Source organism: Roseovarius sp. THAF8, assembly GCF_009363735.1.
GTDB lineage: Bacteria > Pseudomonadota > Alphaproteobacteria > Rhodobacterales > Rhodobacteraceae > Roseovarius.
The window spans coordinates 2,660,001-2,769,785 of record NZ_CP045410.1; the positions used below are offsets into that span (position 1 = coordinate 2,660,001).

At 65.4% G+C, this 109,785-nt stretch carries 108 protein-coding genes, 1 tRNA gene, 2 rRNA genes and 1 pseudogene (2 of these 112 running past the window's edge); 58 read left to right on the forward strand and 54 right to left on the reverse strand.

The window, feature by feature from the left end:
* The 4 genes from FIU85_RS13000 to FIU85_RS13015 all read left to right on the forward strand — a co-directional run.
* Positions 1-1,701 (forward strand): 23S ribosomal RNA (locus FIU85_RS13000) (it extends 1,745 nt beyond the left edge of the window).
* Positions 1,702-1,790: 89 nt separating this feature from the next.
* A 5S ribosomal RNA gene (gene rrf / locus FIU85_RS13005) occupies positions 1,791-1,905 on the forward strand.
* 207 nt (positions 1,906-2,112) lie between these two features.
* Positions 2,113-3,549 (forward strand): DUF2252 domain-containing protein, encoded by a 1,437-nt coding sequence (locus FIU85_RS13010; RefSeq protein ID WP_152497185.1) that lies wholly within the window; start codon positions 2,113-2,115, stop codon positions 3,547-3,549.
* Between the two features lie 92 nt (positions 3,550-3,641).
* Positions 3,642-3,718 (forward strand) — tRNA-Met (locus tag FIU85_RS13015).
* A 166-nt stretch (positions 3,719-3,884) separates the two neighbouring features.
* On the opposite strand, the gene FIU85_RS13020 is transcribed toward FIU85_RS13015, so the two are convergent.
* Positions 3,885-4,667 carry an IclR family transcriptional regulator gene (locus FIU85_RS13020; RefSeq protein ID WP_152497186.1) on the reverse strand — a complete coding sequence of 261 codons (783 nt, stop codon included), beginning with the start codon at positions 4,665-4,667 and terminating at the stop codon, positions 3,885-3,887.
* Between the two features lie 126 nt (positions 4,668-4,793).
* Here FIU85_RS13020 and FIU85_RS13025 point away from each other — a divergent pair, with 126 nt between their 5' ends.
* Positions 4,794-6,329: an AMP-binding protein gene (locus FIU85_RS13025; RefSeq protein WP_152497187.1), complete on the forward strand. Its 1,536-nt coding sequence runs from the start codon at positions 4,794-4,796 to the stop codon at positions 6,327-6,329.
* Positions 6,330-6,347: 18 nt separating this feature from the next.
* A complete protein-coding gene (locus FIU85_RS13030) occupies positions 6,348-7,121 on the forward strand; it encodes an enoyl-CoA hydratase/isomerase family protein (protein ID WP_152497188.1) in 774 nt (257 codons plus the stop codon).
* Between the two features lie 100 nt (positions 7,122-7,221).
* Here the strand turns inward: FIU85_RS13030 and FIU85_RS13035 are convergent, their stop codons facing one another.
* Entirely contained in the window at positions 7,222-8,058 is an 837-nt protein-coding gene (locus tag FIU85_RS13035; RefSeq protein WP_152494005.1) for a transporter substrate-binding domain-containing protein, read from the reverse strand.
* 300 nt (positions 8,059-8,358) lie between these two features.
* Between FIU85_RS13035 and FIU85_RS13040 the strand changes: the two genes are divergently transcribed.
* The 3 genes from FIU85_RS13040 (at position 8,359) to FIU85_RS13050 (ending at position 10,204) form a co-directional block, all read left to right on the forward strand.
* Positions 8,359-9,006, forward strand: a complete 648-nt coding sequence (locus tag FIU85_RS13040; protein WP_152494004.1) for an amino acid ABC transporter permease — start codon at positions 8,359-8,361, stop codon at positions 9,004-9,006.
* Between the two features lie 14 nt (positions 9,007-9,020).
* Positions 9,021-9,764, forward strand: coding sequence for an amino acid ABC transporter ATP-binding protein (locus tag FIU85_RS13045; protein ID WP_152497189.1), 744 nt, complete (start codon positions 9,021-9,023; stop codon positions 9,762-9,764).
* A 242-nt stretch (positions 9,765-10,006) separates the two neighbouring features.
* The gene (locus tag FIU85_RS13050; RefSeq protein WP_152497190.1) at positions 10,007-10,204 is read left to right on the forward strand and encodes a hypothetical protein; all 198 of its coding nucleotides are present in this window, start codon (positions 10,007-10,009) and stop codon (positions 10,202-10,204) included.
* A 735-nt stretch (positions 10,205-10,939) separates the two neighbouring features.
* On the opposite strand, the gene FIU85_RS13055 is transcribed toward FIU85_RS13050, so the two are convergent.
* From FIU85_RS13055 to FIU85_RS13065, 3 genes are all read right to left on the reverse strand, one after another.
* The gene (locus FIU85_RS13055) at positions 10,940-12,076 is read right to left on the reverse strand and encodes an ABC transporter substrate-binding protein (RefSeq protein ID WP_152497191.1); all 1,137 of its coding nucleotides are present in this window, start codon (positions 12,074-12,076) and stop codon (positions 10,940-10,942) included.
* A gap of 22 nt (positions 12,077-12,098) precedes the next feature.
* Positions 12,099-12,335 carry an Lrp/AsnC ligand binding domain-containing protein gene (locus tag FIU85_RS13060; RefSeq protein WP_152494000.1) on the reverse strand — a complete coding sequence of 79 codons (237 nt, stop codon included), beginning with the start codon at positions 12,333-12,335 and terminating at the stop codon, positions 12,099-12,101.
* Positions 12,336-12,422: 87 nt separating this feature from the next.
* Entirely contained in the window at positions 12,423-12,848 is a 426-nt protein-coding gene (locus tag FIU85_RS13065; RefSeq protein WP_152497192.1) for a tellurite resistance TerB family protein, read from the reverse strand.
* Positions 12,849-12,962: 114 nt separating this feature from the next.
* Between FIU85_RS13065 and FIU85_RS13070 the strand changes: the two genes are divergently transcribed.
* Both FIU85_RS13070 and FIU85_RS13075 read left to right on the forward strand, forming a co-directional pair.
* Positions 12,963-14,537, forward strand: a complete 1,575-nt coding sequence (locus FIU85_RS13070; protein ID WP_152497193.1) for a lysine--tRNA ligase — start codon at positions 12,963-12,965, stop codon at positions 14,535-14,537.
* 61 nt (positions 14,538-14,598) lie between these two features.
* Positions 14,599-14,997: a cytochrome c gene (locus tag FIU85_RS13075; protein ID WP_152497194.1), complete on the forward strand. Its 399-nt coding sequence runs from the start codon at positions 14,599-14,601 to the stop codon at positions 14,995-14,997.
* Here FIU85_RS13075 and FIU85_RS13080 read toward each other — a convergent pair.
* The 7 genes from FIU85_RS13080 to FIU85_RS13110 all read right to left on the reverse strand — a co-directional run bounded on the left by FIU85_RS13080 (position 14,994) and on the right by FIU85_RS13110 (position 21,213).
* Complete coding sequence (locus FIU85_RS13080) at positions 14,994-15,677, reverse strand: hypothetical protein (RefSeq protein WP_152497195.1); 684 nt, start codon at positions 15,675-15,677, stop codon at positions 14,994-14,996. The two genes, FIU85_RS13075 and FIU85_RS13080, sit on opposite strands and share 4 nt — an antisense overlap.
* Before the next feature lie 574 nt (positions 15,678-16,251).
* Positions 16,252-16,770, reverse strand: coding sequence for a hypothetical protein (locus FIU85_RS13085; protein ID WP_152497196.1), 519 nt, complete (start codon positions 16,768-16,770; stop codon positions 16,252-16,254).
* Positions 16,771-16,821: 51 nt separating this feature from the next.
* Positions 16,822-18,780, reverse strand: coding sequence for a DNA topoisomerase IV subunit B (parE, locus tag FIU85_RS13090; protein WP_152497197.1), 1,959 nt, complete (start codon positions 18,778-18,780; stop codon positions 16,822-16,824).
* A gap of 88 nt (positions 18,781-18,868) precedes the next feature.
* Entirely contained in the window at positions 18,869-19,246 is a 378-nt protein-coding gene (locus tag FIU85_RS13095) for a type II toxin-antitoxin system death-on-curing family toxin (RefSeq protein WP_152497198.1), read from the reverse strand.
* On the reverse strand, positions 19,243-19,491 hold the full coding sequence (locus FIU85_RS13100) for a hypothetical protein (RefSeq protein WP_057793239.1): 249 nt from the start codon (positions 19,489-19,491) through the stop codon (positions 19,243-19,245). The genes FIU85_RS13095 and FIU85_RS13100 overlap by 4 nt, the downstream gene beginning before the upstream one ends.
* Positions 19,492-19,537: 46 nt before the next feature.
* On the reverse strand, positions 19,538-20,449 hold the full coding sequence (locus FIU85_RS13105) for a glucokinase (RefSeq protein WP_152497199.1): 912 nt from the start codon (positions 20,447-20,449) through the stop codon (positions 19,538-19,540).
* Positions 20,446-21,213 (reverse strand): HpcH/HpaI aldolase/citrate lyase family protein, encoded by a 768-nt coding sequence (locus FIU85_RS13110; RefSeq protein ID WP_152497200.1) that lies wholly within the window; start codon positions 21,211-21,213, stop codon positions 20,446-20,448. The genes FIU85_RS13105 and FIU85_RS13110 overlap by 4 nt, the downstream gene beginning before the upstream one ends.
* A gap of 200 nt (positions 21,214-21,413) precedes the next feature.
* Here FIU85_RS13110 and FIU85_RS13115 point away from each other — a divergent pair, with 200 nt between their 5' ends.
* Together FIU85_RS13115 and FIU85_RS13120 are read left to right on the forward strand one after the other, a co-directional pair.
* Positions 21,414-22,001: an HdeD family acid-resistance protein gene (locus FIU85_RS13115; protein ID WP_152497201.1), complete on the forward strand. Its 588-nt coding sequence runs from the start codon at positions 21,414-21,416 to the stop codon at positions 21,999-22,001.
* 153 nt (positions 22,002-22,154) lie between these two features.
* Positions 22,155-22,712, forward strand: a complete 558-nt coding sequence (locus tag FIU85_RS13120) for a DUF2585 family protein (RefSeq protein WP_152497202.1) — start codon at positions 22,155-22,157, stop codon at positions 22,710-22,712.
* Between the two features lie 161 nt (positions 22,713-22,873).
* Here the strand turns inward: FIU85_RS13120 and FIU85_RS13125 are convergent, their stop codons facing one another.
* Positions 22,874-23,755, reverse strand: a complete 882-nt coding sequence (locus FIU85_RS13125) for an MBL fold metallo-hydrolase (RefSeq protein WP_152497203.1) — start codon at positions 23,753-23,755, stop codon at positions 22,874-22,876.
* Between the two features lie 99 nt (positions 23,756-23,854).
* Positions 23,855-24,016, reverse strand: a complete 162-nt coding sequence (locus FIU85_RS22050) for a hypothetical protein (RefSeq protein WP_172978165.1) — start codon at positions 24,014-24,016, stop codon at positions 23,855-23,857.
* Between the two features lie 241 nt (positions 24,017-24,257).
* Between FIU85_RS22050 and FIU85_RS13130 the strand changes: the two genes are divergently transcribed.
* On the forward strand, positions 24,258-25,754 hold the full coding sequence (locus FIU85_RS13130) for a fused MFS/spermidine synthase (RefSeq protein WP_152497204.1): 1,497 nt from the start codon (positions 24,258-24,260) through the stop codon (positions 25,752-25,754).
* Positions 25,755-25,840: 86 nt separating this feature from the next.
* Here FIU85_RS13130 and FIU85_RS13135 read toward each other — a convergent pair whose 3' ends face one another.
* Positions 25,841-26,761: a manganese-dependent inorganic pyrophosphatase gene (locus FIU85_RS13135; RefSeq protein WP_152497205.1), complete on the reverse strand. Its 921-nt coding sequence runs from the start codon at positions 26,759-26,761 to the stop codon at positions 25,841-25,843.
* 100 nt (positions 26,762-26,861) lie between these two features.
* Here FIU85_RS13135 and FIU85_RS13140 point away from each other — a divergent pair, with 100 nt between their 5' ends.
* The 3 genes from FIU85_RS13140 to FIU85_RS13150 are packed head-to-tail and all read left to right on the forward strand — an operon-like array spanning position 26,862 to position 29,075.
* Entirely contained in the window at positions 26,862-27,527 is a 666-nt protein-coding gene (locus FIU85_RS13140; RefSeq protein WP_152498253.1) for a DUF2161 domain-containing phosphodiesterase, read from the forward strand.
* Positions 27,520-28,218, forward strand: a complete 699-nt coding sequence (locus FIU85_RS13145; RefSeq protein WP_152497206.1) for an SGNH/GDSL hydrolase family protein — start codon at positions 27,520-27,522, stop codon at positions 28,216-28,218. The genes FIU85_RS13140 and FIU85_RS13145 overlap by 8 nt, the downstream gene beginning before the upstream one ends.
* A 5-nt stretch (positions 28,219-28,223) precedes the next feature.
* Positions 28,224-29,075, forward strand: a complete 852-nt coding sequence (locus FIU85_RS13150; RefSeq protein WP_152497207.1) for an MBL fold metallo-hydrolase — start codon at positions 28,224-28,226, stop codon at positions 29,073-29,075.
* Positions 29,076-29,387: 312 nt separating this feature from the next.
* On the opposite strand, the gene deoD is transcribed toward FIU85_RS13150, so the two are convergent.
* Entirely contained in the window at positions 29,388-30,092 is a 705-nt protein-coding gene (deoD, locus tag FIU85_RS13155; protein WP_152497208.1) for a purine-nucleoside phosphorylase, read from the reverse strand.
* Positions 30,093-30,175: 83 nt separating this feature from the next.
* Here deoD and FIU85_RS13160 point away from each other — a divergent pair, with 83 nt between their 5' ends.
* Positions 30,176-30,703 (forward strand): DUF4329 domain-containing protein, encoded by a 528-nt coding sequence (locus tag FIU85_RS13160; RefSeq protein ID WP_152493982.1) that lies wholly within the window; start codon positions 30,176-30,178, stop codon positions 30,701-30,703.
* Between the two features lie 27 nt (positions 30,704-30,730).
* Here the strand turns inward: FIU85_RS13160 and FIU85_RS13165 are convergent, their stop codons facing one another.
* Positions 30,731-31,171 (reverse strand): GNAT family N-acetyltransferase, encoded by a 441-nt coding sequence (locus tag FIU85_RS13165; RefSeq protein ID WP_152493981.1) that lies wholly within the window; start codon positions 31,169-31,171, stop codon positions 30,731-30,733.
* Between the two features lie 146 nt (positions 31,172-31,317).
* On the opposite strand from FIU85_RS13165, the gene FIU85_RS13170 reads away from it, so the two are divergent.
* Positions 31,318-31,896, forward strand: coding sequence for a DUF4168 domain-containing protein (locus FIU85_RS13170; RefSeq protein WP_152497209.1), 579 nt, complete (start codon positions 31,318-31,320; stop codon positions 31,894-31,896).
* Between the two features lie 74 nt (positions 31,897-31,970).
* Here the strand turns inward: FIU85_RS13170 and FIU85_RS13175 are convergent, their stop codons facing one another.
* Positions 31,971-32,357, reverse strand: a complete 387-nt coding sequence (locus FIU85_RS13175; RefSeq protein ID WP_152497210.1) for a nuclear transport factor 2 family protein — start codon at positions 32,355-32,357, stop codon at positions 31,971-31,973.
* Positions 32,354-34,333 carry a protein meaA gene (locus tag FIU85_RS13180; RefSeq protein WP_152497211.1) on the reverse strand — a complete coding sequence of 660 codons (1,980 nt, stop codon included), beginning with the start codon at positions 34,331-34,333 and terminating at the stop codon, positions 32,354-32,356. Before FIU85_RS13180 ends, FIU85_RS13175 begins: the two co-directional genes overlap by 4 nt.
* A gap of 393 nt (positions 34,334-34,726) precedes the next feature.
* Between FIU85_RS13180 and FIU85_RS13185 the strand changes: the two genes are divergently transcribed.
* The 9 genes from FIU85_RS13185 to FIU85_RS13225 all read left to right on the forward strand — a co-directional run bounded on the left by FIU85_RS13185 (position 34,727) and on the right by FIU85_RS13225 (position 43,658).
* Entirely contained in the window at positions 34,727-36,103 is a 1,377-nt protein-coding gene (locus FIU85_RS13185) for a 1-acyl-sn-glycerol-3-phosphate acyltransferase (protein ID WP_152497212.1), read from the forward strand.
* A 133-nt stretch (positions 36,104-36,236) separates the two neighbouring features.
* A complete protein-coding gene (ccrA, locus tag FIU85_RS13190) occupies positions 36,237-37,529 on the forward strand; it encodes a crotonyl-CoA carboxylase/reductase (protein ID WP_152497213.1) in 1,293 nt (430 codons plus the stop codon).
* A gap of 222 nt (positions 37,530-37,751) precedes the next feature.
* The gene (locus FIU85_RS13195; protein WP_152497214.1) at positions 37,752-37,973 is read left to right on the forward strand and encodes a hypothetical protein; all 222 of its coding nucleotides are present in this window, start codon (positions 37,752-37,754) and stop codon (positions 37,971-37,973) included.
* Positions 37,912-38,637 (forward strand): autoinducer binding domain-containing protein, encoded by a 726-nt coding sequence (locus tag FIU85_RS13200; protein ID WP_152493974.1) that lies wholly within the window; start codon positions 37,912-37,914, stop codon positions 38,635-38,637. The genes FIU85_RS13195 and FIU85_RS13200 overlap by 62 nt, the downstream gene beginning before the upstream one ends.
* Before the next feature lie 97 nt (positions 38,638-38,734).
* Positions 38,735-39,370: an acyl-homoserine-lactone synthase gene (locus FIU85_RS13205; protein WP_152497215.1), complete on the forward strand. Its 636-nt coding sequence runs from the start codon at positions 38,735-38,737 to the stop codon at positions 39,368-39,370.
* Between the two features lie 123 nt (positions 39,371-39,493).
* Positions 39,494-41,029 carry an AAA family ATPase gene (locus FIU85_RS13210; protein WP_152497216.1) on the forward strand — a complete coding sequence of 512 codons (1,536 nt, stop codon included), beginning with the start codon at positions 39,494-39,496 and terminating at the stop codon, positions 41,027-41,029.
* On the forward strand, positions 41,026-41,736 hold the full coding sequence (locus FIU85_RS13215) for an SDR family oxidoreductase (RefSeq protein WP_152497217.1): 711 nt from the start codon (positions 41,026-41,028) through the stop codon (positions 41,734-41,736). Before FIU85_RS13210 ends, FIU85_RS13215 begins: the two co-directional genes overlap by 4 nt.
* A gap of 427 nt (positions 41,737-42,163) precedes the next feature.
* The gene (locus FIU85_RS13220; protein WP_152497218.1) at positions 42,164-42,508 is read left to right on the forward strand and encodes a DUF2794 domain-containing protein; all 345 of its coding nucleotides are present in this window, start codon (positions 42,164-42,166) and stop codon (positions 42,506-42,508) included.
* 16 nt (positions 42,509-42,524) lie between these two features.
* Positions 42,525-43,658, forward strand: a complete 1,134-nt coding sequence (locus FIU85_RS13225; RefSeq protein ID WP_152497219.1) for an aminotransferase class I/II-fold pyridoxal phosphate-dependent enzyme — start codon at positions 42,525-42,527, stop codon at positions 43,656-43,658.
* 37 nt (positions 43,659-43,695) lie between these two features.
* Here the strand turns inward: FIU85_RS13225 and FIU85_RS13230 are convergent, their stop codons facing one another.
* The 8 genes from FIU85_RS13230 to FIU85_RS13265 form a co-directional block, all read right to left on the reverse strand.
* Entirely contained in the window at positions 43,696-44,151 is a 456-nt protein-coding gene (locus FIU85_RS13230; protein ID WP_152497220.1) for a GNAT family N-acetyltransferase, read from the reverse strand.
* Between the two features lie 68 nt (positions 44,152-44,219).
* The gene (locus FIU85_RS13235) at positions 44,220-45,566 is read right to left on the reverse strand and encodes a S41 family peptidase (protein WP_152493967.1); all 1,347 of its coding nucleotides are present in this window, start codon (positions 45,564-45,566) and stop codon (positions 44,220-44,222) included.
* Positions 45,567-45,574: 8 nt separating this feature from the next.
* Positions 45,575-46,714: a murein hydrolase activator EnvC gene (locus FIU85_RS13240; RefSeq protein WP_152497221.1), complete on the reverse strand. Its 1,140-nt coding sequence runs from the start codon at positions 46,712-46,714 to the stop codon at positions 45,575-45,577.
* Positions 46,711-48,228, reverse strand: a complete 1,518-nt coding sequence (gene gpmI / locus FIU85_RS13245; protein ID WP_152497222.1) for a 2,3-bisphosphoglycerate-independent phosphoglycerate mutase — start codon at positions 48,226-48,228, stop codon at positions 46,711-46,713. The genes FIU85_RS13240 and gpmI overlap by 4 nt, the downstream gene beginning before the upstream one ends.
* A gap of 155 nt (positions 48,229-48,383) precedes the next feature.
* On the reverse strand, positions 48,384-48,854 hold the full coding sequence (gene rlmH, locus FIU85_RS13250) for a 23S rRNA (pseudouridine(1915)-N(3))-methyltransferase RlmH (RefSeq protein WP_152497223.1): 471 nt from the start codon (positions 48,852-48,854) through the stop codon (positions 48,384-48,386).
* Positions 48,855-49,211, reverse strand: a complete 357-nt coding sequence (gene rsfS / locus FIU85_RS13255) for a ribosome silencing factor (protein ID WP_152497224.1) — start codon at positions 49,209-49,211, stop codon at positions 48,855-48,857.
* A gap of 244 nt (positions 49,212-49,455) precedes the next feature.
* Positions 49,456-50,124 (reverse strand): FAD-binding oxidoreductase, encoded by a 669-nt coding sequence (locus tag FIU85_RS13260; RefSeq protein WP_152497225.1) that lies wholly within the window; start codon positions 50,122-50,124, stop codon positions 49,456-49,458.
* 33 nt (positions 50,125-50,157) lie between these two features.
* Positions 50,158-51,567 (reverse strand): mechanosensitive ion channel family protein, encoded by a 1,410-nt coding sequence (locus tag FIU85_RS13265; protein ID WP_152498254.1) that lies wholly within the window; start codon positions 51,565-51,567, stop codon positions 50,158-50,160.
* Positions 51,568-51,750: 183 nt separating this feature from the next.
* Between FIU85_RS13265 and FIU85_RS13270 the strand changes: the two genes are divergently transcribed.
* A complete protein-coding gene (locus FIU85_RS13270; protein WP_152497226.1) occupies positions 51,751-52,677 on the forward strand; it encodes a histone deacetylase family protein in 927 nt (308 codons plus the stop codon).
* 136 nt (positions 52,678-52,813) lie between these two features.
* Positions 52,814-53,386: a GNAT family N-acetyltransferase gene (locus FIU85_RS13275; protein ID WP_152497227.1), complete on the forward strand. Its 573-nt coding sequence runs from the start codon at positions 52,814-52,816 to the stop codon at positions 53,384-53,386.
* 115 nt (positions 53,387-53,501) lie between these two features.
* Here FIU85_RS13275 and FIU85_RS13280 read toward each other — a convergent pair whose 3' ends face one another.
* A complete protein-coding gene (locus FIU85_RS13280; RefSeq protein WP_152497228.1) occupies positions 53,502-53,954 on the reverse strand; it encodes an Lrp/AsnC family transcriptional regulator in 453 nt (150 codons plus the stop codon).
* A 114-nt stretch (positions 53,955-54,068) separates the two neighbouring features.
* On the opposite strand from FIU85_RS13280, the gene FIU85_RS13285 reads away from it, so the two are divergent.
* Together FIU85_RS13285 and FIU85_RS13290 are read left to right on the forward strand one after the other, a co-directional pair.
* Positions 54,069-54,749: an AzlC family ABC transporter permease gene (locus FIU85_RS13285; protein WP_152498255.1), complete on the forward strand. Its 681-nt coding sequence runs from the start codon at positions 54,069-54,071 to the stop codon at positions 54,747-54,749.
* Positions 54,746-55,042 carry an AzlD domain-containing protein gene (locus FIU85_RS13290; RefSeq protein WP_152497229.1) on the forward strand — a complete coding sequence of 99 codons (297 nt, stop codon included), beginning with the start codon at positions 54,746-54,748 and terminating at the stop codon, positions 55,040-55,042. Before FIU85_RS13285 ends, FIU85_RS13290 begins: the two co-directional genes overlap by 4 nt.
* Before the next feature lie 23 nt (positions 55,043-55,065).
* Here FIU85_RS13290 and FIU85_RS13295 read toward each other — a convergent pair whose 3' ends face one another.
* On the reverse strand, positions 55,066-55,995 hold the full coding sequence (locus FIU85_RS13295; protein ID WP_152497230.1) for a LysR substrate-binding domain-containing protein: 930 nt from the start codon (positions 55,993-55,995) through the stop codon (positions 55,066-55,068).
* A 188-nt stretch (positions 55,996-56,183) separates the two neighbouring features.
* On the opposite strand from FIU85_RS13295, the gene FIU85_RS13300 reads away from it, so the two are divergent.
* The 4 genes from FIU85_RS13300 (at position 56,184) to FIU85_RS13315 (ending at position 62,674) form a co-directional block, all read left to right on the forward strand.
* Positions 56,184-57,140, forward strand: a complete 957-nt coding sequence (locus tag FIU85_RS13300) for an ABC transporter substrate-binding protein (protein ID WP_152497231.1) — start codon at positions 56,184-56,186, stop codon at positions 57,138-57,140.
* 91 nt (positions 57,141-57,231) lie between these two features.
* On the forward strand, positions 57,232-58,269 hold the full coding sequence (locus tag FIU85_RS13305) for a glycine betaine/L-proline ABC transporter ATP-binding protein (RefSeq protein ID WP_152497232.1): 1,038 nt from the start codon (positions 57,232-57,234) through the stop codon (positions 58,267-58,269).
* The gene (locus FIU85_RS13310) at positions 58,262-60,268 is read left to right on the forward strand and encodes a proline/glycine betaine ABC transporter permease (protein WP_152497233.1); all 2,007 of its coding nucleotides are present in this window, start codon (positions 58,262-58,264) and stop codon (positions 60,266-60,268) included. The genes FIU85_RS13305 and FIU85_RS13310 overlap by 8 nt, the downstream gene beginning before the upstream one ends.
* A gap of 33 nt (positions 60,269-60,301) precedes the next feature.
* Positions 60,302-62,674, forward strand: a complete 2,373-nt coding sequence (locus tag FIU85_RS13315) for a DUF1989 domain-containing protein (protein WP_152497234.1) — start codon at positions 60,302-60,304, stop codon at positions 62,672-62,674.
* 360 nt (positions 62,675-63,034) lie between these two features.
* Here FIU85_RS13315 and FIU85_RS13320 read toward each other — a convergent pair whose 3' ends face one another.
* The gene (locus FIU85_RS13320) at positions 63,035-64,696 is read right to left on the reverse strand and encodes a DNA polymerase Y family protein (RefSeq protein ID WP_152497235.1); all 1,662 of its coding nucleotides are present in this window, start codon (positions 64,694-64,696) and stop codon (positions 63,035-63,037) included.
* 144 nt (positions 64,697-64,840) lie between these two features.
* On the opposite strand from FIU85_RS13320, the gene FIU85_RS13325 reads away from it, so the two are divergent.
* Genes FIU85_RS13325 through FIU85_RS13335 form a run of 3 tightly spaced genes read left to right on the forward strand, consistent with a single transcriptional unit; the run spans position 64,841 to position 66,806 of the window.
* Positions 64,841-65,170, forward strand: coding sequence for a metalloregulator ArsR/SmtB family transcription factor (locus tag FIU85_RS13325; protein ID WP_152497236.1), 330 nt, complete (start codon positions 64,841-64,843; stop codon positions 65,168-65,170).
* Positions 65,160-66,152: a DUF563 domain-containing protein gene (locus FIU85_RS13330; protein WP_172978884.1), complete on the forward strand. Its 993-nt coding sequence runs from the start codon at positions 65,160-65,162 to the stop codon at positions 66,150-66,152. Before FIU85_RS13325 ends, FIU85_RS13330 begins: the two co-directional genes overlap by 11 nt.
* Before the next feature lie 18 nt (positions 66,153-66,170).
* Positions 66,171-66,806 carry a hypothetical protein gene (locus FIU85_RS13335; protein WP_152497238.1) on the forward strand — a complete coding sequence of 212 codons (636 nt, stop codon included), beginning with the start codon at positions 66,171-66,173 and terminating at the stop codon, positions 66,804-66,806.
* Here FIU85_RS13335 and FIU85_RS13340 read toward each other — a convergent pair whose 3' ends face one another.
* The 3 genes from FIU85_RS13340 to FIU85_RS13350 form a co-directional block, all read right to left on the reverse strand.
* Positions 66,807-67,685: a DMT family transporter gene (locus tag FIU85_RS13340; RefSeq protein ID WP_152497239.1), complete on the reverse strand. Its 879-nt coding sequence runs from the start codon at positions 67,683-67,685 to the stop codon at positions 66,807-66,809.
* Complete coding sequence (locus FIU85_RS13345) at positions 67,682-68,563, reverse strand: LysR family transcriptional regulator (RefSeq protein ID WP_152493949.1); 882 nt, start codon at positions 68,561-68,563, stop codon at positions 67,682-67,684. The genes FIU85_RS13340 and FIU85_RS13345 overlap by 4 nt, the downstream gene beginning before the upstream one ends.
* 132 nt (positions 68,564-68,695) lie before the next feature.
* Entirely contained in the window at positions 68,696-68,983 is a 288-nt protein-coding gene (locus FIU85_RS13350) for an I78 family peptidase inhibitor (RefSeq protein ID WP_152497240.1), read from the reverse strand.
* 203 nt (positions 68,984-69,186) lie between these two features.
* Here FIU85_RS13350 and yghU point away from each other — a divergent pair, with 203 nt between their 5' ends.
* Complete coding sequence (gene yghU, locus FIU85_RS13355) at positions 69,187-70,056, forward strand: glutathione-dependent disulfide-bond oxidoreductase (protein WP_152493947.1); 870 nt, start codon at positions 69,187-69,189, stop codon at positions 70,054-70,056.
* Positions 70,057-70,120: 64 nt separating this feature from the next.
* Positions 70,121-70,837: an NYN domain-containing protein gene (locus FIU85_RS13360; RefSeq protein WP_152497241.1), complete on the forward strand. Its 717-nt coding sequence runs from the start codon at positions 70,121-70,123 to the stop codon at positions 70,835-70,837.
* A 111-nt stretch (positions 70,838-70,948) separates the two neighbouring features.
* Here FIU85_RS13360 and FIU85_RS13365 read toward each other — a convergent pair whose 3' ends face one another.
* Together FIU85_RS13365 and dapA are read right to left on the reverse strand one after the other, a co-directional pair.
* Complete coding sequence (locus FIU85_RS13365) at positions 70,949-71,434, reverse strand: flavodoxin family protein (protein ID WP_152497242.1); 486 nt, start codon at positions 71,432-71,434, stop codon at positions 70,949-70,951.
* An 11-nt stretch (positions 71,435-71,445) separates the two neighbouring features.
* The gene (gene dapA, locus FIU85_RS13370; protein WP_057793155.1) at positions 71,446-72,321 is read right to left on the reverse strand and encodes a 4-hydroxy-tetrahydrodipicolinate synthase; all 876 of its coding nucleotides are present in this window, start codon (positions 72,319-72,321) and stop codon (positions 71,446-71,448) included.
* Between the two features lie 168 nt (positions 72,322-72,489).
* Between dapA and FIU85_RS13375 the strand changes: the two genes are divergently transcribed.
* Positions 72,490-74,532, forward strand: a complete 2,043-nt coding sequence (locus FIU85_RS13375; RefSeq protein ID WP_254702900.1) for a lytic transglycosylase domain-containing protein — start codon at positions 72,490-72,492, stop codon at positions 74,530-74,532.
* Positions 74,533-74,583: 51 nt separating this feature from the next.
* On the opposite strand, the gene FIU85_RS13380 is transcribed toward FIU85_RS13375, so the two are convergent.
* The 4 genes from FIU85_RS13380 to mnmD form a co-directional block, all read right to left on the reverse strand.
* Entirely contained in the window at positions 74,584-75,054 is a 471-nt protein-coding gene (locus tag FIU85_RS13380; RefSeq protein WP_152497243.1) for a copper chaperone PCu(A)C, read from the reverse strand.
* A 132-nt stretch (positions 75,055-75,186) separates the two neighbouring features.
* The gene (locus tag FIU85_RS13385) at positions 75,187-75,552 is read right to left on the reverse strand and encodes a hypothetical protein (protein WP_152497244.1); all 366 of its coding nucleotides are present in this window, start codon (positions 75,550-75,552) and stop codon (positions 75,187-75,189) included.
* A 182-nt stretch (positions 75,553-75,734) separates the two neighbouring features.
* Entirely contained in the window at positions 75,735-76,601 is an 867-nt protein-coding gene (locus FIU85_RS13390) for a DMT family transporter (protein WP_152497245.1), read from the reverse strand.
* Between the two features lie 2 nt (positions 76,602-76,603).
* Positions 76,604-77,272, reverse strand: a complete 669-nt coding sequence (mnmD, locus tag FIU85_RS13395; RefSeq protein WP_152497246.1) for a tRNA (5-methylaminomethyl-2-thiouridine)(34)-methyltransferase MnmD — start codon at positions 77,270-77,272, stop codon at positions 76,604-76,606.
* Positions 77,273-77,333: 61 nt separating this feature from the next.
* Here mnmD and FIU85_RS13400 point away from each other — a divergent pair, with 61 nt between their 5' ends.
* Positions 77,334-78,377, forward strand: coding sequence for an FAD-binding oxidoreductase (locus tag FIU85_RS13400; RefSeq protein WP_152497247.1), 1,044 nt, complete (start codon positions 77,334-77,336; stop codon positions 78,375-78,377).
* Here FIU85_RS13400 and FIU85_RS13405 read toward each other — a convergent pair whose 3' ends face one another.
* Complete coding sequence (locus FIU85_RS13405) at positions 78,378-79,166, reverse strand: MaoC family dehydratase N-terminal domain-containing protein (RefSeq protein ID WP_152493939.1); 789 nt, start codon at positions 79,164-79,166, stop codon at positions 78,378-78,380.
* 79 nt (positions 79,167-79,245) lie between these two features.
* Between FIU85_RS13405 and FIU85_RS13410 the strand changes: the two genes are divergently transcribed.
* The gene (locus tag FIU85_RS13410; protein ID WP_152493938.1) at positions 79,246-79,644 is read left to right on the forward strand and encodes a VOC family protein; all 399 of its coding nucleotides are present in this window, start codon (positions 79,246-79,248) and stop codon (positions 79,642-79,644) included.
* 4 nt (positions 79,645-79,648) lie between these two features.
* On the opposite strand, the gene amrB is transcribed toward FIU85_RS13410, so the two are convergent.
* Positions 79,649-81,031, reverse strand: coding sequence for an AmmeMemoRadiSam system protein B (amrB, locus tag FIU85_RS13415; protein WP_152497248.1), 1,383 nt, complete (start codon positions 81,029-81,031; stop codon positions 79,649-79,651).
* 55 nt (positions 81,032-81,086) lie between these two features.
* Between amrB and amrS the strand changes: the two genes are divergently transcribed.
* Complete coding sequence (amrS, locus tag FIU85_RS13420) at positions 81,087-82,148, forward strand: AmmeMemoRadiSam system radical SAM enzyme (RefSeq protein WP_152497249.1); 1,062 nt, start codon at positions 81,087-81,089, stop codon at positions 82,146-82,148.
* A gap of 63 nt (positions 82,149-82,211) precedes the next feature.
* Here amrS and FIU85_RS13425 read toward each other — a convergent pair whose 3' ends face one another.
* A complete protein-coding gene (locus tag FIU85_RS13425; RefSeq protein WP_152493935.1) occupies positions 82,212-83,117 on the reverse strand; it encodes a LysR family transcriptional regulator in 906 nt (301 codons plus the stop codon).
* 291 nt (positions 83,118-83,408) lie between these two features.
* Between FIU85_RS13425 and FIU85_RS13430 the strand changes: the two genes are divergently transcribed.
* Positions 83,409-83,801, forward strand: a complete 393-nt coding sequence (locus tag FIU85_RS13430) for a DUF4399 domain-containing protein (protein ID WP_254703056.1) — start codon at positions 83,409-83,411, stop codon at positions 83,799-83,801.
* A 6-nt stretch (positions 83,802-83,807) separates the two neighbouring features.
* Here the strand turns inward: FIU85_RS13430 and FIU85_RS13435 are convergent, their stop codons facing one another.
* Positions 83,808-84,743, reverse strand: a complete 936-nt coding sequence (locus tag FIU85_RS13435) for a zinc transporter ZntB (RefSeq protein WP_152497251.1) — start codon at positions 84,741-84,743, stop codon at positions 83,808-83,810.
* A gap of 39 nt (positions 84,744-84,782) precedes the next feature.
* Complete coding sequence (locus FIU85_RS13440) at positions 84,783-86,810, reverse strand: NADPH-dependent 2,4-dienoyl-CoA reductase (protein WP_152497252.1); 2,028 nt, start codon at positions 86,808-86,810, stop codon at positions 84,783-84,785.
* A gap of 204 nt (positions 86,811-87,014) precedes the next feature.
* On the opposite strand from FIU85_RS13440, the gene FIU85_RS13445 reads away from it, so the two are divergent.
* Positions 87,015-87,482 (forward strand): DUF411 domain-containing protein, encoded by a 468-nt coding sequence (locus FIU85_RS13445; RefSeq protein WP_152497253.1) that lies wholly within the window; start codon positions 87,015-87,017, stop codon positions 87,480-87,482.
* Between the two features lie 10 nt (positions 87,483-87,492).
* Here FIU85_RS13445 and FIU85_RS13450 read toward each other — a convergent pair whose 3' ends face one another.
* From FIU85_RS13450 to trpS, 3 genes are all read right to left on the reverse strand, one after another.
* The gene (locus FIU85_RS13450; RefSeq protein WP_152497254.1) at positions 87,493-88,356 is read right to left on the reverse strand and encodes a branched-chain amino acid aminotransferase; all 864 of its coding nucleotides are present in this window, start codon (positions 88,354-88,356) and stop codon (positions 87,493-87,495) included.
* Between the two features lie 56 nt (positions 88,357-88,412).
* Positions 88,413-88,898: a VOC family protein gene (locus tag FIU85_RS13455; RefSeq protein WP_152497255.1), complete on the reverse strand. Its 486-nt coding sequence runs from the start codon at positions 88,896-88,898 to the stop codon at positions 88,413-88,415.
* 183 nt (positions 88,899-89,081) lie between these two features.
* A complete protein-coding gene (gene trpS, locus FIU85_RS13460; RefSeq protein WP_152498257.1) occupies positions 89,082-90,101 on the reverse strand; it encodes a tryptophan--tRNA ligase in 1,020 nt (339 codons plus the stop codon).
* A 75-nt stretch (positions 90,102-90,176) separates the two neighbouring features.
* Here trpS and FIU85_RS13465 point away from each other — a divergent pair, with 75 nt between their 5' ends.
* Positions 90,177-90,875 carry a rhomboid family intramembrane serine protease gene (locus FIU85_RS13465; protein WP_152493928.1) on the forward strand — a complete coding sequence of 233 codons (699 nt, stop codon included), beginning with the start codon at positions 90,177-90,179 and terminating at the stop codon, positions 90,873-90,875.
* On the opposite strand, the gene murJ is transcribed toward FIU85_RS13465, so the two are convergent.
* Positions 90,872-92,410: a murein biosynthesis integral membrane protein MurJ gene (gene murJ, locus FIU85_RS13470; protein ID WP_152497256.1), complete on the reverse strand. Its 1,539-nt coding sequence runs from the start codon at positions 92,408-92,410 to the stop codon at positions 90,872-90,874. The genes FIU85_RS13465 and murJ overlap by 4 nt on opposite strands.
* A gap of 309 nt (positions 92,411-92,719) precedes the next feature.
* Here murJ and FIU85_RS13475 point away from each other — a divergent pair, with 309 nt between their 5' ends.
* Positions 92,720-94,795 carry an FAD-dependent oxidoreductase gene (locus tag FIU85_RS13475; protein ID WP_152497257.1) on the forward strand — a complete coding sequence of 692 codons (2,076 nt, stop codon included), beginning with the start codon at positions 92,720-92,722 and terminating at the stop codon, positions 94,793-94,795.
* Positions 94,796-95,049: 254 nt separating this feature from the next.
* Positions 95,050-95,709 (forward strand): hypothetical protein, encoded by a 660-nt coding sequence (locus tag FIU85_RS13480; protein ID WP_152497258.1) that lies wholly within the window; start codon positions 95,050-95,052, stop codon positions 95,707-95,709.
* Between the two features lie 248 nt (positions 95,710-95,957).
* Here the strand turns inward: FIU85_RS13480 and FIU85_RS13485 are convergent, their stop codons facing one another.
* Together FIU85_RS13485 and FIU85_RS13490 are read right to left on the reverse strand one after the other, a co-directional pair.
* Entirely contained in the window at positions 95,958-98,723 is a 2,766-nt protein-coding gene (locus FIU85_RS13485) for a [protein-PII] uridylyltransferase (protein WP_152497259.1), read from the reverse strand.
* A 22-nt stretch (positions 98,724-98,745) separates the two neighbouring features.
* Positions 98,746-99,930: a penicillin-binding protein activator gene (locus tag FIU85_RS13490; protein ID WP_152497260.1), complete on the reverse strand. Its 1,185-nt coding sequence runs from the start codon at positions 99,928-99,930 to the stop codon at positions 98,746-98,748.
* Positions 99,931-100,016: 86 nt separating this feature from the next.
* On the opposite strand from FIU85_RS13490, the gene rsmI reads away from it, so the two are divergent.
* From rsmI to FIU85_RS13510, 4 genes are read left to right on the forward strand one after another with little or no spacing between them, the layout of a single operon-like run.
* Positions 100,017-100,871 (forward strand): 16S rRNA (cytidine(1402)-2'-O)-methyltransferase, encoded by an 855-nt coding sequence (rsmI, locus tag FIU85_RS13495; RefSeq protein ID WP_152497261.1) that lies wholly within the window; start codon positions 100,017-100,019, stop codon positions 100,869-100,871.
* Positions 100,872-100,931: 60 nt separating this feature from the next.
* Positions 100,932-101,321: a YraN family protein gene (locus FIU85_RS13500; RefSeq protein WP_152493921.1), complete on the forward strand. Its 390-nt coding sequence runs from the start codon at positions 100,932-100,934 to the stop codon at positions 101,319-101,321.
* Between the two features lie 58 nt (positions 101,322-101,379).
* Entirely contained in the window at positions 101,380-102,315 is a 936-nt protein-coding gene (gene gshB / locus FIU85_RS13505; protein ID WP_152493920.1) for a glutathione synthase, read from the forward strand.
* The gene (locus tag FIU85_RS13510) at positions 102,312-103,208 is read left to right on the forward strand and encodes an alpha/beta hydrolase (RefSeq protein WP_152497262.1); all 897 of its coding nucleotides are present in this window, start codon (positions 102,312-102,314) and stop codon (positions 103,206-103,208) included. Before gshB ends, FIU85_RS13510 begins: the two co-directional genes overlap by 4 nt.
* On the opposite strand, the pseudogene FIU85_RS13515 reads toward FIU85_RS13510, so the two are convergent.
* The 4 genes and pseudogenes from FIU85_RS13515 to FIU85_RS13530 form a co-directional block, all read right to left on the reverse strand.
* Positions 103,186-104,701, reverse strand: a pseudogene (locus tag FIU85_RS13515) (YifB family Mg chelatase-like AAA ATPase). The gene FIU85_RS13510 and the pseudogene FIU85_RS13515 sit on opposite strands and share 23 nt — an antisense overlap.
* A gap of 138 nt (positions 104,702-104,839) precedes the next feature.
* Positions 104,840-105,718 carry a glutathione S-transferase gene (locus tag FIU85_RS13520; protein WP_152497263.1) on the reverse strand — a complete coding sequence of 293 codons (879 nt, stop codon included), beginning with the start codon at positions 105,716-105,718 and terminating at the stop codon, positions 104,840-104,842.
* 58 nt (positions 105,719-105,776) lie between these two features.
* Positions 105,777-106,352 carry a histidine phosphatase family protein gene (locus FIU85_RS13525; RefSeq protein WP_152497264.1) on the reverse strand — a complete coding sequence of 192 codons (576 nt, stop codon included), beginning with the start codon at positions 106,350-106,352 and terminating at the stop codon, positions 105,777-105,779.
* Positions 106,349-106,849: a bifunctional adenosylcobinamide kinase/adenosylcobinamide-phosphate guanylyltransferase gene (locus FIU85_RS13530; protein ID WP_152497265.1), complete on the reverse strand. Its 501-nt coding sequence runs from the start codon at positions 106,847-106,849 to the stop codon at positions 106,349-106,351. Before FIU85_RS13530 ends, FIU85_RS13525 begins: the two co-directional genes overlap by 4 nt.
* 102 nt (positions 106,850-106,951) lie before the next feature.
* Here FIU85_RS13530 and FIU85_RS13535 point away from each other — a divergent pair, with 102 nt between their 5' ends.
* The 4 genes from FIU85_RS13535 to FIU85_RS13550 all read left to right on the forward strand — a co-directional run.
* Positions 106,952-107,830 carry an RNA polymerase factor sigma-32 gene (locus FIU85_RS13535; protein ID WP_152493914.1) on the forward strand — a complete coding sequence of 293 codons (879 nt, stop codon included), beginning with the start codon at positions 106,952-106,954 and terminating at the stop codon, positions 107,828-107,830.
* A gap of 137 nt (positions 107,831-107,967) precedes the next feature.
* Positions 107,968-109,161: a bifunctional phosphopantothenoylcysteine decarboxylase/phosphopantothenate--cysteine ligase CoaBC gene (gene coaBC / locus FIU85_RS13540; protein WP_152497266.1), complete on the forward strand. Its 1,194-nt coding sequence runs from the start codon at positions 107,968-107,970 to the stop codon at positions 109,159-109,161.
* An 80-nt stretch (positions 109,162-109,241) separates the two neighbouring features.
* Positions 109,242-109,697 carry a dUTP diphosphatase gene (dut, locus tag FIU85_RS13545; protein WP_152497267.1) on the forward strand — a complete coding sequence of 152 codons (456 nt, stop codon included), beginning with the start codon at positions 109,242-109,244 and terminating at the stop codon, positions 109,695-109,697.
* Positions 109,697-109,785, forward strand: partial view of a HesA/MoeB/ThiF family protein gene (locus FIU85_RS13550; protein ID WP_152497268.1) — the beginning only. It continues 976 nt past the right edge of the window; the window shows 89 of its 1,065 coding nt (coding positions 1-89); its start codon is at positions 109,697-109,699; the stop codon falls past the right edge of the window. The genes dut and FIU85_RS13550 overlap by 1 nt, the downstream gene beginning before the upstream one ends.

A 109,785-nucleotide genomic window follows, 5' to 3' on the forward strand; every position in this document is an offset into this window, starting at 1 on the left:
CTAAATAAGTTGTCTTGCGGCGAAGATGTAACGGGGCTCAAGCCATGAGCCGAAGCCGAGGAGTGCGTATGCACTGGTAGCAGAGCGTAGTGTGACATAGTTCCACTCCTCTTCAGCACCTTTCGAGGTGCTTTGGAGGAACGGAGCTTTCGATGAAGCGGGCGCGTGAGCGATCCCGTGGAGAGATCACTAGTGAGAATGATGACATGAGTAGCGACAAAGAGTGTGAGAGACACTCTCGCCGAAAGTCCAAGGGTTCCTGCTTAAAGCTAATCTGAGCAGGGTAAGCCGACCCCTAAGGCGAGGCCGAAAGGCGTAGTCGATGGGAATCAGGTTAATATTCCTGAGCCAGATGGAAGTGACGGATTGCGAGGGTTGTTCATCCTTATCGGATTGGATGGGCAGCTTAGCAGTCCCTGGAAATAGCTCCATCATAAGATCGTACCCTAAACCAACACAGGTGGACTGGTAGAGAATACCAAGGCGCTTGAGAGAACGATGTTGAAGGAACTCGGCAAAATACCTCCGTAAGTTCGCGAGAAGGAGGCCCGGGTTTCAGGCAACTGAAGTCCGGGGGCACAAACCAGGGGGTGGCGACTGTTTACTAAAAACACAGGGCTCTGCGAAGTCGCAAGACGACGTATAGGGTCTGACGCCTGCCCGGTGCCTGAAGGTTAAAAGGAGATGTGAGAGCGTCGAATTGAAGCCCAGGTAAACGGCGGCCGTAACTATAACGGTCCTAAGGTAGCGAAATTCCTTGTCGGGTAAGTTCCGACCTGCACGAATGGCGTAACGACTTCCCCGCTGTCTCCAACATCGACTCAGCGAAATTGAATTGCCTGTCAAGATGCAGGCTTCCCGCGGTTAGACGGAAAGACCCCGTGCACCTTTACTACAGCTTCGCACTGGCATCAGGACTGCATTGTGCAGGATAGGTGGTAGGCTTTGAAACCATGACGCTAGTCGTGGTGGAGCCATCCTTGAGATACCACCCTATGCATTCTTGATGTCTAACCGCGGCCCGTTATCCGGGTCCGGGACCCTGCGTGGCGGGTAGTTTGACTGGGGCGGTCGCCTCCTAAAGCGTAACGGAGGCGCGCGAAGGTTGGCTCAGAGCGGTCGGAAATCGCTCGTTGAGTGCAATGGCATAAGCCAGCCTGACTGCGAGACTGACAAGTCGAGCAGAGTCGAAAGACGGCCATAGTGATCCGGTGGTCCCAAGTGGGAGGGCCATCGCTCAACGGATAAAAGGTACGCCGGGGATAACAGGCTGATACTGCCCAAGAGTCCATATCGACGGCAGTGTTTGGCACCTCGATGTCGGCTCATCTCATCCTGGGGCTGGAGCAGGTCCCAAGGGTACGGCTGTTCGCCGTTTAAAGAGGTACGTGAGCTGGGTTTAGAACGTCGTGAGACAGTTCGGTCCCTATCTGCCGTGGGTGTAGGATACTTGAGAGGAGTTGCCCCTAGTACGAGAGGACCGGGGTGAACGTTCCACTGGTGGACCAGTTGTCGTGCCAACGGCAGTGCTGGGTAGCTATGAACGGACAGGATAACCGCTGAAGGCATCTAAGCGGGAAGCCCCCCTCAAAACAAGGTATCCCTGAGGACCGTGGTAGACCACCACGTCGATAGGCCGGAGATGTAAGCGCAGCAATGCGTTCAGTTGACCGGTACTAATTGTCCGATAGGCTTGATTTGATCCAGTAGAAGCCAGATTGGCTTATGCGGATCCAGAAGCCGTACACTTGAACAAGTGTGCTGACTTGGAGTTCAAGGATCTTTCTCGGTTTGGTGGTCATAGCACGAGCAAAACACCCGGTCCCATCCCGAACCCGGCCGTTAAGTGCCGTAGCGCCAATGGTACTGCGTCTCAAGACGTGGGAGAGTAGGTCACCGCCAAACCTAGTAAGGTCCTTGAAATTGTATCTCTCTTTCGATCTTCCCCTACAAATTACCGACTGACCCGCACCCTGCGGCGGCTGTTCTGCGCATTGTCGGCGCGTCGCGGCCCTGCGGTGACGGACCACGGCCAGACCCCAATCGCGAACAATCGCGGCGGGGAACTTTCAATCCGGCCTTTTCGTTACCTGCCAGGACGAAAGGGACGCGATGGCCAAGGCGAAATCCGAAAAATCAGGCAAATCCAATAAGGTCGAGCCGCCCGACCCGCCTGAAAAGTCGATCGACGCGCGCTACGAGCGGCGATCCAAGGCGTTCGGGCGGCTGAGCGCCGCGATTGCCGAGGGCAAATACCTTGTTCCGCCGAAATTCCTGCAAGGCCAGGCGCGGCGGCTGCATGTGCGCACGACGATCCGTGAAGACCATGCCGCGCGCATCACCGAAAGCTCGAAGGGCGCGCGCGACAAGTTCGAGAAGCTGGCCGGCTGCCCGTACAAGTTCTTTCGCGGCACCGCACTGCTGTTCTACCGCGACATGGTGGGCGAGGACGGGCACATGCCCACGGTCATGGCGCTGGGAGATGTGCACCCGGCGAACTTCGGCGTCATGCCCGACAAGAACGGCGCGCCGATCTTCGGTGTGAACGACTTTGACGAGACCACCTATGCGCCCTTCAGCTGGGATATCAAGCGCGGCGCCGTGGGGTTCTGGATCGCGGCGCTGACCGAGGGCGAGCTGAAGCCGAAGCAGGCCCGCAAGATCATCCGCAAGTTCGTGCGCGGCTATGCGACGGCGATGCAGGACTACGCCAACAAATCGACCGAACGCAACGATGCCTACCGGACGGACAATTCCCCCAAGGTGATCCGCCGCCTGTTCGAGCAGGCGTGGGAAGAGCGCAGGGACTGGTTGTGGGACGATTACCTGACGCCCAATGGACGGGCGTTCAGGTCCAATGACGAGTTGCAGCCCCTGTCGACCGAGATCGACAAGTTTCAGAAAGCCATCAACGACCTGGCCAAGTCGAACGGCATCGACGCGCCCGACCGCGCCGGTGAGCTGAAGGTCAAGGATGTGTGCGTGCGCCACGGTCAGGGCACCGCCTCGCTCGGCCTGCCGCGCTATTACGTCCTGATCGAGGGACCGTCGCAGGATGCGACCGACGACCTGATCATCGAATTCAAGGCCGCCCGCCGCTCGGCCCTGGACGGCTTGGTGCCGCCCAATGCCTTCTATGCCGGCGAGCAGGCCGAGCGCATCAGGCACGGCCAGCGCGTGCAATTGGCGCATGGCGACATTTTCTATGGCGCGGTCGAGATCGACGGAAAGAGTTTCATGAGCCGCGAGCGGGCGCCGTTCCGGGATGACATCGACCTCGACGACCTGAGCTACAGGACGTGGAAGAAATACGCCAAGGTGTGCGGCGCTGCGCTGGCACAGGCCCATGCGCTGTCCGACGACCTGGGACGGATCGACTATGATGTCGAGCCGTCGATCATGGAAGCCATCGCGCCGCTGGACCTGTTCGTCGGGGATATCGTCCGGTTCACCGAGGAAGCCGTCGCCCGCCTGCAGCGCGATCACGCATTTTTCCGCGAGGATCACAAGCTGGGTGCCTTCGACAGCCTCGATGTCGTCTTCCGCTAGGCCCCTGCGAACTGTCTTGTAAAAAAAATGTAATAAATGCCGGCGCGGCCCCTTGCTAAGGTCCCGGTGCAGGAGTAGATAGCCCGCATTGGCGCGGGGTGGAGCAGCCCGGTAGCTCGTCAGGCTCATAACCTGAAGGTCGTAGGTTCAAATCCTACCCCCGCAACCAATGATACCCCCGATACCTTCGCAAGACCTACCGCAGTGGCCATCCGCCGGGTGCGTGGGCGACAGATTGCGCGTCTATCAAGCTTTCCAACAAAAGCCGACGGTCGTGTGTCGCCGCGTCAGAGCGTTGACCCGTGTAATGTCACCGAAGAGGGCGCCGGACCCGTTCAGAGCGGTACGCCCTGAGACATCGTCCGCGTCGCAGCCAGCAGCATGGGGGCAAACTGGCTGACCATCTGCTTGGCGTCATAGCGAAAGAGGGAGGCCCCGAGGCTGACGGCGGCAACCCCTTCGTTGCCGGGCAGGCGCAGCGCCACCGCGAGCGTGATGTCGCCGGTGTAGATCTGTTCCTCGACAAGGGCAAAGCCGCGGCTGCGGGTCCTGTTGATCGCCTCCCAGATGCCCTTGCGGTCGTACACGGTGTGACGGGTAAAGGCGCGCAGGTCGGACCGATCCAGCAGCGCGTCAATCTCTGCGTCCTCCATCGTGGACAGGATCGCCAGACCGCCTGCCGAACAATAGGCCGGCAGGCGCGACCCCACGATCACGTCCGTATCCAGGACGTTGGGAGACAGGTAGCGCGACAGGTAGATCACCTCGGTCCCGTCGAGCACGGTAAGCGACACGGCCTCCTCTGTCGCCTTGTTCAGGTGAGACAGATAGGGGTGCGACCGCAGGACGATCGGACTGGACCGGGTATACTGGTAGGCAAGGCTCAGGGTCTTCGGGGTCAGTTCGAACGACTTGGTGCGCTTGTCCTTGTGCAGGTACCCCAGCCGCCACAACGTATGGGAATAGCGTTGCGCGGCCGACCGATCGAGGCCGGAGTTTTCCGCAAGCTGGGTCAGCGTCTGCCGCGGTGTCGCCTCGTCAAACGCGGCCAGCACGCGAAAGGCTTTTTCCACGGCACTGACCATCAATGGGTCGTTCAGGTCATCAGACTCCGCCATTTCGGTTTTCCCGCCTCCGCACGCATTGACACCGCAGAAACGCGGCGCTTATATTGTAATGAAAGGTTATCGCATCGCGATATTATGGTCAACCAGTAACACGACCGATCAGGTTGGAAATCGAGCATGACGGACACAACACATACTTCATGGGCAGGATCGGGTTTTCTGCATCTGCTGGGGCAGAAGGCTTCGGAGAACCCGGAGCGGATCTACGCGTCGGAACTTGTCAACGGCGTGTGGCAGGATCACACGATCGGTTCGGTGCAGGCGCGCGCGCTGACCATTGCCGCGGGGCTTTCCGCCCGCGGCGTCGGGCGCGGCGACCGTGTTGGCCTGATGCTGGGGACGCATGTCGATACCAGCGCCGCGGCCTTTGCCCTGGGCCTGCTGGGGGCGGTCTGGGTGCCGGTCGGCCTGCGCCAGGTGGCCAGCGGCGTGACCTATACCGTGACCGAAGCCGACGTGACCCTGCTGATCGTGGAAGAAGAGGCCGAAGAGGTCGCCCGCACGGCGGGCTGCGACGTGCTGGTGCGCCCGCAGGACGCCGGATTGTGCGCCGCACTGGGAGAGGCCCCGGCGATCACGCCGGTCCTGCCCGAGGCGGAGGATCTGTGCATGATCCTGTTCACCTCCGGCACCACGGGGCGGCCCAAGGCGGTGCCCCTCACCCATGCGATGCTGCGGTATTCTGCTGAAAGTGCTGCGATTTCCTCGCAAGCCGAACCGGGTGCCATCTATTATACATGGGAACCCTTCCACCATATCGGGGGCGCGCAGGTCGTCGTTCTGCCGCTGATCCGGGATGTGCAGCTGGCGCTGACGGCGAAGTTCACAGCGTCCGGATTCTGGGATCAGGTGCGGGCCTGTGGCGCGACGCGGATCCACCATCTGGGCGGCGTTCTGCAGATGCTGCTGAAACAGCCCGCCCGCCCGGACGACAAGGAACACCAGGTCGCCATCGCCTGGGGCGGCGGCTGTGATACCGAGACGTGGAAAGCCTCCGAGGCGCGGTTCGGCCTGCGGATCACCGAAGGCTACGGCATGACCGAGGCCTCGAGCCTGTCGACGGTCAATGTCGAGGGGCTGCCCGGCTATGTCGGTCGCGCGCTGCCGTGGTTCGAGGTGTCGATCCGCGACCGGGACGGGCGGGTCCTTGCCACCGGAGAAAGGGGTGAGATCGTTGTAACGCCCCGCCCCGACTGCGAAACTGCGCTGTTCAAGGGCTATATGAATTCGGTCGAAGCCACCCGTGAGGCGCTGCGGGACGGTCGGCTGCACACCGGCGACATGGGGTCGCTGGATGCCGAGGGACGACTGAAGTTTCACGGCCGCATGAAGGACACCATCCGGGTTCGGGGCGAGAACGTCTCGGCCTGGGAGGTCGAACACGTGGTGGAACAGCACGATGCCGTGGCCGCCTGTGCCGCGATCCCGGTGGAGGCCGAGATCGGCGAGGCGGACATCAAGATCTACGTGCAATCGGCCCCCGGTCAGACCCTGACCGGCGCGGCGCTGTTCGACTGGCTGGCGGGCAAGCTCGCGCCGCATCAGCTTCCGCAATTCATCACCTTCGTGCAGGAGTTCGAACGAACCCCGAGCCAGAGGATCATGAAACACAAGCTGGACGCGACCCGCGCCGGTGACTGGACGAGACACTGAAGCAGAGAGAGAAACACCATGTCTGACGCTACCGATCCGATCCTTGTGACCCGCGAAGGGTCGATCCAGATCATCACCCTGAACAAACCCAAGCGGCTGAATGCCTGGGACACCCCCATGCGGAACGATCTGTGCAAGGCGATCATCGCCGCGGACACCGATCCCGAGGTCGAAGCCGTTATCCTGACCGGCGCGGGCGACCGGGCCTTCTGCGCCGGGCAGGACCTGAACGAGGGCAAGAGCTTTGACGCGGCGCGGGCCGAGCTGTGGATCGAGGAATGGCGCACCCTGTACAACCTGATCCGCCGGTTCGAAAAGCCCTTCATCGGCGCGCTGAACGGGATCGCGGCCGGGTCCGCGTTCCAGGTGGCGCTGTTGTGCGACATGCGCGTGGGGCACGCCAATTCGCCGATGGGTCAGCCGGAGATCAAACAGGGCATCGCCTCGGTCACCGGGTTCTGGATCATCCGGGAAATGCTGGGCCTTGCGCGCGCGATCGACCTTGTGCAGACCGGGCGCATCGTGTCGGCGGACGAATGCCATAGCCTGGGTCTGATCAACGAGATCGTCGAGCAGGACCAGGTCCTGCCGCGCGCCATCGCCCTGGCGCAGGAGCTGGCGGCGCTGCCGAAACAAGCCTATTCGCTCAACAAGCAGCGGATCGTGGCGGCCACCCAGCACAGCTTTGACGAAACCTTCGAGCTGGCGCGCACCTTGCACAAGAAGGCCTTTGCAGAAGGTCACACGCAGGCGGAAATGAGCAAGTTTCTGGATCGCAAGAAAGCCTCCTGAGGCGTTCAGCGGTGAAAAGACAAAAGGCCGGCGAACCGCCGGCCTTTTGCGTATCGGAAAGGGGCGTGCCCGGGCCACGAGGCCCGGACGACACCTCGGATCAGAACTGGATCCCTTCGGGGATCGCCGAGACATCCATGCCTGCCGCTTCGAACCCGTCGATGATCAGCGGCGCAACCGTGCCTTCCGCCCGGTTCTTGTCGGCCCAGGCCTGGACGAAATCGCTGAAGCGACCGTCGTCATCCATCCGGATTCCGGCGGAAGACGGGCTGCCGTTTTCCGGGGTGGGCACGGTGTAGCTGGCAAAGGCATCGGGGGCGGTGGCGAAGGTCTGCAGGCAGATCGGCAGCTCCTGCATCAGGTAATCCGCGCGACCGGCCTGGACGGCCATGATGGTTTCGCCCATTTCCTTCAGCGACATGATGTTCGCCTCGGGGACATCGCTTTGCAGAAAGGCGATCTGCGCGGTGCCGGTCACCATGGCAAAGGTGGTTTCACCGGAATTGTATTCTTCCCATGTCGGCATCGCTTCCTTGCCGGTGCCCGCGATCACGCAGTTTGTCATCTGATAGAGCGGGCCGGCCATATCCAGCGCCTTCTTGCGCTCCTCGGTGGCGGTCATGCCGGGGAACAGGTCGATGCGGCCGGCCTGAAGGTCCAGCACGACGCTCTGCCAGGTCGTTTCGCGCCAGACGACCTCCAGGTCCTGCCCCATCTCCTCGCTCAGATCGGCAACGATCTGGCGGCAGACATTGGGTCCGTAGCCGGCGTATTCCAGATCGCCCCCGACATGGAACGAGGTGGGCGGGTAGTTCTGGATGCCGCCGCAGACAACCTGCCCGGACGATTTGATGTTTTCCCAGATGGACTCTGCGGCGGCCGGAACGGCGGCGGTGCAGAAGGCAATGACGGCGGTCGTCATTTTAAGATGTGTCACGTTCGACTCCTTAGGTTGGTTGGCCGTTATGCGTCGGCCCGGAGTCAATTGACGCCCCGTTAGATGGCCCCCGCAACATAAACCAGAGGTTCCGCAGGGGCGGAAGGGCAGGAATATCGACTCTGGTGAAAAAAAGACACAATGTTATTGCGATGCGATTAGCATCTTGAAAATTAACTGCTATAAGAGTGCATCGAATGAGAGTCCCTTACCGAACGTCCGGCAGGGTCCGAGGGGGGCGAAGCCGTCCCGTGGGCCGTTTTCCGAAGGGTTCCGGGGGCCGGAGAAAAGGAGATCTGGATGTATAACTTCGATTGGTCTGTGGTCTGGGACCTGTCGCTCTGGATGAACGCTTTGGGCGTGACGCTGTCCTATGCCGTCGTCACCTCGGTCGCCGGATTGCTGATCGGGGTCATCTTCGGCCTCATCCTCGTGGCCCGGGTGCCTGTCCTCTGGTGGATCGGCTCGGGCTACGTGCTGTTGTTCCGGTCGACGCCGCTGCTGGTGCAGATCGTCTGGTTCTTCTACGCCCTGCCGATGGTCACGGGCTATGCGTTGCCGGACTGGTTCGCGGCGGGCCTCGGCCTGACGCTTTACATGGGGGCCTTTTCGGCCGAGATCTTTCGCGCCGGTGTGATTTCGATCGAAAAGGGGCAGTGGGAGGCATCGACCGTTCTCGGCTTCTCCTACTGGACCAAGATGCGGCACATCATCCTGCCCCAGGCGACCCGCCGCATGGTGCCGCCCATCGTCAGCCAGTCCATCCTGCAATTGAAGAACACCTCGTTGCTGTCGGTCGTGGCTGTGCCCGACCTGATGTACGCGGCGTCGACGTTGACCATGAGCACCTATCGACCGCTGGAGGTCTATACCTTCGCGGCGCTGATGTACCTTGCGGTGCTGACGCCGGTCACGCTGATTGCCAGCCGTTTCGAGATCAAACACTGAAAGGCCAAGCTGTCATGATTACTGTAAAAGGGCTTGAAAAGAAATTCGGGCAGCTCCGCGTTCTGAGGGGTGTGGATTTCCAGATCGACCGGGGCGAGGTGGCCGTGGTCATCGGGCCGTCGGGATGTGGCAAATCCACCTTCCTGCGGTGTCTGAACCTGCTGGAGGATCCGACCGCCGGCCAGATCGAGATTGGCGAGCGCCGGCTGGAATTCGGGTCCGGGACCAAGGTCAGCGATGCTCAGCGCGCGACCTTCCGCTCCAAGACCGGCATGGTGTTCCAGAACTTCAATCTGTTTCCCCATATGACCGTGCGGGAAAACGTCATGTCCGGCCCGTACCTGAACGGGCGGCTGAACCGCACCGATGCGGCGGCCAGGGCAGACCGGCTGCTTGCGCGTGTCGGCCTGTCGGAGCGGGCCGAGCAGATGCCCGGGCAGATCTCGGGCGGGCAGGCACAGCGGGTGGCCATCGCGCGGGCGCTGGCGCTGGAACCCGAAGTGATGCTGTTCGATGAACCGACCTCGGCGCTGGACCCGGAACTGGTGGGCGAGGTCCTGGATGTGATGAAGGTGCTGGCCGAAGAGGGGACGACGATGGTGGTCGTCACCCATGAAATGTCCTTTGCCAGGGATGTGGCGACGAAGGTCGTCTTCATGGATGAAGGCCGGGTCGGAGAGATGGGACCGCCGGATCAGGTGCTTGACGCACCGTCATCGCCGCGGCTTCAGACCTTCCTGTCCAAGGTGGTTCACTGACGGACCGCACCGGGTGGTCGGCCCCCCGCGGGCGATGATCCGCGCCTGCGGGGGGCGCAACCAGCCTCCCCGAAGGCGGACCGGCAGGTCACGCGCAATGCGCGACGATGCGCGTATGCTCTTTCAGGACCACTTGTGAGGTCGACGGCGCAGGCGTATATTTCACCTGGCGCCGGGGTCGTGGAACATCCCCCGGTGCCACTCATCGAAGTCATCGCCCTGACGCCTCCTGCCAGGCAACCTTGATCTTCCTGAGGATCGACCCGTCCGGCATGTCGCCGGGCGGTTACTCAAACCGTGAGGTCATGATGGGAAAAGGCAATAACAGGCGCGGCAACCGCGAAGTGAAGAAGCCGAAACAGGAAAAACCGAAAGTCCTGGCAACGGCGCATTCCGGCGCGCCGGGCCCGGTCACGCTTGGGGAAAAGAAGAAGAAATAGCGGCGCATCCCGCGCCACGCGCCCCGGGCCCGACCCGGGGCCTCCTGTGGCCGGGAGCTCCCGGATCGGGTCCGGGAGGGTGCTGCGCCAAGGTGAAAAGACCAAAGCCGCCCCTCGGGGCGGCTTTTGCATGTGGTGGTTTGCACGTTGAGGTCGGCTTTGCGGGACGAAGCGGACGTTATTTTCTGACGCTGAGGGGACGCGCATCGACGGGCCGTGGTGCGGCGAACCGACGATGGTGATGGGCAATTAATGCCTGCCAAGCACATCCGATCTGAGAGCGTGGCACTTCACCTGCCAAATCGCCGTGCCGGGGGACGGCCCGGCGATGCGCGGCGGTGCAGCAAGCTGCACCTGGATTCCGCGCGGAGCGTCCGCGTTGGACGTTCGGCTTTTCGGGACACGCAAGACGTCTGATCTACAGCCCCGGCGCGGAGCCGGGCCGCAGGCCCCGCGCCATCGACGGGCCGCCCCCACGACCCGGCGATTGGGTGACGCTTGGTACATCACTCGATCCTGTTTCGGATCTGGCTGGGATAAAGCGCTGCCGAACCACCGTCGGATCGCCGCGCCGCGGCCCGCCGATGGCGCTCGGAACTATGGACACGCTTGCCCGCAAGGCATTTGAGGCGGTCGTTACGCCTCGACCCCAGGAGACGCCCATCTGCGCCACTTCATGCAAAAGAGCCACCCCCGGGGTACGGTGCCTGCCTGCCCCCGGGGTGCGGACCCGTCTTACATCTCGCACTCGTCGACATAGACGTTGGAGTGATCCTCCAGCGCGGTGCCGATGATCTTGTTGGTGTAGACGTCGCCTTCCTTGATCACCTCGCGGACATAGATGTCCTGGATCGGGTGGTTGTTGGAGGCGAACTCGAAATCGCCCCTGGTGGACTCGAAATCGGCTTCCTTCAACGCGGCCCGGAAGGCGTCGGCATCCGCGACGTCGGCCTTGGCCATGGCGGACAGGAGCAGGTTCGCCGTGTCATAGCCCTGGGACGCGTAAAGCGAGGGCAGGCGGCCGTATTCCTCCTGGAAGGCGGCGACGAATTCCACATTCGCCTCGTTGTCCAGATCCTTGTTCCACTGGCTGGTGTTCTTGATGCCCATCGCGGCGTCGCCCACGGCCTGAAGGATGCCCTGGTCGAAACTGAAGGCGGGGCCGACGACCGGCAGGTCCACGCCGCTGTCGGCATATTGCTTGAGGAACGAGATACCCATCCCGCCCGGCAGGAAGAAGAACACGCTGTCGGCGCCCGAGGCGCGGATCTGGGCGATCTCGGCGGCATAGTCGGTCTGGCCCAGCTGGGTGAAGACCTCGCCCGCCAACTCGCCCTCGTAGATGCGCTTGTAGCCGGTCAGGGCGTCCTGCCCCGCGGGGTAGTTGGGCGCGAGGATGAAGGTGTTCTTGAACCCGGCCGAGTTGGCATAACCGCCCGCGGCCTCGTGCAGGTTGTCGTTCTGCCAGGCCACGTTGAAATAGTTGGGGTTGCAGCCCTTGCCGGCCAGCGCCGAGGGGCCGGCGTTGGGCGACAGGTAGAACTTGCCCTGCGCGGTGGCGGCGGGCACCACGGCCATGGCGAGATTCGACCAGATGATGCCGGTCAGCACGTCGACCTTTTCGGACTGGATCATCTTGTCGGCCAGTTGCACGGCGATGTCGGGCTTGCGCTGGTCATCCTCGACCACGACCTCGATGTCGGAATTGCCCGACATTTTGACCGCCAGCAGAAAGCCGTCGCGCACGTCGATGCCAAGGCCCGCGCCGCCGCCCGAAAGCGTGGTGATCATGCCGACCTTCACGCCTTCGGCATGGGCCATCGCGCCAAGCGCGCTCATGGCCGTGGCGGCCAGAATTGATTTCAGGTTCATTGTCATCCTCTCCCTGTGAATGTCAGAACGCCTTGAAAGTCAGCGTCGTTTCCGTGCGTTCGATGTTGTCAATCGTCGCCACGTTCTCGTTGATGAATTTGCCCACGTCTTCGCCTTCGGGAACATAGAGCTTGAGCAGCAGGTCGAACGGCCCGGAGGTGGAATAAAGCTCGGAATGGATTTCGCGCAGGGCGATCTCCTCGGCCACCTTGTAGGAGGTGCCGGGGCGGCAGCGGATATTCACGAAAAGTGGGCGCATGTGACAGGTCTCCCGATCGGCTGGGCCTTATTTAGAGCGGTTTTCGGCCTGAATGAAAATGGGGAATTTCGCCGGGGCTTCCCGATGTCACTCGTGCACGTGCCGCGCCCGCGCACCGCGTTCGATGGCTGCCGCGTGCAGCCGGTCGATGTTCAACTGGTAGCGGATCTCGCCCAGGAACCGCAGTTCGGTCTCGTCCAGCGCGCCGTCGGCGGCCGCCACGTCGCAGGCCAGCGCATAGGCGGTCTCGTACAAACGCTCGGGCAGGTTGTCGGTCACCAGGCCGAAAAGCGCGTCCAGCCCGTCCTCTTCGGCGAAAAGGTCGAACACCATCTGCGACACGGTCTTCATCCGGTCCACGTCATAGGTGGCAAAGATCGGCAGGTTGTCGATCGCGCTTTCGATCTTGACCAGTTCGGCGGTGCGGATGTTCTCGTCCGAGGCGGAAACGGCGATCATCACGGCCACGAGGCAATCCTGGGGGGTGAGCGGGTGGGAATCCTGGTCGGTCATGCGTTGTCCTTAAAGGGGCTTGTTGCGGCGCAGAATATTGACTGTCCGAGGGCGGAGCAATAGGAACCGAGGCGGCCCGCCATTTGCGCGGGCCTCAACCGTTGGAGACCGATCATGTCCGAACTGCGCGACGCCGCGATGAGTGCGAAAGCCTGGCCCTTTGAAGAAGCGCGCCGGCTGCTCAAACGCTATGAAAAGGCGCCGCCCGAGAAGGGATATGTCCTCTTCGAGACCGGCTATGGCCCCAGCGGCCTGCCGCATATCGGGACGTTCGGCGAGGTGTTGCGCACGACGATGATCCGCCACGCTTTTGAGCAGATCAGCGATATTCCGACGCGGCTGTTCTGCTTTTCCGACGATCTGGACGGGATGCGCAAGGTGCCGGGCAACGTGCCGAACCAGGAGATGCTGCAGGAGCATCTGCAAAAACCGCTGACCAGCGTGCCCGACCCCTTTGGCGAATACGAGAGCTTCGGGCATCACAACAACGCCATGCTGCGCCGGTTCCTCGATACGTTCGGGTTCGAATACGAGTTCTATTCGGCGACGGATTTCTACAAGTCCGGCCAGTTCGACGAGACGCTTCTGCGGGCTGCCGAGCGCTATGACGACATCATGAAGGTGATGCTGAAAAGCCTGCGCGAAGAGCGGCAGCAGACCTATTCGATTTTCCTGCCGCTGCATCCTGAAACGGGACGTGTCCTGTATGTGCCGATGAAGAACGTCGATGCACCCAAGGGCGAGATCACGTTCGACGACGAGGATGGTCGGGAATGGACCCTGCCGGTGACCGGCGGCAATGTGAAGCTGCAATGGAAGCCCGATTTCGGCGCGCGCTGGGCCGCGCTGGGCGTGGATTTCGAGATGTACGGCAAGGACCATTCCACCAACACGCCGATCTATGACAGGATCTGCGAGACCCTTGGCACGCCGGCGCCGGAACACTTCACCTATGAGCTGTTTCTTGACGACAAGGGGCAGAAGATTTCCAAGTCCTCGGGCAACGGGATCAGCATCGACGAGTGGCTGACCTATGCCAGCAGCGAAAGCCTGTCCTATTTCATGTACCAGAAGCCGAAGACGGCGAAGCGGCTGTTCTTCGACGTCATCCCGCGGGCGGTGGACGAGTATCACCAGCAATTGCGCGCCTATCCGGGCCAGGATGCGGCGGGCAAGCTGAACAACCCGGTGCATCACATCCATAACGGCGACGTGCCCGAAAGCCGCATGGTGGTGTCCTTTGCGATGCTGCTGAACCTCGCCTCGGTTGCCTCGGCCCATGACAAGGAAACGCTCTGGGGCTTCATCAACCGCTATGCGCCCCATGCCAGCCCCGAGACGCATCCCGATCTGGATGCCGCCGCCGGGTTCGCCGTGAAATACTACGAGGATTTCGTCGCGCCGACGAAGACCTATCGCGCCCCCACGGAGCTGGAACGCGAGGCGCTGACCGACCTGCGCGACCAGTTGGCCGCCTATGACGGCCCGGTCGAGGACGAGGCGCTGCAATCGGTGGTCTATGCCGTCGGGCGCGACCGGTTCGATCCGCTGCGCGACTGGTTCAAGGCGCTCTACGAGACGCTGCTTGGCGCCAGCCAGGGGCCGCGGTTCGGCGGGTTCATCGCGCTTTACGGTGTTGACGAAACCGTGGCGCTGATCGACCGTGCGCTGGCGGGCGAGCTGGCTTGATCCACGTCAAGGCTTGCCGTTCGCGGCAGGCTAGACTGGACAAAAGACAGGGAGCAGGACCATGATCAGACCTCTTACTCTTGCCGCGTGCCTTGTGGCAGGGGCGGCCAGCGCGCAGGACTCGATGCCCGAGCCCGAAGAGGGCCGCGAGATTTTCGAGAAGAACTGTGCCGTCTGCCACGGCCGGAACGGCATGGGCAACGGCACCTGGGCCGGATCGTACAATCCGCCCCCCGCCGACCTGACGGCGCTGAAGGAGGACGGCGTGTTCTCCCGCACGCGGGTCCTGTCGGTGATCGACGGCTATGACCGCACCGGCCTGCCGGGGCACGAGATGCCGGAATTCGGCCTGCTGTTGCAGGGTGACACGGTGCCCGTGGACGTGGGCGACGGGGTGATGACGCCGACGCCGCGCCCGCTGGCCGCGCTGCTTTTCTATATCGAAAGCATCCAGGACTAAACCCGGCAGATCCCGTTCAACTCGACCCCGTCCCAGGGCAGCACGACGGTGTCGGGGAGGGTCAGCTTGCCCAGCGGAAACGCGCCTTCGAGCAATGATTTCAATCGCTTGGTGCGTGGCGCCTTGGGGTCCAGCGTGGCGCAGCAGACATATTCCTCGACGATGGACGCCTGCTGTTCATAGCCGAAGTCGAGGAACCGCGTCTGCGTGTCGATGTCAAAGAGGTAGGGGTCGTCGCTGACCTGATGCTCGCGCACGGCCTTGAGCGGGGTATAGCCCGTCTGGCGGCGGTTCTGCCATTGCCATACATGGGTCATCTCGTGGGCAAAGAGCATCGCCTCGACCAGGTAGAACCGTTCGTCATAGTCGGGCAGGTAATCCTTCAGGTACCAGTCTTTGGAATAGAAGACCTTGCTGAACAGCACGAAGGCGGCGGGGCTGACGGTGACCTCCTTGGTCTCCTCGGCCTGGGGCGGGAAGATGCGCTCGCGGCAGGCAAGGCGGGGGCGTTTCTTGCGGGTATAGGTGGTCTTGCCGATCAGGGCGCCCTCGACCAGCCGGATGCGGCCCGTGTCGATGGAGGACCCGTGGATCTGGTGGGTGAAGGCTTTCTCGGTGTCCGTCAGGGGACGGCCACAGGAGATCAGGACGGCGAGAGAGAGCAGGAAAAGCCAGCGCATGTCCGGCAGGTTAACGGGGGATGAATGGACCGGATAGAGGGAATGTGAACCCCGGCCCGAATCGCGTCCGTTCGCCTTGGTTAACAAGGGGGATGGGGCAGATTTGGCACGTCGGTATCGCGTCGGTATCCGAGTGGTATCGCGACGGTGCGGTTTTCGGGATCTGCCGGGGTTAACGGGGCGTGCGGTGGTTTTGGTGGCGGGGAGGTCCCGGATCAAGTCCGGGACGGGCGGTTCGGGGTGGAGAGGCCGCGCGAGGGCCAGACCGCCAGTTGCTCCCCGAAGCCGTCATCCCCGACGTGATCGGGGATCTCTTGGATTGAGAGATCCTCGGGTCAGGCCCGAGGATGACATGGAGCAGGGGAAGCCGCGCGAGGGCCAGACCGCGGGGTGGCGATCCGAGGGGTGTTCAGGGCGCTTTATGGCTGCGGTGTCCGCATGACCTCTGATCGGAGTGCCTGCGTCAGCCAATCGCCAGCCCGGGGGGCGGTCTGGCGATCGCGCGGCGGCGCAGCGTGCTGCGCCTTGATTCCGCGCGGAATTGAGAATCTGGTATTGCTAAGCGATTGCGTTTCTATTGAAAAAGTTTCAGTAAATTGCTTAGCTGCTCCGGTAGAAAGAGCGAATAGAAAGCGACTAATATTGTGAATGCGTATCGCAGTATGAACTCAACAAGTCCGGAAGCTGCGGCGCTGAAATTGCTCAAAATTTCAAGCCTTTTTAGGCGTTTGATTTTCTCATAGTGAAAATTGACAATCCACGGATCGGCTTGATCCTCCCAACTGTAGTCCTCTGTTTCCGACCCGCTGACTTGATTTTCGATTTCCTCAATTTCAGATTTCGCAGCGCTTTCCCAAAATTCGTAGTTATCTTCGCTTCTTGACTGGAACCAGTTTGAAAGAGGAACGACCGAATGCATTGCAAATACAAAAAGCAAAACAGAGATAGTAAGCTTTCCAACCGCTATGAGTTCTGATTGGCAAACGAGTAACTTTAGGCCGAATAGGTCTATGCTATCGGTCTGGAAGACCGCGTTGGCAACAACAAGAGTAAAAATGCTTGCGACCCAAAGTGACTTGCGTGTTTTGTCCAAGTCTGAGTGTTCTACAATATTGCTTAGTGCCAATTGGCCACTCCGAAAAACTCAAACATCCAACTCCTCCACGAACCGCGCGTTCTCCTGGATATACTGGAACCGCAGTTCGGGCTTCTTGCCCATCAGGCGCTCCACCAGGTCGCCGGTCTCGCCGGGTTCGTCCTCGTCGATGGTCACGCGGATGAGCTTGCGGGTCGCGGGGTCCATCGTGGTTTCCTTGAGGTCCTTGGCGTCCATCTCGCCCAGGCCCTTGAAGCGGCTGACGTCGATCTTGCCCTTGCCGCCAAGGCCCTTTTCCAGCCACGCGTCGCGCTCGGCCTCGTCGATGCAGTAGACGCGCTTGGCGCCTTGCGTCAGGCGATAGAGCGGCGGGCAGGCGAGGTAGAGGTGGCCCGCGTCGATCATGGGCCGCATCTGGGTGAAGAAGAACGTCATCAGGAGCGAGGCGATATGGGCGCCGTCCACGTCCGCGTCTGTCATGATGATGATCTTGTCATAGCGCAGGTCGTCGATGTTGAACCGCGTGCCAAGGCCGACGCCAAGCGCTTGCGTGAGGTCGTTGATCTCGGCGTTCGAGCCCAGTTTCGAGCTGGCCGCGCCCAGCACGTTCAGGATCTTGCCGCGTAGGGGCAGCAGGGCTTGCGTCTTGCGGTCGCGGCCCATTTTCGCCGAGCCACCGGCGGAATCGCCCTCGACGATGAACAATTCGGTGCCGTCGCGGGTTGAAGACGAGCAATCCACCAACTTGCCGGGGAGGCGGAGTTTTTTTGTGGCGGATTTGCGTTGTGTTTCCTTCTCGGCCCTGCGGCGCAGGCGTTCCTCTGCTCGCAGCACCAGAAAATCCAGGATGGCCCCCGCCGATTTCGTATCCGCCGCCAGCCAGTTGTCGAAATGGTCGCGCACGGCGTTTTCAACCAGACGCTGCGCCTCGGTCGTGGCGAGGCGGTCCTTGGTCTGGCCGACGAATTCCGGCTCGCGGATAAAGCACGAGACCAGCGCGCAGCCGCCCGTCATCAGGTCGTCGCGGGTGATGTTGGCGGCTTTCTTGTTGTTGACCAGCTCGCCATAGGCCTTGATGCCCTTGACGATCGCGGCCCAGAAGCCGGCGACATGCGTGCCGCCCTCGGGCGTGGGGACGGTGTTACAGTAGCTTTGCAGAAAGCCGTCGCGGCTGGGCGTCCAGTTGATCGCCCATTCGACCTTGCCCGGCGTGCCGAAGCGTTCCTGGAAATCGACGGTGCCGGCAAAGGGGTTCTCGGCATAGGTCGAGGCGGTGCCCATCGTCTCGCGCAGGTAATCGGCAAGGCCCCCGGGAAAGTGGAACGTGGCCTCTTGCGGGGTGTCGCCGTCGGGGATGGCGGATTTCCAGCGGATCTCGACGCCCGAGAACAGATAGGCCTTGGAGCGGATCGAGCTGAAGAGCCGCGCGGGCTTGAACCGGTGATGGCCGAAGATCTGCTCGTCGGCATGAAAGGTCACGGTGGTGCCGCGGCGGTTGGGCGCGGCGCCGACCTCTTCCAGCTTGCCCTGCGGGATGCCGCGGGAAAAGCGCTGTTCGTAGAGTTTCTTGTCACGGGCCACCTGCACGATCAGGATGTCCGACAGCGCGTTCACCACCGACGCGCCGACGCCGTGCAGACCGCCCGAGGTCTGGTAGGCCTTGCCCGAGAACTTGCCGCCCGCGTGCAGGGTGCAGAGGATGACCTCGAGCGCGGATTTTCCGGGGAACTTGGGGTGTTCGTCCACCGGCATGCCGCGGCCGTTGTCGCGGATGGTGATGGAATGATCCTCGTGCAGCTCGACCTCGATCCGGTTGGCATGGCCGGCCACGGCCTCGTCCATCGAGTTGTCGAGGATCTCGGCCACCAGGTGATGCAGCGCCCGTTCGTCCGTGCCGCCGATATACATGCCGGGGCGCTTGCGGACGGGCTCCAGCCCCTCCAGCACCTCGATCGAGGAGGCGTCGTAAGTGCCGGAATCGGTGGGTGTCAGAAGGTCGTCGGCCATACGCGCTGCTCTTTGTTTTATGGGTTGTTGCGCAGTATGGCAGAGCGAAAGCGGTGGGGGAAGTGGTCAGGTGCGTTGAAAACGCACCCTACGTCGCCTTTGTGCGCAGCCAGTCGGCCAGGTCGTCCTCGGCCAGCTTGCCCTGCGCGAGGGCGATGATGATCTGGCCGATTTCTTCGGTGTCATGGGTGATCGACACGCCGTGCAGTGTCAGGCAAATCAGCATGGTGCGATAGGCCGTGCGCTTGTTGCCGTCGTTGAAGCAATGGCCCTGTGCGACCGCCGCGGCATAGGCGGCAGCGAGTTCGAATACATCCTCGATCATGCCGTAGACCAGCCGGTTGTCCACGCGCGCGAGCGCACCTTCCAGCGACTTATCCCGCGCGCGCCCCGGCAATTCGCCGGGGTTCAAAGCCATGTCGTGAAGCGCCTCCACCTGATCGGCGGAGAGAAGCAGAAAGCTCATTTGTCCTTGAGGTACTCAAGCACCGGCTGCGCCTGTTCGCGGGTGGCCTCTACGGCGGCCATGACCTCGTCCATCGTGGCATAGCGCGGCTCGCCTTGCAGCGACGCCTCCTCGGGGACGAGGTAGCCGACGCAGCGCGAATTCTTCATGATCGCCACCGGCTTGCCGCCCGCACGGTCGAGTACCTTTTGCGGTTCGCGCAGTTCGGTCATGGTGCAGATCTGGTTCGTGTGCAGGCGTTTCATGGTGTGACTCCGAAAATATGCTGAAGAATATACATTCTAGTATATATTATTTCAAGCATTGTGACAGGTATCGGGCGCAGCCCCGAAGCGCCGCGTTGTCGTCGGAGATCAGCGTCACCGGGATCGCTGCGAGGATGTCGGTGTAGGGTCCGCGCGGGTGGAACGTGTCGGCAAAGCCCAGCGGTTTGAGGTGCGGCGCGATGGCCCGGGCGGTGCCCCCGATCAGGAAAAGGCCGCCGGTCGCCATGTGCGAGAGACACAGGTTAGACGCGGAAAGGCCCAGTAGAGAGACGAAGGCCTGAAGGGTCTTGCGCGGCTCACGGGCGATGATCTCGGTCGGTGTGAGGGTCTCGCCCGTATAAAAGGCGTGCAGGCGGGTGAGGCCCGGGCCGGAGAGGGCAGCCTCGATGGGCAGATGCGCCGCGTCATCGCGCAACGCGTCGTAGAGCGCGCGAAAGCCCGGCGCGTCGGGCAGGGTGGTGTGGCCGGATTCGGAGGGCGGCACGAAAAGCCCGTCGTCCACCCGGTGCGCGACCGCGATGTTGCAGCCCGTACCCAGCCCCAGCACCAGACGCGGGCCTTTGGGGTCGGGCCCGCCGGGGATCAGAGGAGTCACACTGTCCGCGTCCAGATCGTCAAGCGCGTAGGCCTGCGCCTGAAGGTCGTTCATCAGTTGCACATGATCGGCGCCGGTGGCGCGGGCCAGCGCGTCGGCCTCGATGTGCCAGGCGTGGTTGGTCAGTTGCGCGGTGCCGTTCCGCACAGGACCCGCGACACCGGCGCAGAGGGCGGTGACGGGGCCGGGCCGTTGGGTGTCGAGATAGGTCGTCAGCAGGTCGGACAGGCTGGTGAAATCGGCATTGGCAAAGCTGCGCGCGGTTTCGGGCCGCAGGCCGCTGCCGTCCGACAGGCCGACGCGGCAGGACGTGCCGCCGAGATCGACCAGCAGACAGCTCATGGCTTCCACGAAGCGGCCAGCGTGCGGGCGGCATTGGCGAAAAGCAGAACGTCGATCCCCACGCCCAGCATCTGCGCGCCCCAGTCGCGGTAGGTTTGCGTGGTCTCGGGGTCCAGGCCGAGGATGCCGGGCGCCTTGCCCGCCGCCCGGATACGGGCCAGCGCGTCCTGCATGGCAGCGTGTATCTCGGGGTGGTTCGCATTGCCCCGATGGCCCATGTCATTCGCCAGGTCCGAAGGGCCGATGAAGGCGGCGTCGACACCGGGGACCGCGCAGATGGCCTCCAGGTTGTCGAGCGCGGCGCGGCTTTCGATCTGCACCACCAGGCACATCTGGTCATTCGCCGTGGCGATATAGTCGGGAACGGCGCCAAAGCCCGACGCCCTCCCCAGCGCGGCGCCGGACCCGCGCACGCCTTCGGGCGGATAGCGCATGGCGCGGACAACCCGCGCGGCCTGCTCTGCCGTGTCGATCATCGGGGCCAGCAGGGTCTGGGCTCCGGCGTCGAGCACCTGCTTGATGATCCAGTCCTCGGCGATGGGCACGCGGACGATGGGCGCGGTGGATGTGTTGTGCAGAATGCCGATCTGGGCCGACAGCGTGTGGATCGTGTTGGGGGCATGCTCGCCGTCGAGCACCAGCCAGTCGAAGCCGGCGGTGCCCAGGATCTCGGTCGCATAGGCATCGGCGAACCCGGCCCAGCAGCCGATCAGCGGCCGACCTTCGGCAAGGGCGGATTTGAAGCGGTTGAGAACTGCGGGCATGATGCGGCCTCCGGCAGGGGTGGCCCCCAGTTAAACGGCGCACCGGGGAAAGGTCCAGTGGCGGTGGCGCGTGGGGTTTCCCCCACCCTGCGCAAGGCGTGGGGGGCGCAGATGCCCGCCGACGGCTGGGCGCCCGGGGAACCGGGTCTGCTCGTCGAGCGTTGAAAACGTGACATCTTTTCCCCGTGGGAGGCCATGACATGGCATCATCGGACACTTTCGGAACGTCTCACCGCACCGCGGACCCGACGCCGGGCCGCACCGGCCTGACGGTCTTGGCCCTGCTGATGATCCTTGGCGGCATGTTGGCCTTCTTCAACCCGTTCGCCGCGTCGCTGACGGTGACGGCGGTGGCCGGCATCGCCTTCCTGCTGGTCGGACTGATGCAGCTGTGGCTGGCCTTCAGCGACAACACCGAAGCGCTGGGCGGTCGTTTCCTCGGCAGCCTGATCGGCGTGTCCTTCGTCCTGTTCGCGCTGGCCCTGTTGCTGAACCCCGTGGCCGGGCTGATCACGCTGACCCTGGCCGTGGCGGTTCTGTTCGCATTCCTGGGCGTGCTGCGCCTGATCTACGCGTTCCGGATGCGGCCGCGCAGCGGCTGGGGCTGGATCGCCGGCGCGGGCGTGATGTCGGTCGCCCTCGCCGCGTTGATCGTGCTGGGCCTGCCCGAGGCGGCCGCGGGAGTGCTGGGGCTGTTCCTGGCCGTGGACCTGACGGTATCGGGTATCGCGACACTGGCCCTGGCGTGGCACAAGCCCGACACCCACGAGCGACGCGACGGCGCATAGACCTGGAGCCCCCCGGATCGGCAGGGCTGAGCCTCCGGAAGGCGGGGTCGCCCGTGGTTCGCATCTTTGAATACCGCGCCACGGCGAAGGTTCAGACCCTTGCACGGAGTCTTTCCAATGGACAGCGGCAAAAGCCTGTGATTCCGTCACGGCATGACGGACCCGCGCATCACCATTCGGATCACGGCCATGATCGGCATCGCCACCCTGGTGGTGCTTCTGCTGATGGGGCGGAACCAGACCTGCCCCTGCGGCTGGGTCGACTTGTGGGGCACGGTGGGCACCAGCGAGGGCAGCCAGCAGGTGTTCGACTGGTACTGGCCAAGCCACCTGCTGCACGGTGTGCTGTTCTACGCACTTCTCTGGGCGGTGGCGCGGCGCGTGGACGTGGGCTGGCGGCTGGTGATCGCCACCCTGGTGGAGTGCGCGTGGGAGATCGTCGAGAACACGGACGCGGTGATCGAACGTTACCGCGAGGTGACGATCTCGCTCGACTACTATGGCGACAGCGTGCTCAATTCGGCCTCGGATATCGCGGCCATGTGGCTGGGCTTCTGGCTGGCGCGGCGCCTGCCGGTCTTGGCCAGCGTGGCCGTCGTGGTGGGGTTCGAGCTGCTGACCCTGTGGATCATCCGCGATAACCTGACGCTGAACGTGCTGATGCTGCTCTATCCGGTCGAGGCGATTGCCGACTGGCAGGCCGGGGGTTGAGGCCCGGGGGCTGAATCCGGCGTCAGGAGGTCCCGGCTCGGAGGCCGGGACGGGGCGGTGCCAGCGGCAGGACTTGCCGCGCGCGCTTCGTGTCGCCGGTGCGCGAGGGGACGAGGATCGCGCCGGGTTGCCCGAGGTCCAGGCGCGCGGGCCGGCCTGTTCTATGCGCCGGTTCCGAAAGCGATCACCATGCCGTCCCGTCCCACATGCAAGGGTCCACCATAGGAGGGTTCGACAGCGGCGCGCCAATGCGCCTCGGTGATGTCGGGGTCGCCGGACGGGATCAGGTGGTTCAGCGCCAGCGCCTTGACCCCCGCGCCGGCGGCGATGCGCCCCACCTCGTCGGCCGGGGAATGGCTGCGCAGGATATGCTCCAGCAGGCGGTTGTCGCCCGTGCCCATGCGCTCGACGATGGCCTGAACGCCCTCGGGCAGCATCGCCTCGTGCACCAGGAGGTCGGCGTCACGGGCAAAGGCGATCATCCCGGGCATCGGCGCGGTGTCGCCCGACAGGACCAGCGTGTCGCCGCCATGTTCCAGCTTCAGCGCAAAGCTGTGCTCGACGGGGGGATGATCGTTGCGCAGCGCCGATACCAGCACGCCCTCCAGGTCGATGGGCCGCATGTCCGAAAGGTGGCCGATCGAGAACAGCTCGTGGAAGGGCGGGCGGCCCTCGTCCTCTTCGCGCAGGGCGATGTCGTATTCCATCGCGCCCAGGAAACCCTGCCAGTAGGTCTCGATCCCCGGCGGGCCGAAGATCGGGATCTCGTGCTGCAACCCGCCGGTCCAGGCGGTGTGCAGAAGCGGGCCCAGCTCGAGGACATGATCGGAATGCAGGTGCGTGATCAGCACCGCGTCGAGCGCGGTCAGCGGCAGGCCCGCCGCGCCGATGGCCTGTGCGACCCCGAGGCCCGCATCGACCAGCAGGGTAAGGCCGCTCATTTGCACCAGCGTCGACGTGGGCATCGGGCCGCCGGGGCGAATGGCCGGGCCGCCCTTGGTGCCCAGAAGGACCACGGCGCTTTGCATGTCCTCAGTCTTCATCCTTGTCGTCCTTTTTCCTTTCCCGTGTGCGGCGCGCGCGCTTGCCCATGCTGATGAAGGAATAGATGACCACCGCCGCCAGCAGGAGGATCACGATGTTCATGCGTCCCCCTCCGCTCCGGCGTCGCTGCCGTGCCGGTCCGCAGAGGTGTCACGCGGCTGCGGGCCGCGCGGCCTGTCACGGCCGAGAAAGACCACGGCGACGGTTGCCAGGATGACCAGGCCGATCGCGCCGGCGACAAGGTTCGACAGAAGGGTCATGTCACCCCCGGCCTGCGGTAGCGGCTGTCTGCCAAGGCGCTTGGGCCGTGGCGGTGCGCGTGTCGGGATCGGTCGGGCGGGTCATGGCGCGGTTCCTCCTGTCTCCCGAGACGTAGCCGCTGCGGCGCGGTCTGCCAAGTCGCGCCCGGTGCGGGCCGGGGCCATACGCGAGGTTGCGGCTTGATCCCGGGTCGGGCTTGGTCTCAACTGCGGTGCCGAATGGCGGCACGCGGAGGCGGGGATGACACGCGCGACACCTTTATGGCTGCTGGTGACGGCGCAGGCCGTGGTCAGCGCGGCGTCGCTGGTGGTCGAGATCGTGGCCGGGCGGATGCTGGCGCCGCATGTGGGCATGTCGCTTTACACCTGGACGGCGGTCATCGCCGTGGTCCTCGCAGGCTTTTCGGCAGGGCACTGGTGGGGGGGACGGCTGGCCGAGAAACCCGCCGGGCAGGCGCTGCGCTGGACCGGGGGCGCGATGCTGGCCGGGGCGGTCACCACGGCGGGTGCGGTGCTGATCCTGCCGGCGGTGGCGGGCTGGGTGCTGGACGCCGTCGCGCAGCCGGTCTGGAGCATCACGGCGCTGACCATGCTGGTCTTTTTCCTGCCGTCCTTTTTCGCCGGTGTCCCGGCGCCGGTGCTGGCGGTGATCGCGGTGGCCACGGCCCGCCGGACCGGCCCCGCCATGGGCGCGATGTTCGCCGCCGGGGCCGTGGGGGCGATTGCGGGCACGCTGCTGGCGGGGTTCGTGTTCATCTCGTGGCTCGGCTCGGCGACGACGCTGGTGGTGGTGACGGCAGTCTACCTGATCTCGGGCCTGCTCTTTGCGTGGCTGGGGCGCTGGCGCGCGACCGGGGCAGGGGCGCTTGCGGTGCTGCTGGTGATCGGCGCGGGATACCTGGCGCTGGCCGCGCCCGACCCCTGCGACCGCGAAAGCCGGTATTTCTGCCTGCGGGTCGAGGATATCTCGGCCGACCCCGCCGACCCGGTGCGCCTGATGGTGATCGACCACCTGGCCCACGGGATCAGCGCCCGCCGCCTGCCCGAGGTGCAGTTCACCGATCACACCGCGATGCTGGACCGCCTGTCGATGCTGCGCGCCCCGCGTGACGATTTCACCAGTTTCCACATCGGCGGCGGCAATTACGCCGTGCCCCGTGCCTTTGCCGCGCGCGGCACCGGCGCGATCACCGTGGCCGAGATCGACCCGGCGGTGACGCGCATGGCGGCAGAGGCGTTCTGGTTCGACCCCGCCACGGCGACCGTCCTGCACGAGGATGGCCGCCGCGCGCTGCTGACCCGGCCCGGGGCGCGGTTCGACATCATCATCGGCGACGCGTTCACCGATGTCGTGGTGCCGGTGCACCTGGTGACGCAGGAGTTCTTTCAGCTTGCGGCGGATCGGCTGACCGAGGATGGCAGTTTCCTGATGAACGTGATCGACCACGAGGACAGGCTGGGCGCGCTGGCATCCATCGTGGCGACGATGCGGACGGTCTTTCCGGTGGTCGAGGTCTGGACCGAGCAGGCCCGGCCCGCGCCCGGCCAGCGCGTCGTCTTCGTCGTGGTGGGCGGCCAGACGCGGACGCCGGAAAGCGCCATTGTCGCGCGGGCGCCCGACCCGACGCGGTTCGGCGCCTTTGCCGACGACATGGTGGCGCAGCTGGCGGACCGGCGCGGGCAGGTTTTGACCGATGATTACGCGCCGATCGACCGGCTGATGGGCCGTGCGGACTGACGGCGCGGCGAAGCGCCGAAACGAAAACGCCCCCGCAGGCGGCTGCGGGGGCGTCGGGCGAACGGGGGCTCTGCGCCCCCCGCGCCTCAGACCTTCAGGTTGGGAATGATCTGTTTCTTGCGGCTCATCACGCCGGGCAGGACCACGGTGTCGCCCGACACGGAGGCGTCGAAGCTCTTCTCGGCCACGCCCTTCACCAGGTCGTTCGGGACCAGCAGGGTCGCTTCCTCGTTCAGGATGTCCACGACGAAGAGCAGCACCTGGTCGACGCCGTCCTCTTTCGCCACGTCCTGCATCGAGGCCATCAGGCTGTCCTTGCGGTCCAGCACGGTGGCCGGCGCTGTGGTTTCCAGGACCGACACGCGGAACTTGGTGCCGCCGACCTCGTATTCCTTGCTGTCCATGCGGATCAGCTCGGCGTCGGAAAAGGCCGACACGTCCGACTTGGCCGCGAACATCTCGGCGGCGTAGTCGGCGACGCTGACGCCCAGGTCGCGGGCCAGTTGCTCGGCCGTGGCGCGGTCGTGGTCGGTGGTGGTGGGGCTGCGGAATTCCAGAGTGTCGCTGAGGATGCAGGTCAGCGCCGCGCCCTTGGCCCAGTCGGGCATGCGCTGGGCGTCCTCGCCCATCAGGTCGATCATGATCGTCGCGGTGCAGGCCAGCGGGCGCACGGTGATGTCGATCGGCCCGGAGGTTTCCAGCCCGCCGACCAGCTTGTGGTGGTCGATGATGCCCTGCACGTCGGCGCCGTTGATGTTGGTCGGCAACTCGGCGGGGTTGTTGGTGTCCACCACGATGCAGGGCTGGCCGTCATCGACATTGGTGATGATGCGCGGCTTGGGCAGGTCCCACTTTTCCAGCATGAAGGCGGCCTCGGTGTTGGGCTCGCCCAGAAGGACGGCCTCGGCATCGCCGCCCTTCACCTCGTTGATGTACCACGCCCAGAGGATGGGCGAGCCGGTGCTGTCGGTGTCGGGGGATTTGTGGCCAAATACGAGCGTTGTCATCGGATGTGTCGTCCTCAGGGCTGAAATGAGATTGTTCGCGCGCCTTATAGGGCTGTGCGAAGGGCTTGTCACCCATGCAACCTGCGGCCAAATTGCCGGGATGCATGATGCCCGCGAAACCCTGTTATACGCCCCGGTCAAGGCCTGGCTGGAGGCGCTGGGTTATGACGTGAAGTCCGAGGTCGGCCCGGCCGACGTGGTGGGCCTGCGCGCGGATGCCGAGCCGGTTGTGGTGGAGCTGAAGACCGGCTTTTCCCTGACCCTGCTGCAACAGGCGGTGGCGCGGCAGGCGGTGACCGAGCAGGTCTATGTCGCCGTGCCGCGCTGGAAGGGCAAGGCGGGCTGGCGGGCGTTCAAGGGCAATATCGGGCTGTGCAAGCGGTTGGGGCTGGGGGTTCTCAGCGTGAAACCGGACACGGGCGAGGTGCACGCGCATTGTCACCCCGCGCCGTTCCGGCCGCGCCAGTCCAAGGTCAAGCGCGCAAGGCTGCTGAAGGAGTTCAACGGCCGGCGGGGCGATCCGAACGAGGGCGGCACGCGGGGGCAGATCGAGACCGCCTACAAGCAGGATGTTCGGGCCTGCGTGGCCTACCTGTCCGAGCATGGGCCGTCTTCGGGCGCGGTGATCGCCAAGGCCACCGGCGTGGCGCGGGCGACGCGGATCATGGCGGACAATCATTCCGGCTGGTTCTTCCGGGTCGAGCGCGGGGTCTATGCGCTGAGCGACGCTGGCATGGCGCTCTGTGAAAGCGAAACCGATGCGTGACGCGCTCCGCGCGGCGCTGCTGTCGCCGGTGCTGGTGCCACAGGCGGCCTGGGTGATGCTGCGCGCCGCACGCCTGCCCGAGGCGGCGGGCCCGCGCGACGGCGTGGCCGGGCAGGGCGCGGCGCTGCGAGTGTTGATCGTCGGGGACAGTTCGGCTGCCGGCGTGGGCGTCGAGACGCAGGAGGACGCGCTGGCCGGGCGGCTGGAGGCGCATCTTGCGCCGTACCACCGGGTGCACTGGCGGCTGGAGGCGCGGGGCGGGGCGACCACGGCAAGCGCCCTGGCCGATCTGGGGTGGATACCGCGTGCGCAGTTCGACGCGGCGGTGATCGCGCTTGGCGTGAACGACGCCAAGAACGGGATGCGCCGGGCGCGGTGGCGACGCAATTACAGTGATCTCGTGGCTTTGTTGCGGGACAGGTTCGGGGTAGAACGGATCGTCGCCTCGGGCGTGCCGCCGCTGGGGGTGTTCCCGCTGTTGCCGCGCCCTTTGCGCGGTGTGCTGGGCGCGCGGGCCGCCGCGCTGGATTCCGAATTGCGCGCGCTTGTGGCGCAAGACCCCGCGTTGGCTTACGTTGCAATGGCGTTCCCGATGGACAGGGCGCTGATGGCCGCCGACGGGTTTCATCCGGCCGCCCCGCTCTACGACCTCTGGGCGGGCCGGGTGGCGGAGCGGATAAGGGAGGGCTGAGCGTCATGTTGTGTCGTATTGGCGAGGTGGAGGTGTGGCGCATCCTGGAGATCGACGCGCCGTTCCTGGCACCCGAAGAGATGTTCCCGGGCGCCGGTAGGCATGTGGGACGGATCATCGCCGAAAAGGTGCCGGGCGGGCTGTGCCCCGCGACGGGCCGCGTGATGCTGCCGATCCAGGGCTTTCTGTTGAAGACGCCGGGTCACGTGATCCTGGTGGATACCTGCGTCGGCAACCACAAGACCGCGCCCAGCTTTCCCGACTGGCATCAGCGCGACACGCCGCGTTTCCTGAACGCGCTCGGCGCGGCGGGTGTGTGGGTGGAGGATATCGACTATGTCCTGTGCACGCATCTGCACGTCGATCACGTGGGCTGGAACACAAGGCTGCTGGACGGGCGCTGGGTGCCGACGTTTCCCAACGCGCGCTATTTGCTGCCGAAGGCGGACGAGGCGTTCTATGCCGAAAAAGCCCGGGGCATGTATGACGAGAGCCTCCTGCCGGTGATCGAGGCCGGGCAGGCGGAGCTGGTCGACGGCGCGCACGGGATCGGAGACCACGTGACGCTGATGCCGACGCCGGGGCATACCGGGGGGCATGTGTCGGTCCGGGTGCATGGCGGCGGGGCCGAGGCGGTGATAACCGGCGACGCGATCCACACGGCGGCGCAATGCTGGCATCCCGAGTGGCATTTCACCTTCGATCAGGATGCCGAGCGGGCCGTGCTGTCGCGCCGGATGCTGCTGGAAATGGCGGCGGAACGTGATGCGCGGGTGCTGGGCACGCATTTCCGTCTGCCGTCGCTGGGTCGGGTGCGGGTGGAGGGGGACGCGTTCGCGTTTCTGGAGGACGACTGAAGGAGCGCCAGGGCCGACCCCCGGGGTGGCGATCCAACAGTGGTTCTGAAGCACTTTATCTTTGCCAAGTCATCGAAGTGGCCGAGCGATGCGCCGAACCCAGCCAAATCGCCGCCCCCTGGGTGGGGGTCATGCCAAAGGCATGCTTCCAGCATGACGATGGCGCGGCGGCGCGATGCGCCTTGATTCCGCGCGCAGGGGTGTCCAAGGGGGCGATGTTCGCTTTTTCGGACGGGGCGTAGGGTGCGTTTTCAACGCACCGTGGCGGCACAGATGTTTCCCGGCCCAAGTCAGGTGCGTTGAAAACGCACCCTACGCGAACGCCGCCTCCAGCGCGATGTCCACCATGTCGCCGAAACCGGCCTCGCGGTCTTCGCTGGGCAGGGCCTCGCCGGTTTGCAGGTGGTCCGACACCGTCAGCACCGAGAGCGCCCGCGCGCCGTACCGCGCGGCCAGCGTGTACATCTCGGCGGTTTCCATCTCGACGGCGAGGATGCCGTGGCGGGTCATCTGCTCGTTGAGGTCGGGCCGCTCGTCATAGAACGTGTCCGAGGAATAGATGCCGCCCACGTGATGCGGCACGCCCCGCGCCTCGGCCGCCGCCACGGCGGCCCGCAACAGGCCCCAGTCGGCGCAGGGGGCATAGTTCAGTTCCCGGAAGATGGTCGAGGAGGGCGTGCCGACGCTGCTTGCCGTCATGGCGATTATCACGTCGCGCAGGCCCACATGCGCCTGCATCCCGCCGGTCGAGCCGATGCGGATCAGCGTCTTCGCGCCGAGGTCTCGCATGAGCTCGTTGGCATAGATCGACAGGCTCGCCATGCCCATCCCGCTGCCGTGGATCGTCACCGGGTGGCCCCGCCACGTGCCGGTAAAGCCCAGCATCCCGCGCACCGCGTTGACCTTGCGCGGCGCCTCCAGGAACCGCTCGGCGGCCCACTTGGCGCGCATCGGGTCGCCGGGCATCAGGACGGTTTCGGCAATGTCGCCGGCTGAGGCGCCTATATGGATCGTCATTGACTGCCCTTCGGTCTAAGGTCGCGTTAAGGTCGCGCAAAGGTAACGCCTGCCCCCGCCGCCGCAAGAGAGGACACACACAAATGCGGATCATGGCCCTGCTGGCCCTGCTCATGGCGATGCCCGTCGCCGCCCCTGCGCAAACCGCCGACGAGATCGGCGTGGCGCGACACGTGCTGTCGCAGGCGCAGGCGCGCTCGGTGGCCGAGAACCGCGAATATTGCGGCTATATCGGCTACACCGCCTCGGGGCAGCTGGCCACCACCCCGGCCCGGCGCGGGTTCCTGAATTATTGCCAGCCCCGCTGGCCCAAACGGCTGCGGGTGGTGGCGTCCTGGCACACGCACGGCGCCTATGACGAAAGCGCCTGGTCCGAGGTGCCCACCGTCAACGATATCCGCGCCGACAAGGGCGAGGGTATCAACGGCTATGTCGGCACGCCTGCCGGGCGGCTGTGGTTTCTCGATACGCGCCGCATGGTGGTGCGCCAGCTCTGCGGTCCGGGCTGTATCCCCGCCGATCCGCGCCACGTCATGGGCGCCGAGGGGCCGATCGCGCGCTCCTATTCGCTGCGCGAGTTGATGCGGCGCGAGGCGGCGCAGTTCCCCTGAAGCGATTCAGCCCATCCCGGACGGGCTTTAGCGGGCGTACTTGATAAACGGCGTCAGCTGCCCGATCCGGTCGTAAAGCTGCCTTGCCTGCGCATTGAAATGCTGGGTGTTCCAGTAGACGGCCGGCGTGCCGTTGGCGTCGGCGGCGGCATAGACCGCCTCGATCAGCTTGCGCCCCACGCCGGTGCCGCGCACCGAAGGGTCGGCATAGAGGTCCTGCAGGTAACAGATCTTCTCGACCCGCCAGTTATGCGGGTGAAAGATGTAATGCACCAGTCCCACCGGCGTTTCGCCGTCCAGCGCCAGCAGCCCATTCTGGTCGGTCACCTCGGGCGCGCAGAGCCGCGCGAAGGTGGTGGCATAGACCTCCTCGCTGACACTGCTTTCGTAGAATTCCAGGTACGCGGTCCAAAGCCGGCGCCAGTCGGTTTCGTCCTGCGGTGCGATGGGGCGGATGGTCAGGCTCATGATGGGGGTCCTTCGGCTGCTCGGCGCAGATTGGGCCGAGCGCCCGGCGGATTCCAGCGTTTTTTCGCCGAGCGCATTGCATCGGGCGCTGGGACTGGCCATCTGTGTCGTCAACGAAACCGAGGCTACCCGTCGAGGAGACCAAAATGATTTCACGTATCGCAATCGCCACCGCCGCCGCGCTGTCGCTGGGCACCGCCAGCATCGCGCAGGAGGCCACCGGCACCGCAGAGAGCACGGACTCGCAGACCACCGGCTCTGAGACCACCGGCACGCAGAATGCCGAAACCCAGCAGGCCGCGAAGGAGCCGCCGACGAAGTCGCTTGAGAAGATCGAGCCGGCCGAGGGCATCAGCAACGAGACCCTGACCGACGAAAAGCTCAACGCGTTCGTGCAGGCGCTTGCGGCGATCAACGCGGTCGGGCAACATTTCGTGCCCAAGATCGAGGCCGAAACAGACGGCGAGAAGCGCGCCGAGCTGATGGCCTATGCCAATGACTCCATCGTCAACGCCATCGAGGTGATCGCCGACATCACCCCGGCGGAGTTCAAGGCGATCGACATCGCGGCACAGCAGGACGAGGAACTGAACCAGCGCATTCTTGACGAGATCAAGGTCGCCGCCGCCGAAGGCAAGGCCGCGCAAGAGGCCGCGGAAGAAGAGGCCGAAGCCGGCGAAGGCACCGAGGACGGTGCCGAGAGCGAAGCGCCCCAGACCGAGTAAGCGCGCCGGACCTACGGCACGCTCAATACGCTCCGGGGTCGCGCACTATCCCCCGCGAATGACCCCGGAGCGTATCAGAACAGCCCGTTGTCGTTGGCCGACTGGCCAGTGATGACCTGCAGGACGTCCCAATGCTCGACGATCCTGCCATTCTCGTCAAAACGGAAAATATCCATGCCGGCGTAATCGTCGCTGCCCGGCCATGTCTGGTGGCAATGCAGCACCACCAGATCGGCCTCGGCCACGGCGCGGACAAAGCGCACCTGTTTTCCCGGATACTCGCGCGCCATGCGCTCGAAATAGTCGATGAACGCATCCTTGCCATCCGCGACATGCGGGTTGTGCTGGATATAGGTGTCGCCCGCGAACTGCGCGATGGCCTCGCGCGGACGGCATTGATTGAACATCAGGTCGTAAAAGGCCATGGCACTGGCCTTGTTGCGATCCGTCTGGCCGGTCACTCCGCCGCGACGGCCTTGGGATCGGCCAGCGTGACGATGTCCATCATGATCGTGTTCAGCTCGAAATCCTTCGGCGTATAGACCCGCGACACGCCCATCTCCAGCAGGCGCTTGGAATCCTCGTCGGGGATGATCCCGCCGACGATCAGCGGCACGTGGCCCAGACCCGCCTCGCGCATCCGGGCCAACAGGTCCTCGACCAGCGGCATGTGGCTGCCCGACAGGATCGACAGGCCGATCACATGCGCCTCGTCCTCCAGCGCGGCGGTCACGATTTCCTCGGGCGTCAGGCGGATGCCTTCGTAGGAAATGTCCATGCCGCAATCGCGGGCGCGAAAGGCGATCTGCTCGGCGCCGTTGGAATGGCCGTCAAGGCCCGGCTTGCCCATCAGGAACTTCAGGCGGCGGCCCAGTTTCTTGCTGACCGCATCGACCGCGTCGCGGATATCGTCAAGGCCCTCGGTCCGGTTCGACGGGCTGCCCGAAACGCCGGTGGGGCCGCGATACTGGCCGTGGATCTGGCGCATCTGTTCGGCCCATTCGCCGGTGGTGACACCCGCCTTGGCGGCGGCAATGGAGGCCGGCATGATGTTCTCGTTTTTCGAGGCCGCCTCGCGCAGGGCCGCCAGCGCGGTTTTCACCGCGTCGTCGTCCCGCTCTTCGCGCCAGGCGTTCAGGCGGTCAATCTGCTCGGCCTCGGTCGCGGGGTCGACGCGCATGATGCCGCCATCCTCGGATTGCAGCGGGCTGGGCTCGGAGGTGGTGAACTTGTTGACGCCCACCACGGTCGTTTCGCCCGCCTCGATCCGGCCCAGCCGGTCGGCGTTGCTGTCCACCAGCCGCGCCTTCATGTGCTCGATCGCCCCGATGGCGCCGCCCATGCTGTCGAGCGTCTCAAGCTCCTGCCGGGCGCTTTGCTTCAGTTGCTCGACACGGGCGTCGACGGCGGGGTTGCCATCGAACAGGTCCTCGTATTCCAGCAAATCCGTCTCGTAGGCCAGGATCTGCTGCATCCGCATCGACCATTGCTGATCCCACGGGCGGGGCAGGCCAAGCGCCTCGTTCCACGCTGGCAGTTGCACGGCGCGGGCGCGGGCCTTTTTCGACAGCGTCACCGCCAGCATCTCGATCAGGATGCGGTAGACGTTGTTCTCGGGCTGCTGCTCGGTCAGGCCGAGGGAATTGACCTGAACGCCATAGCGGAAGCGGCGGAACTTGGGGTTCTCGACGCCGTAGCGGGTTTGCAGGATCTCGTCCCAGAGGTCGACGAAGGCGCGCATCTTGCACATCTCGGTCACGAAGCGGATGCCGGCGTTGACGAAAAAGCTGATCCGCCCCGCCAGCGCCGGAAAATCCTCTTCGGGCACGCGCGGTTTCAATTCGTCCAGCACGGCGCAGGCGGTGGCCAGCGCAAAGGCCAGCTCCTGCTGCGGCGTCGCGCCGGCCTCCTGCAGGTGGTAGGAACACACGTTCATCGGGTTCCACTTGGGGATATGGGTGTAGCAGTATTCGGCCACGTCCCCGATCATCTTGAGGCTGGGTTTCGGCGGGCAGATATAGGTGCCGCGGCTGAGGTATTCCTTGATCAGGTCGTTCTGCACGGTGCCCTGCAGAGCGCTGACATCCGCGCCCTGTTCCTCGGCCACCGCCACGTAAAGCGCCAGAAGCCACGGCGCGGTGGCGTTGATCGTCATCGAGGTGTTCATCTGGTCCAGCGGGATCTGGTCGAAGAGTGTGCGCATGTCGCCCAGGTGACAGACCGGCACGCCGACCTTGCCGACCTCGCCCTTGCTGAGAACGTGGTCGCTGTCATAGCCCGTCTGGGTGGGCAGATCGAATGCCACGCTGAGGCCCGTCTGCCCCTTGGCGAGGTTGCCGCGATAGAGCGCGTTCGACGCCTTGGCGGTGGAGTGGCCCGCGTAGGTGCGGATCAGCCAGGGACGATCCTTGGGGGTCTCATTCTGCATCTGCGACATCGGGCGGCCTCGTGAATCGGTTTGCGCAACTTTCTTTCAACAGCGGCAAAGTATTCGGAATTATGTGACGCTGTCAATTCGCTGCGTTGCGGCAATTCGGGGCGGGGTGGGTTTGAGAGGCCCCGTCGAACTGAAACGGCAGGTCTTTATCTCTCGCGCGGAATCAAGGCCGAAGGCCGCCGCGCGATCGCCAGACCGCCCCCCGGTCTGGCGATTAGGTGCCGCTGGCGCTTTGAATTGAAGTTTTCCGGAGTTGGCATGAATAAAGTGCCATGAACCACCCTCGGGTCGCCAGCCCGCGGTCTGGCAATCGCGCGGCTTGCACTCCAAACGGCAACCTCTAGGCCCCGTTTTCCTTTGTACCCCTTCACCCGGGCTGGCATGGTGCGGGCAATGACGCAAACGGTTGAACTTCCCCTCTGGCTATTGGTGCTGATCCTGCTGTTCGCGGCGGTGACATTTGCATCGCATTTCCTGTTCCCTTCGGTGCGCTGGTTCTTCCGCCGCCGGATGGAGCGGGTGGTGAACCGCCTGAACCAGCGGCTGGAACGCAAGATCGAGCCGTTCAAGCTGGCGCGTCGCTATGACATGATCCAGCGGCTGATCTACGATCCCGAGGTCAGCAAGGCGATTGCCGAGCACGCGCGGGAAAACGGCATCCCCGAGAACGTGGCCTTCGAGAAGGCCAAGCGCTACGCGCGCGAGATCGTGCCCAGCTTTTCCGCCACCGCCTATTTCGGCATCGCGATCCGGCTGGCAAAGCTCTTGAGCACGGCGCTTTACCGCGTGCGGATGGGCCGGTTCGACGCAGAGGGGATCGGCCGGATCGACCCCGACGCCACGGTGATCTTCGTGATGAACCACCGCTCGAACATGGATTACGTGCTGGTCACATGGCTCGCCGCCGAGCAGTCGGCGCTCAGCTATGCCGTGGGCGAATGGGCGCGGGTCTGGCCGCTCAGCCGGCTGATCCGCACCATGGGCGCCTATTTCATCCGTCGCCGGTCGCTCAACGCGCTCTATCGCCGGGTTCTGGCGCGCTATGTCGGCATGGCGACGGATGGCGGCGTGACGCAGGCGGTCTTCCCGGAGGGTGGCCTGAGCCTTGACGGGGCGCTGGCCAAGCCCAAGCTGGGCATCCTGAAATACATCATCGAGGAACGAGAGCCAGACGGGCGCGACGTGGTCTTCGTGCCGGTCGCCGTGAACTATGACCGGGTGTTCGAGGATCGCATCCTTGTCGCGGCGGGCAAGGCGGGCAAGCGCCGCTTCGGGGCGCGGATCAGCGTTGTGGGGGGCTTCGTGCTGAAACAATTCTGGCTGTGGATCACCCGGCGCTATCACCGCCACGGCTATGCCGCGGTCAGTTTCGGCGCGCCGGTCTCCCTGTCGGCGTTTCAGCGCGAACACCCCGGCGCCCCGGTCGAGAGGCTGGGCGACCGCCTGATGACGCGGATCGGGCAGGAGGTGCCGGTTCTGCCGGTGCCGATGGTCGCCCACGCCCTCCTGGCGGCCGGAACGCCGCTGCCCGAGGCCGAGCTGAGAAAGGTGCTGGCCGGGATGACCGACAGCCTGGGGCAGGCCCATATCCACATCCCGCGCGAGGATCTGGCCTATTCCGTCGAGGTCGGCCTGCGGATCCTGCGCAAGCGCGGGCTGGTCCGCGACACCGCGGAGGGCATCGAGATCGTGCCCGAAGAGCGCGACCTGCTGGTCTATTACGCCAATTCGATCCGGCAGTTCTTTGCAGATGCGGCGCAAGACGGCTGATTTTGCTGCGACTGCAGGGTTATAAAATTTCAAAAACGCACAAGTTGGCATTGCATTGTTGCGCAATGAAAGATATTTCAGGGCGGACACGCGCGATTCTGCATCGCGGCAAACGCTTATGAAGGAGGCCCCGATGGCTCTGGACACCGACACCGGAATCGCGCCCTACGACGCGCCCGAGAAAGACCTCTACGAAATCGGCGAATTGCCGCCCCTGGGGTACGTGCCCAAGCAGATGTACGCATGGGCGATCCGCCGCGAGCGTCATGGCGAGCCCGACAAGTCGTTCCAGGTCGAGGTGGTGGACACGCCGACGCTGGACAGCAACGAGGTGCTGGTGCTGGTGATGGCCGCGGGCGTGAACTACAACGGCATCTGGGCCGGCCTGGGCGAGCCGATCAGCCCCTTCGACGGGCATGGCGCGGATTACCACATCGCAGGCTCCGACGCGTCGGGCGTTGTCTGGGCCGTCGGCGACAAGGTCAAGAACTGGAAAGTGGGTGACGAGGTCGTGATCCACTGCAACCAGGATGACGGCAACGACATCCACTGCAACGGCGGCGACCCGATGTTCTCGCCCACGCAACGCATCTGGGGCTACGAGACGCCCGACGGCTCCTTCGCGCAGTTCACCAACGTGCAGGCGCAACAGTTGATGCCGCGGCCCAAGCACCTGAGCTGGGAGGAAAGCGCCTGCTATACGCTGACGCTGGCCACCGCCTATCGGATGCTGTTCGGCCACCACCCGCACGAGCTGAAGCCCGGGCAGAACGTGCTGGTCTGGGGCGCGTCGGGCGGTCTGGGGTCCTTCGCGATCCAGCTGGCCAACACCGTGGGCGCCAATGCGATCGGCGTGATCTCGGACGAGGACAAGCGCGATTTCGTCATGTCCCTTGGCGCGAAGGGCGTGATCAATCGCAAGGATTTCAACTGCTGGGGCCAGCTGCCCAAGGTGAACAGCCCTGAATACAAGGAATGGTTCACCGAGGCGCGCAAGTTCGGCAAGGCGATCTGGGACATCACCGGCAAGGGCAACAATGTCGACATCGTGTTCGAGCACCCGGGCGAGGCGACCTTCCCGGTCTCCACCCTCGTGTGCAAGAAGGGCGGCATGGTCGTGATCTGCGCCGGCACCACCGGCTTCAACTGCACCTTCGACGTGCGCTACATGTGGATGCACCAGAAGCGCCTGCAGGGCAGCCATTTCGCCCACCTGCAACAGGCCTCGTCCGCCAACAAGCTGGTGGTCGAGCGCCGCATCGACCCCTGCATGTCCGAGGTTTTCCCGTGGGAGGAAATCCCCGGCGCGCACATGAAGATGCTGCGCAACGAGCACAAGCCGGGCAACATGGCGGTGCTGGTGCAATCGCCCCGCACCGGCCTGCGCACGGTCGAGGACGTGCTGGACGCCGGCAAGAAAGGTTAAGCTTTCTCCCTGACGGGCCGGTTCGGCCCGCATCTGGCCCGCGAATCGGTGACCCGGTTCGCGGGCTTCTTTCGTTGTCCTGCGCCGGGTTCAACGAATTCAGGAGGCTGGAAATCTCGCCCTCGCTATTTCCGGGGAGTGAAAAACCGCGAATACGTCCAAAATCTTAAACATGCTAAAGTTGAGTTAACCTTTCGTTAACCGCTCCCGGAGGAGGCTGTGATGCAGAACGAGTGGATACTTGACGTCCTGGCCGACCTCAGGACCTTCGCTCGGCAGAACGGTCTTGCGGAACTCGCCGAACAGATCGACGACACGAGACTCGTCGCGGCGGCGGAGCTGACGTCGAAATCGACGCCCGCGCGGGAAGGGACGATTGGGTATGAACGTGCAACCGCCACGGCGGCTCGAACCGATCTTGGAAGACCTCGAACGCGCCCGTGACCCGGCCGACCTGCAAGACGTCGCCATACGCCTGCGCGACCTGTTTCACATCGACCATCTCGTCTATCACTGGGTCAGTGCGGCGGGCGACCAGTACGGCTGCGGCACCTACGATCCGGCCTGGGTGGCGCGCTATGTCGAAAAGGATTACCTGCGCATCGACCCTGTCATCAAGGGCTGTTACCAGCGGTTCCACCCGGTCGACTGGAAGCGGCTGGACTGGTCCGGCAAGCCCGCGCAAGCCTTTCTGAAAGAGGCGCTGGACCACGGCCTGGGCAACCAGGGCTATTCCATTCCGCTGCGCGGGCCGAACGGGCAATTCGCGCTCTTTACCGTGAACCACCGCTGCGATGACGACACCTGGGCGGCGTTCACCGAGTCGCGCCGCCGCGAGCTGATCCTGTGCGCCCACACCTTCAACCAGAAGGCGCTGGAATTCGAGCCCGATCGCGCCCCCGCGCCCGCGCGGCAGCTTTCCCCGCGCGAGGTGGATGCGCTGACGCTGCTGGCGCTGGGCTATGGCCGGGCGCAAGTGGCCGACACGCTGTCGATCTCGGAACACACGCTGCGGGTCTATATCGAATCCGCGCGCTTCAAGCTGGGGGCGATCAACACCGTGCACGCGGTGGCCCGCGCCATCAGCCAGGGGCTGATCGTGATCTGACATGGCGCCGGGGAACGCAACGCGCGGTGCACGCACGGGCGATTAACGAATTGTCGAGAATTTTCCTCTTATCGTCACGACAGAGGGGAATTCGACCATGCTACGCTACCTTTACGCCGATCAACTGAGCCGTTTCGCCAAGCTGTCCGATGGCATGTTCCGCGACCGGGCCGACCAGTTCGGAACCCGGCTCGGCTGGGACGTGCGCGTCGATGCGCAAGGCTTCGAGCGGGATGAATACGACGCCCTCAACCCGCTCTACCTGATCTGGGAAGGGGCGGACGGGCGCCACAAGGGCTCGATGCGGTTCCTGCCCACGACCGGGCGGACGATGATCAACGAGCATTTCACCGACATCCTGGGCGGCGGCACGATTGTCAGCCCGCATATCTGGGAATGCACCCGCTTTTGCCTTGCGCGCGGCGCCGAAAGCCGCGTCGCGGCCGCGCTGATGCTGGGCGGCGGCGAATTGATGCGCCATTTCGGCGTGCAGCATTTCGCCGGTGTGTTCGACGCGCGGATGGTGCGGATCTACCGGATGATCGGCTCCTCGCCCGAGGTTCTGGGCAGTACCGGCGAAGGCCGCGACCGGATCAGCGTGGGCTTGTGGGAATTCACCGATGCCGCCCGCGCCCAAGTGGCACGACGCGCCGGCGTGACCCCGCAATTGAGCGAGCAATGGTTCCGCCGCAGCTTTGGCGACGAACGCCAGCCTTTCGCGCAAACGGCCTGAGCCGCGTAGCACCGGAATTTGCGAAAATTCCGGGCCGGAAAATTGCAATTTTCCGATCCGATTTCTTGCAAGAAATCGGTCCCCGCGCTGGCGCAGGCAGGGGCGCGGCTGTAGGGTCGCGCCATGTCCCAGACCGCGCTCACCTATTCCGACGACCAGGCCGAGGCCCATGACCGCATCGCCGCCGCGCTGCGCGAGGTGGGCGTGGATCTGGACGAGGGGATGCTGACCCCGCCACGCGAAGGCAAGTCCCGCGTGATGGCCGTGGTCGGAAAGGCCGGCTCGGGCAAGACGCTGCTCTTGGCCGCTCTTTACCGCGCGCTGGAAGAGGCGGGCGTCGACGTGGTGTCGGGCGACTGGGAAGGCCGCCGCCGCAAGGACCGCCGCACGCTGGCCATCCTCGCCCCCACCAACAAGGCTGCCAGCGTTCTGAGGATGCGCGGCGTGCCCGCCACCACCATCCACCGCATCCTCTATACCCCCGTCTATGACCCTGAATACGAGCGCATCGCCGAATGGCTGGCCGGCAATGGCGACAAGCCCGAGATCGAGGGCCTGACCGAGGAGGCGCTGGAACGCGCCCGGCTGTTTTACGGCACGCACAAGTCCATCCCCGGCGCGCTGGCCGCCGCCGGCCTGCGCGGCAGCGATTTCATCACCGGCTGGAAACGCCGCGAGGAGCCTTTGGATATCGGGTTCATCGACGAGGCCTCGATGCTGGACGAAAAGCAGTACGAGGATCTGCAGGAGATCTTTCCGACACTGCTGCTTTTCGGCGACCCGGCTCAGCTTGCCCCGGTGAACCAGTCCGGCGCGATGGTCTTCGATGGGCTGCCCGCGCCCGCAAAGCTGACGCTGAACCGCATCCACCGGCAGGATGCCGACAACCCGATCCTCGACCTGGCCCACGCCTTGGGCGACCCAGAGGTGGGGTTTCAGGATTTCGAGCGGCTGGTCGAGCAAAAGGCGGCGCAGGACGACCGCGTGCAATGGGCGCAACGAGTCGAGGTGGACCTGATGGCGCGCTCGCCCGTCCTGGTCTGGCGCAACGCCACCCGCATCCGCCTGATCAACGCCTTCCGCGCCGTGCATGGCGCGCCCGACACCGAGCTTCTGGAAGGCGAGCCGCTCATCTGCGACGGTCTGGAACTGCCGCTCAAGCACCGCAAAAAACGTCTCGACCTCGAGGCGCGCGGCCTGATCAAGGGCGCGCAGGTGATCTATCTGGGTGCGGGCCGCAAGCCGGGCTTTTCCCGCCTGCACGTGATGGGGGCCGAGGACCCGCGCGTCAGCGCCGCCAGCATCGTCAAGATCGAGAAACCGGACGAGGAAGAGCCCTTCATCCCCTTCGCCGCCCGCATGGGCGCCACCTTCCTGCATGGCGCGGCGGTCACGATCCACAAGGCGCAAGGCTCGCAATGGCCCGATGTGCAGGTCTTTGCCCCCGACATCTATGCCGCCGCCCGCATGGGCCGCACCGAGGCGGGGCAGCCCTTGTGGAAGCGTCTGGCCTATGTCGCCATCACCCGCGCCGAGGAGCGGCTGCACTGGGTGGTGCGCAACCGCCTGTCGAAACCCACCGGCGCCCTGCGCATCGACGACCTGCGAGCCGCGCCCGCGCCGCTGGAACTGGAAGTGGAGGCAGAGACAGAGCTATGAAATCCATCCTGATCACCGGCGCCAGCTCCGGCATCGGCCGCGCCACCGCCGAGGTCTTTCTTGACGCAGGCTGGCGCGTGGGGCTGGTGGCCCGCCGCGCCGACAAGCTGAAAGAGGTGGCCGAGGGCCGCGAGGCGGTGGTCCTGCCCGCCGACGTGACCGATGCCGACGCCATGGACCGCGCCTTCGAGACGTTTCTGGACAAGGCCGGGCGTCTGGATGCGGTCTTCAACAACGCCGGAATGTTCGGCCCCTCGACCACGCCCGACGCGGTCAGCATGGCAGAGTTCGACGAGGTCATCGCCGTCAACCTGCGCGGCATGTTCATCACCGCGCGCCTCGCCTTTGGTGCCATGCGCGCGCAGACGCCGCAGGGCGGGCGGATCATCAACAACGGCTCGCTGTCCGCTTACGTGCCGCGCCCCGGCTCGATCTGCTACACCACGTCGAAGCACGCGGTCACCGGCATGACCCGGTCGCTGTCGCTGGATGGCCGGCCGTTCGACATTGCCTGCGGGCAGATCGACATCGGCAATGCGGAAAGCGAACTGGTGGCGGGGCTGAAAGAGGCCAATCCCGAGATGCACACGATGGGCGTGGAAAACGCCGCCCGGTCGGTGTTGCACATGGCCGAGATGCCGCCCGAGGCCAACGTCCAGTTCCTGACGGTGATGGCGACGAAGATGCCCTATATCGGCCGGGGGTAGGGGCCGCGCGATTGCCAGACCGCGGGATGGCGAGCCGACACGTGTTCATGGCGCTTTATGGAAGCCGCATCCGTAAGACCTCTGATCGGCGCACCAATGTCACCCAATCGCCAGCCCGTCCGGGCGGTCTGGCGATCGCGCGGCGGCGCGGCATGGCCGCGCCTTGGTTCCGCGCGGGGCCTCGTTGATCGAGCGCCTCTCGCCCCGCGAGATCCCGGATCAGGTCCGGGATGACGCGGTTCATCCGGTTCGACGCCGCGCGCCCGGTCTTTCCCGCGCACCGTCATCCTCGGGCTCGACCCGAGGATCTCCCACCCCACGAGTCCCCGGTTCACCTTCGCGATCCCAGCGGCACCACACAGCCGTCCCACCCCACTGGAGCCACAAATCCCTTGCCTCGCCACCCTTTTACCGCAACTCTGAAGGTATGACATTTCAACCCACCTCTCCGTTCCCGCCGCAAGGCAGCGCGCAACAGGTGGCCTTCCACCGCACCGAGCTTGCCGCGATCCTGTCGGTCTATGGCCGCATGGTCGCCGCCGGCGAATGGCGCGACTACGGGATCTCCAGCCTGCGAGACGTCGCGATCTTCTCGGTCTTCCGCCGCACCGCCGAGCACCCGCTCTACCGGATCGAGAAACGCCCCAAGCTGCGCAGCCGGCAGGGGCAATACGCGGTGATCGGCATGGACGGACAGGTGCTGAAACGCGGGCACGACCTGCGCACCGTCTTGCGCGTGCTGGAGCGCAAGCTTATCCGTGCGGTAGACTGAACCAACAGGAAAACGCATGACGACCCTGCCCGATTTCCGGCTGGAAACCCATTTCGCCAAGTGGGAATTCAAGGCCCGCCACCACATGACCGCCTCGGACGCCGAGAGCATGGCGCTGCCCGAGCTGCTGGCCATGGCCAGCCCAGAAGACCGCGACGGGTTCGAGACTATGTGGCTGGGCTATACCGAAACCTACGGCGCGCCCGATCTGCGCGCGGCAATCGCGGCCACCTACAAGGCGCAACCGGCGGACAACATCCTGTGTTTCGCCGGGGCCAGCGAGGGCATTTTCGCCGCCAACACCGTGCTGCTGGATGCGGACAGCCATGCCATCGTGGTTACCCCCAACTACCAGTCGCATGAAAGCCTGCCGCTGGCGATCTGCGAGGCGACGGGCATACCGCTCGACCCTGACGACAGCTGGTCGCTCGATATCGACCGGGTGCGCGAAGCGATCCGCCCCAACACCCGCCTGCTGACCATCAACTTCCCGCACAACCCCACGGGCGCGATCCTGCCGCGCGACCGCTATGACGCGCTGATCACGCTTTGCCGTCACCACGGCATCTGGATCCTGCATGACGAGATCTTCAACGGTCTCGGCCCGTCGGACGCCGAACACCTGCCGTTCATCGCCGATGTCTACGAACGCGGGCTCTCGCTGGGCGTGATGTCGAAATCCTACGGCCTTCCGGGGCTGCGCGTCGGCTGGATCGCCTGCCAGGACCGCGAGGTGCTGAGTCGGATGGAGCGGATGAAGCATTACCTGTCGATCTGCAATTCCGGCCCCAGCGAGCGGCTGGCGCTGATCGCCCTGAAGAACCGCGCGAGAATCCTGGCCCGCAACTGCGCCATCGTGGACGAGAACCTGCCCAAATGGGACGCGTTCTTTGCCCGCCATCCCGATCTTTTTGAGTGGCGGCGCCCGGATGGTGCCTGCATGGGCTTCCCGCGCTACCTGGGGGCGGATGGTGTCGAGGAATTCGCCCGCAAGCTGGTGGAAGAGTCGGGCGTTCTTCTGTTGCCCAGCACGATCTACCGCTCCGACCTCGGGCCGACCCCGACAGACCGCTTCCGCCTCGGCTTCGGGCGGCGCGGGCTGGACGAAGGGCTGGCGGCGATGGAGGCGCATCTGACGCGCGCCGGCTGATCGGCGCCCCACGAAATTCGTACGAATTTCGTGGGGCCTACCCCAGGTCGTAGACCAGGCGCGGCAGCATCCGGCCCGGGATCGCCTCGGACGGGGCCGCGCCTGCGGGCCGGCAACCCATGGCGACATAGAAGGGCACCGCGCCGGGATCGGACTCGACGATCATTTCCGTGGCCCCCATGCCGCGGGCCGTCCCGACCGCCCACTGAAACAGCCGCCGCCCCGTGCCCATGCCCATATGCGCGGGATCCACGAAAAGCCTTTGCAGGGTACAGCCCTCGTCCCCGTTCGAGACCTGCACCATGCCGAGCAGCGTCTCGCCTTCGACCTCGGTGATCGTCGGAACGTCCTTCAGATCGGCCTCGGTCAGCGTCAGCACCGGCACGCAGGCGGCCATGAACTCCGCGTCATACCCCCAATAGGCCTTGGACCGCAGGCACAGGGCGGTCAGGTCGGCAAGATCATCGGCGGAAGGGCGGCGCAATTCGGGCATGACGCAGTCTAAAACGAAAACGGGCGGGGATCATCCCCGCCCGCGCGTTTATTCTGTCTCTGACCGGATCACTCGTATTCCGGACCCAGCGCCGTCAGGCCCTTGAGGATGTCGATGGCATAGGCCAGCTGGTAGTCTTCCTCGCGCAGCTTGGCGGCTTGCTCGACCTTCTCGCGCTCTTCCTCGATCTGGCGGATCTCGTCCTCGCTCAGGCTGTCATTGTCGAGACGCCCGCGCAGGTCCGCCTCGGAGCGGTCAAAGCGGTTGGCGGGGTTTTCCTCCTCGTCCTCCTCGCTTTCCTCGGCGCGGCGCGGCTGGTCCACGATGATGTCCGGGCTGACACCCAGCGCCTGGATCGAGCGGCCCGACGGCGTGTAATACCGCGCCGTGGTCAGGCGCATCGCGCCGTCGCCCCGCAGAGGCATGACCGTCTGGACCGATCCCTTGCCGAAACTCTTGGTGCCCACGACGATGGCGCGGCGGTGATCCTGCAGCGCGCCGGCGACGATTTCCGAGGCCGAGGCCGAGCCGCCGTTGATCAGCACGACGATGGGCTTGCCTTCGGCCAGGTCGCCCGGCTTGGCGTTGAAACGCTCGCCATCCTCGGGCGCACGGCCCCGTGTGCTGACGATCTCGCCCTTTTCCAGGAACGCGTCGCTGACCTGGATCGCCTGGTTCAACAGGCCCCCGGGGTTGTTGCGCAGGTCCAGCACGATGCCGTTGATCTTGTCGATGCCGCCCGCGTCCTCGATCTGCTCGGCCAGGCCGCTTTCCAGGTTGCGGAAGGTCTGGTCGTTGAACGTTGTCACCCGCAGAACGACGCTTTGCTGTTCGGTCCGCACCCGTACGGCGGTCAGCTTGATCGTGTCGCGCACGATCGACACGTCGAACGGCTCCGCCTCGCCTTCGCGGACCACGGTGATGACGATCTCGCTGCCCACCGGGCCGCGCATCATTTCCACCGCCTCGTCCAGGGTCAGGCCGAGCACGCTTTCGCTGTCCACATGGGTGATGAAATCGCCCGCCTCGATGCCGGCATTCTCGGCCGGTGTGCCGTCGATCGGCGACACCACCTTCACGAATCCGTCTTCCTGAGTCACTTCGATGCCAAGCCCGCCGAACTCGCCGCGGGTCTGCACCCGCATGTCGGCGGCATCGTCGGGGCTGAGGTAACTCGAATGCGGATCGAGCGAGGTCAGCATGCCGTTGATGGCGGCCTCGATCAGTTCGCCTTCGTCTACTTCCTCGACATATTGCGAGCGGATCCGCTCGAAAATATCGCCAAAGAGGTCAAGCTGTTCGTAGACATTCGTCGTCTTGGCCGCCTCCTGCGCCAGAAGCGGCGCGGCGACTTGGGTTGTCACGACCGCGCCCGTCAGGCTGCCGACGAGGGCGGCGATCAGAAACTTCTTCATCGGGTTGCTCATCCTTCGCTTGTCTCGAACCAGATCTCCGGATCGACGGGTTCGTTGTCTTCTCGCACTTCTATATAAAGGGTTTGGCTCCGGGACGCACCCGCATCTTTTTCATTCTCGATCAACAGCGCGTTAGCATCCTCGCCGGTCTCGCCCTCGGGCGCGCCCATCATGCCGATCGGGCTGCCGCCGGGCAGAACCTCGCCGATTTCGCCGTACACCACGTCAAGCCCGGCAAACACCATCAGAAGGCCCGCCTGCGGCTCCAGGATCACCACATTGCCGTAATCCAGAAGCTCGCCGCGATAGCGCAGCGTGGCCGGGGCCGGCGTGGTCACCAGCGCCCGGGGCCGGGTCGCCATCAGGATGCCGGGCCGGACGATCCCGGCGGCATCGGCCTCTCCGGCACGGCGCAGGATGCGCCCCTCGACCGGCAGGCGCAGGCTGCCCTTGCGGGCGTCGATCCCGGGCAGCGATCCGGGCGCCTCGTCGACCGCGATCTGGCTCAGCCCGCTGGCGAACCCTTCCAGCGTCTCGGTCGAGGCCACCAGCAGCGCGGTCTTCACCGGGTCCTCGACGAACCGGCGCGGCAGGTCGGTGCGGTCGGCAATCGCCTGGCTCAACGCGGTGCGCGCATCCTGTGCGCCCTGCAGCCCCTCGCGCAGGGTGTCGAGCGCGCTTTGCTGCAACTGCCGCAGCACGGTCACCTCTTCCAGCTCGGCCCGCAGGGCGGCGGCGCGGGTTTCCAGCGCCGGGGTGACATCCGACAGGATCATGCCCGACCGCGCCGTGCCGATCGGGCCGGAAGGGTGCAACAAAAGCACCGGCCCCTCGGATTGCGCCATGCTCTGCAACACGCCCAGCAGGCGGGCGATCTCGTCCTCGCGCGATTGCAGGCGGCGCGACAGCGCCTCTTCCTGGATGGCGGCGCGGCGCAGCCCTTCGCGCATCGCTTCCAGTCCGTCCTCGTAGGCGCCCACCACTTCCGTCAGCGCCTTCACGCGGTTGGCCGCGCCCTCGGCCGCCTCCATCAGCGCCGCGGCCCGGTTCAGGCGATCCGACGCCGCCCGCGCCTGCGTGCCGGGATCCTGCGCCAGGGCGGGGGCGCCGCCCATGAGCGCCAGCGAAAGAAGCGCCGCGCGGATCATTCCAGAAGGCTCGTCCCGGTCATCTCATCGGGCTTGGGCAGCCCCATCAGGTCCAGCACCGTCGGCGCCAGGTCGGCCAGCCGCCCGTCGCGCAGACGTGCGCCCTCGGGCGCGCCCCTGACGATCACCGGCACCGGGTTGGTGGTATGCGCGGTATGCGGCCCGCCGGTCAGCGGGTCCACCATGGTCTCGCAATTGCCGTGATCGGCGGTGACGATGATGGCGCCCCCCGCCGCGTCCAGTGCGTCAAGCACCCGGCCCAGCCCCGCATCCACCGCTTCGCAGGCCCGGATCGCGGCCCCCAGGTCGCCGGTATGGCCGACCATGTCGGGGTTGGCATAGTTCACCACGATGAAATCATAGCCTTCGGCGATGGCCTCCACCAGGTGGTCGGTGACCTCGCCCGCCGACATCTCGGGCTGCAAATCATAGGTCGCCACCTTGGGCGACGGCGCCATGTACCGCGCCTCGCCGTCCTCGGGGGTCTCGCGCCCGCCGGCCAGAAAGAACGTGACATGCGGGTATTTCTCGGTCTCCGCGGTGTGGAACTGGCGCTTGCCATGCTGCGCCAGCCAGGCGCTCAGCGTGTTCACCGGCTGCTCGTCGGGAAAGATGCAGTCCATGTAGGCACTGTGGCGGCGCGAATACTCGGTGAACCCGCTGACGACCGAAAAGGCGGGGCGCGGGCCGGTCTCGAAATCGTCGAACTCGGGATCGGCAAAGGCCGCCAGGATCTCGCGCGCCCGGTCGGCGCGGAAATTCAGGCACAAAAGGCCGTCGCCGTCCTTCATGCCGTCGTAATCCCCCAGCACGCGCGGCTTGATGAACTCGTCGGTGCGGCCCTTGGCATAGGCCTCGTCGATGCCGCAGGCGGCGGTGTCGGCGGTGTACCCCTCGCCATGGGCCAGCGCCTCGTAGGCCAGCTGCACCCGGTCCCAGCGGTTGTCGCGGTCCATCGCGTAATACCGCCCCGAAACGGTGGCGATCCGGGCCCCCATGGGCAGCGCCGCGCGCAACGCCTCCAGGTACACCTTGGCCGAGGTCGGCGCCACGTCGCGCCCGTCGGTGAAGGCATGAATGGCCACCGGCACGCCCCGTGCGGTCAGCGCGTTGGCCGCCGCGATCATGTGCCCGATATGGCTGTGCACCCCGCCATCCGACAGCACGCCCAACAGGTGCGCGGTGCCCCCCGCGGCCTCTACCTTGTCGGCAAACCGGATGAACCCGGGCAGGGCGCCGAACGTGCCCGTCTCGATGGCCCGGTCGATGCGCCGCAGATCCATCTCGATCACCCGGCCCGCGCCGATATTGAGATGTCCCACCTCGGAATTGCCCATCTGCCCTTCGGGCAGGCCCACGTCATGGCCATGGGTGATCAGCGTGGCGTTCGGACAGGTCTCCATCAGCCGATCGAAATGCGGCGTCGCGGCCAGCGCGGGCGCGTTCGCCTCACGCGCCTCGCTCAGTCCCCAACCGTCGAGAATACACAGAACTACGGGTCTTGGCGCGCTCAATCCTGCCTCCTGAATCCTTGGCCGCTTCTAACCCGTCTGAACCGGGTGGTGAACCGCTTTCTTGCCCGCTTCCTCTGGCCCGAAATATCCCGGGGAGTTTGAGGGGCAGCGCCCCTCATCACCGCTACAAAGCGTGGCGCAGCCACTCCGCCAGGTCACGCCCGATGATAGGGCGCCCCCGCCAGGATCGAGGCCGCGCGGTAAAGCTGCTCGGCCAGCATCACCCGGGCCAGCATGTGCGGCCAGACCATCTTGCCGAAGGACAGCGCGACCTCGGCCCGGTCGCGCAGCGCGGGCGCGATCCCGTCGGCGCCGCCGATCACGAAGGCCACGTCGCCGCGCCCGGTATCGCGCCAGCCGGCCAGCTTGTCGGAAAAGTCGGGCGAAGATATCAGCGTGCCGCGCTCGTCCAGCGCCACGATCACCGCGCTTTTGGGCAGCGCGCGCTCCAGAAGCTGCGCCTCGGCCTCCATCCCGCCGCCCTTGCGGTCCTCGACCTCGTGCATCTCTGCCGGGCCAAGCCCCAGGCTGCGTCCGGTCCGGTCGAACCGGACCAGGTAATCATCGAGCAAGGCGCGTTCCGGGCCGGTCTTCATCCGGCCCACCGCGCAGATATGGACGCGCATTCAGCTCTTGGCGGCCTGGGCTGCCCCGTGACCCTGAAGCCACATCTTTTCAAGCTGGTAGAAGTCCCGCACCTCTGGGCGGAAGACATGGACGATCACGTCGCCCGTGTCGATCAGCACCCAGTCGCCCGCGTCCTTGCCCTCGACCTTGGTCAGCACGCCCATCTCGGATTTCAGCCGCTCCGAAAGCTTTTCGGCGATGGCCGTCACCTGGCGCGAGGACCGGCCCGAACAGATCACCATGTAATCGCCGATCGCGGATTTGCCGCGAAGGTCGATCTGGACGATCTCTTCGGCCTTGTCTTCGTCGAGTGCGGTAAGGATGCGCGCAAGCTGTGCGTCACTGCTTGTCGCCATGTCGGACGCGCTCAAACCCGCGCCCCGTTCAGCGGCCGGAGCCGCGTCGATTGTAAGAGACAGGACATTGTCCTCCTTCTACTACGCACCGATCCGCCCCGGTGCCGGGCGTGCATCCAAAATAGCAATCCGTCTGTCACAATTCAATGAAGGCTTTCGCAAAGCCGCGCATCCTGTGGCCCTCGCGCCCTGTAAAACGGCAGCATCCCGCCACGTACACCCGACTGCGTGGGAATGCGCGCCCTCACCAGCCTTCCTCGGTATGGATGCGCTCGCCCGGAACGCCCAGCGCCTTCACCGCGTCCCGCATCGCATCAACATAGCCCTGCGGACCGCAGATATAGACCTGACCGGTCAGGTCCGCGTTCTTTTCCAGGAACGCCTTGTCGACCTTGCCGTAATGCAGGTCCGGCACGTCTTCCTCGGACAGCACGTGATCGACCTTCAGGCCTTTCATCTGATCCCACTCTTCGCGCAGGATGATGTCGCCCTCGGTCTCGTTGGAAAAGATCAGCTGGCAACCGCTCAGGTCGCCCTCTTTCGCCCGCTTGCGCAGGATCGCGATGAAGGGCGTCACCCCGGCACCGGCGGCCAGAAACACACCCGGCCCCTTGTCGGTGATCGCGCCAAAGGGTCCGTCCAGCGTAACCTCTTCGCCGGGCGTCAACGTGGGCAATTGCTCAGTCACGCCGTCATGCGACGGGTAGCTCTTGATCGTGAACTCCAGATGGCTGTCACCGGGCAGCGAGGTGAAGGTGAAGGGCCGCCCCTCGTCCTTCCAGCCGTCGCGGCACATCGCCAGTTCGGCGGCCTGTCCCGGCTCGAAGTCAAAGCCTTCGGGCCGGTCGAAGACATAGCGATGCGTGTCGTGGGTGACGCTTTGCTGCGATTGCAGGGTCAGTGTATGGGCCATGAGAATACTCCTTTTCGCCAGCCAACGCCGCGATCAGGGGCCGTGTTCCCCTGCCGCGCCGCCCTGCGGCGGTTTGCCCGGGTCGCCCCGGTCCAGCGCCCGCGTGCCCAGTTCCGAGCCTTCCAGCACGGTGACCTCGCGCTGCGGGAAGGGGATGGAAATACCGTGCTCCTGAAACGCGTCCCACAGCGCCAGGTACACGTTGCCGCGGATGTTGGTCAGGCCGCCGGTCGGGTCGCTGATCCAGAACCGCAGGATGTAATCCACGCTGCTGTCGCCGAAGCCCACGATGTGGCACACCGGCGCCTTGAAGGCCAGCACCCGCTCCACCCCCTTGGCGGCGTCGATGGCCACCTTGCGCACCAGGTGCGGGTCGTCGCCATAAGCGGTGCCGAAATAGATATCCAGCCGCACGAACTCGTTGGAATGCGACCAGTTCACCACCTGCCCGGTGATCAAATCCTCGTTCGGGATCAGGTATTCCTTGCCGTCCCGCGTGGTGATCGAGATATAGCGTGCGCCAAGGCTGTTGATCCAGCCGAAGGTCTCGCCCAGGCTGATGACGTCGCCGGGCTTGATCGACTTGTCCAGCAGGATGATCACCCCCGACACCAGGTTCGACACCACCTTCTGAAGGCCGAAGCCGAGGCCCACGCCGATGGCGCCCGACAGCACCGCAAGCCCGGTCAGGTCCACCCCCACGGCGCGCAGGCCGATGAAGAAGGCCGCGCCATAAAGCGATATCTGGATCACCTTGACCGCCAGCACCTGCATCGACGGCGAAATGTCCTTGTTCGAGCGGATGCGCGAGGCCGAAGTCGTGGACACGAACCGCGCCAGGAACATCAGGAACGCGATCATCGCGACGGCCTGCAACACGATCCACAGCGACAGGCGCATCTCGCCCAGGTGCACCGCCGCGCTGTCCAGAATCTGGATCGTCTCGTCCGTCAGCCCGACGATCGACAGGGTGACCCATGTCCAGGCGGCATAGCGCACGATGCCGCGCAGGAACGCGTTGCCGATCAGCCGCGTGATGACCGCGATGAACAGCCACGCGGTGGCAAGGCTCGCCATGACGCCGATGAGGTAGGACCGGCTGGGCCACGTCACCTCCTGCATGATCCCGTAGACCGGCCAGATCAGAAGCACCATGAAGATCAGGCGCAAGCGACGGTGCATCATCACCAGGAACCGCATCCGCCACTTGGGCCAGCCCTCGCGGGTGCGCATCCAGTTGTGCAGGTGCGGCCCGAAGATCCGCGCCAGAATCGTGGCCGCGACCCACAGCCCGATGATGATCCCCACCTGGTACAGGCTCCAGGGCCGCAGCAGGCCCGCCACGAACAGCTGCGCCTGTTCCCACAGCCCGATGGCGATGGTCTGGGCCTGTTCGATCGCGTCATTGGCCAGGTCCGGCGTCGCCTCGGCGGGCGAGCTCATGCCGGCGTCCTCGCCGGTGGCGGTGTCTGTGACGGCGTCCTCTTCCATGGCAATACCTTACACGCCCCCCGCGTGTGAACAAGTCGCGCTGGACAGTGGCCGCATGGCCTCTAAGCTGTTGTGAACATTCGGCGCGGCCCCGTCGCCGCCCCGGAACTTGTTGAAAGAGGAGGAGCCGCGCCCATGTCCACGCTACTTGTCACCCACGAGGACGGTCTCAACCACGTCACGCCCGACGGTCACCCCGAACGCGTGGCGCGGCTGGAACACCTGTGGCCCGCGCTCGACGGCAAGGACGTGGTCCGGGCCGAGGCGCCGCTGGCGACGGATGCCGACCTGACGCTGTGTCATCCGCAGGACTACGTCAACATGGTCCGCGAGGCGATCCCGGCGCAGGGCTTCAACCAGCTTGACGGCGACACGTGGCTGTCGCCCGGCTCGTTCGACTGCGCCGCGCGGGCCGTCGGCGGCGCGATGCTGGCGGTCGACAAGGTGCTGGATGGCGAGGTCGGCAACGCCTTCGTCGCGATGCGCCCGCCGGGCCACCACGCCGAAACCGCCACGCCGATGGGCTTCTGCCTGTTCGGCACCGCGGCGATTGCCGCGAAACACGCTCTGGACCGGCACGGATTGTCCCGCGTCGCGGTGGTGGATTTCGACGTGCATCACGGCAACGGCTCGCAGGACCTGCTGCGCGGCGAGGCGCGCGCGCTCTTCATCTCGTCCCACCAGATGCCGCTCTGGCCCGGCACGGGCGGCGCGCATGAAACCGGCGACCACGACAACGTGCTGAACGTGCCCTTGGCGCCGGGCACGGCCGGGCAGGGGTTCCGGCAGGAATACGAAGGCCAGATCTTTCCCCGGCTCAAAGAGTTCAGGCCCGAGCTGATCCTGGTCTCGGCCGGCTTCGACGCCCATGCCGACGACCCGCTGGCCAACCTGAACCTGCGCGAGGACGATTTCGCCTGGGTCACCCGCCGCCTGTGCGAGATCGCAGCGGAACACTGCGACGGCCGCCTGGTCTCCTGCCTCGAAGGCGGCTATGATCTGAACGCCCTGGCCGCCAGCGGGGCGGTGCACGTGGACGAGTTGATCCGCGCGGCGGGCTGAGCGACAGGCCGCCCTGCCGTGACGTAAGTTAACGGTTTCACCGAAAATTCATGGAAAATGCCGCGCCGCGGCATTATCTTTCCGTCAGGGAGGACACCTCTGCCCGGGCTTGGCCCGCGCCAAGGAGTCCAAGACCATGAATGCCGACGTCACTCATGACAAGATACTGATTCAGCCGGATATTCGCCGCCTGTGGCCGGCGGACAAACGGCTTTTGCTGGACCATTTCGCGCGGCTCGACCCCGAGACCCGCCGCCTGCGCTTTGGCGCCAGCGTGACCGAAGACTTCGTCGCCGGGTATGCCGAAACCCTGCTTGGCCTCGACAGCGTCGTCTACGGCGCGTTCGTCGACGGGGACCTGCACGGCGTGGGCGAGTTGCGGATGCTTCTGAACAGCTGGCCCGTGCGCGCCGAAATCGCCCTCAGCGTCGATCCCGACTGGCAGCACGAAGGCATCGGCGACGCGCTTTTCGTGCGGATGCTGGCGGCGGCCCAGAACCGGGGCGTGCGCTCGCTCTACATGATGTGCCTGCGCGAGAACGAACGGATGCAGCGCCTCGCGCGCCGTCACGACGCGACCCTGACCTTCGACATCGGCGAGGTCGAGGCCACGCTCGACCCGCCCTGGCCCACGGCGCTGTCGCTGGCCGAGGAAATGGTGGGCGAAACCCGCACCTACCTGCACGCGGTCCTGCGCCCGCCGTTCTGAAGACCGACCGGAGCCCCAGAAAATTCGTACGAATTTTCTGGGACGCAGATTATTCGCAGAATAATCTGCGCGACCCCCGGCGCGTTCACCCCGCCGATGCTCCGGCGCCCAACCCTCAGATTGGCACTTCCGATGTCGCCTTTTCGGTCGACACGACGATGGATGTCCGGAATTTTCGGACGTTCTTGTCGGCAAAGAAGAACCTATGGGTGAAGGCCTCGTAGTCGGCAATGTCGCGGGCCATCACCAAGAGGATGAAGTCCGCCTCCCCGGCAATGCAGTAGAAATGGGTCACCTGGCGATCCTCGCGCGCCTTGCGCTTGAAGGCGTCGATCTGGTCGAGCCTGTCGCGCTCCAATTCCACCGCGACGATGGCCGTGATGCCAAGACCCACCTGTGCGGTATCGAGGATCGCGACCTCCCGCCGGATCGCCCCGGCCTCTCTCAGGCTGCGCAGCCGCCGCTGGACAGAGGCCGTCGAGAGGCCGGTTGTCTCTGCAAGCGACTGGATCGACGTTCTGGCGTTCCTTTGCAGTTGATCGAGTAGTTTGCGATCCGCAGCGTCCATGATGCGTGCTCCTGTAAATTACGGGGATGTTGATCCTGCAAGATCATCTTTTAGCGCAATTCCGTATCGTCTGCATCATCCGCACCGCTTAAGATGCGCGGCATGACACATGGAATGATACGAGGGGCCGTCTCCATCCTGCCCCTGGCCTTCGGAGCCGCCTTGTATGGCTTTGCCTTCGGCCTGCTTGCGGCGCAGGTGGGCTTCACGTGGTGGGGCGTCGGATTGATGAGCGCATCGGTCCATGCCGGATCGTCGCAGATCGTCGCCGTCGAACAGCTTGCCGCCACCGGCACCGTCCTCGGCGCCGTCCTTGCGGGGGTCGCGTTGAACCTGCGCTACGTGGGCATCGTGGCGTCCCTCGCGGATGTACTGGACGGATTGCCACTGCGGTTGAGGCTGATCGCCATTCACATCACGGGGGATGAAAACTGGGCGCTGACCATGGCCGAACGCGCGAAGTCGCCGGACGTCGGCGCGGCGTTCCTGATGGGGTCGGGGCTGGTGATGATCTCGGTCTGGACGGCATCGACAGCCCTCGGCGCGGTGATCGGTGCCGTTCTGCCCGATCTCGAACGCTTCGGCCTGGGGTTCGCCTTCACCGCGGCATTCATCGCCATGGCGCGGGGCCTCTGGCGGGGACGGTCCCGCGCCTTGCCCTGGGCCGTCGCGGCCGGGGCGACGATCGCCGCCATCTCGCTCGGAGCGCCACGGGCCTACGGAATCGTCGCGGGCGCGCTTTGCGGGTTGGTTGCCATCTCGCTGATGCGCCGAAGACGGGCCGCGGCCCGATGAGCGGCGCGCATTGGGCGATGATCGGCCTGCTGGCCCTGGGTGCCGCCGCAATCCGTGTCGCCGGGCTTGTGGCAGGCGGGCGGATCCGCTCTTCGCGTCATGCCTGGATTCTGGAAGATTTGCCGGGGCTGATCGTGGTCAGTCTGGTCGCGTCATCGCTGATCGGTCAGCCGTTTCCGACCTGGCTCGCGGCCGGTGTGGCGCTTGTCGTCGCCGTCGCGACGAACCACGTTATCGCAACGATGGCCGCGGGGGTGCTCGCCTTTGCCGGGCTTATGTGGCTTGGGCTTTAGGGGATGCGCCACTCCCCGCGCCCTCATTCCGCTGCGTATCTCTGCCGCGCGGCGCTCTCCTGCAGCAGCCAATGCGCCACGATGGCGCTTTCATTGCGCGGCTCGACCCCCTGCCGCCGCAACAGGTAATAGCCCGAGCGCGTGCGCACATGCTCGTCCCCCATCGGCCGGATCAGGTCGCCCGATTGCAGGTGGTGGTCCACCAGGTGCCCCCAGCCCAGCGCGATGCCCAGCCCATCCCGCGCCGCCTGGATCGCCAGCGGATAGGTGTTGACCGACGCCGACGGCCGCACCTTGTCGGGATCGGCGCCGATCCGGTCCAGCCAGGTGCGCCAGTTCAGCCACTCGGCATGGTTGTTGCTGACCTCGATCAGGTCGTGCCGCCGCAGCGCGTCGACACTGTCGATGCCCGCCCGCCCCTTCAGATAGCCCGGCGCGCAGACCGGAAACACCGTCTCGCCGAACAGCCGCGTCGCCTCGTATCCCGGCCAGTCGCCCTCGCCGCGCAGGATCGCCAGGTCCATGTCCTTGGCCAGGCATTCTGCATCCACGTCAGACGAGGTCAGCGCGATGGTGATGTTGCAATTCGCCTCGTGAAACGCCCGCAGCCGCGGCATCAGCCACAGCGAAGAGACAGAGTTCGTCGCCCCCAGCTTCACCGTGCTTTTCTCCAGCTGCGCGCACATGTCCTCGGACACCCGCACCAGCGTCTTCAGCGCCGGCGCGATCCCGGACAAGAGCTTGCGCCCCATATCCGTCAGCCGCACCGAACGGTGCCCGCGCACGAACAGCGCACATTGGTAATGCTGTTCCAGCAGCCGGATCTTGCGGCTGATGGCGGTTTCCGAGACGTTCAGTTCCTTGCCCGCCGCGGCAAAGCTCTCCAGCTCCGCCGCCACCTCGAAGGCCAGCAGGTAGTCAAGGCGCGGCAACACGGCGCGATTGCGCAGCATCCTTCACACTCCTCAAAACTCGGGACAACGCCACGAGCCTAGCCGTGGCACCCGCCCTTTGCCAAACTTTTTTAGAGGCATGGCACAAAAAGTTTATAATCAGAGTTCCACCCGGTCTTTGCGATACTGCGCCCGCTAACAAAGGGCCGGCACGCAGAATCAGGCCCGACAGCCAACTGGGAGTTACCATGAAAATCAAAGCATTGATGTCCGCGACGGCCATCGCCCTGGCTTCGGCCTCGGCCGGTTTCGCCGCCGAGGACAGTTCCGAACCCATCGTCATCCCGCTGCACAACTGGTCCAGCCAGATCGTGATGAGCCATGCCGTGGGCCAGATCTTCGAGGAGATGGGCAACAACGTCGAATTCGTCACCACCGACAGCCAGGCGGTCTACGAATCGATCCGCCTGGGCGACGTGACGCTGGAACTGGAAGTCTGGGAAGGCGCGTTCGGGGCCTCGTTCCGCGAGGCGCTGTCCAAGGGCGGCCTGCACGACGCGGGCGACCACGACGCCGTCACGCGCGAGGACTGGTGGTACCCGTCCTGGACCAAGGACGCCTGCCCGGGCCTGCCCGACTGGAAGGCGCTCAATGACTGTGCCGAGCTTTTCGCCACGCCCGAGACCGGCGACCAAGGCCTCTTCCTCGACGGTCCCGTCGACTGGCTCAAGCACGGCAAGGAACGCGCCGAGGCGCTGGATCTGAACTATGTCGTGAAAAACGCGGGCTCCGCCGCCGCGCTCTGGGCGCATATCGCGTCGGCCGAAGAGGACAAGACCCCGATCCTGGTCTTCAACTGGACGCCAAACTTCGCCGAGGCTGTCTGGCCCGGTGAATTCGTCGAGTTCCCGGCCTGGGAAGACGGCTGCGACACCGACCCCGCCAAGGGCCCCAACCCCGATGCGCTCTACGATTGCGGCAACCCCGCCGACGGCTACCTGAAAAAGGCCGCATGGGACGGGATGAAGGACAAGTGGCCAAACGCCTACGAGGTGCTGACCAAGATCTCCTTCACCAACGCGCAGATCGCCGAAATGGCCAAGCTGGTGGATATCGAGGATTACGAGCCCGAGGAAGCCGCCGAGATCTGGCTGGAAGACAACGAGGACGTCTGGAAAGGCTGGCTGCCCGGCGGCGACACCTGATCTTTTCGTCTTTCCCTGCCCGGCTCTCGCGCCGGGCAGGGCCTTGCCGGCGGTCCGCACCGCCGGCGTCTCATCAAGGACACGCCGCCTCATGACCTCGGACAGCCCCGTCATCTCCTGCCGCAACGCGTGGAAGCTTTTCGGCCCCAACCCGCGACAATACCTCAAATCCATGCCTGCCGGGCACGGGTACGAGGATATCCGCGCCGATGGCTATATCGCCGGGGTCAAGGACGTGTCGGTCGAGGTTTCCAAGGGCGAGATGCTGGTCATCATGGGGCTTTCGGGTTCTGGCAAATCCACACTGGTGCGCTGTTTCTCGCGCCTGCACGACATCACCGGCGGTACGATCGAGGTCGAGGGGCAGGACATCATGGCCCTGCCCGAGAAAGAACTGATCGAGCTGCGCCGCTCGAAGATGGGCATGGTGTTCCAGTCCTTCGGCCTGTTGCCCCACCGCACAGTGCTGGAAAACGTCGCCTTCCCGCTGGAAATGCGCGGACAGGACCGGCACGCGCGCCGCGAACGTGCTTTGGAGGTTATCAAGCTGGTGGGTCTGGAAGGCCGCGAGGAATACTTCCCGCGCGAACTTTCCGGCGGCCAGCAACAGCGCGTCGGCATCGCGCGTAGCCTCGCGATCGAACCGGATATCTGGTTCCTCGACGAGCCGTTCTCCGCGCTCGACCCGCTGATCCGGCGCGAGATGCAGGACGAATTTCTGCGCCTTCAGGCCATGCTGGGCAAGACCATCGTCTTCATCACCCACGATTTCGACGAGGCGCTGCGCCTTGCCGACCGCATCGCCATCATGAAGGACGGCGCGATCGAGCAATGCGATACGCCTGACCGCATCGTGATGGACCCGCAGACCGAATATGTCCGCAAGTTCACCGAGGATATCGACAAGGCCCATGTCGTCCACGCCAGCGTTCTGGCCAAACCCGTCAACGGCCACGCGGTCGACGGCGAGGCCATTGCGGGCGACCGCACCATTCACCAGATCGCGCGCCAGTTGGTCAGCGACCCGCGCGAGCATCTGCCCGTGGCGGGCAAGGACGGCAAGGTGATCGGCGTATTGACCCGGGCCGAGGCGCTGGAGGTGCTTCTGGGGGACAGCGCCAATGGCTGACGTCGCCACCAACGCCGCCCGCACCTCCCTGTCGATGCGCCAGCCCGGCGCAACCCGCGACCCCGTGCTGGTGGCGCTCTTGCTGGTGGCCGCGATCCTCTGCGCGGCCAAGCCGGTGCTGCCCGATTTCCTGATCCGCCTGCCCGAGGCATGGATTCCGCCCTTGGCGCAGTGGCTCGACGCGTTCTTCGACGTCATCACCGGCGACATGCAGGAGGGGCGCTTCGGCCTCATCTACATCACCCGCTGGTTCGCCGAAGGCCCGCTGGAGTTTCTGCTGGGCGTCACCGCCAACCTGCTGGAAGGAAAGTACCGCTGGCCCTACATGGCCGACCCCATTCCGTGGGCCGCCGTGGCGGGGCTGGCCGCCGTGATCGGCTATTACCTCGGCGGCTGGAAACTGTCGCTGCTGGCCGGCGGCACCTTCGTCTGGACCGCCTTCATGGGCCAGTGGGAGCTGACGATGCAGACCCTTTCGGTGCTGCTGGTGGCCGCCCCACTGGGCTTTTTCGTGGGCCTCGTCATCGGCATCGCGGCGTGGAAATACAAGTGGTTCGACAACGCGATCAAGCCGCTGCTGGCCGTCATGCAGACGCTGCCCTTCTACACCTACCTTCTTCCGGCGGTGATCTTCTTCAAGGTCGGCCCCACCGCGGGAGCCATCGCCACCACGATCTATGCCACCCCGCCGATGATCCTGATGACGACCGTGGGCCTGAAAAAGGTCTCGCCCGAGATCGTCGAGGCCGGAAAGATGTCGGGCGCCACCCGCTGGCAGATGTTGACCAAGGTGTTCATCCCCTCGGCGCGCACGGAAATCCTCGTGGGCGTGAACCAGGTGATCATGCTCTGCCTCGCCATGGTGGTTCTGACCGCCTTCATCGGTATGCCCGGGCTTGGCGGCAAACTGCTGGCCATGATGAACTCCCTCAAATTGGGCCGTTCGTTTGAGATCGGTATCACCATCGTCCTGGTGGCCATCACGCTCGACCGCCTCAGCAAGGCGTGGGTGCGCAAGTTGCCCGAGCATCACCCCAAGGACACGCCCTTCTACATCCGCTACAAGTACACCGTCCTGTCGGTGGTGGTCTTCGCCGGGCTCTACCTCTTGGCCCAACCCGTCGAGATCCTGAACGAGGTCGGCCGCCGCCAGTCGCTGTCCATGGGGCGCGAGATTGACGGTGTGTTCGAGGCGTTCCTCAACCTCGACGTGGTTCAGGCGATCACCGGCACCATCCGCTATGTGCTGAACGTCTGGGTCCTGATCCCCTTCCGCGATGCGCTTTTGTGGATCCCCACCTCGGCCTTCATCCTGCTGGTGGTGGCCTTCGCCTATGGCGTCGGCGGCAAGAAACCGGCGATCTATGCCGCAATCTTTTTCTCCATCGTCGCCTTCTCGGGCTGGTGGGACCGGTCGGTCATCACGCTCTATTCGGTGCTGTCGGCCATGGCGATCTCGATGATGATCGGCATTCCCATCGGCATCCTCGCTTCGCGGTCGGAAAAATGGTCCGAACGGATGCTTTTGGCCTGCGACACCGCGCAGACCTTCCCCAGCTTCATCTACCTGCTGCCCGCGATCATGCTTTTCGGCATCACCGACACCACCGTGGTGCTGTCCATCGTGATCTTCACCATGGTCCCGCTCACCCGCTACACCATCGAAGGGCTGCGCAGCGTGCCCGCCGAAATGACCGAGGCCGCCGACATGGCCGGCTGCTCGCGCTGGCAGAAACTGACGTCGGTGCAACTGCCGCTGGCGATGCCCACCATGGCCGTCGGCTTCAACCAGGGCATCATGTTCGCCTTCTTCATGGTCATCATTGCGGCCTTCATCGGCACGCAGGACCTGGGCCAGGAACTGCAGCGCACGCTGGCGGGCACCGATCTGGGGAAAAACTTCGTCCTCGGGATCAATGTCTCGCTCATGGCGTTGACCTTCGACATGGCGATCCTCAGCTGGGCCAACCGCCGCAAACGGGCGCTGGGCCTCGATTGATGCTACAATTCACGAGTGATAAAAGGCACATCCATGACCGTTAAGCCTGTCTTCGAGACCCCATATGAACGCGCCGGCGTCATCACGCCCGGCCTGCCCATCCTGCCCCACGGAACGGAACGACACCCCATCCCCGGCGGCGGCTCCCGCGCCGTGCCGATCTATCGCGGCGACGAGGTGTCGGTGCTGGATTTCCAGGGGCTGCAACCCGGCGAGATGGTGTTCTTCACCCCAGACGGCAAGTCCGACCCCGGCCGCCTCGGCGCCTCCAGCCACGGCCGCCCGGATGGCGTCCTGTCGGTGCTCGACAACGGCTCGGTCTCGGGCCGCCGCGTCGCTTCGGCGCTCGACCGGGCCGGGTTCAAGCTGGGCGATGCGCAATGCATCAAGGTGTTCTCCGAAGGCTCCCGCGCCGGTGAGATGGCGACCTTTCAGGCTGACAGCGACGGCCTGCTTATCGTCGCCGCCCCCGGCGGCCCGATGGACCCGGGCACGCAGGCGCCGCCCACCGACCTGATCCTCTATATCCGCCGCGCCGATCCCGGCATCGCCAAGGGCGGGCACATGCCGCCCGACCCGCTGGCCGATCCGCTCCACGACATCAACATCCAGCCGGGCGAGGCGAAATCCTATCACGTCCAGAAAGGCCAGTTCATCCAGGTGCTCGACGTGCAGGGCCGCGAATGTTCGGATTTCCAGGCCTTCTCGCTGCGCTCGCTCGACAAGGGCCTCGACCGCGAGATCGACCCGACGACGACCCGCACCCTGATGGGGTCGCTCTACCCCCAGCCGGGCATCTTCGCCAAGTACTGGAACGTCGATCAGGAACCGCTGGTCGAGATCGTGCAGGACACCTGCGGGCGGCATGACACGTTCGGCCTGGCCTGCACCGCGCGCTATTACGAGGAGCTGGGCTATCCCGGCCACGTCAACTGTTCCGACAACATGAACCGCGACCTGGAACAATACGGCGTGCGCCCGCGCGCCGGCTGGCCCGCGATCAACTTCTTCTTCAACACCATGCTGGACGAGACCAACGCCATCGGCATGGACGACCCGTGGTCGCGCCCGGGCGATTACGTGCTCTTGCGCGCGCTCACCGATCTGGTCTGCGTGTCCACCGCCTGTCCCTGCGACGTGGACGAGGCCAACGGCTGGAACCCCACCGACATCCAGGTCCGCACCTATTCCGAGACCAACAGCTTCAGCCGTTCTGTCGGCTACAGAAAATCAGCGGAGGCCCCTTTGGAACACACCAAGGAAACCGGATTTCACGAGTGTTTCGCCCGGCACACACGGGATTTTGTCGAGTATAACGGGTATTGGTTGCCAAATTCCTTCCCGTCGGTGGGCACGATCGGCGAATACTGGGCCTGCCGCGAGAAGGCGGCGATCATGGACCTGTCGCCCCTGCGCAAGTACGAGGTCACCGGCCCCGACGCCGAGGAACTGATGCAGTATTGCGTGACCCGCAACGTCAAGAAGCTGGCGGTGGGGCAACTGGTCTATACCGCCATCTGCTATGAGCACGGCGGCATGATCGACGACGGCACGCTCTTCCGCATGGGCGAGAATGCCTTCCGCTGGATCGGCGGCAACGACACCTCCGGCCTGTGGATTCGTGAACAGGCCGAAAAACTGGGTCTGAACGCCTGGGTGCGCAACTCCACCGACCAGTTGCACAACGTGGCGGTGCAGGGGCCTCTGTCGCGGGACATCCTGAAACAGATCATCTGGACCGCCCCGGCCAATCCCACGCTGGAAGAGCTGGGCATGTTCCGCTTCACCCCCGCGCGCCTCAATGATTTCGACGGCACCGCGATTGTCGTGGGCCGCGCGGGCTATTCCGGCGAGCTGGGATACGAGATCTTCTGCCACCCGAAAGACGCGGAGGAGGTCTTCGACACGATCTGGAAAGTGGGCGAGCCGATGGGGCTGAAGCCGCTTGGATTGGCGGCGCTCGACATGATCCGCATCGAGGCCGGCCTGATCTTTGCCGGCTCCGAATTCGACGACCAGACCGACCCTTTCGAGGCTGGCATCGGCTTCACCGTGCCGCTGAAATCCAAGAACGACGATTTCATCGGGCGCGCCGCGCTTGAAGAGCGCAAGGCGCATCCGCAGCGCAAGATGGTCGGGCTGGAACTCGAAGGCGGCCGCGTGGCCAGCCCCGGCGATTGCGTCCGCATCGGCAAGGCGCAGGTGGGCGAGGTGACCTCCGCCGTGAAATCCCCCATCCTCGGCAAGAACATCGCGCTGGCCCGCGTGGACGTGACCCACGCCGAGCCGGGGACGGATATCGAGGTGGGGCAATTGGACGGTCTGCAGAAACGCCTCAAGGCCAGGGTCGTGCCCTACCCGCATTTCGACCCGACCAAGGAACGGGTGAAGGGCAACTACGGCTGAGCCCTACTCGTCCGTCTCGCCCGCGGTCATCCTCGGGCCTGACCCGAGGATCTCTCCGCCCCGGAGATCCCGGATCAAGTCCGGGATGACGGTCACACCTTCTCCCCGCCGCGTAGGGCGGGGTTTCACCCCGCCTCGGTGCCGGGATAAATCCCGGCCTACATCTACGCCGTCCCGGGCCTGTGTAGGCACCTCTTCCATGTCCGGCATCCCTCGTAGGGTGGGTGAAAACCCACGCGCCCCCCGCACGCCCTGTTAATTCCGGCCCCCGGGACACCGCACCGTCGCCATACCACCCAAATACCGACGCGTTACCGACGTCCTTTTCGCAAGCCGGACACTCTTAACCTTTTGATTCGCCTACGCAAACCGCCCCTGACAGAACCATCCCGACGACATCGTGCCGCCATGCGCATAAAAGAGCCACAACCGCTCCCCCCGGCCGGTGATCACCTGCCAGTAATCCCGCACCCCCGACCGCCAATTCGGATCGTCCAGCCACCACTCGGGCGCGATCCGCTCCGGCCCCTTCGCCTCGGCCAAGTCATGTGCCCGCCCCCGCCACCGGAACGTCCCCGAAAGGTGCGGCACGTCCGGGGCATTGACCGGCTCTGGGCCCCAGATCAGCAAGGGGCGCGGCGTGGCCGGGCGGGGCCACTCCGCTGCCGGCTCCGACCATGCGGCGGCCAGGATTTGTGACGTCTTTTCAGGGATGTGGCTGCTGGCGGGGTGCAGGCGCGTGATCGCCTCCAGCCCGATGCGCCCGCCCACGCGACCGATCAGATCCTCCACGGCGGTATCCCGCGCCAGCCGGTCGCGCGCGGCCTGGGTCGCGTCCAGATGACCGGCGGCGGTGCGGTGCTGAACCGGCTCGCTCACGGCAGCCACCAGCCGCAAGGCGTCGATGCCAAAGCCCGCGTCGATCTCGTCCAGCCGCATGGCCAGCAGGGGGCGGATGCGGTCGGGCTCGTCCGTCGCCCGCGCCAACCCCGCCTCGATCCAGCCCATGGTGCTGTCGGCGCGCCACGCCTCCAGCCGGACCTTGCGCACGCCCTGTCCCTGGTCCGCCAGAAGCTGGCACAGGCGCGGCACCAGCCGGTCCAGACCGGCCTGTAAATCGTCAATCAAACCAATGGGTTCCGGCAGGGTCAGGCGGGTCGCCAGCCGGGGCTTCACCCGCGCCGGGGAAACGGGTTCCGGCGCCGCTCCCACCGCCTGATCCATCCGCAAGAGCAGTCCCCTGCCAAAGCGCCGGGCCAGCGGTCCGCGCGGCTGGTTCAAGAGGTCGCCCACCTTGCGCAGGCCCAGCCGGTTGAGGGCCGCGACCTGATCTTCCTCCAGCCGCAGAGCGGCAATGGGCAAGGGGGACAGAAACGTGCGCGCCTGCCCGGGCGGCGCGATGGAAAACGGCCTTGAATTTGAACGGCTTACGCCCGCCACCGGCGCCGCGCCGCCGCGTTCCCAGTGCCGCCGCTTGGCTGCACGAGAGCGGGTCGCACGGGCCTCCTGGTCGATAGCGTCGCCGCTGCGATCCGCCCCCGGCACGGCTCCGGCATAGCGCGCCAAAGCCCAGGCCGCGCCCACGGACCCGGCCAGGCCGCACCGCGTCGTCAGGCCTGAAAGTGACGCCTCTTCAATGACTTGGCGGATCATCGCCTCTTCACCGCCGAAAAGATGCGCACAGCCGGTGATGTCCACCAGCAACGCATCGGGCGGCTGCGTCGCCACCCAGGGGCTCAGCCGTTCGGCCCATCGCCCGAGGCTGGCCAGGAACGCCGCCTCTTGGTGCGGGTTTTGCAGTTTCGTGACCAGCGTGGCGCACATCGCATGGGCATCGCGCAAGGGCTGACCCACCCTCAGCCCCGCCGCCTCGGCCGCGCCCGACAGCGAGCACAGCACCTGCATTTGCCCGGTGTCGCGCACCACGGCAAAAGGCACGTCCGCATCCAGCCCGGTCCGCCGCAGCAGCCGTTCGGCCCCCAGCCGGGGAAACCAGACAGAAAGGATACGCCGTTCGGGCATGGCAGCGGGACCGGATCAGCAGCGATAATTGTTCTTGATTTGTTCCAAATTAGGGCACCTCGGCACCGGAGTCGAGTCCGCAATGCCGACCCGAGGCCCAAGACAGTTGACGCGGCCAGTGTCCCAAGGCTTAAACAGTGCACCATGGCCCAATCGCTCGACACAGTATTCGCCGCACTGGCCGACCCGACCCGCCGCAGCATCCTGTCGATGCTGCTAGAGGATGACATGGCCGTGACAGACGTGGCCGAGCCGTTCGAGATGTCGCTGGCGGCGGTGTCGAAACATCTTGGCATCCTGACCCGCGCAGGCCTGATCAGCCAGGAACGGCGGGGCCGGGTGGTGTGGTGCAAGCTGGAGCCGGACGCGTTGCGCGACGCGAGCATCTGGATGCAGAGCTTCGGCCAGTTCGAGGCGGTGCACCTGGATGCGTTCGAGCAATTCCTGGCGAAAGAGTTCCGCGATGATGGATGACGCGGCGCCGGGCGCGGCGCTGGATCCGCGTGTCTTGCCGCAGCCGCATGTCGAGACGGTGGAGCAGGCGCAGGTGATCCCCATGTCGCAAGGCCGGGACCTGGCCTGTGGCGTGTTCCGTGCGGATGGCAGCTTTGCCGAGCAATCGCGCACGCTCTATTCTGCCAATCGCTTTACCGCGCAGCCGGATATGCCGGGGGCGGCGGAGGTTTTGCCGGGGCGGCATCTCTTCATCGGCATCGGGCGGCATCATTTCGGGCATTTCCTGCTGGAATGCATCTCGCGGATGTGGCCCTTGGGACAGCGCAGCTATGACGGCCTGGTCCTGATCCCGATGCATGGCATTGATTTCGGGGCGGTTTTTGAGCGTCGGCTGAAGGCGTTCGTGAACCTTCTGAGCGACGGGTTGCCGGTGCATTTCGTGGAAACCCCGGTGCGGGTCGAGGTGCTGGACGTGCCGACACAGGGCATGGGGCACCGCGACTGGGTCACCGGCACGCCGGAGTTTCGCCGCTTCATTCGCGGGCGGCTTCAGGCGGCGGTGACACCCGAGGGGGACGAGAAGATCTACCTCTCGCGGTCCCTCCTGAAACGGTCGGGCCAGATGGTGGACCAGGAAGAGCGGATCGAGCGGCTGATGCACAAGGCGGGCTATACGATCCTGCACCCGCAGCGCCACAGCCTGCCGGAACAATGCGCCCACTACGCCGCCGCGCGGCAGATCGTGGGGCCTGATGGCTCGGCCTTTCATCTGGCGCCATTCATGCTGCAGCCCGGCACGCGGGTGGGCCTGATCCAGCGGCGCTGGCGGCAGGGGGCGTTCGACGCGCTGGCCAATCAGATCGAGGCGTTCTGCGATGTGGAACTGGTGAAAATGAACCCGCTCTTGCGACCGGACGACGGACAAGTATCGGAGGATGTGCCGCCCGCCTTGGACTATCGCCGCCTTGTGCGGAATCTGGAAGCGGGTGGTTTTCTCTGAGATTTCGGAGGAACCGCGATGAAGAAAACCGTTTCAACCTTGATGCTTGTCCTCTGGGCCGCGCCGGGTCTTGCCCAGAATGCCTGTGTCGCACCGCCCCCGGTGGGCGATCCGTGCATGGTCGGGCACTGGGTTGGCGAGAACACGGCCCCCGCACGGATTCGCGCCGCGTTGCAGGGCATGGTGCCGGAGGACGTCATTCGCGACATCGCGGCAGGGGCCTCGCCGACCTTGGGGATTTCCATCTACGATGACGGGTTCTATCACACGCTCCCGTTTCACCAGGCCACGGAATTCACCGATACGTTCGTCGAGACCGGCGATGTCGTGGACTTCCGGCTGGACCTTGCCGCGCCGACGCAGGTGGGATTCATCAACGGCGAGGCTGGGCGGGTCACGTTCTGCGACGCAGGGTCCGCCCCGGCCATGTTTACGATGACGGCCAATGGTGATGGCATGACCGCACCTGTTGCGGGAGCGGAGCGGTACGAGCCGACGATCACCTATACCTGCCGTGGCGACACGATGGGCATGGATGTGCAACTGCCGTCGCCGATCGGCACGGTGCAGTATTTCCTGCGCAGGGTTCCAGAGGATGCGTTCGGCGACGAGTTCCGGAGAATTCGCGATGCGGCGCGGGATCTGGCCGAGTGACTATTCGTCCTTCAAGAGCAGCATCAGCGCCACGATGGTCAGCCCCACGCCCACGAGGGTCATGCGTGGCGGCAGGCCGTGGCCAAGTGCTGCCTGCCAGCAGATCACCCAGGTGGGCGTCAGGTAGGTATAGGCCATGACCTTGGCGCTGGGCAGGCGCAGCGAGGCATATTGCAGCAGAACGAAAGTGATCGCCGTGGCCGCGACGGCGGTATAGACGATGGTGATCCAGACGATGGCGGGCAGGCCAAGCCAGTCGGTGCCGCGCATGTCGGACCAGCCCGCCAGCGCGATCAGCCCGGCGGCAGCGACCATGGCGCCGAAGGAAAAGACAATGGGCCGCTCGCCCCGGTTCAGCTTGCGCACCAGCGGTGTATAGAAGGCGTGGGCGATGCAGCCGAAAAAGAAGATGACCTCGCCCCGGCCCATCTCGAACCGCATAAGCGCCTGAAGATCGGCGTCGAAGATCACCCAGAGCGCCCCCGCCGCGCCGATGGCCAGCGCCACGCCCATGCGCGGGGTCATCACCTGCCGCAATAGGATATAGCCGAACAGCCCCGACATGATTGGTGTCAGGGTAAAGACCGCCGCCGCGCTGACCGGGGCGGCGGTTTTCAGCGCCTCGAACATCATCACGAAGTATAGCCCCATCGACCCGCCCAGGAGCAGGTAGCGCCACGGGGCCTGCCACGTGGCACGCGGGATGCCGACGGTGGCCCAGGCGGCGCTGCCCAGCAGGACCGAGGCCAGGATGAACCGCACCGCGTTGAGGGCTGTGGGCGCGATATGCGGGGCGGCCATGGACCCAAGCGCGAAGGACCCGGCGATCAGCCCGGAAAAGGCCAGCATCGCGGCATGGCCGCGCAGCCGGTCGGTCATTCGACCTCCCACGCCTTGGCGCGGTCCTTGAGGAAGCGCAGGAAGGCCTGCACCTTGGTGGTGCGGTGCAGGTCCATATGGGTCACCAGCCAGATCGGCGCGGACCATTCGTCGCGCGCGGGCATGACCTCGGTCAGGTTGCCGAGCTGGTTGGCAAGGACCTTGCTGAGAAACCCGATACCCGCGCCGTGGGTGATCGCGCGGCGCTGGGCGTGCACGTCCTGACTGCGGAAGATGATGCGCTCTTCGGGCGCTGTCTGCCGCAGCCACTGGTTGAAGGGCGCGCGGTTCTTCGGGTCGTCGGCGCTGACGAACCAGTGCTGGTCGAACTCGTCCTCCGACGCGGGCAGGCCGTGCCGGTCGACATAGGATTGCGCGGCGTAAAGCGTGTGCGCCTGCTTGTAGAAGGGCTGTACCACGTTGTCGGGCTGATCCGGGGCGCGGCCCGCGCGGATGGCGACATGCGCCTCGCCGTATTCCAGGCGAAACAGACGGTCGCCGGTCAGGTAGCGCAGGATGATGTCGGGATACTCCTGCCGGAATTCGGTGAGGACCGGCACCAGAAGGTGGCTGAACCCGCCCAGCGAGGTGATGACCAACTCGCCCGACACATCGTTGCCGCGGCCCTTGATGCGGCCCGCGAGCTGGCTGAACTGGTCGTCGGTGGCCTGGGCGACGCGCAGCAGGTCCTCGCCCGCCTCGGTGGTGGAATAGCCGCGGGCGTGGCGTTGGAAAAGCTTGACGCCCAAGCGTTCCTCGAGCGCGTCGATATGGCGGATGACGGTGGCGTGGTGGACGCCAAGCGCGTCCGCCGCGCCGCTGACCGTTCCCACGCGTGCCACGTGAAAGGCGGTGCGAACTTCATCCCAGCTGTCCATGGCAGGCCTCAGTCGTTTGTGCGAAATCAAACATTACTGGCGAGGCAGTATCAACTTTGTTGAAATAAGCGCAAGCCAAGAATGGCAGCCGGGCCGGGGCGTCTGTTGGGACTCAGGTGCAGTGGCGCGGGCTTAGCCGCACCAGAAGCGCACGATGGTATTGTCGCTGTCCAGATCGACGTTCAGCCGTTTGGGATTGTACTCCATCGTCACGATCCCGCCGGGCGGAATGATGCGCACGGGCTGGTCCAGCGTGGATTGATCGAAGGCGTCCAGCGGCTGGCCCACAAGGGCGGCGTGGTCAGCGGCCATGCAGATATCGGGGCCTTCTTCTTCGGCGCGCGAAGGCACGCCATCGTCGGTAACGGCCGGCCCGCAGGCCGCAACAGTCGCCAGTGTCGCTATTGCCAAAAACCGCATCTTTCATGTCTCCTTCGCGTCGTCTGGGGCAGCATTGGCCAAAGCCCAAGGCCTGTGCAACCCCCAAGACCAAGCGTGCAAACAATTGGCGTCTTTTTCGGCGATGACGGTCTTGCACAGAAATCTGTGCAGCGCTGCACCTTGCATTGCCGCTGCGGTCGGTTAGCTCTTTGCAGGAACACAAGACAAAGCGAGAGCCCGTGATGACCGACGACACCTACACCCCGCCCGAAGTCTGGACCTGGGACGCCGAGAGCGGCGGCACCTTCGCCTCGACCAACCGGCCCATCGCCGGGGCGACGCATGACAAGGACCTGCCTGTGGGCGAGCATCCCTTCCAACTTTATTCCATGGGCACGCCCAACGGGGTGAAGGTGACCGTGATGTTCGAGGAGCTTCTGGCCGAGGGGCATGACGCGGAATACGACGCCTGGCTCATCCGGATCGGCGATGGCGACCAGTTCGGCTCGGGCTTCGTCGAGGTGAACCCCAACTCCAAGATCCCCGCGATGGTGGACCGCTCGGGGTCTGAGCCGATAAACGTCTTCGAATCCGGCTCGATCCTCATTCACCTGGCCGAGAAGTTCGGGGCGTTTCTGCCCGCTTCCGGCCCAGAGCGCACCGAGGTGATGAACTGGCTGATGTGGCAGATGGGCAGCGCGCCGTATCTGGGCGGCGGCTTCGGGCATTTCTACGCCTATGCGCCCGAGAAATACGAGTACCCGATCAACCGCTTCGCGATGGAGACCAAGCGGCAGCTGGACGTGCTGGATAAACGGCTGGCGGACCGGCCCTATATCGCGGGGCAGGAGTACAGCATCGCCGACATGGCAATCTGGCCGTGGTACGGCAATCTGGCGTTGGGCCGGCAATACGACGCCGGCAAGTTCCTGAGCGTGCACGAATACAAAAACGTCGTGGCATGGGCCGAGAAGATCCTGGACCGTCCGACCGTACAGCGCGGGCGCATGGTCAACCGCACGATGGGCGAACCGCACGAGCAGTTGTGGGAGCGTCACGACGCCTCGGACTTTGAGACCAAGACCCAGGACAAGATCGGCGACAAGGGCTGAGCGCCCACAATCGGCTTTCGCCGGAGGGGCGGATCGGGCAAGGTGCCCCTGAAAAGGAGTTGCCATGCCCGACCGTTCCAACCTGCTTGCCGTCCTGATCGACGCCGACAACGTGCCGTCGAAATATGCCGATGCCATCCTGAAGGAAGTCACCAGCTATGGCGAGCCGGGGCTGCGGCGGGTGTATGGCGACTGGTCGAGCCAACAGCTGAGCGGGTGGACCAAGACGGCGCAGAACCTCGGCCTGGTTCAGCATCAACAGACGGCGAATACCAAGGGCAAGAACGCGTCAGATATCGGGCTGGTGATCGACGCCATGGACATCCTGCACGCAGGTCATTTCGACGGGTTCGTTCTCGTGTCGTCGGACAGCGATTTTACCCGGCTGGCCAGCCGCATCCGCGAACAGGGCCTGACGGTGATCGGCATCGGCGAGGCCAAGGCGCCCGATGCGCTGAAGAACGCCTGCAACCGCTTCGTGGCGATCGAGAACATCTATCAGGACACCGGGCCGTCCGGGCGCACGAAGGCCAAGGCGGGACTCGATTCGAAATCCGCGTCCAATGCCCGCAACCTGATCTTCGATGCGATGGAAAAGATCGACCAGGAAGGCGAGTGGTATCCTCTGGGCCGGATCGGTCAGCAGATACAGGCGGACAAGCCTGATTTCGACACGCGGACCTATGGCGAGAAGAAGCTGAGCGATCTCGTGGGCAAGCTGAAGGTGTTCGAGACGAAGTCAGGGCCGGGCAACCAGATGCTTGTGCGCCGGGTCGACTAAAGCGTTTCGCGATAAACCTGAATCGCAGCTTACCCGCGAAATGCCGCGCGACACTCTATCGTTGCACGCGTTTCGCCTTTCGCTGATGGCTCAGGTTAAAGGCGAAACGCTTTAGAACGCGCCCATCTCCAGACCGGCGCCAAGAGCTTGCCCCAGCTCGCGGCACGGCGCAAGGTCCTCTTCCGACAGGTGTTTTTCGGCCAGGATCTGTTCCTGCGTCTGGGCGTGGGTGCAGATGATGAAGGGCTCCTGCACCGCTTTCAGCCGCCAGCCCTGGGCGATACGGGCGATCTGTTTCTGGGCGTTGGTGCCGTCGGACCCGGCACAGACCATCTGGGCATAGGGGCGCCCCTCGATCCGGCCAAGCACGGGGTAATAGCAGCGATCGAAGAAGTCCTTCATCACGCCGGCGATGGCGGCCAGGTTTTCCGGCGCGCAGAAGATATATCCAACGGCGCGCAGAAGATCGTCGGGGCCTGCGTCTTCGGCGGTCTTGAGAGTGGTTGTCGTCTCGTCCCGCGCGGCCTTGGCGGCGGCCTCCGCCATCTGGCGGCTGCCGCCGGTCTTGGAGTGGTAGACGATCAGAAGTTCGGCCATTGGCCCGAGGCCTAGTTCATCAGCCCGGCATGGCGCAAGCCGTCATCGACCATCGCCTTGGTCTCGTCGCTGAGGTCGGTCAGGGGCGAGCGCACCTCGTCGCTGCACAGACCCAGCCGCGACAGGGCGTATTTCGCGCCCACCAGCCCCGGCTCGGTGAAGATCGCCTTGTGCAGCGGCATCAGCCGGTCCTGGATTTCCAGCGCCTTGGCATAGTCGCCGGCGAGCGTGGCGTTCTGGACCTCGGCCACCATGCGGGGGGCGACGTTGCCGGTAACGGTGATCACGCCGACGCCGCCTTGGGCGTTGAAGCCGTGCGCGGTCGCGTCCTCGCCCGAGATCTGGCAGAAATCCTTGCCGCAGGTCATGCGCTGGTGGCTGACGCGGGCCAGGTCGCCGGTGGCGTCCTTGACACCCACGATGCGCGGCAGCTTGGCCAACTCGCCCATCGTGTCGGGCAGCATGTCCACCATGGACCGCCCGGGAATGTTGTAGATGATGATCGGCAGGTTGCAGCAATCGTGCAGCGCGGTGAAATGGGCGATCAGGCCACGCTGGGTGGGTTTGTTGTAATAGGGCGTTACAACCAGCGCTGCATCGGCGCCGACCTCTTCGGCGTGCTGGATGAAGCGGATCGATTCGAGCGTGTTGTTGCTGCCCGCGCCGGCGATCACCGGAATGCGGCCGTTGACGGCGCGCACCACTTCGGACACGACGGTTTCGTGCTCGGTATGGCTGAGCGTGGGGCTTTCGCCGGTGGTGCCGACGGGCACGAGACCGTGGCTGCCTTCGGCGATATGCCATTCCACAAGCTTCTTGAGCGTATCGAGATCCAGCTCGCCGTTCTTGAACGGCGTGACCAGGGCAGGAAATGATCCTTTGAACATGATACGCTCCTCTTTATGTCTTAGCCCCAAGGGCTGGTGGATGACCGCGGCGGAACACGCAATCGTGCCGCGGCGTTGCCCAGCTTGTGAATGGACGATCCGTCCCCTTGAAACTAGGCTGGCTGTGTCTATCGTCGCTGGCCCGGGAAAATGCAAGTGATGTTCAGCGTGCAAAGACTTGTCGTGGCCTTGATGGCCCTCCTGTGGCCATGGCTTGCCATGGCCCAGACTGAAGCCGTGAGCGAGGCGACTGCGTCCTCGGACGCCGGGGGCGGCCAGGGCGCGGAAGAGACCGTCATGGTGGCACCGGCGCCGCGTGTCCCGCCGCGCCCCTTGTCGAGCGCCTTTGATGCGATGCTGGCGGGGCGTTGGAAGACCGCGATGCATCTGGCCGAGCGGGCGGGCCCCGGGGCGGTGACGTTGATCGAATGGCACCGGCTGCGGGCGGGCGAAGGCACGCCCGCCGACATTCTGACCTTTCTTGCCGACCGCCCGGACTGGCCTGGGCTGGATTACCTGCACAAGCAGGCCGAGGGCGCGATGATCGGCGCCAGCCCCGACGAGATCATTGCCTTTTACGAGGACCGGGTGCCGCAATCGGGCCTGGGCACGCTGTCCTATGCGCGTGCCCTGCAGCAGGCCGACCGGCCGGGCGATGCAGAGGTCGCGATGGTGCTGGGATGGCGGACGCTGGATTTGTCCACGGCCGAGCATCACGCCTTCATCCGGGCGCGACCGGAACTGCTGGAGCCCCATCACGCGGCGCGGCTGGACATGGCCCTGTGGCGGGGCCTGCGGGACGTGGAGCAGATGCTGCCGCTGGTCGATGAGGTCACGCGCGATATTGCCCAGACCCGGTTGATGATCGAGGGCGATGCCGACGGCGCCGACAAGCGACTTGACCTGTTGCCCGAGGCGGCCCGCTCGGACCCGCACATCGCCTACGCCCTGTTCAACCGCCACATTCGCAAGAACCGGGCCGATGACGCGATCAAGCTGATCCTTCGTCAAAGCCGTCTGGAAGGAAACGGGTTGGGCGATGCCGAGCGTTGGGCGGGCTGGCGGAGGGAACTGGCCCGGGACAGGATGCGCGACGGTGCCGCGCGCACGGCCTATGACCTGGCGTCGGTGCACGGTCTGGTCGAAGGATCGCATTTCGCGGACCTCGAGTGGCTGGCGGGCTTCATCGCGCTGACGGACCTCAACGATCCCGAGCTGGCGGTATTCCACTTCGAGCGGTTCATGGATGCGGTCGAGACGCCGATCTCGTTGGGCCGGGCCGGGTACTGGCTTGGCCGCGCCCAGGAGGCCGCCGGCAACGAGGCCGCGGCCGAGATCGCCTACGAGTTCGGGGCACTGCACCAGACCAGCTTTTACGGGCTGCTGGCCGCCGAGCGGGGCGGCTTTCCGTTCGACCGGGCGCTTATGGGGCGTCAGAGCTTTCCCGACTGGCGTCAAGCGGAGTTCGCGCGGGGTGAAGTGTTCCAGGCCGGGGTTCTGGCGCTGGCCAACGGGCGGGTCTCGCTGGCCGAGCAGTTCTTCAAGCATCTGGCGGGCACACTTGACCTGGAGCCTCTGCGACAGCTGGGACAGGCGATGCACGATTTGGGCTCGCCGCACCTGCAGGTGATGGTGGGTAAGGCGGCGGCGCAACGGGGAATCACGCTGCCCGCCCCCTATTATCCGCTGCACCCGATGCACGAACTCGACCTGCCGGTCCCGATGGAACTGGCGCTTGCGATCGCCCGGCGCGAAAGCGAGTTCGACCAGAACGTCGCCAGCGGCGCGGGTGCGATGGGGTTGATGCAGCTGATGCCGGGTACCGCCGCCGAGGTGGCGCGGCGGCTGGGCGAGACCGATCATACACGGTCGCGTGTCTTCGACGACTGGGCCTATAACGCGCGCCTTGGGTCTGCCTACCTGGCGCAGATGGCGGCACAGTTCGATGGCAATGTCATCATGATGTCGGCGGCCTACAACGCAGGGCCTGCACGACCACCGAGCTGGATGACGCGGTTCGGCGACCCGCGCCAGGAGGGCGGGGACATCATCGACTGGATCGAGCATATTCCCTTCAACGAGACGCGGAATTACGTGATGCGCGTGGCCGAGAGCCTGCCGGTCTACCGGGCGCGGCTGGGCAAGGAGCCGCACCCGGTGCCGTTTTCGCAGGAACTTGTCGGCAGCACGTTGAAGCCGACCGTGGATTGACCAAGGAATGCGGTGCGGGCGGAATGCCGCCCGCACGCCGTGTCGAAACGGTCAGTGGTTGGAATGATCCATGCTTTCGCCGTCTTCGGGGCGGGTTTCCACGTTGAACGTGACCTCGATCTCGCCTGCGTTCTCGAACACCAGCGTGGCGGGAATTTTCTGGCCTTCCTCAAGCTGCGACGAGAGGCCCATGAACATCACGTGATAGCCGCCCGGTGCCAGCTTGACCGATTCACCGGCCGGGATGGGCAACTTTTCGACATGCATCATCTTGGCGACGCCGTCGGTTTCCTCGGTCGTGTGGATCTCGACCTTGGGGAAATCGGCGCGCACCTCGAGCAGCACGTCGTCGGTGTCGCCGGTATTGGTGATCATCAGAAACCCCGCGCCGGCCTTGGCCATCTTGGGTGTCTCGAATGCCATGGGGTGCATGATTTCCAGATCGCCCACGGTGTAGTCATGCGCGGTGGCGATGCCGGTCGAGAGGATGAGGGCGGATGCGAGAGTAAGCAGAGTTTTCATGTCAGTCTCCTTTGGGGTGGTGACGCGGGCGACAGGCCTGGTGCCAATTTTGCTATGGGAACGCACCGGGCAGAGGCCCGCCTGCGTCGATGTTCTTGGGAAGTGGAATGCGGGCGGTATGCCCGCGAGGGATCAGGCCCGCAGGGGCGGGGCGCGGGCGGCGTTCTGAACCGGAGCGCCGGGTACGGGCTGAGACGCGCCGGTCTGCGCAAGGGCGAGCGCGGATGGCACCTGAAGCGGTGTCGGCAGGGGCTGGTCCACGGCCAGGTCAAAGGCCGTCACGCCGAAGAACGGGCAGGGATCGGCCAGCAATCCGGTTTCGCCGTCGTTCTCCACCGGCAGGCCGGTTTCCATCGAGACATAGACGATCTGCCCGCCAGAGCAGAGCGCCATCACCCCCGGTTCCGGCGCGGCGAGGATCGTGGGCTGGGCCACGACGCGGAATGCGATGAACAGCGCCAAGACCAGCGTGAACGCCGCCTTGCAGATCGCTGTCATGTGTCGCGCCGAGCGCATGGATGAGACCCCTCGTCTTTCAGACGTTTGATACATCGTCGGCCTGCTACGGGAAAGCCCGGTAAAATGCCGCACTGGAGCGTTTCCGGGGCAGTCTGGAACATGCATCGCTTTTTGCGTCTCAAGAAGAAGTGAAAAGCGATTCGATATGTCCCGGAAATGCTTTAGCCGCGCAGCCGCTGGCGCCAGAGGGTGAACAGCCCGGCGGCCACGATCAGCCCGGCGCCAAGAGCCACGTTGGTGCGGATCGTCTCGGAAAAGAAAAGGATACCGATGGTGCTGGCAAAGACCAATTGCAGGTAGGCGAAGGGCTGCACGGCGCTGGCCTCGGCGACCTCGTAGCACTTGATGAGGGTGTAGTGCCCCGCCGCGCCGGTGACGCAAAGCGCGGCCATCCAGAGCCAGTTATAGGCCGACATCGGCTCCCAGAACCACAGGCCGACGGCGGTCATGGCGACCGAGCCCACGGTGCCGGTCCAGAAAAAGCTGGTCGCGGCGCTGTCGCGGCGGCCGACGTAGCGTGTGAGCAGACCGTAGAGTGCGAACATCAGCGCAGCGATCAGCGGCACGATGGCCTCGGGCTGGAACACGCCGAAGCCGGGTTGCAAGATGATGATGACGCCGAGGAACCCCACCCCGATGGCCGCCCAGCGGCGCCAGCCGACGCTTTCGCCCAGCACCGGGCCGGAGAGGGCGGCGATCAGCAGCGGGTAGCAGGCGAAGACGGCGTGGCTTTCGACCAGCCCCAATAGGGTAAAGCCGAAGATCATCACGCAGATCTCGGCCACCAGCAGCACGGCGCGAAAGCCCTGCACCAAAGGCTGATCGGTGCGGGCGGCGGCGCGAAGGCCGCCGGCGGTGCGGCTGGCCACGGTCATCACGAAGGCCGCGAAGAACCAGTAGCGGATCATCACGATCATCAGCACGTTGTATTCCCGCGCGAGATATTGCGAGATGCCGTCCTGCACCGCGAAGATGAAGGTCGTCGTCACCATCATCAGGATGCCGAGGCGGGTGTTCTGCTCTGCCATGGTCAGGTCTTTCTTGCGCGGGTCATGTGCCGCTTTCGCCCGTATCCCGGAACGCGGGCGACTTCAAACCCGGCGGCCTGCAATCCGCGCCGGACGAAGCCCGCCGCGGTATAGGTGGCCGCGGTGCCACCCGGTGCGGTGTGCCGGCCCACGTGGCGCATCAGGGCCTCTTCCCAAAGCTCGGGGTTCTTGGCGGGAGAGAATCCGTCAAGGAACCAGGCGTCGGCCATTCCGTCCCAGGCAGGCAGGGTGGCGCGGGCGTCGCCCTCTATGATCTGGAGCCGGAAATCGGGGCCGGTCAGAGGCTCGCCGAAGGGACCGGCGCTTTCCAGTCCCAGCGCTTCGACCGGCAGGTCGGGAAAGACCGAGAGAGCGCGCGCGATCTGGGCGGGGTCCATCGGAAACGCCTCGAAGCTGGTGAAATGCAAGGTGCCGGAAACCTCTGCTGCGCGCCAAGCCTGTAGTGCGGTCAGGAAGTTCAGCCCGGTGCCGAAGCCGAGTTCGGCCACATGAAACCCGTCGCGGAACCGGGCCGGCAGGTCGTTGCCACCAAGAAAAACGTGGCGCGTTTCGGCCAGGCCGTTTTCAAGGCTGAAATACGGGTCGTCGAACCGGGTGGCGACGGGCACGTCGCCCTCGCGCCATTCCAGTTCTGGCTGCTGGTCCTGCATCGCGCCTTCCGGTAGTCAGGGAAAATCCCGGCGACCATGCCGCCGGGCAGGGGAAATGACAATGGCAGACGTCACCATCTACGGCGCCGGGATCTTCGGCCTTTCCATCGCCTTCGCGTGCCAATCGCGGGGGGCGAAGGTGCGCGTGATCGACCCCGGCGGCGTGGGCGCGGGGGCGTCGGGCGGCGTGGTGGGCGCATTGGCACCGCACGTGCCCGAGAACTGGAACGATAAGAAAGCGTTCCAGCTGGACAGCCTGCTGATGGCAGAGGCGTTCTGGGCCGAGGTGGCGGAGGTCTCTGGCCTGCCGCCGGGCTATGCCCGGACGGGTCGCGTGCAGCCGGTGGCGGACGAGGCGGGCCTTGCGCTGGCGCAGCAGCGGGAGGTCACGGCGCGCGAACTGTGGGGGGACGCCGCGACGTGGCAGGTGGTCGAGGCGGATACGCTGGCCCATGCGCCGGTCACGCCGACGGGCCTCTTGATCCTCGACACGCTGTCGGCGCGGTTGCATCCTCGCGAAGGGGCCAGGGCGCTGGCGGCGGCCATCGTGACCCGTGGTGGAGAGATCGTGGCCGAGGGCAAGCCGCAGGGCCGCGTGGTTCATGCGACGGGGGTCGCGGGGTTGACCGAGTTGTCGGAGAGGCTCGCGGCGCCGGTGGGCAACGGCGTCAAGGGACAGGGCGCGGTGCTGGATTTCGCGGCGCCGGACGCGCCACAGGTCTTTGCCGACGCGCTGCACGTGATCTTTCATCGCAACGGGACGACGGCTGTCGGATCGACCTCGGAACGGGAGTATGCCAGCGCGACCGAAACGGATGCGCAACTGGACGAGGTTCTGGACCGCGCGCGCATTGCGGTGCCGGCGCTGCGAGACGCGAAGGTGATCGAACGGTGGGCCGGGGTGCGGCCCCGGGCGCGGTCGCGGGCGCCGATGCTGGGCGTGCATCCGCTTTACCCCGGCCAGTTCATCGCCAATGGTGGCTTCAAGATCGGGTTCGGCATGGCGCCGAAAGTGGCGCAGGTGATGGCCGACCTTGTGCTGGACGGGCGGGACGAGATCCCGGCGGCGTTAAGGCCCGAGGCGTCTTTGCCGAAAACCGGCTGATCATCCTGCCTGCGCGGACATGCATTGCCGCCCGTCGGGGCCGCGCACCCAGCAGATGCCGTTCTCGGTCCAGCAGATCGTTGCGACCTCGTGGTCCATCAGCGGGCTGGTCGCACGGAAGCTGAAGCGTTTGAGGCCGCCAAGTTCGGAATCGGCCATCTGCATCAGGTGATGCGCCAGAAGCGGTCCGTGGACGACAAGGCCGTCATAGCCTTCGACTTGTCGGGCATAGTTTTCGTCGTAGTGGATGCGATGGCCGTTGAAGGTGAGCGCGGAGTAGCGGAAGAGGAGCGTGCTGTCGAAACTGACCGTGTGGGTCTTCACCGCGCCGTCGGGGGCAGGGGGCGGTTCGGGTTTCCGGCCGCCAGCGTCCTCGCGATAGACGAGGTCCTGATGCTCGGTGATGCAGCAGGTGTCGCCTTGCCAGATTTCGTGGCGTAAGGTGACGAAGGCCAGCGGGCCGCTGCGGCCCTGCTTGTGTTCGGCCTTTTCGCGGGTGGTGCGGCGCGAGGCGGGCTGGCCCGCGCGGAAGGGGGCGTGGAATTCAAGCTGCCCGCCCGCCCACATGCGCCGGGGCAGGCCCATGTCGGGAATGACCCCGACCAGTTTCGGGTGTCCGTCACGCCCCAGGTCGGCGGGCACCTGCGGGTCCCAGAAATAGACCTGGTGGAAGAACGGCGGCAGGGCGTCGCCTGCCTCTATGGTGGGAGTCTCGCCCAACGTCGCCTGAAGCGCGCGGGCGCGGGCCGGGTCGATGGCGTCGTGAAGGGTCTGGGTGACGTCTGTCATCTTGGACTGATCTCGGGTTTTGGTGTATGTCTATGATGCCGATACGCGAGATGACAATGCTAGCGAAGAGTACGTGCTCATGCCGACCCGCCTGACATCGCTGGATCACCTGGTGCTGACCGTGGCGGATGTCGATGCGACGGTGACCTTTTACACGGATGTCCTGGGAATGACGGCCGAGGCATTCACCCCTGCTGACGGGACTCGACGGTGGGCGCTGAAATTCGGGGCACAGAAGATCAACCTGCACAAGGCGGGTGCGGAGTTCGAGCCGAAGGCGGCGCATCCCGCGCCCGGCACGGCGGACCTTTGTTTCCTGAGCGATGCGCCGGTGGCGGACTGGCAGGACCATCTCGCCGCGCAAGGCGTGACGGTCGAGGAAGGGCCGGTGCCGCGCACCGGGGCGACGGGGCCGCTGACCTCGATCTACGTGCGCGACCCGGATGGCAACCTGATCGAGATTTCCAACGCCGATTGAGCGCCTAGTCCGGTTCGGCGAAGCTTTCGGCGCAGAAGCGGTGGATTTCCAGCGTGTCGCTCCAGTGATCCTTGGGCAGGCCCGCCTTGACCTTCAATGCTCTCAGGAATTCGGCGGGGTCGGGCAGGCTTTCCCACACCATTGGCAGAAAGACGCCGCGCTTGCCCCTGTCGCGCAGGATCAGGCCGTCGCGGTGCGGTGTCAGTTGCGAGAGAAGGTCAGCCTGATTCGCGAAGGTCATCGGCGCGGAGGGTGACAGGACGGCGATCTTGAGGCGCAGACCGGGGACATCGTCGGCGCTCAGGGGCTTGAAGCGCGGATCGTCGGAGGCGGATTTGACCGTGTTCTCGGAGACGTCGCGGACCAGCGGTTGATGCGCGGCAAGCGAGCCGATGCAGCCGCGCAGGCGGCCATCCTTTTGCAGGGTGATGAAGCTGGCGGCGTGCCCCCGTAGGGCCTGTGGAAAGCTTGTGTCATCGAGCGTGGGCGGCTTGCCGCGCCTGGTGAAGGAGACGAGCGTTTGCCGCGCGGCCTTGAGCAGCATCTCACGGTGGCGCGGGATGATGATCTCGTCGGTGGTATCGAAAAGTGCCCAGGCGCCGTAGCCCACGGTGCGCGACGTGTCGCCGGTGACATCGGCGCTGGACGCCATGGCCAGACGGGCGACCCGCAGGCCCGCGCCTGTAGTCGAGGCGAGGAACCCGGTGATAGCGGCGGCGCCGCAGGCATGGCGGGGGGTGAGGATCGTGCCCTTGGACGTTTCCAGCAGCTTGGCCGTCTCGGCATCCTTGGCATCCGCCACGTCGCGGCTCAGGAAGTGGCTGAGGTCGCTGGACAGGACAAAGAGCGGCTGGCCTTGAGCGGCGAGGTGGTCGATGGCCGCCGCCACCTGATCCTGCGTCGCGTTGCCGATGACGAGCGGGACCACCCTGGCGCGGGGATGCAGGCGGTGCAGGAAGGCAAGCTGCGTCTCGATCCCGTGCTCGCGGTCATGTGCGGCGTCCTCGACATGGGCCAGCCCTGCCTGAACGAGGCTGTTGGTGACGGATCGGTCGATCATCACGTCGAAACCGGGCATGGCGTAGCCTTTTTGCGAGGGCAGGGCGATGCCGTCGAACGAATGCGCATGAGAGGGCGACAGAATGACGATGGTCGCAGGCTGTCCTCGGGCGGTGGCCCGCCATGCGGCGCCGGTCAGCCAGCCGGAAAAGCGATAGCCCGCGTGTGGCGAGATAATTGCGCGGGGCACCGAGCCCTCTGGCCGCCAACCGCTGGCGCCACGGGTGATGCAGCTTTCCGCCTCGGACCAGAGCACGTCCGGCTGGGCCGGGTAGAAAGTTCCGGCGACGGCGGGCTGGCGCATGAGGGGGTCGGGTTCACTATTCATTTCGCGATCGCATGCCTTATCTTTCAGGCAAGATCATGGAGGAAAAACACCGACGATGCACCCCGCGCGATTCTGGGAGACTGAAAGCGACGGCAGGCTGCGCTGCACCCTGTGCCCGCGCTTTTGCACCTTGCGGGACGGGCAACGCGGCATGTGTTTCGTTCGTATGCGGCAGGACGACCGGATGGTGCTGGACACCTATGGCCGCTCGACCGGGTTCTGCATCGACCCGATCGAAAAGAAGCCGCTGAATCACTTCCTGCCCGGTACGCCGGTGCTGAGCTTCGGCACGGCGGGCTGTAATCTGGCGTGCAAATTCTGCCAGAATCACGAGATCTCGAAGAGCCGCGAGGTCGACAGCCTGGCGCATGAGGCGGCGCCGGAAAGGATTGCCGAGGTAGCGCGGGCGCAGGGCTGTGCGTCGGTGGCGTTTACGTACAATGACCCGGTGATCTTTCACGAATACGCGCTGGATACCGCCGCCGCCTGCCGCGAGGCCGGCGTGAAAAGCGTGGCGGTGACGGCGGGGTATATCTGCGACGCGCCACGGGCAGAGTTCTTTGGTGCGATGGATGCGGCGAATATCGACCTGAAAGGCTTTACCGAAGGGTTTTACCGCAAGCTGACCGGATCGGAGATCGCGCCGGTGCTGGAGACGATCGACTACGCCGTGAACGAGACCGATTGCTGGGTCGAACTGACGACGCTGCTGATCCCGGGCGAGAACGACGGCACGGCGGAGCTGGAGGTGCTGTCGGCCTGGGTGATGGAGACCTGCGGGCCGGACGTGCCGCTGCACTTCACCGCCTTTCATCCCGATCACCGGATGCTGTCCCACGAGCGCACGCCGCTGGAGACGCTGCTGCGGGCGCGTCGGGTGGCGCGGCAGGCGGGGCTGCGGCATGTCTATATCGGCAACGTGCATCATCCCGACGCGCAGTCGAGCTATTGCGACGGGTGCGGGGACCGCGTGATCGGACGGGACTGGTACGCGCTGTCGGAGTGGAAGCTGGACGATTTCGGCGCGTGCGTTGCTTGCGGCACGCCTTTTCCCGGTGTGATCGACGGCCCGCCGGGCGACTGGGGGCGCAAGCGGCGGCCATTGCGCATGGCGTGAGAACGCGAAAAAGCCCCGGGCGGCGCGCCACCCGGGGTCAGGCCTGACAGGCGGAGGAAAATCTTACCAGTCCGTCGGACCCTTCTCGGCGAAGGCGTGGACAAGGAAGTCGATGAAGGCGCGCACCTTGGGCTGCGTGAAACGGCCCGGAGGATAGACTGCATAGATGCCCTGGGTTTCCATCGGCAGGTCCGGGATGACATCGACCACTTTTCCGTCCTTCATCGCGTTGGCGTAAAGGAAACTGGGCAGGTAAGCGATGCCGAGGCCCGAAATGGCGGCATTGAGCAGCGACTGGCCGTCATTGACCGAAAGACCGCCGGCGGTGCGCACTTGGCGCTTTTCGCCCGAGGGAGCGGTCAGCTTCCAGACCGACCCGTTGGACTGGCTGGAATAGTGCAGGAGCTTGTGTTCGTTGAGTTCGTCGATCTTGCCGGGTTGACCGTATTTTTGCAGGTAAGCGGGGCTGGCGATCATGCGCTTGGTGGTCTCGGTCAGCTTGCGGGCGCGCAGCGTGCTGTCTTCGAGCTCGCCGATGCGGATGGCCATGTCGAAGCCTTCGGAAATCAATTCCACGTAGCGGTTGTTGAGCACCATGTTGACCGTGATGTCCGGGAAATCGTCGAGAAACTGGCCGAGAATCGGGCTGAGGTGATTCACGCCGAAATCGGTCGCCACGGAAATGCGCAGAAGGCCCGAGGGATCGGACTGCATCGAACTGACCAGCGCGTCCGCCTCGCCCGCGTCGTTCAGGACACGCAGGGCGCGGTCGTAATACGCCAGACCGATCTCGGTCGGGCTGACCCGGCGGGTGGTCCGGTTCAGCAGGCGCGCACCCAGACGGGCCTCGAGAGACGAGACGTGCTTGGAGACGGCGGACTTGGAAATACCCATTTTGCGGGCAGCGTCCGTGAACCCACCCTGGTCCACGACGGTCGCAAAGGCCTCCATTTCGGTAAGGCGATCCATTCTCGATACCCTCGTCATTTCTTGTTGGGGTCAAGCTATCGCCGTAAATTCAGGCACAACTGCGGCGCGAGCCAGACAATATCTTGGTTTTGTGGTGCATCGTTCGTGGCCCGGAAACAGCTTTCATGCCGCCGACCGGCGCCAGGGGCCTTGTCTTGCCGCCCGTGAGGTCCATCTTCAGCACCGTCGCAGGGCCGTTCTGGAGACGCGGCATCTGCGGGACCTGAACTAGGGAGAGCTCGCATGAAACTTCTTACGAAATCCTTCGCCATCCTGGCGGTGACAGCCTCGATGGCCTTTGCCGAACGGACCGCCGCGCCCGAAGGTGCAGAGGTCTATTTCGTCAACCTTGAAGACGGCGCCACCGTATCCGCGCCGGTGAAGGTCGTCTTCGGCCTGAGCGGCATGGGCGTGGCGCCGGCCGGCACCGAAAAGGAGCATACCGGACATCACCACATCCTGATCGACCGCGCGCCTCTCGGCGAAGGCCCCGATGGCGAGGAAGAGCTGCAAAACGCGATCCCGTCGGATGACAACCACATGCATTTCGGTGGCGGTCAGACCGAGGTGGAGCTGGACCTGGAGCCGGGCGAACACACGCTGCAACTGGTGCTGGGTGACATGAACCACGTACCGCACGACCCGCCGGTGACGTCGGACCAGATCACGATCACGGTCGAATAGCCCCGGTCAGATCCATTTCAGCTTTCGCAGGATCCAGATCGCCGCGACGGTCAGGACCACCAGCCCGATGCAGAGGGCGGCGAAGGCCCAGGGGGTGTCCACGCCGGGCATCCCCGCCACGTTCACGCCGAACAGCCCGGTGATGAACCCCAGCGGCAGGAACACCGCCGCCACGATCGACAGGATATAGCCGTTGCGGTTCTGCCGCTGGTCAGCCTGGGTTGCGTGGTGGTCCTGCACGGCCTCCATCCGGCCGATCATCGATTCCAGTTCCTCGACCGCCAGCTTTGCCAAGTTGCCCAGCTCACGCAGGCGGGCACGGGCATCGGACGTGACAAGCTCGCTATCGGTGCCGACAAGGGCAATCAGCGCGTCGCGTTGCGGGGCAAGGTAGCGGCGCAGGCGGATCGCCATGCGTTGCTCTTCGGCCAGATCCTCGGGCGGGTCTTCGTCGTCGTCCTCGACGCTGTCTTCCATGTCGTCGACGCGGCGGCTGAGGTCGAATACTGTGTCCTGCACCCGTGTCATCAGCCGCTGCGCAAGGTCGTGGACAAAGGCGATGGGGCTGGCGGGGGCGGTGCCGGCGGCCATGTCCTCGCGAATGGCGTCGATGGCAAAGACCCGGCGCTTGCGCACCGTGACGACCAGGCGCTCGGTCACCCACATGCGCACTGCAACCATCTGATCGGCGGGGCCGTCGGCATTCAGGTTCACGCCGCGCAGGTTCAGCATCAGCCCGTCGCCGTAGCGGTCGCAGCGCGGTCGGGTTTCGGCGGCCAGAAGTGCCGTAGCCGGAATGGCGGGAACATGCGCCTCTAGCCACTCGGGAAGATCGGATTCGGCAAGGTCGAAATGCCACCAGGCATAACCCTCGTCCGGGCCGTTTTCAGAGGCCGGGCGGGCGGTGCCATCAGGGGCGATATCGAAGGCGCAAACAGGCATGGCGCGAAACTAGGGCGGTGCCGGGGTGCGGGCAAGAGACTATAGCGCCGCCGCCAGACGCGTGCCCTGATCGATGGCGCGCTTGGCGTCAAGCTCCGCCGCGACGTCCGCGCCGCCGATGACGTGACAGGTCATGCCCCTGGCCTCGAGCGCGTCGGCAAGGCTGCGTTCGCTGACCTGTCCGGCACAAAGCACGATTGTGTCCACCTCGAGCGTGCGCGGGTCTTCGCGGCCTTCTCCGTTGGAGACCACGAGGCCCGCAGGTTCGATGCGCTCGTAGGTGACCCCGCCGACCATCTCGACATCCTTCATCCGGAGCGACGCGCGGTGAATCCAGCCCGTCGTCTTGCCGAGCCGCTTGCCCACGCGCTCGGACTTGCGCTGCAGGAGCGTGACGGCGCGGGCGGGCGCATCGGGCTGCGGGCCTTCGGGGGCCAGCCCGCCGGCGGTTTGCGCAGGGTCGCCGACGCCCCATTCCTCTTTCCATTCCTCGAGGTTCTCGGTCGGGCTTTCGCCCTCGTGGACGAGGAACTCGGCCACGTCGAAGCCGATGCCGCCTGCGCCGATGATGGCCACGCGCTTGCCCGCTGGCTTCTTGTGCTTGAGCACGTCGATATAGCTGAGCGTGTTGTCGCCGTCCTGGCCTTCAATCTCGGGGTCGCGGGGCAGGACGCCGGTGGCGATGACCACCTCGTCAAAGCCAGTGAGGTCGTCGGCCTGCACGTCATGGCCCAGTGTCACGGTCACGCCGGTTTCCTTCAGCATGGTGCCGTACCAGTCGACCAGGCCGAAGAATTCTTCCTTGCCGGGGATCTGCTTGGCCATGTTGAGCTGTCCGCCGATCTGCGTGTCGCGGTCGAAGAGCGTGACGTCATGGCCGCGCTGCGCCGCGGTGATCGCGGTGGAGAGGCCTGCGGGACCAGCGCCGACCACGGCCACGGTCCTGGGCGTGTCGGTGGGTGTGATCGGCAATTCCGTTTCATAGCAGGCGCGGGGATTCACGAGGCACGTGGAAATCTTGCCCGAGAAGGTATGGTCGAGGCAGGCCTGGTTGCAGGCGATGCAGGGCGCGATGGTATCGGCGCGGCCCTCGATGGCCTTTTTCACGAACTCCGCGTCGGCCAGGAAGGGACGGGCCATCGACACCATGTCGGCGCAGCCTTCGGCCAGCACGTCTTCGGCCACCTGAGGCGTGTTGATCCGGTTCGAGGTGATGACCGGGATGCCCACGTGCCCCATCAGCTTCTTCGTGACCCAGGTAAAGGCCGCGCGGGGGACGGAGGTGACGATGGTAGGCACACGCGCCTCGTGCCAGCCGATGCCGGTGTTGATGATGCTGGCCCCGGCCTTTTCGACCTCCTTGGCCAGTTGCACCACCTCGTCGAATGTCGAGCCTTCGGGAACGAGGTCGATCATCGACAGGCGGTAGATCAGGATGAAATCGGGGCCGACAGCCTCGCGCACCCGGCGCACGATCTCGATGGGCAGGCGCATACGGTTCTCGTAGGAGCCGCCCCAGCGATCATCGCGCTTGTTGGTATGGCGCACGAGGAACTGGTTGATGAAATAGCCCTCGGAGCCCATGATCTCGACCCCGTCATAGCCCGCCTCGCGGGCGCGGGCGGCGGCGGTGACGATGTCGGCGATCTGTTTCTCGATGCCGTCCTCGTCCAGCTCCTTGGGCGGGAAGGGCGAGATGGGGGACTTGATCGGTGAGGGGGCGACGCATTCCTTGCCATAAGCATAGCGGCCCGCGTGCAGGATCTGCATGGCGATCAGGCCGCCGGCCTCGTGCACCCGGTCGGTGACCACCTTGTGGTTGGCGATGTCCTGCTCGTTGAAGAGCCCCGCCGCGCCGGGAAAGACGCCGCCCTCGCGGTTGGGCGCCATGCCGCCGGTGACCATCAGGGAGACCCCGCCGCGGGCGCGCGTGGCATAGAATTCCGCCACCCGGTTCCAGTCCTTGGTCTCTTCCAGCCCGGTATGCATCGAGCCCATCAGCACGCGGTTCTTCAGCGTGACGTGGCCCAGATCGAGCGGGGCGAGCAGGTGCGGGTATTGGGTCATGTGCGGCCTCCCGGGGAACGTTCGGATCAAAACGTAGGGTGACGCGCACCATGGTCACGTCAGCCGCGATTGTCACGCCCGACGCTGCGTTAAGAGGCGGGACGGGTCACCCGGTTGTGATGCAGGGTGCGGGGGAGGATGGTTGACGACGGCGTGCGATCCTGTCCAGACTCCGCGCCAACCCAGCCTGCAAGGAGACTGCCGATGCCGACCCGACGCAACTTTCTCGCCGGTGCCGCCGGTCTGGTGGCCACGGCCCCGCTCGCCGGTCTGGCGCAATCCGGTCCCGCCATTCATGTGATGAAAGATCCCAACTGCGGCTGCTGCGGCGCGTGGATGGAGATCCTGCAAGAAGGCGGCTTTGCCGTGACCAGCGGGGATGCGTTCGGCACGATCCTGTCGCGCTACAAGATCGACAACGGCATTCCGCAGCAAATGATCTCGTGCCACACGGCCAAGGTCGATGGGTACATGATCGAAGGTCATGTGCCGCCCGGCGATATCCGCCGCCTGCTGGACGAGCGCCCCGACGCCGTCGGCCTTGCGGTGCCGGGAATGCCCTACGGCTCGCCGGGCATGGGGCCGGAGGATCGGCGCGAGGCTTATGACGTGCATCTGATCCTGCGGGACGGCGGCACCGAGGTGTTTTCCAGCTACGACGCGGCGGCCTGAAGGACGGGGCTCAGGCGCTGGCGGCCCAGTCCCAGTACATCTCGCGCACCCGGCGCGTGACCGGGCCGATCTGGTAATTCGTGTCGTCGAAGGCGGTGACCGGGGTGACCTTCATCATGTTGCCGGACAGGAAAACCTCGTCGGCGTCGTGGAAATCGTCGAAGGACATGACGCATTCATGCACGCTCACCCCGTCGGCGCGCAGGTTCTCGATATGCCGCGCGCGGGTGATCCCGGCCAGGAAGGTGCCGTTGGGCACCGGCGTGAACACCTCGCCATCCTTGACGGCAAAGGCGTTGGCAGTGGCGGCCTCGGCCACGTTGCCAAGTGCGTCGGCCACCAGCGCGTTGGTAAAGCCCTTGGACTTCGCCTCGGCCAGCATCCGGGCGTTGTTGGGGTAAAGACAGGCGGCCTTGGCGTTGACCACCGCGTCCTCCAGCACCGGACGGCGAAAGCGCGTCCGGGTGATCGTGGCCGAATGCTCGGGCGGGGCCATGGGGATTTCTTCCAGGCTGATGGCAAAGCCGGTGGCGCCGCCGTCCTTGGGGACGATGGCGGACATGCCGCCTTCGATGGCCCAGTACATGGGGCGGATATAGACGGCCGCATCGGGGGCGTAGGCTTTCAGGCCCTCGTGGACGATCTCGACCATGTCCTCTGCCGTGACGGTCGGCGTGACCATCAGCGCCTCGGCCGAGGCGTTCACCCGGGCGCAGTGCCGGTCCAGATCCGGCGTCAGGCCATGCGCGAAGCGGGCCCCGTCGAAGACGTTCGAGCCCAGCCACATGCCGTGATCGGCAGCGCGCATTACGGGGATGTCGCCCTCATGCCATGTGCCGTCGAAATAGGTCCGGATGTTGCTGCCTGTGGCCATGGTCGCCTCCCTTTGGCGCGGACCCTAAGCCCGGTCGCGCGAAGGGTCCAGAGGCGTCAGTCGGCTTCGGCCAGAAGCGCCTCGATATCCAGCCGGCTGTTGGACATCTTTAGGTTGCCTTCGGCGTCGCGCGGCCAGTCTTCGGGGGCACGATCGCGGTAAAGTTCGACGCCGTTGCCGTCCGGGTCCGACAGGTAGACGGCCTCGCTGACCCCGTGATCGGCAGCGCCCTCCAACTGGATGCCGGCCTCCAGGACGCGTTTCAGAACCTGCGCCAGCGCGGTGCGGTCGGGATAGAGGAAGGCCGTGTGGTAGAGGCCCGTATGCCCGGGCGGGGGCGGCGTGCCGCCCTTGCTCTCCCAGGTGTTCAGGCCGATGTGATGATGGTAGCCGCCTGCGGACAGAAAGGCGGCCTCGGTACCGTAGCGCTGCTGAAGCTCTAAGCCCAGAACGCCGGAATAGAAGGCGATGGCACGTTCGAGGTCCGACACGCGCAGATGCACGTGGCCGATGCGGGTTTCGGGATGTGTTGTGACTGTCATGGTCTGACCCTTTCTTGCTTGCGCCAGAGATGGGCCAGATGAACGCATTGCGCAATTCCGCGCAGGGACGCAAAGATCGTGCGAAAATGCAGAAGCTTTTTCTTGCCGCAAATACTCCGGGGTGTTTGAGGGGCAGCGCCCCTCATTCCTGCCAATCGAGCGTGGCGCAGCCACTCGATCGGGTCAGGCGCCGACCATGCCGACGATTTCCTTGGTGCGTTTGAGGATGGGCGCGGCGATCTCGCGGGCCTTGCCGGCCCCATCCGACAGGATGCGGTCGATCTCGGCGGTGTCCTGCATCAGGCGGGCCATCTCGTCGGAAATCGGCGCCAGTTTGGCCACCGCCAGGTCGGCCAGCGCGGGCTTGAAAGTGCCGAACTGCTGCCCGCCCACGTCGCGCATCACCTGATCGACGCTCTGGTCGTTGAGCGCGGCGTAGATGTTCACAAGGTTGCGGGCCTCGGGGCGATCCTCCAGCCCTTTGGCGTCCGAGGGCAGCGGTTCGGGGTCGGTCTTGGCCTTGCGGATCTTCTTGGAGATCGTGTCTGCATCGTCGGTCAGATTGATCCGGGACATGTCCGAGGGATCTGATTTCGACATTTTCTTGGACCCGTCCCGCAGGCTCATGACGCGGGTGGCGGCCCCCTCGATCACCGGCTCGGTGATGGGGAAGAAATCGACCTCGAAATCATTGTTGAACTTGATCGCGATGTCGCGCGTCAGCTCCAGATGCTGCTTCTGGTCCTCGCCCACCGGCACGTGCGTGGCGTGGTAGGCCAGGATGTCGGCGGCCATCAGCGCGGGATAGGCGAAGAGGCCCAGCGAGGCGTTTTCCTGGTTCTTGCCGGCCTTGTCCTTCCACTGGGTCATCCGCTTCATCCAGCCCATGCGGGCGACGCAGTTGAAGATCCAGGCCAGTTCGGCATGGGCCGAGACCTGGCTTTGGTTGAAGAGGATTGACCGAGACGGATCGACGCCCGAGGCGATGAAGCCCGCGGTCAGCTCGCGCGTTGCGTGGCGCAGGGCGGCTGGGTCCTGCCAGACGGTGATGGCGTGCATGTCGACCATGCAGAAGATCGACTCGACCCCGCTGTTCTGGCTGTCGGCAAACCGCTTGAGCGCGCCCAGGTAATTGCCCAGCGTCAGGCCGCCCGACGGCTGGATGCCGGAAAAGACGCGGGGGGTGAAGCTGGCCTCGGCCATGGCGGACTCCGTCTGGAAATTCGTGTCCGCCTCGCTTACTGCTGCGGCCAACAGCCGTCAAGGAGGCCACGACCCATGTCCGATCCCCGAGCCACAGGTCCCGGCGACAGCCCGGTCAACCCGATCCCGCCGCTGGTGCTGGCCATCGTGGCCGCCATGGCCGCCGCCGAGGCGGTGTTCCAGCTGGGCGCGCGCGGCATGGTGGGCGGGCCCGAGGCGATCGGCTGGCGCATATCGACCATCCAGCAGTTCGGGTTTTCCAATCGGGCGATGACCTGGATGCTGGAGACCGGTCAGTTAAGGATTGATTATCTTATCCGCTTCGTCACCTACCCGTTCGTTCATGCCAGCCTGTTGCAGGCGGTTTTCGCCATCGTGATGACGCTGGCCATCGGCAAATTCGTGGCCGAGCGCATGGCCGGGTGGGCCGTGGCGATTTTATTTTTCGCCTCATCCATCTTCGGCGCGCTGGTCTTTGGCCTGATCTATCCTGACGGGCCGGGGTTAATAGGGGGTTTCCCCGGCGTCTATGGTTTGATCGGGGGCTTTACCTGCCTTGTCTGGCTGCAACTGGGCGCGATGGGCGAAAACCAGATGCGGGCTTTCGTGATGATCGGCGTTCTCTTGGGCCTGCAACTGATCTTCGGCCTGCTTTATGGCAACAACTTCACGTGGGTGGCGGATATCGGCGGCTTTGTCGGCGGGTTCTTTTTGTCCTTTCTTCTGTTGCCCGGCGGGATGAGGCGGCTGCGGCAGAAGCTGCAACGGCGTTAGCGGCGCACTGCTGCACGAAATTCCGAGATGCGGAACGCGCCCAGAAGCTGGCCGAGGCCGAAATAGCTGACGCTGCCCAGCCCGATCAGCACCAGAAGCGCAAGCCAGCGCCAGCCGCCCAGGCCGAAGAACGGCGTCATCAGCACTTGCAGGCCCCACAGGATCACGCCCAGCAGGACCGACGCCAGCAGGATGCGCCAGATGCGGCGGCGGAAGCGGTCGTCGAAGCGCGCCACCTCACCATAGCTACGGGCGCCGCGCACCAGGAGCCAGACCATGGCCCAGCCCGCCGCCGTGGCGGCGATGGCGGCGGCCCACCAGCCGACGACTTGCGCCAGCCCTACCGCCAGCGCGGCGTTCACCACCATGGCCACGACGGCGTAGTGAAACGGTTTCTTCGTGTCCGAGCGCGCGAAGAACAGCGGTTGCAGAACCTTTTGCAGCACGAAGGCGGGCAGGCCGAGGCCGTAGATCATCACCGCGAGAGCCGTGGCGGCGGTGTCGTCGGCGTCGAACTTGCCACGCTCGAACAGCACCGACACCAGCGGCAGGGGGATCACCATCAGCGCCACCGCGCAAGGCACGGTCAACGCCAAAGAGATCTCGGCGGCGCGGGAATAGGCGTGGCGGGCGCCCTCGTGATCCTCGGCCTTCAGGCGGCGCGACAGGTCGGGCAGCAGGACGATGCCGACGGCGATGCCCACGACCCCCAGAGGCAGCTGGTAGAGGCGGTCGGCGGCGTAGAGCCAGCTGACGGCGCTTTCGGTGTTCGAGGCGACAAGCTGGCCCACCACCAGGTTGATCTGCACCACGCCGCCCGCCAGGGCCGCGGGTACGGCGACGCGCACCAGCCTGGACATCTCGGGTGTCCAGCGGGGGCGGGTGGGGCGGATGCGCATCCCGGCCCGGTCTGCGGCGATCCAGACCAGCACCAGTTGCGCCACGCCGGCGAAGGGGATCGTCCAGATCAGCGCGTCGGCCACGGGGCCGCCCATGGAGTGCGTGATCATCATCGCGCCGACCAGAAGCACGTTCAGGATGACGGGTGCCGCGGCGGCGGCGGCGAAGCGTCCGGCGGCGTTGAGAACCCCGGAAAACAGGGCCGCCAGCGAGATGAAGAAGATATAGGGAAAGGTGACGCGCGCATAGTCGACGGTGATGTCGAAACGCGGATCGCCATAATACCCCTCGGCCGTGGCATAGACCAGAACCGGCATGAAGATCATCGCCAGCGCGGTCAGGATCAGCAAAACGAAACTGAGGCCCGAGAGCGCCAGACGGGCAAAGCCGATGGGGTCCTCGTCGGCCTCGAGCCGCCTGGAAAACATCGGCACGAATGCGGCGTTGAAGGCACCCTCGGCAAAGAAGCGGCGGAACATGTTCGGCAGGCGGAAGGCCGCGACGTAGGCGTCCATCAAAACGCCGGGGCCGATGAGGTTGGCGATGATGACGTCGCGCACGAAGCCCAGGATCCGGCTGGCCAGGGTCCAGACGCCCACGGTCAGGACGCCGGAGAGAAGGCGGATGGGTTTCATGTGCGGTGCCTGCGTCTGCCTTGTTTTCAAGAGCATTAGCCGATTGCCGTGGGCGGGGGAAGGCCGGTCTGCGGTGCAGGGGAGCTGTGCCCCGCGAATCGGGGATTAAAGGCCATATTCAGCCGTTTTTGGCACGTCGGTATCGCGTCGGTATCCGAGTGGTATCGCGTCGGTGGACTTTTCGCGCGTCGGGGACGCGCGCGTTCGTGACCGGGCCGCGCGGCGTGTTTGCAGGATATTCGGCTCTGGCGCCCGGCGACGAGGGTGATAGCGTGCCAGGCAACCCCACCCAGACCGGAAGGTGCCGCCATGACGACCTCGCCCTATGACATCCTGTTCGAGCCGGTGCGGATCGGACCCAAGACCACGCGCAACCGCTTTTACCAGGTGCCGCATTGCACCGGGATGGGGCATCGCTATCCGCAGGCCGAGGCGGCGCACCGGGCGGTCAAGGCCGAGGGAGGCTGGGGCGTGGTCTCAACCCAGGAGACCGAGATCCATCCCAGTTCCGACCTGTCGCCGGCCAACGAGGGGCGGCTGTGGGACGACGGGGACATTCCGGCGCTGCGGCTGATGGCCGAGAGCGTTCAGGCGCATGGCAGCCTTGCGGCGATCCAGCTGGCGCATAACGGGCATCACGCGACGGGGCGCTATTCGCGTCAGCCGATCCTGGCACCGTCGCCCACGCCCAGCGACTGGGGCGATCCGTGGCAGGCGCGGGGCATGGACAAGGCCGACATCAAGGCGTTCCGGGGCTGGCATGTGGACGCGGCGAAGCGGGCCAAGCGGGCGGGGTTCGATATCATCTATGTCTATGCCGGTCACGACATGACCCTGCTCATGCATTTCCTGCTGGCGCGGCACAACCACCGGAGCGACGAGTACGGCGGCAGTTTCGAGAACCGGCTGCGGCTTTTCCGCGAGGTGCTGGCCGATACGCGCGACGCGGTGGGCGACAGTTGCGCCATCGCGGTGCGGCTGGCGGTGGACGAGTTGATGGGCGAGGCGGGGCTGCGCCATGAGGTCGAGGGGCGCGACATCATCGCTGCGCTGGCCGAGGAGCCGGACCTGTGGGACGTCAACATCTCGGACTGGTCGAATGACAGCCAGACCTCGCGCTTTGCCAAGGAGGGGTTCCAGGAGCCTTACACCGCCTTCGTCAAATCGGTGACGACGAAGCCGGTGGTGGGCGTGGGGCGCTATACCTCGCCCGACACGATGGTGCGGCTGGTGAAATCGGGGCACCTGGACCTCATTGGCGCGGCGCGGCCGTCGATTGCCGATCCGTTCCTGCCGAAGAAGATCGAGGAAGGCCGGCTGGAAGAGATCCGCGAGTGCATCGGGTGCAATATCTGCGTGTCGGGCGACAACCTGATGATGCCGATGCGATGTACCCAGAACCCCACGGTGGGCGAGGAATGGCGGCGCGGCTGGCATCCGGAGGTGATGACCGGCGACAAGGTGGCGTCGGAGCGGTTCCTGATCGTCGGCGGCGGGCCTGCGGGCATGGAGGCGGCCCGGGGCCTGGTGCAGGCCGGCCACGAGGTGGTGCTGGCCGAGGCGAGCGACGCCTGGGGCGGACGCGTGGCCATCGAGAGCGCGCTGCCGGGGCTGGCCGAATGGGGCCGGGTGCGCGACTGGCGGCTGTGGCAGTTGCAGCAGAAGGATGCGGCCGATCTCTACCTGCAAAGCCGACTGAGTTCGTCGGATATCCTGGAGTACGGCATCGGGCAGGTGGTGCTGGCCACCGGGGCAAGCTGGCGGATGGACGGGGTGGGGCGCACGCACCGCCTGCCGGTCGCGGCGTTCGGGGCCTTGCCGGTGCTGTCGCCCGAAAGCGCGATGCAGGGCGGGTTCGAACAGGACGATGGAACGGGGCCGATCGTGATCTTTGACGACGAGGGGTATTACCTGGGCAACATCCTGGCCGAACTTGCCGTGCAGACCGGGCGCGAGGTGGTCTTCGTGACGCCATCGCCGATCGTCGCGCCCTGGACCGAGAACACGCTGGAGCAGGCGCGCATCCAGGCCCGGCTGATCCAGCTGGGCGTGACGATCGTGCCGCTGCACAAGGTGGCCGAGGGTGATGGCAGCACGCTGGAACTGGCTTGTGTCTACTCGGACGCGCGGCGGCAGATCCTCTGCGCGACGCTGGTGCCGTTGACGTCGCGGGTGCCCAATGACGCGCTTTGGAGCAACCTGAAAGAGCACGAGGCGGACTGGGATGCGGCGGGTATCAAGACGGTGACGCGGATCGGGGATTGCTATTGCCCCAGCACCATTGCGGCGGCGGTTCATGCCGGGCACGCGTTTGCCCGGATGGTCACGGGCGCGCAGGTCGACCCGCCGCGGCGGGGGGAGCGGGTGGATCTGGCGCAGGGATGACCGGGCGCGGACCGGAATTTTGGAAAATTCCGGCCGTGAAAATACGTATTTTCACGGCCATTTCCTGCGCAGGAAATGGCGACAGAACGAACTTGCGGTGGAAATGAAGCGCAATGAATGCTTCGAGCCCATTCCGACAGATGCTGCAAGCCCTTCGAATACCCGCAACTTGGATTGGTCAATTCATAGTCTTAGTCAGTAAAGCTGAAAAGAACGCCTCCGCCAAACAGGAGAGCAACTCAGGAGAAACCTGAATGAAGGATGCATCGATCTGGTCGATGAGGGTGATGGGAAACACCTCACTAAGTGACGTGCCGCTCCAGCCATTGGCTCCGGGGAGCAAGGAAGTCTGGGACGGCATGGAAGTTCTTCCTGCCGATGCTCAATATTATCATGGAAAAGGGCTCACTGATGCAACGCGGTTAAGTGGGTTGGCCTACACAAACCCTTCTGTTCAACACGCTGACTGGCTGGAGGACATGCTCAGAGCAAGACCTGTCTTCGGGGTTGGCTCATTCGTATTTCTGGAAAAGAAGGTATGCGATGCGCTCAGTGCCTTTGATCTGGGCGATGGTCGCCTCACCCGGACGCCGATCTTCCAATCGGATCGAAAAACCGAGGTAGATTGTGATTTTTATCTTCTCGAGTTCTCGAATGCCAAGGACACAGTCGACCGCGACAACACAGACCGCTGCCGCCCGCTCTACAAGGCGCGACCGGAAGCGGGATACCGGCTTTCAAATGACATGACTGGAAGGGATATCTTTGTGCATCGATCGGCACAGGAAGGCGCGGATTTCTGGTTTGATCCGATGATCCGGCACTTGCAGTTCGTCAGCGATGGGGTGGCCCATGCCTTGATCGCCATGGGCCTTCGGGACAAGTTCCGGCTCAAACAGTGCAAGTTCCTGTAGGTGTCAGAAAATCTTGGGTTCCCCATCTATCGGGTTGTTGCGCTTCAATCCAATGATCCCGTTGATGTCCTTGCCGAATGACCCTTCGGGCAATCTTTTGAGAGAGTTTTGGGTTAGAAAAATGATATGCGACAACCTATCTCGAACGGCATCTACGTCCCCGCAACAGCCATTCGTCGCACCTTTATTCATTGTAGGGAATACACTTTCACGCCCGTTTTCTGCGCAGCAGACGCGCGCGCCGCGCGTCAGCTGATCGCCTGCTCCACCCCTTCCGAGATCGCCTGGCGCAGCTTGCGTTCCAGCGCCCGCTGCTTGGCCGGGGAGTGGAATTTCAGACCGAACATGTCCTTGACGTAGAACGTGTCGACCACCTGTTCGCCATAGGTCGCGATGACGGCGGAGTTGATGTAGACGTTCCCGTTGGAAAGCGTGCGCGTCAGGTCATAGAGGAGGCCGGGGCGGTCGCGGGTATCGACCTCGATGATCGTGTAGATCTCCGAGCCTTCGTTGTCGAAGGTGATATGGGTGGGCACGCGGAAGGCGCGTTCGCGTTTCTTGATCTTGTCGCGCGACTGCATGGCGTCGCGGGCCACCACCTCGCCCCGCAGCGTCTTGTGGATCATCTGCGTCAGGCGCGGCAGGCGGTCGGCCTCGTAGGGGCTGCCCTCGGCGTCCTGAATCCAGAAGGCCGCGGTGGCATAGCCGTCCTTGGTGGTATAGGTGCGCGCATCCACCACGTTGGCGCCCACCAGCGCCAGCGCGCCGCACATGCGGCTGAAGATGCCGGGGTGGTCGGCCAGCGCGAAGCACACGCGGGTGGCGTCGCGGTCCTCGTCGGGGGTGAGCTGGATGCGGACCTCGTTTTCAGAGATGTCGCGCAGCAGGAGGGCGAAATCCTGATGCGCGGTGACGTGCAGGCCCTGCCAGTAGGGCGGGTAGTGGCGCTCCATCTCGGTCTTGAGGTCCTTGGCGTCCCAGTCGGTGAGCGCCTCGCGCAGATTGCGCTTGGCGTCGGTGCCGCGCTGTTCGCGGTTGAGCGCCTCGAGCCCGCCTTCCATGGCGCGGCGGGTCTGGCGATAGAGCGCGCGGATGAGCGAGGCCTTCCAGTTGTTCCACGTGTTCGGCCCGACGCCGCGGATGTCGCAGACGGTCAGCACGCACAGAAGATCGAGCCGCTCGCGGGTCTGCACCGCCTTGGCGAAGTCGCGCACGGTGCGCGGGTCGGCGATGTCGCGTTTCTGGGCCATGTCGGACATCAGGAGGTGATAGCGCACCAGCCATTCCACCGTGTCGACCTCTTTGGGTTTCAGCCCCAGCCGGGGGGCGACGCGGCGGGCGATCTGGGCGCCGAGGATCGAGTGATCCTCGTCCCGGCCCTTGCCGATGTCGTGCAGGAGCAGGGCGACGTAGAGCACCTTGCGGTTGACGCCCTCTTTCAGGATGGACGAGGCGATGGGCAGGTCCTCGGTCAGTTCCTTGCGCTCGATCTTCGACAGCTGGCTGATGCACTGGATGGTGTGCTCGTCCACCGTGTAGCTGTGATACATATTGAACTGCATCATCGCGCGGATCGGCTCGAATTCGGGGATGAAGGCCGAGAGCACGCCAAGCTCGTTCATCCGCCGCAGGGCGCGTTCGGGATTGCCGTGCTTGAGAAGCAGGCCGAGAAAGAGCTTGCGGGCCTCGGGGCTTTCGCGGAAGCGGTCGGTGATGAGGTCGAGATTGGCCGTCACCAGCCGCATGGCGTCGGGGTGGATCAGCAGCCCGGTGCGCAGGGCCTCTTCGTAGATGCGCAAGAGGTTGAGCGGATCGGACAGGAAGTCTTTCTCATCCACGATGCCCAGCCGGCCATGGATCTCCTTGTAGCCGTCCTTGAGCTTGCGCTTGCGGGTGAAGAGGCGTTGCAGGAGAGGCTCGGATTTGACGTGCGCCGCTTCCAGCTTGGTCAGGAAGATGCGGGTCAGGTCGCCGACGGCGGTGGCGTGGCGGAAATACTCCTGCATGAACACCTCGACCGCCCGGCGCCCGGCGCGATCCTTGTAGCCCATGCGCTCGGCCACCTCGACCTGGAGGTCGAAGGTCAGCTGTTCGGTCGCGCGGTTCGTGACGAGGTGCAGGTGACAGCGGGTGGCCCAGAGAAAGTTCTCGGCCTTCAGGAAGGTCTCGAACTCGTCCTCCATGAAGAGGCCGTGCCCGACGAGATCGGAGACGTCGTCGACATGGTAGAGGTACTTGGAAATCCAGAACAGCGATTGCAGGTCGCGCAGGCCGCCCTTGCCCTCCTTGACGTTGGGCTCGACCATGTAGCGTTCGCCCTGCTTTTCGTGCCGGGCGTCGCGCTCTTCCAGCTTGGCCTCGACGAATTCGCGTTCGGACCCCTTGAAGAGGTCGTTGCGCAGGCGGTGGTCGAGATCGGCCGCGAGCCTGTCGTCGCCGTAGAGCAGGCGCTTTTCCAGAAGCGCGGTGCGGATGGTGAAATCGTCGGTGCCGAGGCGGATGCATTCGCGGATCGTGCGGCTGGCGTGGCCGACCTTCAGCTTGAGGTCCCACAGCATGTAGAGCGTGCTTTCGATCACGCTCTCGGCCCAGGGTGTGATCTTGTAGGGCGTGAGGAACAGCAGGTCCACGTCCGAGAAGGGCGCCATTTCCCCCCGGCCATAGCCGCCCACGGCGAACACCGTCAGGCGTTCGGATTCGGTGGGGTTTGGCAGGGGGTGCAGGTGGCGGCTGGCCACCTGCAGGGCGGTCATCACGGCGCAATCGGTCAGCCAGGTATAGGCGCGGGTCGCCTCGCGCGCCGCGAACGGCGTCTGGCGCAGTGCCTCGGCGATGGCCGCGTAGCCCGACGTCATGGCGTCGCGCGTGGCGGCGACCGCCTCGCGGCGCAGGGCGGCGGCGTCGGACGGGTCGGCCTCGCGCGCGGCCTCGATCCGCGCGAGCACGGCGTCCTGGTCGAAAATGACCTCTGCCGGACAGATCAGCGCGTCCGGCGGCGTCAGCGTGTCCTTCATGACGTGGGCCGGGCGCGCGGGATCAGAGCCCCGCGCGGCCGAAATTGGCGGGTGCGGGCGACAGCACCACGACCTGCTGGTTGCGGATGGTGGCCACGGCCAGGCCGCGCTGCGTCGTGCCGTTGGGCAGGAAGCGGAAGATGCCGTTCACGCCCTGGAAGCCTGACGACTGCGTCAGGCTGGAGCGCGACAGGGCATCGGCGCGGCCCGATTTCGCCAGCGCGCCGATGGCGGCGATGGCGTCGTAGCTGAGACCGGCAAGATCATGCGGCGCCCCGCCGTTGGCCGCCTGGAAACGCGAGGCGAACTGGTTGGCGCGCCGGGGGTCGGGGATGGCGAACCAGCCGTTCTGAACGCCCGGAAGCGTGCGCGTCTGGGCCGGTTCGTCCCAGCGGGCGAGGCCGATATACTGCATTTCGGCCGGGGACAGCCCCGCCTCGGGCAGCATCTGCGAAAAGAGCGGCAGGGCACCGGCGGCGTTGGCGGTCAGGAAGATCGCGTCGGCGCTGTTGCTCTGCGCGGTTTCCTTGATGGCGGGCACGGCACCCACGACCCCGCCCTGGGAAAACTCGTAGTTCACCACGCCGGCCGAGGTGGCGCCGTTGGCGCGGATCGCCTGGGCGATGGCGTCGCGGCCCAGCTCTCCGGCGAGGTTGCGCGAATGCACGGTCATGATGCGCCGCTTGCCCTGGCTGACGGCATAGCCGGTCAGGCGATTGGCCGTATCCTGGAAGGTCTGGCCGAGGATCAGAAGGTTGCCGCCCGCGATGGTCGGGTTGTTGGAAAACGCCAGCACGTTGATGTTCTTGGGCGCCATGGCGACGGCCACGGCATTGGCGGATTCGGCGTGCAGGGGACCCACGATGATCTTGGCGCCGTCGGCGGCGGCAGTGAGCGCCGCCTGCTGGGCCTTGCCGGCGTTTCCGGCGGTGCCGTAGACGCGCAGGTCGATATTCACGCCCGACAGGTCCGCGACGGCCATGCGGGCGGCATTTTCCAGGTCGCGGGCCAGGCGCTGTTCCTGCGGATTGGAGGCGCCATGCGGGACCAGAAGGGCAACCGGCACGGCGGTGCCGGGGTCGATCCGCTGGCCGCTGTTGCCGCCGGCGCCGGGGATTCCGGCGTCGCAGGCGGCAAGCAGCAGGATGGTGGCCAGAAGGGCAAGTCGGTGGAACGGCTTGCGGACGGCATCGAAAACGGCAAACATCGGGGTATGAACTCCTTCTTTCGCGCGGTCCGGCTGGACGGCGCAGTTGGTCACGATAATAGACGTCCACAGAGGCGGGTCCAGTGATGAATCCCGACAAGCAGAGCCTTGCGCCCGGGCTGTACCTTGTGGCGACGCCGATTGGCGCCGCGCGGGATATCACGTTGCGGACCCTGGACATCCTGGCCAGCGCCGACGTGCTGGCCGCAGAGGACACGCGCAGCCTGCGGCGGTTGATGGAAATCCACGGGGTCAAGCTGAACGACAGGCCGCTGGTGTCCTATCACGACCATAACGGCGACCGCGCCCGCCCGCGCCTGACGGCGGCGCTGGAGCAGGGAAAATCAGTGGTTTACGCGTCCGAGGCGGGCACGCCGATGGTGGCGGACCCCGGGTACGACCTGGCGCGGGCGGCGGTGGCCGAGGGCTTTCCGCTGATATCGGCGCCGGGGCCGTCGGCGGTGGTCACGGCGCTGACCGTGGCTGGTCTGCCGACCGACCGTTTCTTTTTCGCGGGCTTCCTGCCCTCGGGCGGGTCCAAGCGGAAATCCGCACTTCGGGAGGTAGCGGGCGTGCCGGGAACGCTGGTGTTCTACGAATCGCCCAAGCGGGTGGCGGCGATGCTGCGCGACGCGACCGAGGTGCTGGGCGCCGAGCGGCAGGCGGCGGTCTGCCGGGAACTGACCAAAAAGTTCGAGGAAGTGCTGCGCGGCACGCTGGGCGAGCTGGCCGAACGGCTGGAGGCGCAGCCGGTCAAGGGCGAGATCGTGGTGCTGATCGAGCGCGGCGCGGCCGCGGCCGGCAGCGGCGAGGACCTCGACACGGCGCTGAGCGAAGCGCTGGAGACGCAGAGCGTGCGGGATGCGGCCGATACGGTGGCGGCGCGGCTGGGGCTGAAACGGCGGGTCGTGTACCAGAGGGCGCTGGAATTGAGCGGTTAGGGGAAAATTAGATGTTTTGGTGTCTGATGCGAGAGGTTTGGTGACGAAAGGCGAACCGGAATGACATGCGACACCATCCTGCAAAGGCGCAGGGAACGCGGGCAACGGGCCTATCACAAGGGGGCCTCTGCCGAGAAATCCGTGGCACTTGAGTATGACCGTCGCGGCGTCGACCTGCTGGAAACGCGCTGGCGCGGTCAGGGCGGTGAAATCGACCTGATCTTTCTCGACAGGGGCGTCTACGTGTTCTGCGAGGTGAAGGCGTCGGACACTGTCGACAGCGCGATGGCGCTGCTGCGTCCGGCGCAGATGCAGCGCATTCACGTGGCGGCGTCGGAATATCTGGGCCAGACGCCCGAGGGCCAGTTGAGCGAGGTGCGTTTCGACCTGGCGGTCGTGGACGGGCAGGGCGCTGTCACCGTGATGGAAAACGCGTTCGGGCATTTCTGAATTGATCCCCGCCGGTGCTTGGCCCATGTAGAGGTCAGCAAGAGGACGGGGATGGCCCATGAAGATAGCCTTTCAGATGGATCCGATCGGCGGGATCGACATTGCCGGGGACAGCAGCTTTCGCCTGGCCGAGGAGGCACAGGCGCGGGGGCATGACCTGTTCTACTATACGCCGGACAAGCTGGCCTATGACCGGGGGCGGATCACCGCGCGGGGCTGGCCGCTGACCGTGCAGCGGGTGAAGGGCGATCATTTCAGCCTGGGCGACGAGCGGGTGGCGGACCTGTCGGAGTTCGACGTGGTGTGGCTGCGCCAGGATCCGCCCTTCGACATGTTCTACATCACCACGACGCATCTGCTGGAGCGGGTGCGCGACACGACGCTGGTGGTCAATGACCCGTTCTGGGTGCGGAACTTTCCCGAGAAGCTGTTGATTCTCGATTTTCCCGAGCTGATGCCGCCGACGGCGATTGCGCGCGATCTGGATACCATCCGCGCGTTCAAGGCCGAGCATGGCGACGTGATCCTGAAACCGCTTTACGGCAATGGCGGCGCGGGCGTCTTTCACCTGCCCGAGAGCGACCGGAACCTGTCGAGCCTGCACGAGATGTTCACCGGGTTCAGCCGCGAGCCCCTGATCGTCCAGAAATACCTGCCCGAGATCAAGGACGGCGACAAGCGCGTGATCCTGGTGGAGGGCGAGCCGGTGGGCGCGATCAACCGCTTGCCCGGCAAAGGGGAGGTGCGGTCGAACATGCATGTGGGCGGGCGGCCCGAGAAGGTGGCGCTGACCGACCGGGACCGCGAGATCTGTGCCATCATCGGACCAAAGCTGCGCGAGGCGGGGCAGATATTCGTAGGCATCGACGTGATCGGGCAGTACCTGACCGAGATCAACGTGACCTCGCCCACCGGCATTCAGGAGCTGGAGCGGTTCGACCGGATCAACGTGGCCGGCAGGATCTGGGACGCGATCGAGGCGAAACGCGCATGAGCGTGATGCGGCCACTGCTGAACCGGTGGCTGCGGCTGACCGAGAAGCCGCATTTGCGGAAGGCCACGGTGGCCAAGGCGCGCCGGTCTTTCGAGACCAAGGCGAAGGTTCTGTTCCACGCGCCGCGCGGCACCTCGGTGGCCGAGGACGAGCTGGGCGAGGTGCCGGTGCTGTGGACCTGGGCCTTGGGCGTGGGGCGCGAAGACGGGCCGCTGATCCTGTATTTCCACGGCGGGGGCTTCGTGTTCGGCAGCCCGCGGGTCTATCGCAAGATGCTGGCGGTGTTGTCGCGCGAGGCGCGGGCGCCGGCAGCGCTGGTGCAGTACCGGCTTGCGCCGGAGACGCCCTTTCCGGGGGCGTTCGACGATTGCATGGCGGCTTACCGCGCGGTGATGGACCGCCCCGGCGGCGTGGTGCTGGCGGGCGACAGCGCGGGGGGATGCCTGGCGCTGGCGGTGCTGGCGGAGATCACGCGGGAGGGGCTGACGCCGCCACTGGGCTGCATCGCCCTGTCGCCGGTGACAGACCTGACCTTTTCGGGCGATAGCATCCGGGAAAACGCCGAGAGCGAAGTGGTGCTGCCGATCGAGCGGGCCGAGGAGATGTGCGAGTGGTATCTTGGCGACACGGACCCGAAGGACCCGCGCGTCTCGCCGCTATTCGCCGGGTTCGAGGGCGCGGCGCCGGTGTGGATCGGGGTAGGCGACACGGAAGTGCTGCGCGACGACACGGTCCGCATGGCGGCGCATTTGCGGGCGGCGGGCGTGGACGTGACGGAGGTGGTCGAACACGAGCTGCCGCATGTCTGGCCACTGTTCCACAACCTGCTGCCCGAGGGGCGCGAGACGCTGGCGGACCTGGGGGACTGGATCAGGTCTCTTTCATCGTCGTGAGGCGGTAGCTGACCGCTTCGGCCACGTGGGGGCGACGGACGTCCTCGGACCCGTCGAGATCGGCGATGGTGCGCGCGACGCGCAGGACGCGGTGATAGCCGCGCGCCGAGAGCCCCATGCGTTCGGCCACGGTGTTCAGAAGGGCGCGGCCTTCGCTGTCGGGCGTGGCGATCTCTTCCAGGGCCTCGCCTTCGGCATCGGCATTGAGGCGCATGTCGGGCCGGCCCGAGAAGCGCGCATGTTGCACCGCCCGGGCCGACGCGACCCGCTCGGCCACCTGGGCTGAGCTGTCGCCTGAGGGGGGCAGGTCGAGATCGGTGAAGCTGACCGGTGGGACCTCGATGCGCAAATCGAAGCGGTCCATCAGGGGGCCGGAGATGCGGCCCATGTAGTCCTCGCCGCACTGGGGAACGCGGGCGCAGGCGCGGGCCGGATCGGGCAGGTAGCCGCATTTGCAGGGGTTGGCGGCGGCCACCAGCAGGAAGCGGCAGGGATAGCGGACATGGGCGTTGGCGCGGGCCACCACGACCTCGCCCGTCTCGATCGGCTGGCGCAAGGTCTCAAGGACCGCGCGGGGGTATTCGGGAAACTCGTCCATGAAGAGGACGCCGTTATGGGCGAGGCTGATCTCGCCGGGGCCTGCCCTGCGCCCGCCGCCGACGATGGCGGCCATGGAGGCGGTGTGGTGCGGCTCGCGGAAAGGTCTTGTGCGGTTGATGCCGCCCTCGGTCAGGAGGCCCGCGAGGGAGTGGATCATCGAGGTTTCCAGCGCCTCGGGCGCCGTCAGGGGCGGCAGGATGCCGGGCAGGCGGGCCGCGAGCATGGATTTGCCCGAGCCGGGCGTGCCGACCATCATCAGGTGATGCCGCCCGGCGGCGGCGATTTCAAGCGCGCGCTTGGCGCGTTCCTGGCCCTTGACGTCGCGCAGGTCGCGGCCCGAGGCGTCGGCGGTGACCTCGCCCGGTTCCGCCGGGGGCAGGGGCGACTGGCCGGTGTAGTGGCGCACTACGTCGGCGAGGGTGGCGGCGCCGATGACTTGCGTGGCGCCGACCCAGGCGGCCTCGGCCCCCGAACCCTTGGGGCAGAGAAGCGTGCGGTCTTCCTCGGCCGCGGCCATGGCGGCGGGAAGAGCGCCGATGACGGAGACGAGCGAGCCGTCGAGGGAGAGCTCACCCAAGCTGCACGTGCCCTCGACGGCGTCGGGGGGGGATGATTTCGAGCGCGGCGAGCAGGGCGAGGGCGATGGGCAAGTCGAAATGGCTGCCTTCCTTGGGCATGTCGGCGGGCGAGAGGTTGATGGTGATGCGCTTGGAGGGCAGCGCGATGGCCATGGACGAGAGTGCGGTGCGAACGCGGTCGCGGGCCTCGGACACGGCCTTGTCGGGCAGGCCGACGAGCGAGAAGGCCGGGACGCCTGGGGTGACGGCGCATTGCACCTCGACCTGGCGGGCCTCGACGCCCTCGAAGGCGACGGTATAGGCGCGGGCGACCATGGGGGACTCCGTTTCCTTGAGAATGGTTAACGGATAGCGCGCCAGTGGTTTAGGAATGGTTAACCGTCTTCGAGGTCGCGCCGGTGGCGGACGTCGGAGCCTCCGGCGGGGATATTTGGGGCCAGAGGAAAAGGCGGGTCAGGTCTCGGCGTCGCGCATCGCGGTGAAGGCGGGCCAGGCGTCGGGGTCGGCGACGGTCTTGTCGCGGCAGGTGGCGTTGCAGAAGCCGAAAATGCGCCCGCCGGTTTCCATCAGGTGCGTGGGCGCCTTGCCGGAATAGGGGCAGGCGGTGTTTTCGGGCGTGCCATCGGTGACGGCGCGAGCCGGGACGGGGCGGGGGCCGGGCCACGTGGCGTGGTCGAGCGGCAGGTCATAGGGGACGGGATCGTAGGACTTGGTGAGGCCGAGCGCGCGCCACTGGCGGAAGGCCGGGTCGGCCAGCGTGGTGTCGACATAGGCCTGCGCCGTCTTGCCAACGGGCAGGGCGTAGCCCGCGATGCGGGCGGCGACGGGGGCGTAGAAGGCGTCGGCGAGGCTGTAGCGCCCGAAGAGCCAGGGGCCGTCCGCGCCGTGGCGGGTGCGGGCCATGGCCCAGAGCGTGCCGATGCGGGAGAGATCGGCCTGGACCGCGTCGGACGGGGTGAAGCCCTGCCATTGGTGCCGAAGCTGCATCGGGCAGTCGGCGCGCAAGGCTGAAAAGCCGGAATGCATTTCGGCGGTGATCGAGCGGGCGAGGGCGCGGGCGGCCGGGTCGGCGGGCCAGAGGTTGGCGTCGGGGTGACGTTCGGCCAGGGTTTCGGCCATGGCGAGGCTGTCGAAGATGACGATGCCGTTTGCGTCCCGCATCACCGGCACGAGGCGGGCCGGGGCGAGGTCCTTGAGGTCTTCGGCCATGGTGCCGTCATAGAGTCCGACCGTGTGGGTGCGGTGCGGAAGGCCGAACTTTTCCAGCATGAGCCAGCCGCGCAGGGACCAGCTCGAGAAGGTGCGGTCGCCGATGAAAAGGTCATAAGTCATGGGGGGACGTTAGGCCGGGGGCGGGACGGCGCAAAGCGATCATTTGTGCGGGTGTGCATCACGGGGTGTGATTGATGCCCGCCACGTGCCAGCCGGAGGGCGTGTGGTTCAGTTCGGTCACCGAGAGGGGGGCGATGCTGTGCGAGAACGCCTCGGTCGCGGTGAGGTCGAGGGCGCGCTGAAGCTGGGTGAGGATGACGCCGAGATGAGCGACGATCACCAGGTCGGCGCCGGGATGGGCGGCAATGAGCGCGTCGGTGGCGGCGTTGACACGAGCGCCGAGTTCGAACCAGGTTTCGCCCGAGGGCGGGCGCACCGCGTCGGGGTTGTCCCAGAAGGCGCGGTAATGGACCTGGTCCTCGATGTCGTCGGGGGACTTCAGGTCCCAGTCGCCGAAGTGAAGTTCCCGCAGGGCGGGCTCGTGGGGCAGGCGCGTGCGGTGTTCGGCCAGCGTGTCGGCGGTGGCGGCGGCGCGGGTGAGGTCGGAGGAGACGAGCGTGGCCGGTCGCGGCAGGTGGGCATCCAGCCGGGCGATGCGCGCGGTGTCGGAGAGATCGGCGGGCAGGTCGGCCCAGCCGACGAGGCCCCTGGCATGGGTGGGGCCGTGGCGGACCCAGAAGAGCCGCGTTTTCACGGCAGGTCGCCTTTCAGCACCTGCGGCAGGCCGGCGATCACGTTGACGACGAGGCCGGCCGTTGCTGCGAGTTTCACGTTCAGCCGGCCCCGGGCGGCGCGCAGCGTGGCGTCTTCGCAGATTTCGGGCGCCCGGGAGACAATCACGACGGGCGCGGCGCAGAGGGCCAGGCCGGCCATCAGTTCCGCCTCGGCCTCTGCGAGGTCGTGGCCGGCCTCGGCCCGGTTGACCAGCCAGAGCGGCAGCGCATCGACGAGCACGGCGCTGTCGCCGCTGATCCCGGCGAGGGTGCGGCCGATATCGAGCGGGTCGTGACGGGTTTGCCAGGCGGCCTGCGCGGCCTGACGCCGGTCGAGAGTGGCCTGAATTCCGGTATCGTCAGGGGGTGTGGTCACCAAAGCGACGGGTGTGCGCCCGGTGCCGAGGACCAGGTTTTCGGCGAAGATCGTTTTGCCCGATCCGATGCTTCCTAAAACGAAACTTAGTCCCGGCAACATTTTTTTTGCATCCTTTTCGTGATCCGCGCGTTGAACCCCTGCGTACCACCACCAAAGACTGCGAAAAAGCTGCATTACAATCGCGACCGGGAGTATTTGACCATGGCCTTGGATGGCAATTTCAGCACAAACATGTCACGCGCGGCGATGAAGGCCGAACTGCTTGACGCCGAGACCGAACTGACATTGGCCTATGCCTGGCGCGACCAGCGGGACGAGGCGGCGCTGCATCGCCTGATCACCGCTTACATGCGACTGGCGATCTCGATGGCCTCGAAATACCGGCGCTATGGCGCGCCGATGAACGATCTGATCCAGGAAGCGGGTTTGGGCCTGATGAAGGCTGCCGACAAGTTCGACCCCGACCGCGGCGTGCGGTTTTCGACCTATGCGGTCTGGTGGATCAAGGCCAGCATCCAGGATTACGTGATGCGCAACTGGTCAATGGTGCGCACCGGGTCCACCAGCAGTCAGAAGTCGCTGTTTTTCAACATGCGGCGGGTGCAGGCGCGGCTGGAGCGCGAATCCATGGCCAAGGGAGAGACGCTGGACCGCCACCAGATGCGAGAGATGATCGCCATCGAAGTGGGCGTGCCGCTGCGTGACGTGGAGATGATGGAAGGCCGGCTGTCGGGCACGGATTTCTCGCTGAATGCGACGCAATCGACCGAGGACGAGGGCCGCGAGTGGATCGACACGATCGAGGATGACGGCAAGCGCGGTGACGAGCTGGTCGAGGAAGATCATGACCGGAGCGCGCTGCGCAATTGGCTGGGCGGTGCGATGTCCAAGCTCAACGAGCGCGAGCGGTTCATCGTCGTGCAGCGCAAGCTGAAGGACGAGGCGCGGACGCTGGAGAGCCTTGGCGAAGAACTGAGCCTGTCGAAGGAGCGCGTGCGCCAGATCGAGGCGGCGGCGTTCCAGAAGATGCGCAAGTATCTGGAAAAGCAGGGCGGAGAGGTGCAAAGCCTGCTGGCCTGAGTCTTTCAAGAGGCTTCGGTAGACGAGAAATGACGCTGTCGCGGGGTGCGGCGGCGTTTTTTCGTGGCCGGGTGGCGGGCCTTGTGCCGTGCGGGGTCCGGGCATAGTGTCTGGCCGAGACGGAAGGGAGCCTTCGCATGCTGGCCGGAAAACGTATTTTGCTGATCATCGGGGGCGGTATCGCGGCCTACAAGGCGCTGGACCTGATCCGGCGGCTGCGCGAGCGGGGTGCTTCGGTGACGCCGGTTCTGACGAAGGCCGGCGCGGAGTTCGTGACGGCGCTGTCGGTGTCGGCGCTGGCGGGCACGAAGGTGTTCCGGGATCTTTTCGACCTGACGGACGAGGCCGAGATGGGCCATATCGAATTGAGCCGCAGTGCGGATCTGATCGTGGTGGCCCCGGCGACGGCGGACCTGATGGCGAAGATGGCCGGGGGGCAGGCGGATGACCTGGCCTCGACGCTGCTGCTGGCGACGGATACGGCGGTGCTGCTGGCGCCGGCGATGAACGTGCGGATGTGGGAGCATGCGGCGACGCAGAGAAATATCGCGACCCTCAAAGGCGACGGGATCGGGTTTGTCGGGCCCAATGCGGGCGACATGGCCTGTGGCGAGCATGGGCCGGGCCGGATGTCGGAGCCGCTGGAGATCGTGGCGGCGGTAGAGGCGCGGCTGGCGGCCGGGCCGCTGGCGGGCAAGCGGATCGTGGTGACCTCGGGGCCGACGCATGAGCCGATCGACCCGGTGCGGTACATCGCCAACCGCTCGTCCGGCGCGCAGGGCACGGCGATTGCCAGGGCGCTGGCGGGCGCGGGGGCGGAGGTGGTGTTCGTCACCGGGCCGGCGGATGTGGCCCCGCCCGAGGGGGTCGAGGTGGTGAGGGTCGAGACCGCGCAGCAGATGTTGCAGGCGGTCGAGGTCGCACTTCCCGCCGATGCGGGGATCTTTGCCGCCGCCGTGGCGGATTGGCGTGTTGCCAGCGCGGGGGCGAGCAAGATCAAGAAAGAGGGCGGCAAGCTGCCGATGCTGGAGTTTGCCGAGAACCCGGACATACTGGCCAAGGTCAGCCGGATGACGGAGGGCAGGCCCGGCCTGGTGGTGGGCTTTGCCGCCGAGACGGATGACGTGGTGGACCACGCGACGGCCAAGCGGGCGCGCAAGGGCTGCGACTGGATCGTGGCCAATGACGTGAGCCCGGCGACGGGGATCATGGGCGGCACCGAGAACGCGGTGACGCTGATCACGGCAGACGGGGCCGAGGTATGGCCGCGCATGTCGAAGGCGGACGTGGCGCGGCGGCTTGCGGAGCGCATCGCGGCAGCGTTGGGCTGAAACCGGATGGTGCGCCGGAAGAGGTTCATGCCTTCGGCGAGGATATTTATGGCCAGAGGAAAAGCGGGAAGAACCGGCGCATGGTGAGCATTTCGGTGATGTGGGACGAGGGCGCGGATCGCGATTTGGGCCTGCCAAGCTATGAGACCGCGGGGGCGGCGGGGGCCGATCTGCGCGCCAACCTGCCCGACCGGGGTGCGGTGGTGATCGCGCCGGGGGCGCGGGCGCTGGTGCCGACGGGGCTGCGGCTGGCGATACCGGAAGGGTACGAGGTGCAGCTGCGGCCCCGGTCGGGGCTGGCGCTGAAGCATGGGATCACGCTGCCCAACAGCCCCGGGACGATCGACAGCGATTATCGCGGGCCGTTGGGGGTGATCGTGATGAATGCCGGGGATGCGCCGTTCACGGTGGAGCACGGGATGCGGATCGCGCAGATGGTGGTGGCGCCGGTGGTGCAGGCCGGGTTCGAGGTGGTGGAAACCCTTGAGGACACCGCGCGCGGGGCGGGCGGTTTCGGGTCCACGGGGGCAAGCTGATGCTGTTGGTGCTGATCCTGGCCGGGGCGATCTGGGGGCTTGGTGCGTGGATGGGCGCGCCGCGCCGGCAGCGTTGGGGCATGATCGG

What these genes read in the sequence shown, in the direction of transcription:
- FIU85_RS13010 (WP_152497185.1), top strand. Translation starts at nt 2,113, where the DNA reads ATGGCCAAGGCGAAATCCGAAAAATCAGGCAAATCCAATAAGGTCGAG.
- FIU85_RS13020 (WP_152497186.1), bottom strand. Translation starts at nt 4,667, where the DNA reads ATGGCGGAGTCTGATGACCTGAACGACCCATTGATGGTCAGTGCCGTG.
- FIU85_RS13025 (WP_152497187.1), top strand. Translation starts at nt 4,794, where the DNA reads ATGACGGACACAACACATACTTCATGGGCAGGATCGGGTTTTCTGCAT.
- FIU85_RS13030 (WP_152497188.1), top strand. Translation starts at nt 6,348, where the DNA reads ATGTCTGACGCTACCGATCCGATCCTTGTGACCCGCGAAGGGTCGATC.
- FIU85_RS13040 (WP_152494004.1), top strand. Translation starts at nt 8,359, where the DNA reads ATGTATAACTTCGATTGGTCTGTGGTCTGGGACCTGTCGCTCTGGATG.
- FIU85_RS13045 (WP_152497189.1), top strand. Translation starts at nt 9,021, where the DNA reads ATGATTACTGTAAAAGGGCTTGAAAAGAAATTCGGGCAGCTCCGCGTT.
- FIU85_RS13055 (WP_152497191.1), bottom strand. Translation starts at nt 12,076, where the DNA reads ATGAACCTGAAATCAATTCTGGCCGCCACGGCCATGAGCGCGCTTGGC.
- FIU85_RS13060 (WP_152494000.1), bottom strand. Translation starts at nt 12,335, where the DNA reads ATGCGCCCACTTTTCGTGAATATCCGCTGCCGCCCCGGCACCTCCTAC.
- FIU85_RS13065 (WP_152497192.1), bottom strand. Translation starts at nt 12,848, where the DNA reads ATGACCGACCAGGATTCCCACCCGCTCACCCCCCAGGATTGCCTCGTG.
- FIU85_RS13070 (WP_152497193.1), top strand. Translation starts at nt 12,963, where the DNA reads ATGTCCGAACTGCGCGACGCCGCGATGAGTGCGAAAGCCTGGCCCTTT.
- FIU85_RS13075 (WP_152497194.1), top strand. Translation starts at nt 14,599, where the DNA reads ATGATCAGACCTCTTACTCTTGCCGCGTGCCTTGTGGCAGGGGCGGCC.
- FIU85_RS13080 (WP_152497195.1), bottom strand. Translation starts at nt 15,677, where the DNA reads ATGCGCTGGCTTTTCCTGCTCTCTCTCGCCGTCCTGATCTCCTGTGGC.
- parE (WP_152497197.1), bottom strand. Translation starts at nt 18,780, where the DNA reads ATGGCCGACGACCTTCTGACACCCACCGATTCCGGCACTTACGACGCC.
- FIU85_RS13095 (WP_152497198.1), bottom strand. Translation starts at nt 19,246, where the DNA reads ATGAGCTTTCTGCTTCTCTCCGCCGATCAGGTGGAGGCGCTTCACGAC.
- FIU85_RS13100 (WP_057793239.1), bottom strand. Translation starts at nt 19,491, where the DNA reads ATGAAACGCCTGCACACGAACCAGATCTGCACCATGACCGAACTGCGC.
- FIU85_RS13105 (WP_152497199.1), bottom strand. Translation starts at nt 20,449, where the DNA reads ATGAGCTGTCTGCTGGTCGATCTCGGCGGCACGTCCTGCCGCGTCGGC.
- FIU85_RS13110 (WP_152497200.1), bottom strand. Translation starts at nt 21,213, where the DNA reads ATGCCCGCAGTTCTCAACCGCTTCAAATCCGCCCTTGCCGAAGGTCGG.
- FIU85_RS13115 (WP_152497201.1), top strand. Translation starts at nt 21,414, where the DNA reads ATGGCATCATCGGACACTTTCGGAACGTCTCACCGCACCGCGGACCCG.
- FIU85_RS13120 (WP_152497202.1), top strand. Translation starts at nt 22,155, where the DNA reads ATGACGGACCCGCGCATCACCATTCGGATCACGGCCATGATCGGCATC.
- FIU85_RS13125 (WP_152497203.1), bottom strand. Translation starts at nt 23,755, where the DNA reads ATGAAGACTGAGGACATGCAAAGCGCCGTGGTCCTTCTGGGCACCAAG.
- FIU85_RS22050 (WP_172978165.1), bottom strand. Translation starts at nt 24,016, where the DNA reads ATGACCCTTCTGTCGAACCTTGTCGCCGGCGCGATCGGCCTGGTCATC.
- FIU85_RS13130 (WP_152497204.1), top strand. Translation starts at nt 24,258, where the DNA reads ATGACACGCGCGACACCTTTATGGCTGCTGGTGACGGCGCAGGCCGTG.
- FIU85_RS13135 (WP_152497205.1), bottom strand. Translation starts at nt 26,761, where the DNA reads ATGACAACGCTCGTATTTGGCCACAAATCCCCCGACACCGACAGCACC.
- FIU85_RS13140 (WP_152498253.1), top strand. Translation starts at nt 26,862, where the DNA reads ATGCATGATGCCCGCGAAACCCTGTTATACGCCCCGGTCAAGGCCTGG.
- FIU85_RS13145 (WP_152497206.1), top strand. Translation starts at nt 27,520, where the DNA reads ATGCGTGACGCGCTCCGCGCGGCGCTGCTGTCGCCGGTGCTGGTGCCA.
- FIU85_RS13150 (WP_152497207.1), top strand. Translation starts at nt 28,224, where the DNA reads ATGTTGTGTCGTATTGGCGAGGTGGAGGTGTGGCGCATCCTGGAGATC.
- deoD (WP_152497208.1), bottom strand. Translation starts at nt 30,092, where the DNA reads ATGACGATCCATATAGGCGCCTCAGCCGGCGACATTGCCGAAACCGTC.
- FIU85_RS13160 (WP_152493982.1), top strand. Translation starts at nt 30,176, where the DNA reads ATGCGGATCATGGCCCTGCTGGCCCTGCTCATGGCGATGCCCGTCGCC.
- FIU85_RS13165 (WP_152493981.1), bottom strand. Translation starts at nt 31,171, where the DNA reads ATGAGCCTGACCATCCGCCCCATCGCACCGCAGGACGAAACCGACTGG.
- FIU85_RS13170 (WP_152497209.1), top strand. Translation starts at nt 31,318, where the DNA reads ATGATTTCACGTATCGCAATCGCCACCGCCGCCGCGCTGTCGCTGGGC.
- FIU85_RS13180 (WP_152497211.1), bottom strand. Translation starts at nt 34,333, where the DNA reads ATGTCGCAGATGCAGAATGAGACCCCCAAGGATCGTCCCTGGCTGATC.
- FIU85_RS13185 (WP_152497212.1), top strand. Translation starts at nt 34,727, where the DNA reads ATGACGCAAACGGTTGAACTTCCCCTCTGGCTATTGGTGCTGATCCTG.
- ccrA (WP_152497213.1), top strand. Translation starts at nt 36,237, where the DNA reads ATGGCTCTGGACACCGACACCGGAATCGCGCCCTACGACGCGCCCGAG.
- FIU85_RS13195 (WP_152497214.1), top strand. Translation starts at nt 37,752, where the DNA reads ATGCAGAACGAGTGGATACTTGACGTCCTGGCCGACCTCAGGACCTTC.
- FIU85_RS13200 (WP_152493974.1), top strand. Translation starts at nt 37,912, where the DNA reads ATGAACGTGCAACCGCCACGGCGGCTCGAACCGATCTTGGAAGACCTC.
- FIU85_RS13205 (WP_152497215.1), top strand. Translation starts at nt 38,735, where the DNA reads ATGCTACGCTACCTTTACGCCGATCAACTGAGCCGTTTCGCCAAGCTG.
- FIU85_RS13210 (WP_152497216.1), top strand. Translation starts at nt 39,494, where the DNA reads ATGTCCCAGACCGCGCTCACCTATTCCGACGACCAGGCCGAGGCCCAT.
- FIU85_RS13215 (WP_152497217.1), top strand. Translation starts at nt 41,026, where the DNA reads ATGAAATCCATCCTGATCACCGGCGCCAGCTCCGGCATCGGCCGCGCC.
- FIU85_RS13220 (WP_152497218.1), top strand. Translation starts at nt 42,164, where the DNA reads ATGACATTTCAACCCACCTCTCCGTTCCCGCCGCAAGGCAGCGCGCAA.
- FIU85_RS13225 (WP_152497219.1), top strand. Translation starts at nt 42,525, where the DNA reads ATGACGACCCTGCCCGATTTCCGGCTGGAAACCCATTTCGCCAAGTGG.
- FIU85_RS13230 (WP_152497220.1), bottom strand. Translation starts at nt 44,151, where the DNA reads ATGCCCGAATTGCGCCGCCCTTCCGCCGATGATCTTGCCGACCTGACC.
- FIU85_RS13235 (WP_152493967.1), bottom strand. Translation starts at nt 45,566, where the DNA reads ATGAAGAAGTTTCTGATCGCCGCCCTCGTCGGCAGCCTGACGGGCGCG.
- FIU85_RS13240 (WP_152497221.1), bottom strand. Translation starts at nt 46,714, where the DNA reads ATGATCCGCGCGGCGCTTCTTTCGCTGGCGCTCATGGGCGGCGCCCCC.
- rlmH (WP_152497223.1), bottom strand. Translation starts at nt 48,854, where the DNA reads ATGCGCGTCCATATCTGCGCGGTGGGCCGGATGAAGACCGGCCCGGAA.
- rsfS (WP_152497224.1), bottom strand. Translation starts at nt 49,211, where the DNA reads ATGGCGACAAGCAGTGACGCACAGCTTGCGCGCATCCTTACCGCACTC.
- FIU85_RS13260 (WP_152497225.1), bottom strand. Translation starts at nt 50,124, where the DNA reads ATGGCCCATACACTGACCCTGCAATCGCAGCAAAGCGTCACCCACGAC.
- FIU85_RS13265 (WP_152498254.1), bottom strand. Translation starts at nt 51,567, where the DNA reads ATGAGCTCGCCCGCCGAGGCGACGCCGGACCTGGCCAATGACGCGATC.
- FIU85_RS13270 (WP_152497226.1), top strand. Translation starts at nt 51,751, where the DNA reads ATGTCCACGCTACTTGTCACCCACGAGGACGGTCTCAACCACGTCACG.
- FIU85_RS13275 (WP_152497227.1), top strand. Translation starts at nt 52,814, where the DNA reads ATGAATGCCGACGTCACTCATGACAAGATACTGATTCAGCCGGATATT.
- FIU85_RS13280 (WP_152497228.1), bottom strand. Translation starts at nt 53,954, where the DNA reads ATGGACGCTGCGGATCGCAAACTACTCGATCAACTGCAAAGGAACGCC.
- FIU85_RS13285 (WP_152498255.1), top strand. Translation starts at nt 54,069, where the DNA reads ATGATACGAGGGGCCGTCTCCATCCTGCCCCTGGCCTTCGGAGCCGCC.
- FIU85_RS13290 (WP_152497229.1), top strand. Translation starts at nt 54,746, where the DNA reads ATGAGCGGCGCGCATTGGGCGATGATCGGCCTGCTGGCCCTGGGTGCC.
- FIU85_RS13295 (WP_152497230.1), bottom strand. Translation starts at nt 55,995, where the DNA reads ATGCTGCGCAATCGCGCCGTGTTGCCGCGCCTTGACTACCTGCTGGCC.
- FIU85_RS13300 (WP_152497231.1), top strand. Translation starts at nt 56,184, where the DNA reads ATGAAAATCAAAGCATTGATGTCCGCGACGGCCATCGCCCTGGCTTCG.
- FIU85_RS13305 (WP_152497232.1), top strand. Translation starts at nt 57,232, where the DNA reads ATGACCTCGGACAGCCCCGTCATCTCCTGCCGCAACGCGTGGAAGCTT.
- FIU85_RS13310 (WP_152497233.1), top strand. Translation starts at nt 58,262, where the DNA reads ATGGCTGACGTCGCCACCAACGCCGCCCGCACCTCCCTGTCGATGCGC.
- FIU85_RS13315 (WP_152497234.1), top strand. Translation starts at nt 60,302, where the DNA reads ATGACCGTTAAGCCTGTCTTCGAGACCCCATATGAACGCGCCGGCGTC.
- FIU85_RS13320 (WP_152497235.1), bottom strand. Translation starts at nt 64,696, where the DNA reads ATGCCCGAACGGCGTATCCTTTCTGTCTGGTTTCCCCGGCTGGGGGCC.
- FIU85_RS13325 (WP_152497236.1), top strand. Translation starts at nt 64,841, where the DNA reads ATGGCCCAATCGCTCGACACAGTATTCGCCGCACTGGCCGACCCGACC.
- FIU85_RS13330 (WP_172978884.1), top strand. Translation starts at nt 65,160, where the DNA reads ATGATGGATGACGCGGCGCCGGGCGCGGCGCTGGATCCGCGTGTCTTG.
- FIU85_RS13335 (WP_152497238.1), top strand. Translation starts at nt 66,171, where the DNA reads ATGAAGAAAACCGTTTCAACCTTGATGCTTGTCCTCTGGGCCGCGCCG.
- FIU85_RS13340 (WP_152497239.1), bottom strand. Translation starts at nt 67,685, where the DNA reads ATGACCGACCGGCTGCGCGGCCATGCCGCGATGCTGGCCTTTTCCGGG.
- FIU85_RS13345 (WP_152493949.1), bottom strand. Translation starts at nt 68,563, where the DNA reads ATGGACAGCTGGGATGAAGTTCGCACCGCCTTTCACGTGGCACGCGTG.
- FIU85_RS13350 (WP_152497240.1), bottom strand. Translation starts at nt 68,983, where the DNA reads ATGCGGTTTTTGGCAATAGCGACACTGGCGACTGTTGCGGCCTGCGGG.
- yghU (WP_152493947.1), top strand. Translation starts at nt 69,187, where the DNA reads ATGACCGACGACACCTACACCCCGCCCGAAGTCTGGACCTGGGACGCC.
- FIU85_RS13360 (WP_152497241.1), top strand. Translation starts at nt 70,121, where the DNA reads ATGCCCGACCGTTCCAACCTGCTTGCCGTCCTGATCGACGCCGACAAC.
- FIU85_RS13365 (WP_152497242.1), bottom strand. Translation starts at nt 71,434, where the DNA reads ATGGCCGAACTTCTGATCGTCTACCACTCCAAGACCGGCGGCAGCCGC.
- dapA (WP_057793155.1), bottom strand. Translation starts at nt 72,321, where the DNA reads ATGTTCAAAGGATCATTTCCTGCCCTGGTCACGCCGTTCAAGAACGGC.
- FIU85_RS13380 (WP_152497243.1), bottom strand. Translation starts at nt 75,054, where the DNA reads ATGAAAACTCTGCTTACTCTCGCATCCGCCCTCATCCTCTCGACCGGC.
- FIU85_RS13385 (WP_152497244.1), bottom strand. Translation starts at nt 75,552, where the DNA reads ATGACAGCGATCTGCAAGGCGGCGTTCACGCTGGTCTTGGCGCTGTTC.
- FIU85_RS13390 (WP_152497245.1), bottom strand. Translation starts at nt 76,601, where the DNA reads ATGGCAGAGCAGAACACCCGCCTCGGCATCCTGATGATGGTGACGACG.
- mnmD (WP_152497246.1), bottom strand. Translation starts at nt 77,272, where the DNA reads ATGCAGGACCAGCAGCCAGAACTGGAATGGCGCGAGGGCGACGTGCCC.
- FIU85_RS13400 (WP_152497247.1), top strand. Translation starts at nt 77,334, where the DNA reads ATGGCAGACGTCACCATCTACGGCGCCGGGATCTTCGGCCTTTCCATC.
- FIU85_RS13405 (WP_152493939.1), bottom strand. Translation starts at nt 79,166, where the DNA reads ATGACAGACGTCACCCAGACCCTTCACGACGCCATCGACCCGGCCCGC.
- FIU85_RS13410 (WP_152493938.1), top strand. Translation starts at nt 79,246, where the DNA reads ATGCCGACCCGCCTGACATCGCTGGATCACCTGGTGCTGACCGTGGCG.
- amrB (WP_152497248.1), bottom strand. Translation starts at nt 81,031, where the DNA reads ATGAATAGTGAACCCGACCCCCTCATGCGCCAGCCCGCCGTCGCCGGA.
- amrS (WP_152497249.1), top strand. Translation starts at nt 81,087, where the DNA reads ATGCACCCCGCGCGATTCTGGGAGACTGAAAGCGACGGCAGGCTGCGC.
- FIU85_RS13425 (WP_152493935.1), bottom strand. Translation starts at nt 83,117, where the DNA reads ATGGATCGCCTTACCGAAATGGAGGCCTTTGCGACCGTCGTGGACCAG.
- FIU85_RS13430 (WP_254703056.1), top strand. Translation starts at nt 83,409, where the DNA reads ATGGCCTTTGCCGAACGGACCGCCGCGCCCGAAGGTGCAGAGGTCTAT.
- FIU85_RS13435 (WP_152497251.1), bottom strand. Translation starts at nt 84,743, where the DNA reads ATGCCTGTTTGCGCCTTCGATATCGCCCCTGATGGCACCGCCCGCCCG.
- FIU85_RS13440 (WP_152497252.1), bottom strand. Translation starts at nt 86,810, where the DNA reads ATGACCCAATACCCGCACCTGCTCGCCCCGCTCGATCTGGGCCACGTC.
- FIU85_RS13445 (WP_152497253.1), top strand. Translation starts at nt 87,015, where the DNA reads ATGCCGACCCGACGCAACTTTCTCGCCGGTGCCGCCGGTCTGGTGGCC.
- FIU85_RS13450 (WP_152497254.1), bottom strand. Translation starts at nt 88,356, where the DNA reads ATGGCCACAGGCAGCAACATCCGGACCTATTTCGACGGCACATGGCAT.
- FIU85_RS13455 (WP_152497255.1), bottom strand. Translation starts at nt 88,898, where the DNA reads ATGACAGTCACAACACATCCCGAAACCCGCATCGGCCACGTGCATCTG.
- trpS (WP_152498257.1), bottom strand. Translation starts at nt 90,101, where the DNA reads ATGGCCGAGGCCAGCTTCACCCCCCGCGTCTTTTCCGGCATCCAGCCG.
- FIU85_RS13465 (WP_152493928.1), top strand. Translation starts at nt 90,177, where the DNA reads ATGTCCGATCCCCGAGCCACAGGTCCCGGCGACAGCCCGGTCAACCCG.
- murJ (WP_152497256.1), bottom strand. Translation starts at nt 92,410, where the DNA reads ATGAAACCCATCCGCCTTCTCTCCGGCGTCCTGACCGTGGGCGTCTGG.
- FIU85_RS13475 (WP_152497257.1), top strand. Translation starts at nt 92,720, where the DNA reads ATGACGACCTCGCCCTATGACATCCTGTTCGAGCCGGTGCGGATCGGA.
- FIU85_RS13480 (WP_152497258.1), top strand. Translation starts at nt 95,050, where the DNA reads ATGAAGGATGCATCGATCTGGTCGATGAGGGTGATGGGAAACACCTCA.
- FIU85_RS13485 (WP_152497259.1), bottom strand. Translation starts at nt 98,723, where the DNA reads ATGAAGGACACGCTGACGCCGCCGGACGCGCTGATCTGTCCGGCAGAG.
- FIU85_RS13490 (WP_152497260.1), bottom strand. Translation starts at nt 99,930, where the DNA reads ATGTTTGCCGTTTTCGATGCCGTCCGCAAGCCGTTCCACCGACTTGCC.
- rsmI (WP_152497261.1), top strand. Translation starts at nt 100,017, where the DNA reads ATGAATCCCGACAAGCAGAGCCTTGCGCCCGGGCTGTACCTTGTGGCG.
- FIU85_RS13500 (WP_152493921.1), top strand. Translation starts at nt 100,932, where the DNA reads ATGACATGCGACACCATCCTGCAAAGGCGCAGGGAACGCGGGCAACGG.
- gshB (WP_152493920.1), top strand. Translation starts at nt 101,380, where the DNA reads ATGAAGATAGCCTTTCAGATGGATCCGATCGGCGGGATCGACATTGCC.
- FIU85_RS13510 (WP_152497262.1), top strand. Translation starts at nt 102,312, where the DNA reads ATGAGCGTGATGCGGCCACTGCTGAACCGGTGGCTGCGGCTGACCGAG.
- FIU85_RS13520 (WP_152497263.1), bottom strand. Translation starts at nt 105,718, where the DNA reads ATGACTTATGACCTTTTCATCGGCGACCGCACCTTCTCGAGCTGGTCC.
- FIU85_RS13530 (WP_152497265.1), bottom strand. Translation starts at nt 106,849, where the DNA reads ATGTTGCCGGGACTAAGTTTCGTTTTAGGAAGCATCGGATCGGGCAAA.
- FIU85_RS13535 (WP_152493914.1), top strand. Translation starts at nt 106,952, where the DNA reads ATGGCCTTGGATGGCAATTTCAGCACAAACATGTCACGCGCGGCGATG.
- coaBC (WP_152497266.1), top strand. Translation starts at nt 107,968, where the DNA reads ATGCTGGCCGGAAAACGTATTTTGCTGATCATCGGGGGCGGTATCGCG.
- dut (WP_152497267.1), top strand. Translation starts at nt 109,242, where the DNA reads ATGGTGAGCATTTCGGTGATGTGGGACGAGGGCGCGGATCGCGATTTG.